The organism is Pseudidiomarina xizangensis (genome assembly GCF_052541995.1).
In genome coordinates this window covers 113,855-229,197 of record NZ_JBOBQA010000001.1, presented here as the reverse complement: position 1 = coordinate 229,197, position 115,343 = coordinate 113,855, and the positions used below count along the sequence as shown (strand labels likewise).

The 115,343-nt window shown below is 48.3% G+C and carries 100 protein-coding genes, 2 tRNA genes and 1 other RNA gene (2 of these 103 running past the window's edge); 44 read left to right on the top strand and 59 right to left on the bottom strand.

Translation table 11 applies throughout. The features are described 5' to 3' along the window. Both ACQ5ES_RS01065 and tesB read left to right on the top strand, forming a co-directional pair. Positions 1-285, top strand: the 3' portion of a protein-coding gene (locus ACQ5ES_RS01065) for a diguanylate cyclase domain-containing protein (RefSeq protein WP_445014112.1). Its footprint begins 609 nt before the window's first position; only the last 285 of its 894 coding nucleotides appear in the window; its start codon lies off the left edge, out of view; it ends in the stop codon at positions 283-285. Between the two features lie 74 nt (positions 286-359). After that, positions 360-1,223: an acyl-CoA thioesterase II gene (tesB, locus tag ACQ5ES_RS01060; RefSeq protein ID WP_445014111.1), complete on the top strand. Its 864-nt coding sequence runs from the start codon at positions 360-362 to the stop codon at positions 1,221-1,223. 73 nt (positions 1,224-1,296) lie between these two features. Here tesB and ACQ5ES_RS01055 read toward each other — a convergent pair whose 3' ends face one another. Next, the gene (locus tag ACQ5ES_RS01055; RefSeq protein ID WP_445014110.1) at positions 1,297-2,541 is read right to left on the bottom strand and encodes a NupC/NupG family nucleoside CNT transporter; all 1,245 of its coding nucleotides are present in this window, start codon (positions 2,539-2,541) and stop codon (positions 1,297-1,299) included. A 27-nt stretch (positions 2,542-2,568) separates the two neighbouring features. After that, positions 2,569-3,216: a uridine kinase gene (gene udk, locus ACQ5ES_RS01050; RefSeq protein ID WP_445014109.1), complete on the bottom strand. Its 648-nt coding sequence runs from the start codon at positions 3,214-3,216 to the stop codon at positions 2,569-2,571. A gap of 161 nt (positions 3,217-3,377) precedes the next feature. Here udk and ACQ5ES_RS01045 point away from each other — a divergent pair, with 161 nt between their 5' ends. The 4 genes from ACQ5ES_RS01045 to ACQ5ES_RS01030 all read left to right on the top strand — a co-directional run bounded on the left by ACQ5ES_RS01045 (position 3,378) and on the right by ACQ5ES_RS01030 (position 9,882). After that, positions 3,378-6,164: a M16 family metallopeptidase gene (locus ACQ5ES_RS01045; protein WP_445014108.1), complete on the top strand. Its 2,787-nt coding sequence runs from the start codon at positions 3,378-3,380 to the stop codon at positions 6,162-6,164. Positions 6,165-6,287: 123 nt separating this feature from the next. Then, entirely contained in the window at positions 6,288-7,412 is a 1,125-nt protein-coding gene (locus tag ACQ5ES_RS01040) for an S-(hydroxymethyl)glutathione dehydrogenase/class III alcohol dehydrogenase (RefSeq protein ID WP_445014107.1), read from the top strand. Positions 7,413-7,426: 14 nt separating this feature from the next. Further along, complete coding sequence (gene fghA, locus ACQ5ES_RS01035; protein ID WP_445014106.1) at positions 7,427-8,275, top strand: S-formylglutathione hydrolase; 849 nt, start codon at positions 7,427-7,429, stop codon at positions 8,273-8,275. A gap of 89 nt (positions 8,276-8,364) precedes the next feature. Beyond that, the gene (locus ACQ5ES_RS01030) at positions 8,365-9,882 is read left to right on the top strand and encodes a putative bifunctional diguanylate cyclase/phosphodiesterase (RefSeq protein ID WP_445014105.1); all 1,518 of its coding nucleotides are present in this window, start codon (positions 8,365-8,367) and stop codon (positions 9,880-9,882) included. On the opposite strand, the gene ACQ5ES_RS01025 is transcribed toward ACQ5ES_RS01030, so the two are convergent. After that, on the bottom strand, positions 9,857-10,072 hold the full coding sequence (locus ACQ5ES_RS01025) for a hypothetical protein (RefSeq protein ID WP_445014104.1): 216 nt from the start codon (positions 10,070-10,072) through the stop codon (positions 9,857-9,859). The genes ACQ5ES_RS01030 and ACQ5ES_RS01025 overlap by 26 nt on opposite strands. A gap of 53 nt (positions 10,073-10,125) precedes the next feature. On the opposite strand from ACQ5ES_RS01025, the gene ACQ5ES_RS01020 reads away from it, so the two are divergent. After that, on the top strand, positions 10,126-13,020 hold the full coding sequence (locus ACQ5ES_RS01020; RefSeq protein ID WP_445014103.1) for a ligand-binding sensor domain-containing diguanylate cyclase: 2,895 nt from the start codon (positions 10,126-10,128) through the stop codon (positions 13,018-13,020). Between the two features lie 18 nt (positions 13,021-13,038). Here ACQ5ES_RS01020 and ACQ5ES_RS01015 read toward each other — a convergent pair whose 3' ends face one another. After that, positions 13,039-13,473 carry a SixA phosphatase family protein gene (locus tag ACQ5ES_RS01015; RefSeq protein ID WP_445014102.1) on the bottom strand — a complete coding sequence of 145 codons (435 nt, stop codon included), beginning with the start codon at positions 13,471-13,473 and terminating at the stop codon, positions 13,039-13,041. A gap of 159 nt (positions 13,474-13,632) precedes the next feature. Between ACQ5ES_RS01015 and ACQ5ES_RS01010 the strand changes: the two genes are divergently transcribed. Next, positions 13,633-13,887 (top strand): hypothetical protein, encoded by a 255-nt coding sequence (locus ACQ5ES_RS01010; protein ID WP_445014101.1) that lies wholly within the window; start codon positions 13,633-13,635, stop codon positions 13,885-13,887. Positions 13,888-13,964: 77 nt separating this feature from the next. On the opposite strand, the gene ACQ5ES_RS01005 is transcribed toward ACQ5ES_RS01010, so the two are convergent. After that, complete coding sequence (locus tag ACQ5ES_RS01005) at positions 13,965-14,357, bottom strand: thiol-disulfide oxidoreductase DCC family protein (RefSeq protein WP_445014100.1); 393 nt, start codon at positions 14,355-14,357, stop codon at positions 13,965-13,967. A 203-nt stretch (positions 14,358-14,560) separates the two neighbouring features. On the opposite strand from ACQ5ES_RS01005, the gene ACQ5ES_RS01000 reads away from it, so the two are divergent. Then, entirely contained in the window at positions 14,561-15,055 is a 495-nt protein-coding gene (locus ACQ5ES_RS01000; RefSeq protein WP_445014099.1) for a DUF4199 domain-containing protein, read from the top strand. A 24-nt stretch (positions 15,056-15,079) separates the two neighbouring features. Here the strand turns inward: ACQ5ES_RS01000 and ACQ5ES_RS00995 are convergent, their stop codons facing one another. Next, the gene (locus ACQ5ES_RS00995) at positions 15,080-15,259 is read right to left on the bottom strand and encodes a hypothetical protein (RefSeq protein WP_445014098.1); all 180 of its coding nucleotides are present in this window, start codon (positions 15,257-15,259) and stop codon (positions 15,080-15,082) included. 119 nt (positions 15,260-15,378) lie between these two features. Between ACQ5ES_RS00995 and ACQ5ES_RS00990 the strand changes: the two genes are divergently transcribed. Continuing rightward, complete coding sequence (locus tag ACQ5ES_RS00990) at positions 15,379-16,275, top strand: LysR family transcriptional regulator (protein WP_445014097.1); 897 nt, start codon at positions 15,379-15,381, stop codon at positions 16,273-16,275. On the opposite strand, the gene ACQ5ES_RS00985 is transcribed toward ACQ5ES_RS00990, so the two are convergent. Continuing rightward, positions 16,272-16,640, bottom strand: a complete 369-nt coding sequence (locus tag ACQ5ES_RS00985; RefSeq protein ID WP_445014096.1) for a DUF6768 family protein — start codon at positions 16,638-16,640, stop codon at positions 16,272-16,274. The two genes, ACQ5ES_RS00990 and ACQ5ES_RS00985, sit on opposite strands and share 4 nt — an antisense overlap. Before the next feature lie 3 nt (positions 16,641-16,643). Beyond that, a complete protein-coding gene (locus tag ACQ5ES_RS00980) occupies positions 16,644-16,808 on the bottom strand; it encodes a sigma factor-like helix-turn-helix DNA-binding protein (protein WP_445014095.1) in 165 nt (54 codons plus the stop codon). 152 nt (positions 16,809-16,960) lie between these two features. Between ACQ5ES_RS00980 and ACQ5ES_RS00975 the strand changes: the two genes are divergently transcribed. Then, positions 16,961-17,680 (top strand): ATP-grasp domain-containing protein, encoded by a 720-nt coding sequence (locus tag ACQ5ES_RS00975; RefSeq protein ID WP_445014094.1) that lies wholly within the window; start codon positions 16,961-16,963, stop codon positions 17,678-17,680. A 234-nt stretch (positions 17,681-17,914) separates the two neighbouring features. On the opposite strand, the gene ACQ5ES_RS00970 is transcribed toward ACQ5ES_RS00975, so the two are convergent. After that, positions 17,915-18,814, bottom strand: a complete 900-nt coding sequence (locus ACQ5ES_RS00970; RefSeq protein ID WP_445014093.1) for a glycosyltransferase family 2 protein — start codon at positions 18,812-18,814, stop codon at positions 17,915-17,917. A 113-nt stretch (positions 18,815-18,927) separates the two neighbouring features. Between ACQ5ES_RS00970 and ACQ5ES_RS00965 the strand changes: the two genes are divergently transcribed. Beyond that, positions 18,928-19,818 carry a hypothetical protein gene (locus ACQ5ES_RS00965; RefSeq protein WP_445014092.1) on the top strand — a complete coding sequence of 297 codons (891 nt, stop codon included), beginning with the start codon at positions 18,928-18,930 and terminating at the stop codon, positions 19,816-19,818. A gap of 6 nt (positions 19,819-19,824) precedes the next feature. Here ACQ5ES_RS00965 and ACQ5ES_RS00960 read toward each other — a convergent pair whose 3' ends face one another. Continuing rightward, positions 19,825-19,989, bottom strand: a complete 165-nt coding sequence (locus ACQ5ES_RS00960; RefSeq protein WP_445014091.1) for a zinc-binding dehydrogenase — start codon at positions 19,987-19,989, stop codon at positions 19,825-19,827. 98 nt (positions 19,990-20,087) lie between these two features. After that, the gene (locus ACQ5ES_RS00955) at positions 20,088-20,225 is read right to left on the bottom strand and encodes a hypothetical protein (RefSeq protein WP_445014090.1); all 138 of its coding nucleotides are present in this window, start codon (positions 20,223-20,225) and stop codon (positions 20,088-20,090) included. 178 nt (positions 20,226-20,403) lie between these two features. Between ACQ5ES_RS00955 and ACQ5ES_RS00950 the strand changes: the two genes are divergently transcribed. The 5 genes from ACQ5ES_RS00950 (at position 20,404) to ACQ5ES_RS00930 (ending at position 30,365) form a co-directional block, all read left to right on the top strand. Beyond that, a complete protein-coding gene (locus tag ACQ5ES_RS00950) occupies positions 20,404-21,453 on the top strand; it encodes an NAD(P)-dependent alcohol dehydrogenase (RefSeq protein ID WP_445014089.1) in 1,050 nt (349 codons plus the stop codon). A gap of 775 nt (positions 21,454-22,228) precedes the next feature. Further along, entirely contained in the window at positions 22,229-25,495 is a 3,267-nt protein-coding gene (locus ACQ5ES_RS00945) for a PAS domain S-box protein (RefSeq protein ID WP_445014088.1), read from the top strand. Continuing rightward, on the top strand, positions 25,492-28,317 hold the full coding sequence (locus tag ACQ5ES_RS00940; protein ID WP_445014087.1) for an ATP-binding protein: 2,826 nt from the start codon (positions 25,492-25,494) through the stop codon (positions 28,315-28,317). Before ACQ5ES_RS00945 ends, ACQ5ES_RS00940 begins: the two co-directional genes overlap by 4 nt. Then, positions 28,310-28,705, top strand: coding sequence for a response regulator (locus tag ACQ5ES_RS00935; protein WP_445014086.1), 396 nt, complete (start codon positions 28,310-28,312; stop codon positions 28,703-28,705). The genes ACQ5ES_RS00940 and ACQ5ES_RS00935 overlap by 8 nt, the downstream gene beginning before the upstream one ends. Continuing rightward, positions 28,692-30,365: a diguanylate cyclase gene (locus ACQ5ES_RS00930; protein WP_445014085.1), complete on the top strand. Its 1,674-nt coding sequence runs from the start codon at positions 28,692-28,694 to the stop codon at positions 30,363-30,365. Before ACQ5ES_RS00935 ends, ACQ5ES_RS00930 begins: the two co-directional genes overlap by 14 nt. A 43-nt stretch (positions 30,366-30,408) precedes the next feature. Here ACQ5ES_RS00930 and ACQ5ES_RS00925 read toward each other — a convergent pair whose 3' ends face one another. Further along, complete coding sequence (locus tag ACQ5ES_RS00925) at positions 30,409-30,609, bottom strand: DUF817 family protein (RefSeq protein WP_445015348.1); 201 nt, start codon at positions 30,607-30,609, stop codon at positions 30,409-30,411. A gap of 12 nt (positions 30,610-30,621) precedes the next feature. Next, positions 30,622-30,945, bottom strand: a complete 324-nt coding sequence (locus ACQ5ES_RS00920; RefSeq protein ID WP_445014084.1) for a DUF817 family protein — start codon at positions 30,943-30,945, stop codon at positions 30,622-30,624. A 412-nt stretch (positions 30,946-31,357) separates the two neighbouring features. Between ACQ5ES_RS00920 and ACQ5ES_RS00915 the strand changes: the two genes are divergently transcribed. Beyond that, positions 31,358-31,519, top strand: a complete 162-nt coding sequence (locus ACQ5ES_RS00915; RefSeq protein ID WP_445014083.1) for a hypothetical protein — start codon at positions 31,358-31,360, stop codon at positions 31,517-31,519. 115 nt (positions 31,520-31,634) lie between these two features. Here ACQ5ES_RS00915 and ssrA read toward each other — a convergent pair. From ssrA to ACQ5ES_RS00890, 5 genes are all read right to left on the bottom strand, one after another. Next, positions 31,635-31,994: a transfer-messenger RNA gene (ssrA, locus tag ACQ5ES_RS00910) on the bottom strand. Positions 31,995-32,060: 66 nt separating this feature from the next. Beyond that, positions 32,061-32,714: an isoprenoid biosynthesis glyoxalase ElbB gene (gene elbB / locus ACQ5ES_RS00905; protein WP_445014082.1), complete on the bottom strand. Its 654-nt coding sequence runs from the start codon at positions 32,712-32,714 to the stop codon at positions 32,061-32,063. Between the two features lie 55 nt (positions 32,715-32,769). Further along, positions 32,770-33,180: a VOC family protein gene (locus ACQ5ES_RS00900; protein WP_445014081.1), complete on the bottom strand. Its 411-nt coding sequence runs from the start codon at positions 33,178-33,180 to the stop codon at positions 32,770-32,772. Further along, on the bottom strand, positions 33,177-34,280 hold the full coding sequence (locus ACQ5ES_RS00895) for an oxidoreductase (protein WP_445014080.1): 1,104 nt from the start codon (positions 34,278-34,280) through the stop codon (positions 33,177-33,179). Before ACQ5ES_RS00895 ends, ACQ5ES_RS00900 begins: the two co-directional genes overlap by 4 nt. A gap of 60 nt (positions 34,281-34,340) precedes the next feature. After that, positions 34,341-35,492: a peptidase C39 family protein gene (locus tag ACQ5ES_RS00890; protein ID WP_445014079.1), complete on the bottom strand. Its 1,152-nt coding sequence runs from the start codon at positions 35,490-35,492 to the stop codon at positions 34,341-34,343. 115 nt (positions 35,493-35,607) lie between these two features. Here ACQ5ES_RS00890 and purM point away from each other — a divergent pair, with 115 nt between their 5' ends. Both purM and purN read left to right on the top strand, forming a co-directional pair. After that, positions 35,608-36,654, top strand: a complete 1,047-nt coding sequence (gene purM / locus ACQ5ES_RS00885; protein WP_445014078.1) for a phosphoribosylformylglycinamidine cyclo-ligase — start codon at positions 35,608-35,610, stop codon at positions 36,652-36,654. Continuing rightward, on the top strand, positions 36,651-37,289 hold the full coding sequence (gene purN / locus ACQ5ES_RS00880) for a phosphoribosylglycinamide formyltransferase (RefSeq protein ID WP_445014077.1): 639 nt from the start codon (positions 36,651-36,653) through the stop codon (positions 37,287-37,289). Before purM ends, purN begins: the two co-directional genes overlap by 4 nt. Here the strand turns inward: purN and ACQ5ES_RS00875 are convergent. Continuing rightward, on the bottom strand, positions 37,286-37,990 hold the full coding sequence (locus ACQ5ES_RS00875; RefSeq protein WP_445014076.1) for a DUF3108 domain-containing protein: 705 nt from the start codon (positions 37,988-37,990) through the stop codon (positions 37,286-37,288). The genes purN and ACQ5ES_RS00875 overlap by 4 nt on opposite strands. Before the next feature lie 166 nt (positions 37,991-38,156). Here ACQ5ES_RS00875 and fadE point away from each other — a divergent pair, with 166 nt between their 5' ends. Beyond that, a complete protein-coding gene (gene fadE / locus ACQ5ES_RS00870; RefSeq protein ID WP_445014075.1) occupies positions 38,157-40,613 on the top strand; it encodes an acyl-CoA dehydrogenase FadE in 2,457 nt (818 codons plus the stop codon). Between the two features lie 68 nt (positions 40,614-40,681). Here fadE and ACQ5ES_RS00865 read toward each other — a convergent pair whose 3' ends face one another. The 4 genes from ACQ5ES_RS00865 to ACQ5ES_RS00850 all read right to left on the bottom strand — a co-directional run bounded on the left by ACQ5ES_RS00865 (position 40,682) and on the right by ACQ5ES_RS00850 (position 45,314). Continuing rightward, entirely contained in the window at positions 40,682-41,314 is a 633-nt protein-coding gene (locus tag ACQ5ES_RS00865) for a peroxiredoxin (RefSeq protein ID WP_445014074.1), read from the bottom strand. A gap of 124 nt (positions 41,315-41,438) precedes the next feature. Beyond that, the gene (locus ACQ5ES_RS00860; RefSeq protein ID WP_445014073.1) at positions 41,439-42,638 is read right to left on the bottom strand and encodes a multidrug effflux MFS transporter; all 1,200 of its coding nucleotides are present in this window, start codon (positions 42,636-42,638) and stop codon (positions 41,439-41,441) included. Next, a complete protein-coding gene (locus ACQ5ES_RS00855) occupies positions 42,635-44,380 on the bottom strand; it encodes a bifunctional metallophosphatase/5'-nucleotidase (protein WP_445014072.1) in 1,746 nt (581 codons plus the stop codon). Before ACQ5ES_RS00855 ends, ACQ5ES_RS00860 begins: the two co-directional genes overlap by 4 nt. A gap of 1 nt (position 44,381) precedes the next feature. Beyond that, positions 44,382-45,314, bottom strand: a complete 933-nt coding sequence (locus ACQ5ES_RS00850) for an isopenicillin N synthase family dioxygenase (protein ID WP_445014071.1) — start codon at positions 45,312-45,314, stop codon at positions 44,382-44,384. A 171-nt stretch (positions 45,315-45,485) separates the two neighbouring features. Between ACQ5ES_RS00850 and ACQ5ES_RS00845 the strand changes: the two genes are divergently transcribed. Then, on the top strand, positions 45,486-46,073 hold the full coding sequence (locus tag ACQ5ES_RS00845; protein WP_445014070.1) for a hypothetical protein: 588 nt from the start codon (positions 45,486-45,488) through the stop codon (positions 46,071-46,073). A gap of 50 nt (positions 46,074-46,123) precedes the next feature. Continuing rightward, positions 46,124-47,293: an acetylornithine deacetylase gene (argE, locus tag ACQ5ES_RS00840; protein WP_445014069.1), complete on the top strand. Its 1,170-nt coding sequence runs from the start codon at positions 46,124-46,126 to the stop codon at positions 47,291-47,293. On the opposite strand, the gene rnhB is transcribed toward argE, so the two are convergent. Then, a complete protein-coding gene (rnhB, locus tag ACQ5ES_RS00835; protein ID WP_445014068.1) occupies positions 47,290-47,856 on the bottom strand; it encodes a ribonuclease HII in 567 nt (188 codons plus the stop codon). The two genes, argE and rnhB, sit on opposite strands and share 4 nt — an antisense overlap. Before the next feature lie 79 nt (positions 47,857-47,935). On the opposite strand from rnhB, the gene ACQ5ES_RS00830 reads away from it, so the two are divergent. Together ACQ5ES_RS00830 and ACQ5ES_RS00825 are read left to right on the top strand one after the other, a co-directional pair. Beyond that, positions 47,936-49,471: an AbgT family transporter gene (locus ACQ5ES_RS00830; RefSeq protein WP_445014067.1), complete on the top strand. Its 1,536-nt coding sequence runs from the start codon at positions 47,936-47,938 to the stop codon at positions 49,469-49,471. 3 nt (positions 49,472-49,474) lie between these two features. After that, positions 49,475-50,260 carry an SDR family oxidoreductase gene (locus ACQ5ES_RS00825; RefSeq protein ID WP_445014066.1) on the top strand — a complete coding sequence of 262 codons (786 nt, stop codon included), beginning with the start codon at positions 49,475-49,477 and terminating at the stop codon, positions 50,258-50,260. 15 nt (positions 50,261-50,275) lie between these two features. On the opposite strand, the gene ACQ5ES_RS00820 is transcribed toward ACQ5ES_RS00825, so the two are convergent. The 12 genes from ACQ5ES_RS00820 to dnaE all read right to left on the bottom strand — a co-directional run bounded on the left by ACQ5ES_RS00820 (position 50,276) and on the right by dnaE (position 68,975). Then, on the bottom strand, positions 50,276-51,889 hold the full coding sequence (locus ACQ5ES_RS00820; protein ID WP_445014065.1) for a dihydrolipoyllysine-residue acetyltransferase: 1,614 nt from the start codon (positions 51,887-51,889) through the stop codon (positions 50,276-50,278). A 14-nt stretch (positions 51,890-51,903) separates the two neighbouring features. Beyond that, a complete protein-coding gene (locus ACQ5ES_RS00815) occupies positions 51,904-52,881 on the bottom strand; it encodes an alpha-ketoacid dehydrogenase subunit beta (protein WP_445014064.1) in 978 nt (325 codons plus the stop codon). Then, the gene (locus ACQ5ES_RS00810; RefSeq protein WP_445014063.1) at positions 52,881-54,080 is read right to left on the bottom strand and encodes a thiamine pyrophosphate-dependent dehydrogenase E1 component subunit alpha; all 1,200 of its coding nucleotides are present in this window, start codon (positions 54,078-54,080) and stop codon (positions 52,881-52,883) included. Before ACQ5ES_RS00810 ends, ACQ5ES_RS00815 begins: the two co-directional genes overlap by 1 nt. A gap of 86 nt (positions 54,081-54,166) precedes the next feature. Then, on the bottom strand, positions 54,167-55,204 hold the full coding sequence (astE, locus tag ACQ5ES_RS00805; protein WP_445015346.1) for a succinylglutamate desuccinylase: 1,038 nt from the start codon (positions 55,202-55,204) through the stop codon (positions 54,167-54,169). After that, entirely contained in the window at positions 55,197-55,937 is a 741-nt protein-coding gene (locus tag ACQ5ES_RS00800; protein ID WP_445014062.1) for a DUF599 domain-containing protein, read from the bottom strand. Before ACQ5ES_RS00800 ends, astE begins: the two co-directional genes overlap by 8 nt. Positions 55,938-56,034: 97 nt before the next feature. Next, the gene (locus tag ACQ5ES_RS00795) at positions 56,035-59,223 is read right to left on the bottom strand and encodes an efflux RND transporter permease subunit (protein WP_445014061.1); all 3,189 of its coding nucleotides are present in this window, start codon (positions 59,221-59,223) and stop codon (positions 56,035-56,037) included. 12 nt (positions 59,224-59,235) lie between these two features. Next, positions 59,236-60,474: an efflux RND transporter periplasmic adaptor subunit gene (locus ACQ5ES_RS00790; RefSeq protein ID WP_445014060.1), complete on the bottom strand. Its 1,239-nt coding sequence runs from the start codon at positions 60,472-60,474 to the stop codon at positions 59,236-59,238. Positions 60,475-60,573: 99 nt separating this feature from the next. Further along, positions 60,574-62,541, bottom strand: a complete 1,968-nt coding sequence (locus ACQ5ES_RS00785; RefSeq protein WP_445014059.1) for a cation:proton antiporter — start codon at positions 62,539-62,541, stop codon at positions 60,574-60,576. Further along, positions 62,538-63,437 (bottom strand): DMT family transporter, encoded by a 900-nt coding sequence (locus ACQ5ES_RS00780; RefSeq protein ID WP_445014058.1) that lies wholly within the window; start codon positions 63,435-63,437, stop codon positions 62,538-62,540. Before ACQ5ES_RS00780 ends, ACQ5ES_RS00785 begins: the two co-directional genes overlap by 4 nt. A 13-nt stretch (positions 63,438-63,450) precedes the next feature. Continuing rightward, positions 63,451-64,458: a tRNA lysidine(34) synthetase TilS gene (gene tilS / locus ACQ5ES_RS00775; RefSeq protein ID WP_445014057.1), complete on the bottom strand. Its 1,008-nt coding sequence runs from the start codon at positions 64,456-64,458 to the stop codon at positions 63,451-63,453. Positions 64,459-64,464: 6 nt separating this feature from the next. Continuing rightward, complete coding sequence (gene accA / locus ACQ5ES_RS00770) at positions 64,465-65,421, bottom strand: acetyl-CoA carboxylase carboxyl transferase subunit alpha (RefSeq protein WP_445014056.1); 957 nt, start codon at positions 65,419-65,421, stop codon at positions 64,465-64,467. A 41-nt stretch (positions 65,422-65,462) separates the two neighbouring features. Continuing rightward, complete coding sequence (dnaE, locus tag ACQ5ES_RS00765) at positions 65,463-68,975, bottom strand: DNA polymerase III subunit alpha (RefSeq protein WP_445014055.1); 3,513 nt, start codon at positions 68,973-68,975, stop codon at positions 65,463-65,465. A gap of 190 nt (positions 68,976-69,165) precedes the next feature. Here dnaE and ACQ5ES_RS00760 point away from each other — a divergent pair, with 190 nt between their 5' ends. The 4 genes from ACQ5ES_RS00760 to ACQ5ES_RS00745 all read left to right on the top strand — a co-directional run bounded on the left by ACQ5ES_RS00760 (position 69,166) and on the right by ACQ5ES_RS00745 (position 74,175). Continuing rightward, entirely contained in the window at positions 69,166-70,044 is an 879-nt protein-coding gene (locus ACQ5ES_RS00760; protein WP_445014054.1) for an SMP-30/gluconolactonase/LRE family protein, read from the top strand. A gap of 12 nt (positions 70,045-70,056) precedes the next feature. After that, positions 70,057-71,475 (top strand): serine hydrolase domain-containing protein, encoded by a 1,419-nt coding sequence (locus ACQ5ES_RS00755; protein WP_445014053.1) that lies wholly within the window; start codon positions 70,057-70,059, stop codon positions 71,473-71,475. Beyond that, positions 71,472-72,077 (top strand): YqiA/YcfP family alpha/beta fold hydrolase, encoded by a 606-nt coding sequence (locus tag ACQ5ES_RS00750; RefSeq protein WP_445014052.1) that lies wholly within the window; start codon positions 71,472-71,474, stop codon positions 72,075-72,077. The genes ACQ5ES_RS00755 and ACQ5ES_RS00750 overlap by 4 nt, the downstream gene beginning before the upstream one ends. 73 nt (positions 72,078-72,150) lie before the next feature. Then, on the top strand, positions 72,151-74,175 hold the full coding sequence (locus ACQ5ES_RS00745) for a tetratricopeptide repeat-containing diguanylate cyclase (RefSeq protein WP_445014051.1): 2,025 nt from the start codon (positions 72,151-72,153) through the stop codon (positions 74,173-74,175). 62 nt (positions 74,176-74,237) lie between these two features. On the opposite strand, the gene ACQ5ES_RS00740 is transcribed toward ACQ5ES_RS00745, so the two are convergent. Next, a complete protein-coding gene (locus ACQ5ES_RS00740; protein WP_445014050.1) occupies positions 74,238-76,463 on the bottom strand; it encodes an NADP-dependent isocitrate dehydrogenase in 2,226 nt (741 codons plus the stop codon). A 203-nt stretch (positions 76,464-76,666) separates the two neighbouring features. Here ACQ5ES_RS00740 and ACQ5ES_RS00735 point away from each other — a divergent pair, with 203 nt between their 5' ends. Both ACQ5ES_RS00735 and ACQ5ES_RS00730 read left to right on the top strand, forming a co-directional pair. Continuing rightward, positions 76,667-77,155 carry a DUF2165 family protein gene (locus tag ACQ5ES_RS00735; RefSeq protein ID WP_445014049.1) on the top strand — a complete coding sequence of 163 codons (489 nt, stop codon included), beginning with the start codon at positions 76,667-76,669 and terminating at the stop codon, positions 77,153-77,155. 221 nt (positions 77,156-77,376) lie between these two features. Next, a complete protein-coding gene (locus ACQ5ES_RS00730; RefSeq protein ID WP_445014048.1) occupies positions 77,377-77,865 on the top strand; it encodes a DUF2165 family protein in 489 nt (162 codons plus the stop codon). Positions 77,866-77,916: 51 nt separating this feature from the next. Here the strand turns inward: ACQ5ES_RS00730 and ACQ5ES_RS00725 are convergent, their stop codons facing one another. The 4 genes from ACQ5ES_RS00725 to ACQ5ES_RS00710 form a co-directional block, all read right to left on the bottom strand. Then, positions 77,917-80,097, bottom strand: coding sequence for a M3 family metallopeptidase (locus ACQ5ES_RS00725; RefSeq protein ID WP_445014047.1), 2,181 nt, complete (start codon positions 80,095-80,097; stop codon positions 77,917-77,919). Positions 80,098-80,240: 143 nt separating this feature from the next. Next, complete coding sequence (locus ACQ5ES_RS00720) at positions 80,241-80,588, bottom strand: YkgJ family cysteine cluster protein (RefSeq protein WP_445014046.1); 348 nt, start codon at positions 80,586-80,588, stop codon at positions 80,241-80,243. Between the two features lie 36 nt (positions 80,589-80,624). Further along, a tRNA-Asp gene (locus ACQ5ES_RS00715) sits at positions 80,625-80,701 on the bottom strand. A gap of 26 nt (positions 80,702-80,727) precedes the next feature. Then, positions 80,728-80,804 (bottom strand) — tRNA-Asp (locus ACQ5ES_RS00710). A gap of 231 nt (positions 80,805-81,035) precedes the next feature. Between ACQ5ES_RS00710 and dnaQ the strand changes: the two genes are divergently transcribed. Both dnaQ and rnhA read left to right on the top strand, forming a co-directional pair. Further along, positions 81,036-81,734, top strand: a complete 699-nt coding sequence (dnaQ, locus tag ACQ5ES_RS00705) for a DNA polymerase III subunit epsilon (protein WP_445014045.1) — start codon at positions 81,036-81,038, stop codon at positions 81,732-81,734. Next, positions 81,731-82,192, top strand: coding sequence for a ribonuclease HI (rnhA, locus tag ACQ5ES_RS00700; protein WP_445014044.1), 462 nt, complete (start codon positions 81,731-81,733; stop codon positions 82,190-82,192). The genes dnaQ and rnhA overlap by 4 nt, the downstream gene beginning before the upstream one ends. Positions 82,193-82,214: 22 nt before the next feature. Here the strand turns inward: rnhA and ACQ5ES_RS00695 are convergent, their stop codons facing one another. Both ACQ5ES_RS00695 and ACQ5ES_RS00690 read right to left on the bottom strand, forming a co-directional pair. Next, positions 82,215-82,604, bottom strand: coding sequence for a rhodanese-like domain-containing protein (locus tag ACQ5ES_RS00695; RefSeq protein ID WP_445014043.1), 390 nt, complete (start codon positions 82,602-82,604; stop codon positions 82,215-82,217). After that, complete coding sequence (locus tag ACQ5ES_RS00690; RefSeq protein ID WP_445014042.1) at positions 82,604-83,353, bottom strand: methyltransferase domain-containing protein; 750 nt, start codon at positions 83,351-83,353, stop codon at positions 82,604-82,606. The genes ACQ5ES_RS00695 and ACQ5ES_RS00690 overlap by 1 nt, the downstream gene beginning before the upstream one ends. 56 nt (positions 83,354-83,409) lie before the next feature. Between ACQ5ES_RS00690 and gloB the strand changes: the two genes are divergently transcribed. Beyond that, positions 83,410-84,123 (top strand): hydroxyacylglutathione hydrolase, encoded by a 714-nt coding sequence (gene gloB / locus ACQ5ES_RS00685; protein WP_445014041.1) that lies wholly within the window; start codon positions 83,410-83,412, stop codon positions 84,121-84,123. A 56-nt stretch (positions 84,124-84,179) separates the two neighbouring features. Then, a complete protein-coding gene (locus tag ACQ5ES_RS00680) occupies positions 84,180-85,778 on the top strand; it encodes a lytic transglycosylase (protein ID WP_445014040.1) in 1,599 nt (532 codons plus the stop codon). Between the two features lie 3 nt (positions 85,779-85,781). Here the strand turns inward: ACQ5ES_RS00680 and ligA are convergent, their stop codons facing one another. From ligA to smc, 3 genes are read right to left on the bottom strand one after another with little or no spacing between them, the layout of a single operon-like run. After that, positions 85,782-87,800: an NAD-dependent DNA ligase LigA gene (ligA, locus tag ACQ5ES_RS00675; protein WP_445014039.1), complete on the bottom strand. Its 2,019-nt coding sequence runs from the start codon at positions 87,798-87,800 to the stop codon at positions 85,782-85,784. 8 nt (positions 87,801-87,808) lie between these two features. Continuing rightward, a complete protein-coding gene (gene zipA / locus ACQ5ES_RS00670) occupies positions 87,809-88,795 on the bottom strand; it encodes a cell division protein ZipA (protein ID WP_445014038.1) in 987 nt (328 codons plus the stop codon). 44 nt (positions 88,796-88,839) lie between these two features. After that, the gene (gene smc, locus ACQ5ES_RS00665; RefSeq protein WP_445014037.1) at positions 88,840-92,316 is read right to left on the bottom strand and encodes a chromosome segregation protein SMC; all 3,477 of its coding nucleotides are present in this window, start codon (positions 92,314-92,316) and stop codon (positions 88,840-88,842) included. 145 nt (positions 92,317-92,461) lie between these two features. On the opposite strand from smc, the gene cysZ reads away from it, so the two are divergent. From cysZ to rimO, 4 genes are read left to right on the top strand one after another with little or no spacing between them, the layout of a single operon-like run. Beyond that, entirely contained in the window at positions 92,462-93,202 is a 741-nt protein-coding gene (cysZ, locus tag ACQ5ES_RS00660; protein WP_445014036.1) for a sulfate transporter CysZ, read from the top strand. Between the two features lie 60 nt (positions 93,203-93,262). Next, the gene (locus ACQ5ES_RS00655) at positions 93,263-94,081 is read left to right on the top strand and encodes a hypothetical protein (protein WP_445014035.1); all 819 of its coding nucleotides are present in this window, start codon (positions 93,263-93,265) and stop codon (positions 94,079-94,081) included. Positions 94,082-94,134: 53 nt separating this feature from the next. Continuing rightward, positions 94,135-94,950: a S1/P1 nuclease gene (locus ACQ5ES_RS00650; RefSeq protein ID WP_445014034.1), complete on the top strand. Its 816-nt coding sequence runs from the start codon at positions 94,135-94,137 to the stop codon at positions 94,948-94,950. A 10-nt stretch (positions 94,951-94,960) separates the two neighbouring features. Further along, positions 94,961-96,316 (top strand): 30S ribosomal protein S12 methylthiotransferase RimO, encoded by a 1,356-nt coding sequence (gene rimO / locus ACQ5ES_RS00645; protein WP_445014033.1) that lies wholly within the window; start codon positions 94,961-94,963, stop codon positions 96,314-96,316. Here the strand turns inward: rimO and rmuC are convergent. Both rmuC and ACQ5ES_RS00635 read right to left on the bottom strand, forming a co-directional pair. Continuing rightward, on the bottom strand, positions 96,313-97,692 hold the full coding sequence (gene rmuC / locus ACQ5ES_RS00640; protein ID WP_445014032.1) for a DNA recombination protein RmuC: 1,380 nt from the start codon (positions 97,690-97,692) through the stop codon (positions 96,313-96,315). The two genes, rimO and rmuC, sit on opposite strands and share 4 nt — an antisense overlap. Further along, positions 97,685-99,196 (bottom strand): fumarate hydratase, encoded by a 1,512-nt coding sequence (locus tag ACQ5ES_RS00635; RefSeq protein ID WP_445014031.1) that lies wholly within the window; start codon positions 99,194-99,196, stop codon positions 97,685-97,687. Before ACQ5ES_RS00635 ends, rmuC begins: the two co-directional genes overlap by 8 nt. Positions 99,197-99,313: 117 nt before the next feature. Here ACQ5ES_RS00635 and pabB point away from each other — a divergent pair, with 117 nt between their 5' ends. From pabB to ACQ5ES_RS00620, 3 genes are read left to right on the top strand one after another with little or no spacing between them, the layout of a single operon-like run. Next, entirely contained in the window at positions 99,314-100,642 is a 1,329-nt protein-coding gene (pabB, locus tag ACQ5ES_RS00630) for an aminodeoxychorismate synthase component I (protein ID WP_445014030.1), read from the top strand. Then, entirely contained in the window at positions 100,639-101,232 is a 594-nt protein-coding gene (locus ACQ5ES_RS00625; protein ID WP_445014029.1) for a CoA pyrophosphatase, read from the top strand. The genes pabB and ACQ5ES_RS00625 overlap by 4 nt, the downstream gene beginning before the upstream one ends. 19 nt (positions 101,233-101,251) lie before the next feature. Next, positions 101,252-102,625 carry an L-serine ammonia-lyase gene (locus ACQ5ES_RS00620; protein ID WP_445014028.1) on the top strand — a complete coding sequence of 458 codons (1,374 nt, stop codon included), beginning with the start codon at positions 101,252-101,254 and terminating at the stop codon, positions 102,623-102,625. A gap of 5 nt (positions 102,626-102,630) precedes the next feature. On the opposite strand, the gene cysB is transcribed toward ACQ5ES_RS00620, so the two are convergent. Continuing rightward, complete coding sequence (gene cysB / locus ACQ5ES_RS00615) at positions 102,631-103,605, bottom strand: HTH-type transcriptional regulator CysB (RefSeq protein WP_445014027.1); 975 nt, start codon at positions 103,603-103,605, stop codon at positions 102,631-102,633. 81 nt (positions 103,606-103,686) lie between these two features. Between cysB and ACQ5ES_RS00610 the strand changes: the two genes are divergently transcribed. Then, the gene (locus tag ACQ5ES_RS00610; RefSeq protein ID WP_445014026.1) at positions 103,687-104,022 is read left to right on the top strand and encodes a translation initiation factor; all 336 of its coding nucleotides are present in this window, start codon (positions 103,687-103,689) and stop codon (positions 104,020-104,022) included. On the opposite strand, the gene ACQ5ES_RS00605 is transcribed toward ACQ5ES_RS00610, so the two are convergent. The 4 genes from ACQ5ES_RS00605 to ACQ5ES_RS00590 all read right to left on the bottom strand — a co-directional run bounded on the left by ACQ5ES_RS00605 (position 104,008) and on the right by ACQ5ES_RS00590 (position 110,514). Then, positions 104,008-105,651 (bottom strand): ATP-binding SpoIIE family protein phosphatase, encoded by a 1,644-nt coding sequence (locus ACQ5ES_RS00605; RefSeq protein WP_445014025.1) that lies wholly within the window; start codon positions 105,649-105,651, stop codon positions 104,008-104,010. The genes ACQ5ES_RS00610 and ACQ5ES_RS00605 overlap by 15 nt on opposite strands. A 25-nt stretch (positions 105,652-105,676) precedes the next feature. Beyond that, complete coding sequence (locus tag ACQ5ES_RS00600) at positions 105,677-105,982, bottom strand: STAS domain-containing protein (protein WP_445014024.1); 306 nt, start codon at positions 105,980-105,982, stop codon at positions 105,677-105,679. Positions 105,983-106,132: 150 nt separating this feature from the next. Further along, positions 106,133-107,416: an amidohydrolase family protein gene (locus ACQ5ES_RS00595; RefSeq protein WP_445014023.1), complete on the bottom strand. Its 1,284-nt coding sequence runs from the start codon at positions 107,414-107,416 to the stop codon at positions 106,133-106,135. A gap of 2 nt (positions 107,417-107,418) precedes the next feature. Beyond that, on the bottom strand, positions 107,419-110,514 hold the full coding sequence (locus ACQ5ES_RS00590) for an amidohydrolase family protein (RefSeq protein ID WP_445014022.1): 3,096 nt from the start codon (positions 110,512-110,514) through the stop codon (positions 107,419-107,421). Positions 110,515-110,791: 277 nt separating this feature from the next. On the opposite strand from ACQ5ES_RS00590, the gene ACQ5ES_RS00585 reads away from it, so the two are divergent. Then, on the top strand, positions 110,792-111,175 hold the full coding sequence (locus tag ACQ5ES_RS00585; RefSeq protein WP_445014021.1) for a response regulator: 384 nt from the start codon (positions 110,792-110,794) through the stop codon (positions 111,173-111,175). Here the strand turns inward: ACQ5ES_RS00585 and tyrA are convergent. From tyrA to ffh, 6 genes are all read right to left on the bottom strand, one after another. Continuing rightward, positions 111,122-112,279, bottom strand: a complete 1,158-nt coding sequence (gene tyrA, locus ACQ5ES_RS00580; RefSeq protein ID WP_445014020.1) for a bifunctional chorismate mutase/prephenate dehydrogenase — start codon at positions 112,277-112,279, stop codon at positions 111,122-111,124. The genes ACQ5ES_RS00585 and tyrA overlap by 54 nt on opposite strands. Before the next feature lie 104 nt (positions 112,280-112,383). Next, the gene (rplS, locus tag ACQ5ES_RS00575; protein WP_445014019.1) at positions 112,384-112,743 is read right to left on the bottom strand and encodes a 50S ribosomal protein L19; all 360 of its coding nucleotides are present in this window, start codon (positions 112,741-112,743) and stop codon (positions 112,384-112,386) included. A gap of 20 nt (positions 112,744-112,763) precedes the next feature. Continuing rightward, positions 112,764-113,534: a tRNA (guanosine(37)-N1)-methyltransferase TrmD gene (gene trmD, locus ACQ5ES_RS00570; RefSeq protein ID WP_445014018.1), complete on the bottom strand. Its 771-nt coding sequence runs from the start codon at positions 113,532-113,534 to the stop codon at positions 112,764-112,766. After that, on the bottom strand, positions 113,534-114,064 hold the full coding sequence (gene rimM, locus ACQ5ES_RS00565; RefSeq protein WP_445014017.1) for a ribosome maturation factor RimM: 531 nt from the start codon (positions 114,062-114,064) through the stop codon (positions 113,534-113,536). The genes trmD and rimM overlap by 1 nt, the downstream gene beginning before the upstream one ends. Positions 114,065-114,085: 21 nt before the next feature. After that, entirely contained in the window at positions 114,086-114,334 is a 249-nt protein-coding gene (gene rpsP / locus ACQ5ES_RS00560) for a 30S ribosomal protein S16 (protein WP_126762578.1), read from the bottom strand. Between the two features lie 106 nt (positions 114,335-114,440). Beyond that, positions 114,441-115,343, bottom strand: partial view of a signal recognition particle protein gene (gene ffh / locus ACQ5ES_RS00555; protein ID WP_445014016.1) — the 3' portion only. 471 nt of this gene lie beyond the right edge of the window; 903 of the gene's 1,374 nt are visible here — the last part of the coding sequence; its start codon lies off the right edge, out of view; it ends in the stop codon at positions 114,441-114,443.

Genomic DNA, 115,343 nt, shown 5'->3' with positions numbered 1-115,343 from the left:
CGCAGTCACGATACCCTCGCGCGTATCGGCGGTGACGAATTTGTGGTGTTGTTTGAACGTGTGCAAAATCAGAGCGACGCGCTTGCCATCGCCAATAAATTATTAGCGGCGCTCGAGCAGCCCATTGAGCTGCCCGAAGGCAAGTTCAGCATTGACGCGAGCGTCGGAATTGCCCTCGCTGGACTCCACGGCAACGATTTAGAATCATTGTTAGTGCGCGCTGACGACGCCATGTATCGGGCAAAACGTGTTTCTGACCATAAGGTTATGCTCGCTTCAACTTAAACTCTCGCAAAGCTTTTGTTGTAGTTGTCAGGCAGCTTATAATAGGAGCCCTAGCTAACCGAAAAGGAATAACGATGAGCCAAGTATTGCAGGATTTGCTTGATTTACTCCGCCTGGAAACTATCGATCAGGGGATCTATCGCGGTCAGAGCCAGGATTTAGGCTTTGGCGCAGTCTTTGGCGGCCAGGTGATCGGTCAAGCACTATCTGCAGCTAAAGAAAGCTTGCCTGGAGATCGCAAGGTACATTCGCTTCATTCCTACTTTTTGCGCCCCGGCGATGTCCAGAAACCTATCATTTACGATGTCGAAAATGTTCGCGATGGCAGAAGTTTTTCAACCCGTCGGGTAAAAGCCGTACAAAACGGTAAGCCTATCTTTTACATGACGGCATCATTTCAAATTGATGAGCCAGGCTTTGAACATCAGGACACCATGCCTGAAGTTCCCGGACCTGAAGGGTTGGTCTCTGATATCGACATCTATCGCGAACACGCAGAGCTGATTCCAGAGAAGATTCGCAATAAATTCATTTCGGAAAAGCCGATTGAAATGCGCTTTGTTACCGCCAACAATCCATTCAAGCCAAAAATCGATAAGCCCAAACGTTACGTCTGGATCCGTGCAAACGGCGCGATGCCAAATGACTCACGGGTACACAAGTACCTGCTCGCTTATGCCTCTGATTTCAACTTTTTACCAACCGCGCTGCAGCCCCACGGCGTAAGCTTCGCGCAGCCCGACATGCAAATGGCCACCATCGATCATTCCATGTGGTTTCACAAAGATTTTCGTCTGGATGATTGGATTCTGTATGCGATTGATAGTCCGGTCGCCGGTGGCGCCCGCGGCCTCGTGCGCGGCCAGTTTTTCACGCGCGACGGCGTGCTGGTTGCATCCACTGCACAAGAAGGCGTGATGCGAAAACATAAAAAATAAGAGCGTATGTGCGAATAACAAAAAGCCCCATAACTGAGATCAGCTATGGGGCTTTTTCGTAAACCGAATTTACCTACGCGATACTAAAAAAGAAGCCAGCGATGGCAGCGCTCATCATGTTCGCCAGGGTTGCGGCGAGCAACGCGCGCATACCAAGCCGGGCGATGTCGTGGCGGCGACTTGGCGCCATGCCGCCTAAACCACCGAGCAGAATGGCAATCGACGAGAAGTTAGCGAAGCCACACAATACGAAGGTAATAATCACCTCGCTGTGCGCACTGAGCTGATCTTTATAATTGACAAAATCGAGGTAGGCAACAAACTCGTTGATGACGAGTTTCTGACCAATGAAACTCCCTGCCAGCTGAGCTTCATCCCAACTTACGCCAAGTACATAAGCTATAGGCTGGAACACATAACCAAAGAGTTCCTGTAACGACAAGTCCGGGTAACCGAACCAACCGCCGACCCAACCAAAAATACCGTTAATAAGAGCGATTAACGCAACGAAGGCAATCAGCATCGCACCAACATTAATGGCAAGCTGAACACCACTGGAAGCACCTGCAGCCGCAGCATCAATCACGTTTACCGCGCGGTCTTCAACTTCAATATCGCCCGCTTTCTGCGCGTCAGTACCATCGATAATATTTTCGATATCTTCGCGCGGTTTATCCAGCTCAGGCATGATCATTTTCGCCATCATAAGACCCGCTGGCGCTGCCATGAAGCTTGCTGCGATCAAGTATTTTAGCTCCACCCCAACGCCGGCATAACCGGCCAACACCGAGCCCGATACCGAGCACATACCGCCGACCATAACGGCAAATAGTTCTGAACGCGTCATGCTGCGAATGAATGGACGTACCATCATCGGCGCTTCGGTCTGACCAACGAAAATGTTAGCCGCTGCAGACATCGACTCCGGACGGCTGCTGCCAATAATTTTATGCAGTGAGCCACCGAGGATTTTAATGATCCATTTCATAATGCCGAGGTAATAGAGCACCGAAATTAACGACGAGAAAAATACAATGACACTTAAAACTTGAATCGCGAACACGAAACCAAAGTCATCTGACGCCAGGCCACCGAACATAAAGTCGATACCAGCACTGGTAAACGAAATAATTTTCGCGACTCCAGAGGCGACAGCGTAGAGCACTTCTTGACCGAAAGGGACGTATAAAACGAAAGCACCAAGGGCGACTTGAATAGCGAATGCACCGCCTACCGTACGCCAACGTATATTTTTGCGACTATTCGAAAAAATGAAAGCAATAAGAAATAAAATGGCGATGCCGAGGAAACTATTCATACTTGAGACCGTTGTTGTTGTTAGCTCTTACTCCGCCAGTAATTGACGAATTTTCGATTTTATAAGGTCAATGGCAATCTCATTCTGACCGCCGCGAGTGACTACCAAATCAGCAAATTGCTTAGATGGCAGAATAAACTCGAAGAATGATGGACGAACCGTTTCCTCATACTGCTCGGCGACGGACTGGATGTTTCGGCCACGCTCTTCTACATCTCGAGTCATACGGCGCAATAAACACACATCAAGTGGTGTGTCCATAAACACCGAGATATCGAATAACTTACGCAAATGTGGATCGTGGAGCAACAAAATCCCTTCCACCATGATCACTCTACCAGGTTGAACCTTAATAGTTTCCGCGGTTCTGGTATGGGTCGTATAACTGTATTGCGGCATTTCCACCGCTTGACCATCACGAAGTTGCTCCAGATGCTGCACCAGCAGCTCGTGCTCGAACGCAGACGGGTGGTCGTAGTTCGTCAACTGCCGTTGCTCGAAGGTCAGATGACTTTGGTCACGGTAATACGCATCTTCTGCAAGGATCGCGATACCATTACCGCCCAACTCAGCAACGAGCTCTTGGTAGACAGTTGATGCAAATAGACTTTTACCTGACGCTGAGGCACCAGCGATGGCGATGATGGTTGTTTTTCCCACGCTAAAATTCTTCATTTGCCTAATAATAGCCGGGAATTATCCTTGATCCATCCGGTAATTGGAAGTGTTGTAAGCGCTAGACCAATCTTGTTACATTTTTTTGCCCTTCACAAGATTACAACAACACGCCACTGCCGTATTATCAGAGTGTTAAAACACTAAAACGGAAGATAGCTATGCGATTATCAAAGACTTTAACGGCGATGGCCGTTGCTACAGTTCTGCTCGGCGGATGCCAGGCAACCGCACAACAAGCGTCAGCGAATAACGCTGCCACAGTTCAACAACAAAATTTACCTGATGTTGATATCAGCTACGAAACGTTCACCCTGGATAACGGTTTGCGTGTCGTCGTACATGAAGATCGTAAGGCTCCAATCGTTGCTGTCAACGTGTGGTACGGAGTTGGTTCAAAAGACGAAGTCGAAGGCCAAACCGGTTTCGCGCATTTGTTTGAACATTTAATGTTCAACGGCACTGAAAACTACGACGATGAGTACTTTGGCCCGTTTGAACGTGCCGGCGCGACCGACATGAACGGTACCACCAACAGCGACCGTACCAACTACTTCCAAAATGTTCCTACCCCTGCCCTCGATATGGCGCTATGGATGGAATCAGATCGTATGGGCCACTTACTTGGGGCAGTAACCCAAGACAAACTTGATGAACAACGTGGCGTAGTACAAAACGAAAAACGTCAGGGCGAAGCACAACCCTACGGCCGTGTGTTCGGTTACCTGGCAGAGCAAACTTTCCCTGAAGGCCATCCGTATTCTTGGTCGGTAATCGGTTCAATGGAAGACTTGAACGCCGCATCACTTGATGATGTCCATCAGTGGTTCAACGATTACTACGGCACCGCAAATGCGGTAGTGGTATTGGCTGGTGACATCGATGTCGAAACCGCCAAACAAAAAATGAACAAATATTTTGGTGATATAGCACCAGGTAAACCACTGAAAAAATTAAACAGCTGGGTAGCTAAGCGCGAAGGCACCAAACGTGCAACCATGGAAGACAACGTTCCAGCAGCACGCCTTTATAAGCTTTGGAACACCGCCGAAATGGGTACCGCCGACTCTGAGTATTTAGGGTTGTTGGTCGATATTCTAGCCAGCGGTAAGAACTCACGTCTTTATCAGCGGTTGGTTTATGATGAGCAAATCGCCAGCATGGTCTCAGGTTTTAACTACGACCGTGTGTTAGCAGGTCAATTCTTTATCATTGCCGATGCCAAACCCGGCGTTGACATGGATCGCATCGAAGCGATCATTGATGAAGAAGTTGCGAAAATCATTGCTCAAGGTCCAACTGCGGAAGAGTTAGCACGTACGAAATTCAGCACTGTTGCTGGATTCGTCCGCGGCGCGGAGCGCATTGGTGGTTTCGGCGGTAAATCAGATATTCTGGCAGCCGGTGAAGTCTACCACGGTGACCCAGGTTTCTATAAGCAATCTATGGACTACCTTGAAGCCGCAACGCCAGCGAAAGTGCAAGCTGCCGCAGAGCGTTGGTTGAGTGATGGAGCCTTTGTCTTAAACGTGGTTCCACAGCCAAATTACACCACCATTGAAGCACAAGCCGATCGCTCTAAGCTTCCAGAGGTTGGTGAACTGCCGCAACTTGATCTGCCACAACTGACCACCTTTACCCTATCAAACGGTTTAGAAGTTGCCTTAGCTGAGCGTCATGACGTACCTACCGTACAAATGCGCCTGGTTATCGACAGCGGCTATGCTGCAGATTTCGGTGGTAAAGTCGGTACCGCAAGTTACACCATGAGCATGTTGCGCGAAGGTACCACCTCACGTGATAGCCTTGAGTTGAGCAAAGAACTTGAATCTTTAGGTACCAACTTGTACGCCAGCGCTAGCCTTGATAGCTCAACGGTAAGCATGGATACCTTGGTGACTAATCTTCAACCAAGCTTAGACATTATGGCCGATGTGTTGATGAACCCTGCGTTCTCAGAAGAAGAAATTGAGCGTAAGCGTGGACTCTGGATTGAAAGCATCAAAAAAGAGAAGGCACAGCCTAGGTCGCAAGCCTTCCGCGTGCTACCACAGCTGATTTTCGGTGATAACCACGCCTATAGTGTGCCATTCACTGGCTCAGGTACCGAAGCATCGATTAACTCACTCACTCGTGCCGATTTGGTTGACCACGCTAACACTTGGTTACGTCCAGACATTTCACGGTTAGTGATCGTTGGCGCCACCACCGAAGCTGAAATCAAGCCATTGCTCGAACAATATTTTGGTGATTGGGAAAACCCTGCAGCCGCTGCACCAGAGAAGCAATTCACTGCAGTTGAGCCGCAGCAAGAAGTGCGTGTTTACCTTATCGATCAACCAGGTACGCCGCAGTCAACCATCATTGCTGGCCATCTAGCGCCATCAGGCAATGTTGATAACGCTGAAGCTATTGACGTGATGAACACCATTCTTGGTGGTAGTTTCACTAGCCGCCTGAACATGAACCTGCGGGAAGACAAAGGTTGGTCATACGGTGCACGTTCAAGCTGGTTCTCAGCTGATGAAGCCGGCATGTTACTGGCAACAGCGCCGGTTCAAACCGACAAAACCAAAGAATCGATTCAGGAGATCCTGAAAGAGTTCGAAGGTTACTTAGGTGCGAATCCGGCAACTGACGACGAGCTTGCGAAAGTAATTGCCAACAAGACCGCGAAATTGCCAGGTGCTTACGAAACCAAAGCAGCATTGCTTGGTTCTATCGTTAACACCTTAGAAAAAGGCAAGGACATGACTTGGTTGGAAAACTACGGCCAGCGCGTGCGCTCACTTGAAGTCGAAGGTATTCGTGACACTGCGGACGACGTGTTACGCCCTAACGCGTTGACATGGGTCATCATCGGCGACTTAAGCCTGATTGAAGACGACGTACGGTCGTTGAATCTCGGCACAGTCACTAAGTTGGACAGCGACGGTAACGCGCTGTAACACCAGTTTTTCATCTGTTTGAAAGCCGCTCCTCGTGAGCGGCTTTTTTTTGTTTTTTTGTATCAAAACCCTCAGGGTGTACCATAGTTATATGTCGTACTAACAAAATAAAAGGATAGTTTCATGGAAATGATGAAAACCCGAGCAGCGGTGGCGTGGGCACCTGGCGAGCCGTTGAGCGTTGAAGAAGTTGATTTAATGCCACCGCAAAAAGGTGAAGTTTTAGTCCGTATCGTTGCGACCGGCGTCTGCCATACCGATGCCTACACCTTATCTGGGGCGGACCCTGAAGGGGTATTCCCGGCGATACTTGGCCACGAAGGTGGCGGTATTGTTGAAGCTGTGGGCGAAGGCGTTACTTCAGTCGAAGTCGGCGACCATGTTATCCCGCTGTACACCCCGGAATGTGGCAAATGTAAGTTCTGTAAATCAGGCAAAACCAATTTGTGTCAAGCGATTCGTAGTACCCAGGGTAAAGGCTTGATGCCTGACGGTACCACGCGCTTTTCAAAAGACGGCAAGCCTATTTATCACTACATGGGCACCTCAACCTTTGCTGAACATACCGTAGTGCCAGAAATTGCGCTCGCCAAAGTCAGCAAAGAAGCACCACTTGAAGAAGTCTGCTTGCTGGGTTGTGGCGTTACCACCGGTATGGGCGCCGTGATGAATACCGCAAAAGTACAAGAAGGCGATACTGTTGCGGTCTTTGGGCTTGGTGGTATTGGTTTGTCAGTGATAATCGGAGCAGTTATGGCCAAGGCCAGCCGCATTATCGCTATTGATATCAACGAAAGTAAGTTCGATATCGCCCGCAAACTGGGTGCGACCGATTGTGTAAACCCCAAAGACTACGACCAGCCGATTCAAGAGGTTATTGTTGAAATGACCGATGGCGGGGTCGATTTCTCGTTCGAGTGTATTGGTAACGTGAAGGTGATGCGTTCGGCATTAGAGTGCTGTCACAAGGGTTGGGGTGAGTCAGTCATTATCGGCGTCGCCGGAGCTGGCGAAGAAATATCGACTCGCCCATTCCAATTGGTTACTGGGCGCGTATGGCGTGGTAGCGCATTCGGCGGGGTTAAAGGCCGTAGCCAATTACCCGACTACGTACAGCGCTACTTAGATGGTGAGTTTAAGCTAAGCACGTTCATTACCCATACCATGGGACTCGACGATATCAATAAAGCATTTGATTTGATGCACGAAGGTAAATCGATCCGCTCGGTCATTCATTTCGATAAATAAGACGGGACCTACTTATGCCGCAAGCAAACTTAAAGTTAGTGAGTAGTGTGCGCTGTTTTGAAGGCGAACAACGACGTTATGAACATGTCTCCGAAACACTAAACTGCACCATGCGATTTAGCATTTACCTGCCGCCGCAGGCACTGCGAAAAGATCGTGTTGCAGCGGTGCTGTGGTTATCAGGCCTCACCTGTAACGATGAAAACTTTAGCAGCAAAGCCGGCGCCCAACGAGTCGCCGCACAACTTGGCCTGGCGCTGATTATTCCAGACACTAGTCCACGCGGCGAAGAGGTAGCAGATGATGACGCGTACGACTTCGGACAAGGCGCAGGTTTTTATGTGAATGCTACCGAAGAACCCTGGGCCAGACATTATCAAATGTACGATTACATCACCAAAGAATTGCTCGATGTGGTAACCGACGCTCTCCCCCTGAATGGTCGCATCAGTATCAGTGGTCACTCCATGGGGGGGCATGGCGCCTTGGTTATGGCGCTGCGAGAAACCGATCGGTTCGCCAGTGTCTCGGCCTTTGCGCCAATCGCGCATCCCACCGAATGCCCGTGGGGCCATAAAGCCTTCGGCGGGTACCTAGGTTCGGATCGCGACCTGTGGCGTGAATACGATGCCGTCGAGCTGATCCGTAGTGGTAAAAAATGCCCTCCGTTACTGGTTGACCAAGGTGGCGCCGATAACTTTCTCGCTGAACAGTTAAACTTCTCTACGCTCAGGGCTACCGTCCAGGAACATCATCTTGTCGCTCATCTAAGGCTGCAAGAGGGCTATGACCATAGCTATTACTTCATCGCCAGTTTTATCGAAGAACACCTAAACTTTCATAAAACTTATTTAAAAAGTTAAAAGCTTGGTAATTTCTGTACTCCTTGCTATGTTTTTAACTAAATAGCGTCATTTTCTTGAAGCTATTTTGCGAAGGAGTACAGATAGTCATGTCACCGCGCCGTGCCGCTGCGTTCATAGCCATTATTTATCTAATATTGGGATTGGTTTGGATTCGTTTTTCTGATCAGTTTGCGCTGGCGCTTGCTGCCGACTCGAATTTGCTTACCGAATTACAAACCTTCAAAGGCTGGGCTTACGTTATTGTAACTACCGGCATCTTTTATTTTTTGTCCAAAACAGCACTAGATCGCGAACATAACTTATCGGAGCGAGATGGCTTAACGCGTTTACTTAACCGGCACATGTTCGCTCGCGAACTCAGTAGTGAGATTGAGTTCTGTCGGGAAAACGAGCAGACAATGGTTCTGATCGTGCTCAATTTAGATGGCTTCAAGCAATTAAACAGTACCGCGGGTAGTGACGTAGGCGATCGCTATCTGCAAAGCATTGCCGGCTTGTTGCGTGATCATTTCAAGCAACGGGTTTTGCTAGGCCGATTCGGTGGCGATGAGTTTGCGATTGCGATCCCTGCGGTTACCTGGCTGGATCAAGTTTTACCGCAAGCTCAACACCTACAACAGCTTATTCAAGCCCAAATTATTCCCGAACTGCCTGATTCGGCATTGTCTGCATGTTTTGGTATAGCGCGTTTTCCAGCTGACTCCAGTAACGCCGAACAGCTTATTGAGGCAGCACTTACCGCGCTGGAAGAGGCGAAGTCAATGGGGAGTAATCGCCTACGCCTTTATAAAAGCGAATACGGCGAGCATGCATCAAAACGAACTAAATTATTGTTTGACTTAAAAACTGCCATCGCTAACAAAAAACTTTCCATCGTTTATCAGCCTCAGTTTAACCTGACTGATCAGCGCATAAGCGGCGTCGAGGTATTGGCTCGCTGGCATCATCCTGAAGAAGGCTTCATTCCTCCTGACATCTTTATACCATTGGCAGAACAGCATGGGTTAATCTGTGCCATCACTGATTTCATAATGCCAACAGCAATACGTGAATTACTTCATGCGGACTTACTTTACGGATCCATTCCACGACTATCGTTTAATGTTTCAGCGGCTGATTTCAACACCAATACCAGTACGCAGCGTTTCTTACATAATTTAGCTGATTTACCTGGTGACTGGTCAGTGATTGAACTGGAGCTAACAGAAACTTCAGCCCTACTCAATCTGGAAGGTGTAAAAAATGTACTGAAAGTGCTTCGTGAACGTGGCGTTCAGGTTTCGTTAGACGATTTCGGCACTGGCTATTCGTCATTAAACACTCTGCGTTTGTTGCCAATTCAAGAGCTCAAAATTGACCAAAGCTTTGTCCGTGATCTCGCCAACAATGCGCACGATGCACGGCTGGTGAAAACCATTTTAGCAATGGCGAATGCCTTGCATTTACGCGTTGTTGCGGAAGGTGTCGAAAGTCAACAGCAGGCGCGTTATCTCCAACAACAAGGCTGTCAGGAAGTGCAAGGTTTTCTCTACGCAAAACCCATGGGGCTGCAATCACTGAAATCTTTCGTTCACAATATCAGAGCGTCAGCTGTTCAGTTGTAATTTGATTCTTACCCGCGCGCTTACTCTTATACATGGCATCATCAGCAATACGTAGAATGGCTTCAACAGTGCATTCCCCTACAGCAGCAAGTTGATTAACCAAAACAATCTCCCGCTGTTGATTGACAACGAGAGCGGCGTCAGGAATTATCTCAATAAGCTCGCTGAGATCGCGTTCATCTTTCATCATAGTAAGTTTGCGTTTTATGAGTCAATTGCCAAGCTTAATGGAACTATACACGAATGCATATAGCGTACAAAAAAGTTATTTTGGGAATTTTGGCGATAACCTTTTCCATTACTACCGCAGTTGCAGAACCAACAGCGCCGCCGTTAAGCGATCGCGCAATTCGGGTTTGGACGACCACCGATGGACTTCCTCATAATTCGGTCAATCACATCACCCAAGACAGCCAAGGATATCTTTGGATAGCAAGCTGGGAAGGACCAGTACGCTTCAATGGCCGCAGCTTCCAGTTATTCTCGCAAGCCACTGGCCTACCTGACCCAGGCTCACTTTATGTCGCTGAAAATCCATTTACCAAGCAAATCATTTCAACCGGAACACGTGGCGGCGTGAGCTATTTTCAAAGCTCACCGACTGGCGGTCATTGGCTACCGCAACCACGGGTATTTGACCGTGTCGATTACGCCCTGTTTACCGCCCCTAAATGTACCTGGTACGGAACTGTTAATACTGGAGTTATTCGTGAGTGCGATGGGACACGCACTCAGTATACCGAGACCGAAGGCTTACCCAGTGCTACGGTATTGGAACTGGAACAAGACCACCAAGGTCGAATTTGGGTCGGCACGGACGAAGGTGCAGCCTACTACGACGCCGGCCAAGATGTGTTTCGCACCCTTGAACAGCTTCCCAATGGTTATAGCTTCGGTATCGTTGCGGCACAAGATAAACAAATTTATGTGAGTCTTGACCGTGAGATCTTCGTTGTCGATTCCGAACAGCTTACCGTGAGTAAATGGCCAACACGCTATCCGAGTACCATTACCGAGCTTTATCAAGCTCCGGATGCAACTTTTTGGGTTGGCACGCACGAACACGGACTAACCAGGTTAACAGACGCAACACCGCAAATGATGTCAGTCGCAACCGGTCTGCCTAACAACCATATTTTGAGTATATTTATGGACCGGGAATATACCCTTTGGGTCGGCACCCACCGCGGCCTCGTGCAATTCCGACAAGCACAATTTCATAGTCATCGCGCGGAAGATGGTCTGGGTTATGACTATGTACGTGCGATTGCTGAAACTGCTGACGGGACTGTTCTGGTTGGCGGCTTAGGTGGGGTTAGACGTATTAAAAACGAGACAGTGCTACCTCTTGAAACGACCAGCAAAGTAATCAACGAAAGTATACTTAGTTTCGCTATCGACCGTGAAGAACGCCTGTACATTGGAACCTTCACCAATGGTCTCTACATTCTCGAGAATGGTCAGCAAATAGCGCATTATAATGAAATGAATGGTTTTCCCGGCAATGATATCCGAGGTTTATTACTCGCCAGCGACGGTTATTTGTATGCGGCAACGTCGGTTGGTGTCTTGCGCAGTCGAATCAATGCCGACGGAACCTTGCAGCCCCCTAATTATTTTGGTGCAGATGACGGACTGCCCGACGAAATCATTTACGCCATCCACGAGACGCATAACGGCGAGATCCTGATCGGCAGCATGCGCGGATTGTCGCGTCTGAACAATGGTCAAATTGAACGTATTGATGTCAGCTCAGTCAGTGACGCTGAGTTTATTTTTGGCTTTTACGAGAACACATCACACATTTACGTCGCCTCCGATCGTGGTTTGCTGGTACACACGAAAGGCAAAGACGTCTGGCAATTATTTGATGATGATAACGGTTTGCCAACGATTAAATTCTTTGATGTCACGCTCGATCACGAAGGCAATCTTTGGCTAGGTTCCGGACGGGGGTTGGTTTATATTGCTGCTAAAGATTTCGATATCGCACTTAATGATGATAACCCCGCCACACCGCTTCCTCACATTTTTTACGACAACCATCACGGCCTGGCCAGTGCACAAATTAATACCGGTGGTCCCCCCATGTTAGCCGCCAGAGATGGAGACCTTTGGGCAGCGACATCGCGTGGCATCGGCCACTACATTCCTGCACAAAGTGCTACTATTCGCCAAACACCACCACAGCCGGTCATTGAACAAGTTACGGCTGATGGTCGCGCCATTTCGCCAAACACCTATCTTGATGCCACCACCCGGCGCGTTGAGTTTCAGTTTGTTGGGTTAGGATACCAGTATCCTGAAAGCATTCGCTATCGTGTGCAACTAGCAGGCTATGACCAGGACTGGGTGGAGCCGACGAGGTCTCAGCTTAACGTGTCTTACACTGAGCTGCCGCCCCGAGCCTTTATTTTTCAGGTCCAGACAGCGTATCCAGATGGTGAATGGAGCGATGCCGCAACCTTTACTTTGCACAAACTTCCCACGCTTTGGCAGCGCCCGAGTATTTGGATTGCAGTCGGACTAACTTTGGTATTATTGTTCATTCTCGGTTTGAGACTGCGAGTCTATAGCGTTACCCGCAGCAAAGAACGGCTACAGCACCTGGTGCGTGAACAAACCAAGACATTGCAAAAATTAGCCCATCAAGACAGTCTCACCAAGCTCGCCAATCGCCGCGCCTTTGATGAGTTACTTCGACAAAAAGTCGCGCAACATGGGGGCCAACAGCCGTTAGCCCTAATATTGATGGATCTTGATCATTTCAAAGAAATAAATGACCGCTATTTGCACACTACAGGCGATCAAGTCCTTAGACGTGTCGCACTTATCATTCGCGAATCTGCCCGAGAAAGCGACATGATTGCCCGTTGGGGCGGTGAAGAGTTTGCCATTTTACTGTCTGGTGCACATGCAGCCAGTCTCGATACAATTTGTGAGCGCATTCGTAAGGCGATCATGCAAGCAGATTTACATGACTTAGTTAACAACCTTGTCGTCACCAGTAGTTTTGGCGGTGCCTCGTACATTCCCGGAGAAACTGCGGCAAGCCTTATCCGCCGTGCCGACAAAGCACTCTATAGTGCCAAGCATGAAGGCCGCAATCGCACTGAAATAGCACCATCAGACGAGTAAAGGAAAAATTTATTCATCCTAATCCGGAAGTGGGATCATTAACCGTAAAAGTTGAGGTTTACCTTCGCGAAACTGCACCAGAAAGACATCACCGTAATCCTGCTCGGTAAGATCTTCCACCTCAACCTTCAGGGCGCGGACAATTGCAGGAACCGTATTGCTATGGCCAACAACCAACACCGTCTGTTGCGCATCGCGCAACTGCCCGGCTAAGTTCGCACCACCTCCCGCGCCATAGGTCTCAACCTCTAAACCCAGCTGTTCTGCTAAGGGTTGCACGGTCTGCTCGGTACGTTTATAGGCGGTGCTGTAAATTGCCGAAATTTTCACTTTACTCAGCAATTCCGCTAGCGCCTGAGCACGACATTGCCCTTTCTCGCTAAGTGGGGGGTCACTCTCGGCAACCGCTTTTTCGGCATGTCTTACTACAATAATTGAAAAGTCCTGTGCCATGACTGAACTACTCCCAAAGACTCCAATACACATCAAGGTAGTTAAAATTAAAATGCGACTCATAAAGATTCACTTAATTTTTTTAATTGACACCATTTATTGGTGCGCCTAAGGTCTTAATGTTGTTCTACTTTTCTACTAATAACAAGGATAAAAACTATGGACCATCAAGGTTTTGATAGCTCAAGTACAGTCAGCGTAGGTGAATGGATGCTGACACTTCTGCTCACATTTATTCCAATTGTGAACCTTATTGCGCTAATCATTTGGGCTTTTTCAAGCGGCACCAAACCGTCAAAATCCAATTGGGCGAAAGCCACTTTATTGTGGATGCTTATTGCAATAGTGCTCGCTTTTATCTTTGCAATGCTTGGTTTTGGCGTCGGCATGATGGGTATGAATAGCTATTCCTAATGAGCTAATGAGGGCCTCTTGGCCCTCTTTTTAAACTGCGTTTTTCCGTTCAGATCGAGCACTTAAGCGCCCGGCTATCATTCGTCCAAAGAACACTGCTCACATCGTGCTTTGCCGGTAATCAATTTCGAGAGACGATTACGATGCTTAGCAAAGCTTAGATAGCCTTTATCGGCAAACCAACGTATTCCTGGCCACCTTAGTGGTGCAATCAGCCAACCACGACCCACCGCTGACCAGGCAGCATAAGTGACATCGAGTCCGTAAAGCATCTGACCATTTGACGCTTTACCATGCAGAATTTGATTAGCCTCAGCAACGTCAACTTCCGGAAAACGCTCGGCGAAATCCGCTGCCCAAATACTTTCAAACTGCAAATGCTTACCTTCGTCCAGCGATTTGAGGTGGCGCATTTCACGAACGCAAAGAGGGCAACCTCCATCGTAAAACAAAATTAATTTAGTAGACAACGTCTGACCCCCATTACGAACCTTCGTCGTTCGTTAGTAACTATCCCTAAATTTTAAAAGGTTATGTGTTGTAAACTTTGACCTTGATCAAGTTTTTGAGCCCACTTAGTTGAGATTTTCTTTTCGTAATTTTGCGACTACCATTGAGCATAGACTTAATTAAAAATTATCTCACGTCGACTCAAAACAATAAGGAAACTGCGATGCTGAAGGAGCTAAAATGGGGCGTATTATTTTCAGGCGCGATTTTGTTATGGTTGGTCATCGAACGCGTCGCTGGCTTACACGCTGAACATATTGAGTATCACCGTTACTTTACCAGCTTATTTGCCATTGTCGCGATTGTTATTTATGTGCTGGCATTACGTGATAAACGTGCATCATTGCCAAATCAAGAAATGCGCTGGGCGCAAGGTTTTGTTAGTGGGCTGATCATTGCCGTAGTTGTCGCCGTGTTGTCACCGCTACTACAAATTATTGCACATTACCTGATCTCACCTAATTTCTTCGCCAATATGCAGGCATTTACTATCAGTGAAGGCATGATGGAGCCAGCAACGGCGCGAGAGTACTTCTCGCTGCAATCCTACATAATTCAGTCGGTCATCGGCGCACTCATTATGGGGGTTATTACCAGCGCTCTCGTAGCTTTCTTTCTGCGTACGAAGAATAAAGACCCTAAGCGGCATACTACCTAACTGCCGCTTGGGTTGCACAACTTATCAAGCTACGCAACATTGGCGCTGCTCTACGCAGCAGCGCAGTTTAGCCAGCATTTCGTCATAGCCATGAGGTTTGATCACTGGTTGACGTAGCTGCGCGACCTTGTAGTTTCCCTGGTGAACCATAGTGCCGCGCGCAACACCGCTAAGTGCTTTTAAGAAGTCTTTTGAAAATTTCATCTCGTTCTCCAAATAAATGTTGGTTTGTGAAAGCAAGATAAGTATATTGTTTCCACAGATTATTATTAGATGGTAAATTGGAAACTTATTATTTCCATGTAGAAACAATGGTGAGTTAGATGCTTGAACGTTTTGCCGACATGGCGGTATTTGCCGCAATTATGCAGACCGGTAGCTTTACCCGCGCTGCGCAGCAACTAGAGCTATCAAAAAGCGCTGTGAGTAAAGCTATTGCGCGGCTGGAAGAGCAATTACAAACCAAACTTCTGATTCGCACTACCCGTAAACTCTCTCCCACGGTTGCTGGATTAGACTTTTACCAACATTGTCGCGAAATTGTGCAGGAAGCCGACCTTGCCTATGAACACATTGGCGCGATGCGTTCTACTCCGAGCGGTCGCGTGACCCTAACTGCACCCGTCAATTACGGTGCCACGCGCATCGCTCCATTAATGCCAGAACTGCTGAAACGTTATCCTGAAATCGATATTGATTTGCAATTAACCAATCGCGTGGTGGATCTGGTCGGTGAAAAGGTCGATATCGCTATTCGTTGCGGGGCATTGAAAGACTCCAACTTTTACTTTCGTAAAGTTGCTCCCTTGTCGATCGTGCTCGTGGGTTCGCGCAGTTACTTCGCTCAGCATCCAACGCCCAAACATCCTGATGAACTGAGTTATAAAGCGAGATTGCACCAGTGCATTACCGACAGTGCTAGGGTCACCGATAAGCAGTGGCGTTTTTTTAACGACGGCGAGCTGCTGCAGGTAACAGTGAATGGCCGTTTCGCAGTGTCCGATAACCGCGCCATGCGTGCCGCGCTGCTTGCAGATCTGGGGTTAGCTTATCTGCCCAGTTATTCATTGAACGAACTTATCAATAGCGGGGAGATTGAGACAGCCCTTGACGACTTTATGCCTCAGCCGGTACCTGTGCATCTGTTGTATCCCGAACGCAAATACACCACCGCTGCAGTAACGGTGGTGCTGGATTACTTACAAAATCGGTTGAGCTAACTGAGCTCGCTGAAGCGCTGGGCCAGACGGACTTCCATCCGCCGGATTTCCTTTCCGGTATGATTACGCCCAGTTTCCAGGAAAATCCAGATCTTGGTGGCAACCTGCGCGTTGAATACCAGAATCAGCAAAACTCCCCAAAACAGTTGCTCGTCTGCTGCTGCGGTGAAAAACTCATAACCCGTCCAAAAAATGAATACGGTTAAGACAATCGCCAGCAAATAAGCTACTTTCATGACCCAGCTGAAATTAGAAGTAAAACCAGCTTTTAAGTACCCTATTAGCCCAGAATCGTCCTTCATCAGCCGCTGTAATTCAGCGGACTGCTCGTTTAATTGTTGCTCAAACTTATCATCAGTTGCCATCTGTTAGTTCTCCTGTTCTGCTACCTGTTCCGCCAAATAATACGCTTTTAATTGATTCCGCGCCCGATGCAGTCGGGACTTCACCGTGCCATTTGGCACTTCAAGTAATAGGGCTATCGAGTTCACCTCAAGATCGTGCAAAGAATATAGTTCAATAACCTCGTTCACCGTTAGGTTCAGGGAAATTAATTGTTTTTAAGTAGCGTTCGCTACTGTCGACTGGTTAGAATCACATCGTCCAAGTTATAATCCATTCATATTGATTGCTGGCCGAGGAAAAGTTGTAATGACACGCTCAGTAATCCGATCACGAGGTACCTATGAGAGACATCGTTATTATCCATGAGAATGATGAATGGTTAGTTCCTCTGCGCGAGGAGTTTCGCCAGCGTGGGGTAACCGCCAACGAATGGTTTCTCGACAACGGTACAGTGCCCTTCACTGAGGTCCCCGCCGACGCGGTGTACTACAACCGCATGAGCGCATCGTCACACACCCGTGGGCATCGTTATGCGCCGGAGCTTACTAAGGCGGTGTTGACCTGGCTGGAAAGTAACCACAGAACTGTGGTCAACGATCGCCGGGTTTTGGCGTTAGAGGTTTGTAAATTATCCCAATACGCAGCTTTGCAGCAAGCTGGGTTGAACGTACCAAAAACGCATGCTGTGGTGGGTAAACAACAGTTAATTGCGGCCGCAGAGGAATTCAATCACTGGCCATTAATTGTTAAACCGAATCGCGGTGGCAAAGGCTTGGGTGTGCAACGCTTTGACGCAGTAACAGAGCTGGCGGCCTATCTCGAACGCGAAGATTTGGACGAACCATTAGATGGCACCTGGCTGTTACAAGAATACATCCAGCCGCGTGAACCCTTTATCACGCGCGCAGAATTTGTTGGTCAGCGTTTCTTATACACAGTACAAGTGAATACCGAAGATGGTTTCGAACTTTGTCCCGCCGACAACTGTTCGATCGAAGAGCAATTCTGCCCTACCGATCAACAGTCAAACAAGTTCACCATTACTCAGCGTTTTGACTAGCACGCCATTATTGACGCACTGGAAAACTTTCTGCACCAGACGGGTATCGATATTGCTGGCATCGAATTTATCGAAAATTCTCAGGGTAAATTATTTGTGTACGACGTGAATACCAACACCAACTATAATCAACCTGCGGAGCAGAGTGCCGCAGTGTCGAGCACAGGTATGGGGGCGTTAGCGGACTACCTCATTAAGTTGGCGTCAAAATAGCCCAAGGCTATTTTGACCAAGCTAACGTGCGAATAGTTTATCTTTTAAACGCCTGTTCGCCTTGCGTAGTTTCGCGGACATGGTGTTTTGCTTGTAACGTCCCTTTTCTTCATGGCGTATGACCGATACATTTTCTATTGGCCGCGGGGTTCCGTGGGTTCCAAGAACCCAACGAAATGCCCGGTCTTCATAGGTCTTTACCCACCGCTGCTGTGGAGTTTGGTAGCAACTGATGTGTTCACAATAGCCATACTTGCGGGCGATATCACCATGCACAATTTGTACGGCTCCGGTCGCTTTTTCATAACGATGTTTGTTGAGTTTCCACGGCACCAACACCGACAAATCAACGCCTGATTTGTTGTCAGAATTTAGCAATGAATGGTCTTTACAAAGCAATGCCGTACGTAAAACCTGTTCTGGAAAAACCAAAATAGAACGTTCTTTCGATAGCTGCTTCTGTAAAGAGGAACAGGTATTTTTACCAAAAATAACGTCGCAGTCGGTAAACCAAATCCAATCTGCTTTAGTCGTTTTTGCAGCTTTATTTCGGCCAATAGCGCGACGTAATAATTTGTTTTTTGGTAACGGCTGAAAATTCCAACGCACATTTTTGATTTCTTGTTGCTCAAAGTGCGCAATTAATTCAACGGTTTTGTCGTCTGACGTGTTGTAAAAGCCAGTATAAATGAGTTCAAAATCCGTTGGCGGATAATCAACCAAAGATTGCAATTGAAACGCAAGTAGATGAGAGTATTGCCAACAGTGCGACACAACTTCGAAAGATTTTAGCGGTCCAGGCTTGTTCTTTAAGGTTTGATGTTTAGGTGCTGGATAAAACCAACGCGCCGGCATATATCCCGACGCAGCAAACCTGAGAAGGAATTCTAAACTCGAATTAACCATTGTGGGTGTGCTCATTACTTCAGCCTTTTGAGTTTTATTATTATAGTATTAAGCTTCGGCGTTTGCCCTCCTACACTAGAGCAACTTGTCGTCACTGCAAAGAAAAAAATAAGTATAAAGGTACAATTGTGACTCTATTTTCGCTTCAGGCTATTCGCTACCATCTGCTACGCAAATACAAATCCATTGCCGGCACGGCGCTAAAACGTAATGCAGACAAACTCGTCGAATCACGCTGGACAGAAGTACATGGCGAGGTTCAACGACAACCGAATTCACTTAGTCATCGAACCCTGATGATCAATTTAACCTCATTTCCTGCCCGTTTTGCGACGCTTGACCTCACCTTAAAGTCACTTCTTCTGCAAAATACGCAATTTGACCAGCTCAACTTGTGGCTCTTCGAAGAAGATATTAAACAGCTACCCGACTCAGTGATTCGATTAACTAAATATGGTCTAACGATTTTACCCGTCGCTACCGACATACGTTCTTATAAGAAGCTCATTCCGGCGTTACACGAATATCCCACAGCATTTCACGTGACCGCTGATGACGATATTTACTACCGCGAGAACTGGTTGCAAGAGTTGACTCAGAGCTATGTGGGAAACGACACCGAAATTCTTTGTTGCCGCGCACATAGAATCAAGACAGACAATAACTCAGGACAGGTTTTACCTTATCGTAAGTGGCAGTCAAAAACTGAAGTTCGCGGGCCTGACCCCATGCTGTTTTTCACCAGTGGTGCCGGAGTTTTGTTCCCACCAGGGGCGCTTGCCGAACAAGCAACCGATAGCGAATTAGCCCAACAGCTAGCACCCTACGCCGATGACTTATGGTGGTACTTTATGGCGCGCATCAACCAAAGCACAATACGCCGCGTCGGCAACAACCCTAAGCTCATCACCTGGAAAGGCAGCAAGGGCGAGTCCCTGTGGACCCTCAATAAGCAAGCCGACGGCGGCAACGATCAACAATTCGCTCAGTTGAACGCTTATTTCAAAGTTTTTTCGTGAAGCCGGTTAAAACTCCAGGCAGATTTTACCGAAGTGTTTGCCGGCTTCTTCGTAGCGAAAGGCGTCAGCTAACTCTTCCAGCGCAAAAGACTTATCGATCACGGGTTTTACCCCGTTAGCTTCTAACGCGCGCACCAGCTCTTTTTGCTGCTCACTGCTTCCTACGATCAAGCCCTACAACCGAGCGTGCTTAGCCATCAGCTTCGCGGTCGAAACTTCACCTGCGCTGCCAGTCAACACCCCGATCAATGCAATATGTCCGCCAATAGCTACCGCATTGATGGATTGCGGTAATGTACCCGAACCTCTCCGGGACCAGGCTGACCCGGATCATCGATTTCGGTCACCTGGATATTATCCAGCCCAAATGGTTCTTTAAGTCGTAACGCTTTGATTTTGTCCGCCATAATCGCAATCCTTTTATTGAAGGGTGGGCATATTGCTAGTCTTTACCTATTGAGATTGGCACAAAAGTCGTGTTTTTAAAGTGGCGTGGAAATAAAAAGGTCCGCGCAGATTTCAAATAGCCAGCTAGACTTATTGATTATCTGAAAGCTAACTTTTGAACTCAGTAAAGGAGAATTTATGAAAACCCTTGGCTATGCAGCGCATTCAGCACAGGATGACTTAACTCCGTTTCATTTCGAGCGCCGCGATTTGCGCGACAATGACGTGGCAATTGAGATCCTGTACACCGGCATCTGTCACTCTGACCTCCATCAGCTGCGTAATGACTGGAAGATGAGTGAATATCCGATGGTCCCCGGCCACGAAATTGTCGGCAAGGTGATTGATGTCGGCAAAGACGTGAAAAACTATCAAGTAGGCGACAATGTCGCCGTTGGTTGCATGGTCGACAGCTGCCAGGAATGCGATCAGTGTGAACATGGTGACGAACAGTTCTGCCGCGAAGGCATGACGCAAACCTACAACAGCCCTGATCGAATCAACGGCAAGATAACCTACGGCGGCTACTCCAAGCACATCGTGGTGCGGGAAGAATTTGTGCTGTCGGTGTCAGATAAACTGGATATGAAACGCGCCGCACCTATTCTCTGTGCGGGGATCACCACCTTTGCGCCATTACGCGACTTTGAAGTAGAAGAAGGCAGCAGAGTTGGCGTAATCGGTCTTGGCGGTCTCGGCCACATGGCAGTGAAGTTAGCAAAAGCAATGGGCGCTAAGGTTACCGTACTGACCCATTCCGAGGGTAAGGTCGACACGGCCAGAGAAATGGGCGCAGACGACGTCGTCCTTTCCACTGATAAAGAGGCAATGGAAAGTGCTGCCAACAGTCTGGATCTCATTATCAATACGGTTCCGGTCAAACACGATTTAAACCCCTATATGCCGTTACTGGATGTCGGCGGGACATTGGTAGTAGTTGGTCAGGTTGGCCCTGTCGATGAACTGAATACCATGCCCATGGTATTCGGCAATCGCGGCGTTTCCGGCTCATTAATCGGCGGTATCCCCCGCACTCAGGAGGTACTCGACTTCTGCGCCGAACATGACATCCATCCGAAGTGCGAAATGATCCGCATGGATGAAATCAATGACGCCCTGAAGCGCCTGGAGAAAGGCGAAGTCGCACACCGGATTGTGATTGATATGTCGACTTTGGAGGCGGATTGAAGGTCTTCGGAAGCGGCAGGTTTGACCCGTACCAGAAGTACGGGCTACCGGGATACCGGTTGCAACCCGCAGGTATAAAAAAAGCCGCTCGGTTGAGCGGCTTTTTATCTGGAATTGGTGGAGCTGGCGGGAGTCTTATTTCAACAGTAAAACCCTGATAATAAAATTTTTTATATATAAACAACGGCTCTTGGAATACATAATGGAATACTAAAAATCGAGCTTAATGAATCAGCTATCTCCTTGTTCCTTATCCAGCTTTCTCTTGAGCCTCCTGGCTTTCTTTCCGAGCTTCTCACTTGACTTATTATAGTCATCGAGCTCACCTAGTAACCAATGCTTAGACAGTGATAGGTAAGCCCCCAAGCTTACCGTCTGACTCATGGTTAAAGATTACAGGATCAGATCAGTTATGAGTATTCAATGATCATGGAGCTAATTATGAACTTACCTACATGGGTTCTACCCCGTTATCTACAGCACTGGTTGACGGACTGTTAGTTGCCACCTTTATTACGCTTCTATTAACTCCGGCAATGCTCGCCTGGGACGGCCAAAGAAGGGAGAAAGCCAATTAAACATGACTACCCTGCACCAGTTTCTAAAATTCAAAACACTCGGCTTGGTCAGTTCTTATCTCCGATACTTCGAAACTCCCCCGAACGTGCCGGTTCGATTCCCGCACCTTTTAAGACTCGCTCAGCATAAAATCATTGCAGTTCCTTACCTAGCTCCATAGTATTGTTCTGAGTCGGTTATAAAGTGGAGCGTTTAAATGAAACCAGCTGATATCCCGGATAATGAACAAAAACGTTTAAAAGCGTTACGAGAAACGGGACTGCTGGACTCTCCCCCGGAAGAACGATTTGATCGACTATCTCGCATTGCACAAACTGCCCTGAACGTTCCAATAGCTCTTATCTCCCTTGTCGATGAGCATCGACAATGGTTTAAATCTAAGCAAGGCCTTTCGGTTTCAGAAACACCACGTGAATTTGCATTCTGCGCCTACAGCATACTCAACGACAAAGTGTTTGAAGTTAATGACACAAAGGAAGACAGCCGGTTTAGAGATAACCCGTTAGTCGTTGATGAGCCAGAAATCCGGTTTTATGCCGGCTGTCCCATTCAAAGCATAGATGGTTTCCGGGTTGGCACCATCTGTATCATAGATACGCGCCCCCGCGTACTTTCTGCTGCAGAGAAAAGCATTTTGCAAGATATTGCGGCCGCGGTGCAGGATGAAATCAAGCTCACTGAAAAGCTCAAAGCAACGAAAAAAAATGAACAACGGCTACAGGCTATTTTAGAGGGAACCAATGTCGGCACCTGGGAATGGAATGTCCAAACCGGGGAGACGGTCTTTAATGAACGCTGGGCGAATATAGTTGGCTATACCCTGGCGGAACTTGAACCCATCTCAATCGATACATGGATGTCGCTTGCACATCCTGACGATTTGGAAAAGTCTAATGAATTACTGCAAGAACATTTCCGCGGTGAGTCCGAGTTCTATGATTTCAACGCTCGCATGCGTCATAAAGAGGGACATTGGGTATGGGTCCATGCCCGTGGCCAGTTGGTTTCGACTACTGAGAGTGGCGAACCTCTTCTCATCTCTGGCACGCATGAAGACATCACTAAACAGAAACAAACAGACATAGAAATAGAGTCTCAGCGCGAATTTCTTGAAAAGATTTTTAATAGTAATGTTGTTGCTTTCTTTGTACTCGATAAGGCGGGTAAATTCACTTACGCAAATGCCGAAGCAATCAATGTTTTGGGGTTAGAGCCACAAGCCTCACCGGATAAAACTAATGCAACCTTTGACGACCCGCGCTGGCAAATTACTAAAATCGATGGCTCATTCTTCCCCCCCGAAGAGCTTCCTTTTTCTGTTGTCCGTCGAACCGGTCAACCTATTAGCGACGTGCAACATGCAGTCCATTGGCCGAATGGTGAATGGAAAGCGTTATCAGTTAACGGTGCCCCCCTCGTCGTCGGCGCTGAAACTCACTACGTATTCGCGGTTCGCGATATAACCCAGCAAATAAAAAGTGAACAAGCATTAAAAGCTAGTGAAGCTCAGTTTCGCTCACTTGTGAATAATATTCCGGGTGTGACCTATCGCTGCCTTCACGATAGGCATTGGACGATGCTTTATATGAGTGACAAGATAGACCCTCTATCGGGATACCCTGCAACCGACTTTATTCAGAATGCCGTTCGTAGCTATGACAGTGTTATTCACCCTGATGATAAAGAGAGATTGGAGTGGGAAGTATCAAAATCCATTGAAAATAATAAAGAGTGGCTCCTCGAGTACCGAATTTTGCATCGCGATGGAGGCATTCGCTGGGCTCAGGAAAAAGGCAGGGCGATCAAAAATGAATCGGGCGATGTTGATTATTTCGATGGATTTATTCTCAACATCACGCAGCAGAAGCAAAACCAAGAAGAGTTACAAGCTCAGCTTGCAGCCTTTAAAGCGCTTAACCAGATTGCCTCACTTTCCCCTGAGAACCCTCTTTGGCGAATTACTCAAGGCCTTAACTTGGCATGCACCTACTTGAACCTAGAGCTCGGTATTGTCAGTAGAATTAATGAGCAAGCACAAGAATATGAGATCATCGCCTATAATGCGCCAGAAGAGGCCGACTTAAAAACCGGACAAATATTCCCACTTAAAGACACCTATTGCCAAATAGTGATGTCTGAGGGTGAAACCGTTGCCATTGAAAATATGGCGACATCCAAGTACCGGCAACACCCCTGTTACGAGGCATTTGGTCTTGAGTCATACATCGGTTTAGCCATAGAAGTCAATGGTGAGCCGTTTGGCACGCTTAACTTTTCTTCCGCAATCCCCAGGAAAGAGCCCTTTAAGGAGACTGAAAAGCAATTTTTAAGCTTACTCGCCCGCTGGGTCTCTTCCTCTCTGGAGTTTAAACATAAAAATGAAGCACTGGAAAATAGCGAGAGCCGTTTACGTGGGCTGTTCGAGCTGTCGCCGATTGGTATTGCATTAAATGACTTTAAGACGGGAAGGTTTGTTGACTTAAATAATGCGCTGTTAGCGCCCACTGGGTATACACGCGAAGAGTTTATTTCTTTAAGTTACTGGGACGTGACACCTCGCAAGTATGAAGAGGAAGAAATCAAGCAACTGGAAATTTTGGCGGATACTGGCCGCTATGGTCCCTTTGAAAAAGAATACATTCGTAAAGATGGTAGTCGTTACCCTGTCCTGTTAAACGGTATGGTCGTATATGACGACAATGGCAAAAAACTGATTTGGTCCATCATCGAAGATATCTCAGAACGGAAACGTAACGAAGAAATTAAAAATGCCTTCGTCTCAACGGTAAGTCATGAGCTACGCACTCCAATAACATCGATCACCGGCGCACTCGACTTGCTGCTTGGCGGTACTTTTGGCGACCTCCCCACGCAGGCCACAGAAATGATAGAGGTTGCTAAAAAGAATAGTGTTCGCATGAACTTGCTGATTAATGACATACTGGATCTCGAAAAGTTGCTAGCCGGAAGAATGCAAATGCAGTTTGAGGCGCTGCTCGTAGCTCCTTTACTGGAAGGGATTATTGACCGCAATACGCCCTATTGTCGTCGTTACGAGGTTAATCTAGAGTTATACGCTACCGATCCGTCGCTTTGTATTTATGTCGATGCTCAACGGTTTGAACAAGTTCTTGCCAACCTAATTTCAAACGCCGTCAAGTTCTCACCAAAAGGTGAGACGGTAAAAATATTTGCTGAAGAAACAGGTGAATATGTTCGAATATCAGTAAAGGATAACGGCGATGGAATCCCCGAGGAATTTCATCCAAGAGTATTTGAGAAGTTCGCTCAAGCGAATTCGAGCAATACTCGCGCGACCGGCGGTACTGGCCTCGGATTATCTATATCAAAAGAGATTGTTGATCGCTTGGGAGGCAGCATTGATTTTATCACAGATTCAACTGGTACAGACTTTTTCATCATGCTGCCAAAGCCCACATGCGATCTTGGGGTAGATGAATGAGCTATTCCCGGCAGTCATATGACAGCTCACGCTGGCTCAAGTTAATTGCCGCCTTGCTGTTTTTCAGTTTTATCGGTACGACTGAATACATTATTTATGAGTATAAAAGAAATCAGCAAGCGGATCTGGAACGCAGCGCATCGGAGCTTGCTATTAGGCTTAAATCTCAACTTGAAACAGAGCTTAATGGGACCATATTTTTGACGCATGGAATCGAGGCTTATGTTATTGCACGCAACGGGGACATTGTCCCAGATGAAATAAACTCAATGCTTGAACAGGTTTATCAATTTAGTCCCTTCTTTAGGAATATTGGTATTGCACCTGATAATAAACTTTCCTGGATTATCCCCCTTGAGGGAAACGAAGCGGCGCTTGGCTTAAACTACGAAAAACTGCCATCTCAGTGGCCGTCGATCAAACAAATTATTGAATCAAATGCTGCAGCCCTAAATGGCCCTTTGCCTTTGGTTCAGGGTGGTTTAGGGCTAATTTACCGTGCTCCTGTGTACCTTAATGATAATTACTGGGGCATGATCAGCGCTGTTATCGACGCAGATAGTTTATTTCAATCGTTAATGGGAGAGATTGAACAATCAGAGATGTCTGCAAAACTCGGATTACGGCACGCGAGTGGTATTAATAGGGACACATTTTTAGGAGATAGCTCTGTTTTTACTGATGCATCCGCAACAACTGTTGTAGAAACTCCCAGCGGAGACTGGCAGCTAGCTATTACTGTTAACGAGGAGCAGCCTAATTTATGGCCTGCCCGCTTTATCATTTGGAGTCTGGCTTTTGCTGGAGTGCTTGGCATTTATTTTTTGACTCGGCATGTTTATCAGCAAAAGTTACTCAACTCCCTATCAACACAAGTCAAAGATCGCACAAAAGAACTAAGCGATGTTAACAGTAAGCTAAACCACGTGCTTAACGCAGCCACAGAAACGGCCATCATTGCAACCGACAAAACCGGTGTGATAACTGTATTTAACCGCGGCGCCGAGCGTATGCTTGGATATTCAGCCGACGAAGTCGTTGGTAAAACAACGCCGGCAATTTTTCACGATGCCGACGAAGTAGCCAAAAAGAAAAAAGTACTTACTGCACAGCTGGGCAGAGATATTTCCGGATTTTCTGTATTTACAGCAGTTCCTGATATTGACGGTTCGGAAAAAGATAGCTGGACCTACATATCCAAATCAGGAAAACGCATTCCGGTAGAACTGATTGTTACTAAAGAGTTTAACAACGACGGAAATGCTGTTGGCTACTTAGGTTTGGTGACTGATATAAGCCAACATGTCTTTGATCAACAATCATTGAAGGAACTGAAAGAGCGGCTAGAGTCAGCCACCAAAGTAGCCAATATTGGTGTCTGGGAACTCGATTTAAAAAGCCATAAAATGCTCTGGAATGAGCAGATGTATGCACTTACGGGTTTAGCTCATAACGATTTTCATGGTCAGTATCAAAGTATTAAACCTGTGTTTTGTCAGGAAGAAAGACAAGAGTTTGACGAGCTACTAAATAAGTTAAAGCGCAAGGCCGTTGAAAACGAGCCATTTATTGAACCACCACCTGCGCTTGAAACCACGTTTCGCATTGTCAGGACCGATAACCAGGAACTGCGCTGGATGAAAGGCCATGCCGTGATCCTGTGTGATGAGTCAGGTGTTCCTCGGTCGATGCTGGGCGCAATGCATGAAATTTCGTCCTTGGTGTTCGCGAAAGAGGCCGCTGAACAAGCTGAAAGATTAAAATCGCAATTTTTATCCACGGTGAGCCATGAATTAAGAACTCCTCTTTCAGTGATTTCTGGCGCTCTCTCACTACTATCGTTTGAAGAAAAGAGCTTTTCAGAGGAAACAAAAAATGTGCTGGACTTGGCCAGCCGGAACAGTAAACGACTAACACTCCTAATTAACGACCTACTCGACATTGAAAAGCTGACTTCAGGCAACTTAACTTTTAAGTTTCAGGAACATTCGCTCAAATTATTGTTAGAACAAGCCATTGAAGAAAATTGCAGCTATGTAGCGCAGCAAAACGCGTTTATTAAATTTAACAATAGATTATCAGCAGATGCTTTTATCGTCGTTGATCAGCTACGGTTTGTGCAGGTAATGACCAATTTAATCTCTAATGCTGCCAAGTTCTCGCCGGATGGTGGTGAGGTTCAGGTGACTGCATCAATCACGGGGCAAAATGTTCTTATCGAGATTATTGATCACGGCTCCGGAATTCCTGAGGCTTTTAAAAACAGAGTATTCGAGCCTTTTGCACAAGCCCAGTCGTCAGATTCACGAAATAAAGGCGGCACTGGGCTTGGGCTTGCTATCACGAAAACAATTATCGAAAAAATGGAAGGAGCCATTGGCTTTGACTCAAAACCAAACCAGAAAACAAGATTTTGGTTTTCTCTGCCGACAAAAACCAACCTTTCTAATAAAAAGTCCGTATTACATGTAGAAGACTCTGATGATTTTTCCGCTGTTATCACCGCCATACTAAAAGATAACTATGAGGTCGATACGGCATGTTCTATACAGCAGGCGAAGCAAAAATTATTATCAAACAAATATGATGTTTTAATATTTGATATTCTTTCACCAGACAGCTCTGGTTACGACATCATTGAAATTGCAAACAGTACTCATGAAGCAATAAAGATCGTTGTTACATCCGACCCCGAGGTGTCACTTGAAAAAGCTAGCCGTGTCGATGCGATTATGGATAAAGCAAACTTCACGCGTACCAACTTCGTTGAATTGATCGATAAACTCGCTGGCAACAATGAGAATAGGAGACCCCATGTCTGAGTTAAAACGTGTTTTATTGGTGGATGACGAACCAGACATCCAGGCCATTGCAAAGCTGTCTCTTGATAAAGTTGGCGGGTTTACATCTCTCATCTGCTCGTCGGGCCACGAGGCAATTGAGCAAATAGCTGACTTTAAACCCGACTTGGTATTGTTAGACGTTATGATGCCTGACTTGGACGGGCCTCATACTCTGAAGGAACTTAAAAAGAGAGGTCTCTTGGATGATAATACACCCGTGGTATTTTTCACCGCCAAAGTTTTAAACTCTGAAGTTAAAGAGCTAAAAGAGCTCGGTGCCCAGGACGTCATCGCCAAACCTTTCGACCCAATGACGTTACCGAACCAACTAAAAGAAATTTGGAGTCGCGCTCATGAGCAACCATAATGTGCCTGAAGATTTACAGACTGAAATCCAGGCCATTCGGGATCAGTACAAAGAACGCCTGGTGTCAGATAAGTCGAAACTAACTTCTCTATTAGACGGATTAAGCCTCACTAACGCCCAGCAAAGAGCTAATGAGATACATCTTATACTGCACTCCATCAGCGGCTCTGCAGGAACTTTCGGCTTTGAAAAAATCAGCAAAGAAGCACGCCGTATTGACGAAAAATTAAAAGAGGCTGCAAGTCATTCAGAGCAAGACACGGTCATTAAACTAATTAGTAATGATGTCACGCATTTTTGTCAGCTGTTAGATGGAACCGGTGTTGATAATGCATCCTCTTCTAGTCAGTCTCCGAGCACTGATAAAACGCCCCGGAAAAGTAATCCGTCCCGTTCAGCTCATGAAGGCGAAGTATGGCTCATTGAAGAAAACGAACAATTAGCCGCCCAATTTTCGAAGCAGCTTGTAAACTTCAACTTTAAAATAAACACCGTAACCCTGAAAGAAGCACTTAAATTAGCGGATAAAGGAGGCTGGCCGGATGCGACTATTATTGATATGGACGGCCACCCATTCAATGCCAAAGAAGATTTCAAAACACTTTTCACAACTACAGAAGAAGCCCCTAAAGGGCTTATCATGCTGTCTGAAAACGATACTTTTGCTCAGCGAATAAAAGCTGCGAAAATTCGCGCAACAAGCTTTTTAAAGAAGCCGGTCGACCTATCAAAACTAATCAGCCATTTAGAAGCGGTAGTCAACAAGGAGAAGTCCGCACAACCTCGTGTCATGCTAATTGATGACGACAAAGAGCTCTGTTCTCTAATGAAGTTAAAGTTAGAGTCGCAAGGGGTGCAGGTGAGTATTCTTCACGACGTCAGAAATATTGTCTCAGAACTGAATGAGTTTCGGCCTGAATTGCTGCTGCTTGATATGGAAATGCCGGAGTACTCTGGTATCGATATAGCACTGTTAGTTCGGCAAAATGTGCAGTTTGAAAGCCTTCCTATTGTGTACCTCTCAGCCGAACGAAACCTCGACAAACAGACCGAAGCACTATTGTTTGATGCCGATGACTTTTTAGTAAAACCTATCTCGAACGAACGTTTGATTTCCTCGATTCGTTCTAGAGTTCAACGTGCAAGGAATTTGGAGCAGTTAATCAGTAAAGACGGACTAACAGGTCTATTAAAACACGCAACCATTAAGGAGCACGCAGAACGAGAACTCATGCGGGCTCGTCGCGAGGAAAGCCCGATATCTATAGTTATGCTGGATATCGATTACTTCAAACGTGTTAATGATACTTACGGTCACTCCACCGGCGATACTGTCATCGCATCACTTGCAGCCTTGCTACGTCACCGGTTTCGGCAAACTGACATTGTTGGCCGCTACGGGGGCGAAGAGTTTTTGGTTATTTTGCCAAACACTCAGGAGCATGACGCGGTTAAAATAGTCGATGCTATACGAATAGCTTTTAGTGAAATGCAATTTTTGGCAGATAACCAAACGTTTTGCTGCACATTGTCAGCGGGCTGTGTTTGTTCAAATGACTTACCTGCTCAAATTGACGCTTCAGAGCTTGTCGAAGCCGCGGATAAAGCGCTCTACGCGAGTAAAAAGAATGGTCGCAACCAAGTCAGTACGCGACAATAGACTTGCTATATTCAACTTTTTCGAAAACGTTCAAGCACACGCCTTAGCACGTTGATCCTCTGACTCCCCCCGCTTTTCTTATTTTCAATTGATTGATAGAAGCGACCAGAACAAAGCTCAGTAACATCAACAAGAACCAGGAGCTAAGCTTGGCAACGGAGACCATTTCCCAGTCGTCTGTCTGGTTCGGGTAAATCCAGATATTCGCGTAGGTCCCGATGTTCTCCGCAAACCAAATAAACAGTGCGACTAAAAATCAACCCAGCAACAGCGGCAAGTTGGCAATTCCAAAAACATACTGTTCGGGATATAACCAGGCTCCTATAGCGTCAACCGTTGCGACGATATGGCACACTAAAATTGTTACCTGCAGTGTAAAAATGACTGTGAACTCGCGCCATACTTCCAACCGAAAAGTGATGAAGAATAGCTGAAAGGCGATAGCCGCTAAAAAGACAAAGTCATATCGGTGGAGCGCTTCAAGGGGATACCAGAACTTGGTAATCACCACTAACGCCAATAAAAAGTCACCAAACATACATGCATAGGCTTGCTTTACACCGGATAGCCAATAAAACATTACTCTCGGTATTACCGATCACTACTGATCAGGTTTATCGTGAGTTCTTAACCTTGGCAATGTCGGTAATACTAATACTTATAGCTACCACTGTTTACATCATTCATTGGTACGTCTAGTAACCAATAATTAGCCGGTGATAGGTAAGCCCCTAAGCTTACTGCTGAAATACCCCCCATAGGGATCTCACCGTCGGTTAAGTTTCATTGACCAATATGTGTACCGAGCAGCAGAAGTTTTTAAGTATCTGAATTTAGGATGTTTAAGGCGGGTTGCCAGTTCGTTCGCGAGGTACGCCACCGTAGTCCCTGCGTTTACCGGTTTTGGGATCAGCTGGTGCAGCGAGGTAATCGTTAAGAACACCCAACGCGTGTTCGTGTAATGCGTGAGTTCTATTACGCCCAGTGTTTTTGTGTCACCCTCCCCCCCTCACGACTTCTGCGCCGAACATGACATCCATCCGAAGTGCGAGATGATCCGCATGGATGAAATCAACGATGCCCTGAAGCGCCTGGAGAAAGGCGAAGTCGCACACCGGATTGTGATTGATATGTCGACTTTGGAGGCGGATTGAAGGTCTTCGGAAGCGGCGGGTGTGACCCGTACTAGAAGTACGGGCTACCGGGCTACCGGTTGCAACCCGCAGGCATAAAAAAAGCCGCTCGGTTGAGCGGCTTTTTATCTGGAATTGGTGGAGCTGGCGGGAATTGAACCCGCGTCCGCAATACCTACATCCTCGGTACTACATGCTTAGTCTGTCATTTAGTTAATCACCAAGTCGCCGACAGACAGGCTACTTAAGGTGACGATCCCGATTGGTTTTAACGCTTTGGCTACGGGCGAAGCCTCCACGCGAGTCTACTTTGGGGTGAACCGACTGATCCTAGTCTCGCAGACAAAGCGCTAGGGGTCGGGCGTAGCGGGTTATTAAGCCGCTAGTGCGTAGTTGTCGTCGTTTGCAACTATTAAGTTGAGGCTTTTTACGAGGCCAGCCTCACCTCGGCATGCACCTTGGGTTTCGTGTATCCCGTCGAATCCATATCAGCCCCAGGTCTTTCTTTCAAAATCGTCCTTACTATACATCAGACACGGCTTAGACGCTAGAAGTTCCGTGCTTAAGCAGCCATGTAGAGTACTTTTTCTACTAACTTACTGATGCCCTTCTCGGCATCGACTAAATTCTCAGCCAACATATACGCCGGTGTCGTGACTAACAGCCGTGCATCGTCTGCAACAATGTCGTCTACCGGGCAATCAACGTGTACGCCGCCCATTTTTTCAATGGCGCTGGCCACTTCCTTATCGTTACCAACCGTGACGTTTACACCTTCACCATAAATATGCGGCAACAACACTGGTGCAATGCACAAATAGCCGGCGGGTTTGTTTGCTTCGGCAAAAGCTCTGCCGATCGCCAACACCTCTTTGTTTACCCGCATGTCTGCGCCTCGTTCGGCAAAATCGCAGAAGTTTTTCGCGACACCAAAGCCACCCGGTAATATTAGCGCGTCAAACTCCGCGGCATTTAGCTCGCTTAGCGGCTTAACTTCGCCTCGGACGATCCGCGCAGCTTCAGCAAGCACGTTACGCTTTTCACTGGTCTGTTCGCCGTTCAAATGGTTCACCACCTGGGTTTGCTCAATGTCCGGTGCAAAACACTCATAGCTCGCCCCGCGCTTGCTAATGTGCAGCAAGGTCAAAACGGCTTCATTAACTTCAGCACCATCGAATACACCTGAACCTGAAAGTAATACGGCTACTTTTTTCATGACTTATCCTTTGTTGCCTGACTACCTAAAGATATAGTGCCGCGCTGAGCTATTTTCAAGCCCCATGCCTGGGGTTGAACACCACTTCCCATAGGTGGCCGTCCGGATCAGAGAATACGCCACCGTAGCCGCCCCAGAACAACTCCCGCGCAGGTTTAACTAGCGCTTCAGCAGGCAAACCCGACATGATGGTGTCAACCTCGTCCGCGCTCGCTACGTTATGTGCCAGCATCATGGCGGTGCGATCAGGACCCCCTTTTTCGACCCCACAATCATGAGCAATACTGTCGCGTTCCCACAGCGCGAACGTCAGCCCACCGGCCATTTTGAAGAAAGCCACGGCACCGTGCTCAAATTCGGTGCCGATAATACCTTCCGTCGGTAATCCCAGCACGTCACGGTAAAAAACAACAGCCTGTTCGAGATCATCGACCCCCAGAGTGATGTAACTAATCGCTGGTTTCATTCATTGCCCTGCTGTTCACGCCAGCGCATTTCGTTTTCAACATTGGCGATGGGCTGCAACATGGCAAAATCCAGTTCATCTGGCTTATCGCCGTCTTTTACTTTGTTAACGAACTGCGGATCAGCCAGCGCCGCTTTGCCAAGTGCCAGTAACGCACCTGGATAATGGGCGGCCATTTTGGCGTAGTTCGACGCGTCGATACCACCATTTACAATCAACGGAATCTGGGCGTCGCGCACAACCTCAGCAAGGGCACGCGTACCCTCTTTCAGTGCCGGACGATTCGCGTCATTGTCCGTGGTGTGAATATAGTCAACGCCCGCCTCAGCCAACGCCTGTACCAACCAGGAAAAGCCTTCTTCACCTTCAGGCCACTGATAATCAGCATCGGTAATGGTGATTTGTGACAAACGAATGCCCAGCACAAAGTCATCCGCAACCATTTCGCGGGCCGATTTTACTACGTCCACCACGAATTGCGCGCGGCGTTGCATGTCACCGCCCCATTTGTCTTCGCGGGTATTGAAATGCGTACTCAAGAGTTCATTCAGCAAGTAGCCATTAGCGCCGTGTAGTTCAACACCATCAAAACCAGCTTCTACGGCGTTACGAATACCATGCAAAAAACCGTTGAGCACCCGTTCAAAGTCGCTCTCGTCCATCATTTTTACGTCTTGCCAGGCGTCTTGATCGCCATACAGACCCAGAGGTTTGCCTACTGGCTGTTGTTCGGTAATGCCGAGCGGCTGCTCGCCAGCACTGTTGTATTGCATTTGCGCACCGGCATGCATCAGCTGCGCAATAATCTTGGCGTCATGCTCATGCACCGCACGAATAATCGGCTGCCATGATTCGCCTTGCAAGGCATCGGCGAGTCCCGGTTGGTTCTCGTAACCCTGACTTGCATCTTGATCAGGATAAATACCCTCGGTAATGATCAGCGCAAAGCCACCTTCAGCGTAACGCTTATAGTGCTCTACCATGAGATCATTGGCGCGGCCATTGGACTGCGCGCTTACTCGCGTCATTGGTGCGACGGCAAATCGGTTCGCTAGCTTCATGCCAGCAAATTCTATACTCGAAAACTCAGAATCAAACATAATAGTCTCGACGTGGAAAGGTTAGTTATTACTTTACGCTAAGGGAGTTGGGGGTTTTGATCAAGTCGCGGTGGCAGGTCGTGACAAAACCAGTGCAGCTTTTTGTTTACGCCGACCAAAACCAAAGGCGCGGCGGAAGGTTGCCATCGGAATAGGCAAATACTGACGCTCTGCCGCCGATTGCCATGGCAATGCGTCCTGATCAGGATCGTTGATGTACACGTAATTTTCATCAGCGGCGCATATCACCACCCAGTGCGGCGCTTTGCTCTCATCAAATACGTAGGTGCTGATCAGCGCCACCACCACGTTACCCTCGGCAAGATCTGCCATCAACTGAGTTAAGCTGTAATCGCCTGTTTCAATGGCAACGTTTGCCGCCTTCAACGCGGCAATATCCGACTCTTGAATACGTGCCATGATTTGCTTTTTATCAGCGCTACGCACCGAGTCCATCAGCAACGGACCGTCGTGACTGACATGCAAGACCACATGCATACCGCGCCGAATTGCTGCGCGAGCCAAACCGTGAGGTCCGCAGCCACCGTGACCTGAGGTCATGAAAATCGTCGTGGCTTCACGCCAGATCTCCAGCTCCTCATGGTGCGGATCCTGCGACGGAATATCGAAATAGGCCATCGCCATCAGCAAACTCGCCGGGCCACAGGTGAAGTCTGTGGTTTGCGTTCGGTATGGAACTAAGCGTTGGCCACCATTATCGCCGGCCGACGGTTCAAAACGCGGCAAAAGCTTCTGCAATACCAGCGCATCACTGTCGTCTTCGTAATACTCCGGCCGGATCTCCATATCGTAGTAACTAGCGCCGTGATAAAGCGCCAGTGCCGCCTGATTATCGATTTTCACTTCCAGCCGAAGAAACAGGCAGTGGCGCTCGTCAGCATCATGTTCCGCAGCATCGAGCAGGACTTTGCCGAAGCCACGACGGCGGAACTCCGGCAACACCGCCAGCGAATAAAGCCGCGCCAGTTGCGTCGCTTGTCGGTACAGGACAATATAATAGCCAATTACCCGCTCACCCAACTGCGCAACCTGAAAATCACCGATGCCCTGATCAATGAAGCGTTTGAAGCTCCGTCGACTAATGCGGTCGGTGGTAAAACTCGCCTGTTCGATGCTCTCGAGGGCATCAATGTGGTGCCGGGTGGCGCGGACAAGTGCTAAAGCTTGTGCAGCGCCTCTAGTTGTAGCCATGGCCGTAGCGTCCTAGCGCTGAGGTGAGCGAATTGCGCGTGTATTATATCGCAGTATTGCCATGAAAGTGGTAAACTGTCGCGCAAATTTTTAGCATTAGCTGAGGACCTTTCTCGTGAGCGATCAAAAACCTTCTTTGAGTTACAAAGATGCCGGTGTCGATATCGATGCAGGTAACGCCCTTGTTGACCGTATTAAAGGTGTCACCAAACGTACAAAACGCCCTGAAGTCATGGGTTCGATTGGTGGTTTTGGCGCTTTGTGCGAGCTACCGGGTAAGTATAAGCAACCGGTGCTGGTTTCCGGCACCGACGGTGTTGGTACCAAGCTGCGCCTGGCCATTGACCTTGGCAAACATGACACCGTCGGTATCGATTTGGTTGCTATGTGCGTGAATGACTTGATCGTGCAAGGTGCAGAGCCGCTGTTCTTCCTGGATTATTACGCCACCGGCAAGCTCGATGTTGATGTCGCCGCAGATGTTGTTACGGGTATCGGCGAAGGCTGCGTACAAGCTGGCTGCGCACTTATCGGTGGTGAAACTGCCGAAATGCCTGGTATGTACCAGCACGGTGACTACGATATCGCTGGCTTCTGTGTTGGCGTGGTCGAGAAAGAAGAAATCATCGACGGCACTAAGGTCGCCCCTGGCGATGCCCTGGTTGCTCTGGCTTCCAGTGGTCCGCACTCCAACGGTTACTCGTTAGTGCGCAAAATTATCGAAGTCAGTGGCGCTGATGTGACCACAGAAGAACTCGACGGTAAACCGCTTGCTGAGCATTTACTGGCCCCGACCCGTATCTATGTGAAATCGGTACTCAAGGTACTTGAGCAGCACAGTGTGCATGCCATTTCACACATTACTGGCGGTGGTTTCTGGGAAAATATTCCACGTGTGTTGCCAGCTGATGCGAAAGCCGTTATCAAAGATAGCAGCTGGGAATGGCCGGCGGTATTTAACTGGTTACAACACAACGGTAACGTCACTACCAAAGAAATGTATCGAACCTTTAACTGCGGTGTCGGCCTGATTATGGCACTGCCACAATCGCAAGCGGAAGCTGTGGTTGAAGTGCTTCGTGAAGATGGTGAAGATGCATGGGTCATCGGCCAGGTCGCAGCCCGTGAAGGTGATGAAGCACAGGTAGAAATTGTCGAATGAAACGAATTGTCGTACTGATTAGTGGTTCCGGCACCAACATGCAAGCCATTGTTGAGGCTTGCCACGCAGATCGCATCGACGGTGAAGTGGTCGCTGTGATCAGCAACAAAGCTGACGTTGGTGGTCTGGAAAAAGCAGCCAACGCGAAGATCCCCACGGCGGTATTGTCACACCGTGATTTTGACAGTCGTGAAGCCTACGATGCTGAGCTGTTAAAACTGATCGACAGTTTTGCGCCTGATATCGTGGTTTTGGCCGGTTTTATGCGTATTTTAACCCCTGCGTTCACCCAGCATTATCATGGTCGTATGCTCAACATTCACCCTTCTTTGCTACCCAGGTATCGGGGTATAAATACCCACCAACGGGCATTGGATAACGGTGATACTGAACATGGCGTATCGGTGCACTTTGTGACTGAAGAACTTGATGGTGGCCCGGTTATTCTACAAGCCGTCATCCCGGTATTCCCGGAAGATACCGCAACTGATCTACAGCAACGCGTGCACAGTCAGGAGCATCGTATTTATCCGTTAGTGGTGCAATGGCTTTGTTCTGAGCGATTAAAGCTGACTCACCAAGGTGCCGTGCTTGACGGTTCCCTGCTTGGCCCGGAAGGCTATGCTACCGATTAGTTAAGTGTTTCCAGTAATAAGGTGGCGACCTCGTCACCTTCCTTGCGTTGTTGCATTTTTACCAGTACATAATCCAGTTCAGGTGCGAACCAATAATCGGTTTCCCGCTTACTTGATTTGCGCACACGCTGCACTTTCAACGCCTCCACTTCGCCATAAGGCAAGCTGAGCATTTCAAGCTCACCACGGGCAAAGCGTTGCTCGTCATACTCACCTTTGTCATCGACAATACGATAACTGAACGCATCGGCGTCACTATGCTGTAAGTCGTAACGGAGCTGTTCCAACATATTCGCTTCATCTAGCAGTGCGTCATGCCATGAGACCGGCAAAGGGGCCTGGGATGTAATTTCGATGACTTGCTGGTTCTGTTCATCAAAACGTACCGACAAACTTTTATTGCTGCCAGTACCGCTGCGCTTAAAATGAAACTGTCTGGGTTCTATCCAGCCATCAATAAATTCAAACTTGGAGTCGTAGCGACGCACGTCCGAAAGAAACAAAAACGAAATCTCTGTTTCATTTTGCAATACATAAGTTCCATCATGCTGTTGTGACAGTTTGCGCGATGCTTCACCATAATTTGAGCCCCCCCGTTGAACCTCGTAACGGGCATCATAAGTATCTAATTCTGCACCCAATACAGGCGCTACTAGCAATCCCATCAGGGGTACTGCAAGCCAATGAACAACTGCTTTCATGACATCTCCTGTGCTTCATTTCCGGGCCAAAAAGTGATCGCTTACCTCAATCTGACCTTATACCAGTTAAAAAGTGCAATATGTCTTGAAAATCTAATCTAAATTGTCTAACCTCAAGGGATAACCTTACTGGTCAGACCTCTAACCACAACGACGGAGTATCATTATGAGTGTCGCCTTATGGATCATCGCCACCTTGCTTGTTTTTGGTGGTCTACTTTATTACCGCACTTCGTTGCTGGTCACTAGCCTCGGGTTAGTTGGTATGTTTGCCATCGGTAGCCTGTTCGGCATCGTCGGACCGGTACTTTGGGTGTTGTTGGCGCTGCTACTTGTACCGTTGAACATTACCGTCATTCGCCGTGGCATGTTGAGTAAATCATTACTCAAAATGTACCGCAACATTATGCCGGAGATTTCAGAAACTGAGAAAGATGCCATTGACGCTGGTACCACCTGGTGGGAAGGCGAATTGTTTCGTGGCGCGCCAAATTGGAAAAATTTACACAGTATTCAAAAGGCTGAGCTAAGCGCTGAAGAACAAGCTTTCATAGATGGTCCGGTCGAAGAAGTCTGCAAAATGCTCGACGATTGGGAAGCAACTCATGAACTCGCCGATATGCCTGAAGAGGTTTGGCAGTATCTGAAAGACAATAAATTCTTCGCCATGATCATCAAGAAACACTATGGCGGTCTTGAGTTTTCAGCTTACGCGCAATCTCGTGTATTACAGAAGCTTGCTGGCGTCAGTACGATCCTGGCAAGTACCGTCGGCGTGCCTAATTCGTTAGGCCCAGGCGAGCTGTTACAGCTCTATGGTACAGAACAGCAAAAAGATCATTATTTACCCCGTCTCGCCACCGGTGAAGAAGTTCCTTGTTTCGCCCTGACCAGCCCGGAAGCAGGTTCGGATGCAGGTTCAATTCTAGATACCGGTATCGTCTGTAAGGGCGAATGGGAAGGCAAAGAAGTCCTCGGTTTACGACTTAACTTCGACAAGCGTTACATCACGCTTGCGCCGGTCGCTACGGTGTTAGGTTTGGCCTTTAAAATGTACGACCCTGACCACCTGTTGGGTGACAAAGAATCATTGGGCATTACTGCCGCCTTGATTCCGCGTGACACCAAAGGCGTTGAAATTGGTCGTCGTCACTTCCCGCTTAACGTGCCGTTCCAAAACGGTCCTATTCGTGGCGAAGACGTATTTGTACCACTCGATTTCATTATTGGTGGTGCCGAAATGGCTGGCAAAGGCTGGCGTATGCTGGTTGAATGTTTATCGGTCGGCCGGGCTATTACCTTGCCGTCGAACAGTGCTGGCGGAGTGAAATCTATCGCTCTGGCCACTGGTGCTTATGCTTACATTCGTCGCCAGTTCAGATTACCTGTAGGTAAAATGGAAGGTGTCCAGGAAGCCATGGCACGCATTGGCGGTAACGCTTACCTGATGGATGCAGTCACGACGCTGTCAACCAAAGCTATCGATCTGGGCGAAAAGCCATCGGTGATTTCTGCCATAGCGAAGTACCACATGACTGAAAAGCTGCGTGCCTGCATGGACGACGCCATGGATATTCATGGTGGTAAAGGTATCTGCTTAGGTCCAAACAACTATCTCGGACGTGGCTATCAAGGTGTGCCTATAGCTATTACCGTGGAAGGTGCGAACATTCTTACCCGCAGCTTGATGATTTACGGCCAGGGCGCGATTCGCTGTCATCCGTATGTATTGGAAGAAATGCTGGCCTCAGCTGAAGATAACGCAGAAGGTTTGAAGCGTTTTGATAAAGCCATTTTCGGCCACATTGGCTTTGCCATGAGCAACTTTGTACGCTCGTTCGCACTAGGCTTAGGTGGCCACCATTTAAGTAGCACGCCTTACACTGACAGCACTAAGCAGTACTACAAGCAAATGAACCGTTTTAGCGCCAACCTTGCGTTGTTGTCTGACGTTGCCATGGGTGTGCTTGGTGGTTCATTGAAACGTAAGCAGCGTATTTCTGCGCGTTTAGGTGACATGCTGAGCTATCTCTACATTGGCTCTGCAACCTTGAAACGCTTTGCCGACCAAGGGCGTCAACACGACGATTTACCGTTGCTGAACTGGGCCATGCAAGATAGCTTGTACAAGCTGCAGGAAGCACAACTTGAGCTACTCGATAACTTCGGTTTTGTCGGTAAAGCCATGCGCGTCATCATGTACCCGTTTGGCCGCTTCGTGAAACGTCCTTCGGATCGTTTAGACAGCAAGGTCGCGAAGATCTTACTGAAACCAAACGCCAGCCGTGAACGTCTCGGCGAAGGTCAATTCCTGTCGCCAGAAGGCCAGTTTGGTTACCTTGAACAGACCTTACGCGACATTATCGAAGCTGAGCCGTTACACGATCGTGTGCAGCGTGCTGCCAACGAGCGTATGCCGTTTGTCTTCTTAGATAAAGTAGCAGCGAAAGGTAAAGAGCTTGGGGTATTGAGCAACGACGAAGTCGCCCTACTCGAACGCGCCGAAGAAGGTCGTCTACGCGTGATTAATGTTGATGATTTTGCTCATGAAGAACTGATGGCAGGTAAAGCCGCTCACCAATGGGCACTGAAAAATCTCAGTAAGAAATCAAGCACAGCTTAAACCCTTGAACTTTTAAAACTAAAACGGCGCCAATTATTGGCGCCGTTTTTTATTTCACGCTTTGTTACTTAGTCTTTAACACTGGTAAAACGCAAATAAGGTTTCACGGTTTTAAAGCCTTGTGGAAACTTTTTCTCAGCGTCCGCCATAGCAACCGTCGGTGGAATGATCACGTCACCGCCAAGTTCCCAATCTGCTGGCGTCGCTACACCATGTTTATCACCTGTCTGCAACGCATCGATCACGCGCAGGATCTCAGCAAAGTTACGACCGACACTCATTGGATAAGTCATGGTCAGACGGATCTTATGATTTGGATCGATGATAAATACTGAACGCACCGCGGCAGTTTCACTTTCACCGGGGTGAATCATCTCGTACAGCTCAGCCACCTTCTTGTCTTTGTCAGCGACAATCGGAAACTTCAACGAGGTGTTTTGGGTTTCGTTAACATCGTTGATCCAGCCCTGGTGTGCTTCTACAGTATCCGTAGACAGGCCTAAAGGCTTCACGCCGCGCTTCGCGAACTGTTCTGCTAATTGCGCAGTACGCCCCATTTCAGTGGTACAGACTGGCGTATAGTCCGCTGGATGACTAAAGAAAAACACCCATGAATCTTTTGCCCAGTCGTGAAAATTGATCTTGCCCTCGGTGGTTTCGATATCGAAATCCGGGGCGATATCACCAATACGTAATCCCATTTTAATTACCTCTCAGTTGTTAACTCACTACACTTAAAACGTGTTAGGAAGATTGTAGTAGTCACTCCACAATTATGCGATCTCACCGGCTTGGTCGGTGTTCGCGGTGGCATTTTTTAGCGCGTCAGATCTGGACCTCTGGCCGGCGGAGGACCCAGTATAAAATAGTGGCGGTGAGCCCACAGGCGCCGATGACATAGAGCATGCCCAGTGGCGTGATGTGGCCGACCACATTAACGATGGCAGAGATAATGCCAGCAATCAGGAATTGCAAGCTGCCAGTGACTGCGGATGCAGAACCGGCGCGTTCTTGTTGCTCGGCTAACGCGCCGGCCATGGCGTTGGGGAATACCATGCCCAGCGTGCTGACGTAAGCGAAGACAATAAAAAGTACCAGCCAAAAGTTGGCATTGAGCGTGGCCAACACAATGGTAGTTAGTGAGATCACTGCCAATACCGGCAGCGATTTATTTAAAATTTTACGGGCATCACGCCGGCGTAACAACCAAGCGTTAAACTGTGCCATGCCAATAATACCAATGGCGTTGAGACCAAAAAGCCAGCTGTAGTGGGTTGGGTCCAGCTCAAAATGGTCGATAAATACCAAGGGCGAACCGGTAATGTAGGCAAATAGCCCTGACTGAGCAATTCCACCGGCTAACGAGTAACGCAAGAAGCCTCGGTCGCGTAATACATCCCAGTAAATAGGCAAACTACGGCGCATACGCACCGCTCCGTTGTAACTTCGGGTTTCCGGCAGCCGAACATGGACGATCGCCATACAGGCTACAGCGAGTGCCGCGACAATGACAAATATTGCCTGCCAGCCGAAGGCTTTGGTCACATAAGCGCCGGCTAACGGCGCTAATATCGGTGCGATCCCCATCACTAAAATCAGAAACGAAAACACCTGAGCCGAGGCTTGTGGCGTATAAAGATCGCGTACCATGGCCCGCGCAATGACTAAGCCGGCGCATGAGCCGATGGCCTGGAAAAAACGTAAAACAATCAGACTTTCAAGATTGGGTGCATAAGCGCAAGCAAGGGACGACACGATGTAGATGGTCAAGCCGAAATACAACGGTGGCTTGCGACCCCATTTATCAGAGGCAGTACCGTAGAGCAACTGGCCGATAAACAGTCCAAAGAAAAACGAGGTTAACGATAATTCAACGCGATTTGTTTTCGTGCTATAGCTGGCAGCAATATCGCCAAACGCTGGTAAGTACATATCAATGGAGAGTGGCCCAAACATGGTTAGCAGGGCCAACACCACAACCGTTAAATCGAATCTTGCCTTATCAGATACCGGTAGTTGCGTCATTCTTCGACCGATTGATAGCTTTGGGTGCTATGTTCACTCGGCCGTTGTATTAGTTTTGTTTTACGGGCCCAATCGACGAACGATTGGGCATAGTTCACGTAGGTATCCTGAACTCGCCCGGCAGCCTCCAACTCGCCCAGTAAAAACCAACCGTCAGCGCCACCCGCAAGGAAACTATTGGTGATCATAGTGTAGCTTCGGTTGGGTTCAATCGGTTGCCAGCCACCGCCAGTTTTCACTGCCAAATGACTGATACGTTCACCATCAGCCGCTTGCAGGTCCACATCAAATTGGATCCCTGCGCCGTGCGGATACGCGCCATCGGAACCCGATTCTGACAATGCGTAAGTTAAGGCTTGTTCTAAAACTTGGTTAACTTCAGCACCGGTAATTTCTATTTCAACCAAAGTATTCGCAAAGGGAAGTAAGCGATAGACATCGGCGATCGTCAAGGCTCCCGCATTAAGATCGGTGCGCACCCCGCCCCCATTTTGTAATGCGAAATCGGCTTGTGGCGCACTCGCCAGGAATGCTTTGGCCACCACTGCGTGTACGTCTGATTGACGACCAACACCGCAATCAGCGATCGTCATCGGCCCCATACGCTTCATGCACAGACGCGATTCAACGGTGGCAATTTCAGTTTTGGTTAACTCATTCAGACGGTCCTGAAAACCAACTAAGAGTTTCTGCGCCGCAGCATCTTTTTCGATTGCGCTAAATTGTGGCAGCGCGGAAATTGGCTCTGGGGCATTAATACTGACTAACATGTGCGCCTGGCCACCACAGCTGGCGACGGCATCGCCACTGAATTTGATTTGCAGTTCACCGACGACCTGGCTGTATTGCCAAGCGTGCGCGATACACACTGGCTCGCCGTCGAGGTTCACGACTTGCGTCGGATAAGGACCCACCGTCGGCAATCCGTTTAGCGCGAAATCACCCATCAGCGTGTGCGAATCTCCGCCAATAATGAAATCAACACTGGGTAACTGTTCCGCGATGCGAAGATCGTTTTTGTACTGTATATGCGTCAACAGGCCTATTTTCTCGATACCCTGTTGTTGCAGCTCTGCAATATAAAACTGGGCAGTGGCCAGCTCATCGGAAAACTCAGTGGTTGCATCAGGCTGTGATGAATTCTTAGTTTTGATCGCGATATCAAGCCCAATTACACCGACCTTTTCGCCTGCCAGCTGAAAAATAGCATAGGGCTTAAAGCTATCCCAACGGGTTTTCGGGGTTAGCGGCGAAACACCGACTTCAGGTCGAACGTTGGCAGCAAGAACTTCGGTACGGCAATCTTCAGTGAAGGCCAGGGCATCAAGAAAATGCTTGAGTCCGGCATCGCCATTATCGAATTCGTGATTGCCCAGCGCAAAGGCATCAAAACAGACTTCGTTCATTAACGCTGCATCGGCTTCACCTTCATATAAGGTATAAAACAATGTACCCGTAATGGCATCGCCGGCATGCAATGCGAGCACGTTCGGATTGCTGGCGCGAATAGCATCAATTTGGCTAACAACCCGGGCGAAACCACCCGTCTCAAGCTCGTAATTTTGTCCATTGACTTGAATCGTTGTGCCTTGTCGCGGCAGTAAGTTTGAATGGTGGTCGTCAATATGGGCAACGGTCAGTTCGAATTCTGCGGCGCGCTGTGGAGACTGCGCACAACTCGCTAATGTGAGCATGGTTGCCAGTACGCCTAATCCTAAAATGTTCTGTTGCCATTGTTTCATGTTATTTCACCAGTCCTATTTCGCGTAAGCGCTCCATCAGATAATCATCTGATGAAATGGCGTGCCAGCGCTTAGGATTTTCATCACTAATGCAGCTCTCCAGTGGATCAATGACCACATCTGGATTGAAGTGCAAGAAAAACGGTATCGAGTAACGTGATTTATGACTATAAGGTGCCGGTGGATTCACCACTCGGTGTGTGGTTGACGGTAATACACCATTGGTCATGCGTTGCAGCATGTCACCCACATTACAAATAATCGCACCTTCGATGATAGTTACTGGGATCCAACTGCCATCTTTGGCTAAAACTTCGAGTCCAGGTTCACGTGAACCTACCAACAAGGTTAGCACGTTAATATCTTCGTGTGCGCCGGCCCGAACAGAAGGTGTGCCTTCGTCCACAATAGGTGGATAATGTAAGGGCCGTAAAATCGAGTTCCCCAAATTCACCTTGTCATTGAAAAAGTCGCGCGGTTGTTTCAGGTAAACTGCAATCGCTTCCAGAACCCGCAAACCCAAGGCATCTAAAGCACGATACAAACGCAAAATTTTCTCTTTGAACTCAGGCAGCTCCGCAGGCCATACGTTTGGAGTTAACTGTTTGAACGGTGGCTCACCGTTGATTTCACGACCCACATGCCAAAACTCTTTCAAATCGACGTGCTTGGCATCCTTAGCGATTTCCGTGCCAAACGGTGTGTAGCCACGCGCACCACCACCACCAACGATATGATACTGTTTCTTAATCGTTTCCGGCAGAGCAAACAGTTCCCGGCAACTATCAAGAGCCTCTTCAATGAGCTGCTGGTCAACACCATGCCTGGTCAATGCCACAAAACCATTGGTTTCATAGCCTTCGCCAACGTGTTGGGCAAAGGCCTCAAAGTCTTGGTCATAGAGGCTCATATCAATGTGCGGAATGGATTTCATCAGTGCCCTTTCGATACTGTTAAAAACAGCTTTGTATTTTAGGATTATTGCCAGCTGAAAACAACGAAAAGCCGCAAAAAGCCACGGGTAAAGCTTTAGTAAACTACGTATCTTAACTGCCAATTAGCGCGCACACTGAGTATTCGATTAACTGCAACAAGGTTGTTTACTATGAAAACGTTAAGCAAGACCATCTATTTTGGTGTTTTCTCCGGTGCGTTTCTTTGCGCAACCCCGACCTTTGCACAGACACAGAACACTATACCGTTCGAAGCACCACAAACACGGCAGGCTTATAATTTCCTGAGCGCAGGTGTTGCGAATCACGATAAGGCTGGTGATAGCATCATCATCGAAGGTAGTTATGAGTTTAATTCACCGTGGTTTGTCAGCGGGTACGTGCTCGATAGCGATGATGGTCCATTCGGCAACGGGCGCAATGCGCAAGGTGTCAAAGTAGGTCGTTACGTTTGGTTAAACAACAATCTGGTCGCTGATTTTGCAGGTAGCGTAGGTCAAGTTGATTTTGGTCAGGCCGATACTGCTTACTGGGGTGTTGAAGGTAACCTTCGTACCCGTATCGAACGCTTCGAAATTTACGGTGGCCTTGGCTGGGTAGACTACACTGACGCTGGCAGTGATAATCGGTACCAGCTTGGTACACGTTTTTACATCACTCCTGAATTTGCTGTAGGCGCGCGTTATCAAGACAGCGATTTCGGCGATGGCTTACGCATCGAAGCCAGTTATCACTTCTAATAAAATCAGGTATGCTGTGAGTTATAAGATGTCGTAATTGGAGTTCTTGTATGTCACAGCTACCAGCTTTTCTCACGCTTTATCGCGAGCTCGTCGCTACACCTAGTGTTTCCTGTTTAGATCCCCATTGGGATACCAGCAACAAAGCTGTCATCGATAAACTTTCAGGTTGGTTAACAACCCTGGGATTCGAGGTCAGTATCAATGAACTCACTCGCCAACACGGCAAATTTAATCTACTAGCGAAATTCGTTCCGCCAGGAAGCGATAGTCGTGGTGGTCTGCTGCTCGCTGGCCACACCGATACCGTCCCGTGGGATGAAGGCCGCTGGACCCGCGATCCGTTTCAACTTACCGAAGCTGACGGCAAACTCTACGGACTCGGCAGTGCCGATATGAAAGGCTTCTTTGCTTTCGTGCTGGAGGCGCTACGCGGTCTCGATTTAGGTAAATTTAGCAAACCTATTTATGTGCTTGCCACCGCCGATGAAGAGACGACTATGGCGGGTGCCCGGGAACTTGCAGCATTCGGTGACCTGCGGCCAGATTATGCAATTATTGGTGAACCGACATCTATGACTCCAGTGACGATGCATAAAGGGCATCTCACCGAAGGCATCCGCGTGACAGGTAAAAGTGGCCATAGCTCGAATCCAGCAGCTGGGCTCAGTGCCATCGAAGTTATGCACGATGTCATTTCTGGCTTGCGCGACTTACAACGCGACTTTCAAAAACGGTTCCATGACAATCACTTCGCCGTTCCGTACCCGACATTAAACTTCGGCAATATTCATGGTGGTGACGCCGCTAATCGCATTTGCGCATGCTGCGAGATGCATGTTGATTTGCGCCCTTTGCCAGGTATGCAAATGAATGAGCTCTATGGCTTGATTGATGCGAAACTGCAACCTCTGCAGCAGCAATACCCCGGTGCAATTTGCCTGGAGCATTTGCATGAAGCCATTCCCGGTTACCGTTGCGATCCAGATTCAGCTATTGTGAATCTCGTACAGGAAGTCACCGGCAATAGTGCACAACCGGCCAATTACTGCACTGAAGCGCCCTTTGTGCAAGATCTTGGCTGCCAGACCATCGTCATGGGCCCTGGCTCTATCGCGCAAGCCCATCAACCCGATGAGTTTATTCGCCTTGAAGAGATTACCCCGGCACAGCAGCAACTGCGCACTATTATTACCAGAGTCTGCCAGAATTCAGGTTAATCGATTTCACCGAGAATTCGTTTCACTGGTTTGAAACTGCGCCGATGAATCGGACAGGGGCCGTGTTCCTGCAGCAACGCCAGATGAGCTGGCGTTGGATAGGCTTTGTGCTTGGCGAAATCGTACTGCGGATAGCATTCATGCCAGGCTAACATCTGTCGATCACGCTCAACCTTAGCCAGTATCGACGCCGCACCGATACACGCGTATAGCGCATCTCCACCAATCACCGCTTCGGCTGGCACTTGCAGTTTCGGCAGCTTATTACCATCTACTAACACCTTCGCTGGTGCAACGGGCAACGCCTCCACTGCGCGTTGCATGGCCAATAATGATGCCTGCAAAATGTTGATCGTATCTATTTCACCCACATCACATTGCGCAATCGACCAGTACAGCGCTTTTTCCTTAATTTCCCGGCTTAAAGCCTCTCGTTTTTTCTCCGAAAGTTTTTTGGAATCATTAATCCCTGCGATCGGTCGTGCTGGGTCGAGAATAACCGCAGCGGCAACCACAGGGCCAGCTATAGGACCGCGTCCTGCTTCATCGGTGCCACAAATCATAGTGTCTCTTGTGCTTCTTTGGTGATGGGGTATGATACTTTCGTCGAACAAATAATAACAATACTTAAAGGGGTTTCTCATGTCTGATTCATCCTCGTTACTCAACCGTATGCTCGACAAAGTCGAGAAAGTGGGTAACAAACTTCCAGATCCTGCCGTCATGTTCTTTGGTCTATTGATCATCGTTTGGGTTTTCAGCTTCTTACTCTCCGGTGTGCAATTCGATGCCATTCACCCGTTGACCGGTGAAAACGTGGAAGTGAACAACTTACTGAGCGGTGCTGCCATGGCTGACTTTCTCGCCAACATGGTTGGGACGTTCATGGGCTTTGCACCTTTAGGAGTGGTTCTGGTTGCCATGTTGGGGGTTGGTGTTGCTGAACGCAGTGGTTTTATTAATGTGGCAATAAAACTCATGTTAAATGTCACACCAAAACTGTTGCTGACTCCTGTACTTATCATGATTGCGATTGTCAGCCACACTGCGGTCGATGCCGGATATGTGCTGGTTATCCCACTCGGTGGAGTCATTTTTTACGCTGCGGGTCGTCATCCGCTAGCTGGTATCGCTGCAGCGTTTGCCGGTGTCTCTGGTGGTTTCAGTGCCAACTTCGTGCCTTCCGCGGTTGACCCATTATTGCAGGGCTTCACGCAATCTGCAGCGCAGATTCTTGACCCATCAATTCAGTTAAACCCATTAAATAACTACTACTTCACCGCAATGTCATCGATTATTGTGATACTCGTGGGTTGGTATCTGACCGATCGGGTTATCGAACCACGCTTAAGTAAAACCCCAATTGATGGCGATCAGGACGATATGCCGGCGCTCGATGATGTCACGCCACGTGACCGTAAAGCGTTCTATTCTGGTGTTGTTACCATGGTGGTTGGTCTGGTTGCCTTGTATTTTGCCGCAACTGCTGAGAACACCCCGTTGGCTGATCCGACCGGCGAGTTAGCATCCTTTAGCGCTCCGCTGATGCAAATGATTGTTCCCTTAATTTTCTTGATGTTTATCTTACCTGGTATCGTGCATGGTTATGTGTCAGGTAACTTTACCAACTCGCAGGATGTCATCAGAGCAATGACTAAATCGATGGAAGACATGGCTTACTATATGGTCATGGCGTTCTTCTGCGCTCTGTTTATTAAAGCTTTTGGTGATTCCAACTTAGGTATTTTGTTGTCAATTAAAGGTGCTACCTTCCTTAGTTCACTGGAGCTTTCCGGCGGCGTGACCATGGTCGGTATTATTTTCCTGGTTGCCTTTATCAATTTATTTGTCGGTTCGGCATCGGCAAAATGGGCGTTGATTTCCCCGATTTTCGTGCCCATGCTCATGCAACTCGGCTATTCTCCTGACCTTACCCAGGCCGCCTATCGTGTGGGTGATTCAACCAGTAACATTATCACCCCACTGTTACCCTACTTCCCGCTTGTTGTGCTTTACTGCCAGCGTTACGTTAAGGGCACAGGTATTGGTTCGTTGGTTGCCTTGATGTTGCCGTTTACTGTGAGCTTGCTGGTGTTGTGGTCAGCATTCTTGATTATCTACTGGATGCTAGGCATTCCACTCGGTATTCAGTCCAACTACATTTACCCAGCGGGCTAAGTGATGCATTACTTTCAAGGTAAAACCGTTTGGCTTACCGGTGCCTCTTCAGGCATCGGTTTAGCTATGGCGCAACAGCTCGCTGCAGCCGGTGCACACCTGATTTTGACCTCGCGCCGCGCAGAAGTGCTCGAACAGGTACGTGCTGACCTTGCGCATCCAGAGCGCCATAAAGTGCTCGCGCTCGACTTAAGTCAACCTGAGAACGCCGCAGAGCAAGCGCAAACTGCACTTGGTGACCAGGTGATCGATATCTTGATTAATAATGCGGGGGTCTCGCAGCGTTCACTGATCCTCGACACCGATATGCAGGTCTATCGGCAATTAATGGAAATCGATTACTTTGGCGTTATTGCGCTAACCAAACTGGTGTTACCGCGTATGGTGGAACGACATAGCGGCCAAATCGTGACCGTCTCAAGTGTTGCTGGCAAAGTTGGGACCAAACTCCGAAGTGGCTACAACGGTGCTAAGTTTGGCGTGATCGGCTTCATGGATTCATTGCGTGCTGAAATGCGCGAACATGGACTGGTTGTGACTTCAATCTTACCGGGTTTCATTAATACCCAGGTGGCGCACAACTCGTTAACCGGCGATGGCTCGGCACTAGGTCATGAAGATCCAGATAATGCTGGTGGTATCAGTGCTGAGGAATGCGCGCGGCGCTCACTGCAAGCGATTGCCGCACAAAAAGCGGAAGTGGTCGTTGGTTCGGGGCTATCGAAACTAGCCCCGTTCTTGCAACGCTTTGCACCGGGACTGGTGCGCCGCATGGTGGCTAAGCGTTAAAGTTACTTCTCGACCTTACACCATGTGCACCAGCATTGACGTCGGATCCTCAAGGAACTCCTGCCAACGCTTATTGAAGCGAGCAATAGTGCCGCCATCAATAATCCGGTGATCACCTGACCAACTCACCGTCATCAACTTCCGCGCAACCACATTACCGTTAGCATCAAAGCGTGGTAACTCTTGCACTTTACCCAAGGCAACAATTGCTGCTTCCGGTTTGTTGATAATTGGGGTTGCTACGGTGCCACCGATAACGCCAATATTCGAAATAGAGATGGTACCACCTTTCATGTCTTCTTGAGCAACACGCCCTTCGCGGGCGGCTTGCGTCAACCGCGTGACTTCATTGGCAACATCAATCAAGCTCTTGTTTTGTACCTGTTTAACGTTTGGCACTAACAAACCAATCTTGGTGTCGACCGCCATACCGATATTGTGATCATCGAAATAGGTCACCTCGGTACAATCGTCATTCACCTGAGCGTTCATGATCGGGAACTCTTTTAATGCTAATGACAACGCTTTGATGAAGAATGGCATCATGGTAATGCGCACGCCTTCGTCTTTATAGCGTTCTTTAAGCTGTTTCTGGAGTGCCATTATTGCGGTGAGATCAAACTCATCGGCATAGGTGAAATGCGGAATAGTACGCACCGACTCAGTCATTGCTTTGGCCATAGCAGCTTTGACGCCGCGGATGGCTTCGGTGTGCTTACCACCAATGGTTGCTGTTGGCTTGCTTGTCTCTGCTGAACTAGCTGGCGTGGTTTGAGCTTGCCCCGTAGTAGAACTACGGGCTACGAATTGCTCGACATCTTCTTTCATGACCCGGCCTTTGGCGCCGGAGCCTTCTACTTGGCTAATATCAACGTCCAATTCGCGAGCACGACGGCGCACTGCTGGACTAGCGATAGCTTTACCCTGACGTGCAGCTTGCGGCACAGCCGCGTGGCCGGGTTCAGCTGCAGTTTGCTCAGATTCGGTCTTGCTGGTTGTTTGGTCAGCAGCGGCAGATGCGCCAGCAGCCTGATCTGCGTCACCTTCGACGCGAACGGCAAACAGCGGCTCATGCACTTTCGCAATGTCACCCTGTTTGTAATAAAGCTTTTCGACTACGCCGTGCTCTTTCGCCGGAATTTGCACCAGGGCTTTATCGGTCATGACATCAACCACAGGCTGGTCTTCTTCGATAGTGTCGCCTTCTTTAACCTGCCACTCAACAATCTCGCATTCAACGATACCCTCGCCGATATCTGGCAGGATGAAGTCGGTGACGCTGCTGGAAGACTCCGATTTAGCTGGTTCAGCCTTGGCGTCTTTAGTTTCCGCAGAGTTCGCTGATTCAGGTTCCCCCGCAGTAGAACTGCGGGCTACGTCTGCGTCGTCGGCGTCTTCGGTAACTGCGAACAGTGGTTCGTGAACCTTGGCGATATCGCCCTGCTTGTAATAGAGCTTAGCTACCACACCGTCGTCTTTTGCCGGGATCTGCACCAAGGCTTTATCGGTCATCACATCGACCACTGGCTGATCTTCTTTTATGGTGTCACCTTCTTGTACCAACCATTCGACGATCTCGCACTCTACGATGCCTTCGCCGATGTCTGGTAAGATAAAATCTTTACTCATAGGTCACGGCCCTCTTAATAGGTCATCGAAGCTTTAACGGCTTCGTACACTTTCAGGTGGTCAACGACATATTCTTTCTCGTGACACAATGGGTACGGGGTATCTAAACCGCACACGCGAGCGATTGGCGATTCCAAATAGAGGAAGCATTGGTCCTGTATGGTCGCTGCAACTTCACTGGCAAACCCACTGGTCAACGGTGCTTCTTGGGTCACCACCAAACGACCGGTTTTCATAACCGACTCAGCAACCGTCTCAGCATCCCATGGCAGCAAGCTGACCAGGTCAATCACTTCACAGTCGATACCGTCTTCAGCAGCCTTATCGGCCGCTTTTTCGGCCATCTCAACCTGTGCGCCCCAGGCGACAATCGTTAGATCCTTGCCTTCACGAACAACGTCAGCTTTACCGAGCTCAAGCGTATATTCTTCTTCCGGCACTTCACCCGTCGAAGCACGGTACAGGCGCTTCGGCTCCATGAAAAGCACTGGGTTTGGATCAAATATCGCACTCAACAACAATCCCTTAGCCATATAAGGGTTGCGTGGCATGACAATTTTCAAGCCCGGCGTATGCGCAAAATAAGCCTCTGGCGATTGTGAGTGGTAATGCCCACCGGCAATACCACCGCCGTATGGCGTACGTATGGTCAAGCCTCCGACATTGAACTCATTACCTGAGCGATAGCGGAACTTGGCAGACTCATTCACAATCTGATCAAAAGCGGGGAAAATATAATCGCCAAATTGAATTTCAGCAATCGCATAACTACCTTGCGAGGCCAAGCCATTCGCAAAACCTACAATACCTTGCTCAACCAACGGCGTATTAAAATTACGATGCTGCCCGTATTTTTCGGTTAAGCCTGAAGTGGCGCGGAAAACCCCACCAAACGAACCGGTGTCTTCACCAAAGCTATAGACTTTTTCATTTTTCGCCATTGCAATATCAAGTGCACTATTGATGGCTTGTAGCAGATTCATCTTGGCCATTACTTCTCTCCCCCATCAATACGTGACGCTGTTTTCGGGTAAGCCTCTGGGTACTTACGAATATGCGCTTTTAATTCTTCAAGCTGCTTCTTCAGCTGCTCAGGTGGGGTGTCGTAAACATCAGTAATGAGCTCATCAATGTGCGGCGCAGGAACTTTCTCAGCTTTTTTCAGGGCTGCAAGAACTGCTGCTTTTTTCTCAGCATAGATTTCTTCTGCATCTTTTTCAGTCAACCACTTCTGCTTGATCAAATAAGTTTGGAACCGTGCGAGTGGATCTTTCGCGCGCCAGGCATCTTCTTCTTCGCGCGTACGGTAGCCCGTCGGATCATCCGAGGTTGAATGACCCGCCATGCGGTAAGACATACCTTCGATCAATACTGGTTCATCCTCTTCCACAGCCAGCTTACGCGCCAGCTGTGTGGCCTGGTAAACGGCGAGAATGTCATTGCCATCGACCCGAATCGTTTTCATACCATAAGCGACACCGCGTGGCGCAATACCATCACCGGCATACTGCTCACCCTGAGCCGGTGTAGAGATTGCATAACCATTGTTGCGGCAGAAGAAAATGGCTGGAACTTTGTAAACCGCAGCCATATTCAAGGCAGCGTGGAAGTCGCCTTCCGACGCAGCCCCTTCACCAAAGTAACAAATGGTGCAATTACCGTTCTTCTCCATTTTCTGACCGTACGCATAACCTGTAGCTTGCGGGATTTGGGTCGCTAATGGTGACGCAATCGTCATGAAATTCAGATCTGCACAACCGTAATGCACAGGCATCTGACGACCTTTACCTAAGTCGCGTTCATTCGAGAACAACTGATCCATAAACTGCTCAACGGTAAATCCGCGATAGGCTAATGCGCCCTGCTCGCGATATTGACCCATGATCATATCGCCGTCATCGAGTGCCGCAGCTGAACCAATACTCGCTGCTTCCTCACCGAGGGATGACAAGTAAAAGCTGATTCGCCCCTGACGTTGGGCGGCGATCATACGCTCATCCAAAATACGGATGAACTGCATGGTATCGAACATTTTAAGTGCCAACTCTTTATTGAGCTTCGGCACCTCTGCACCTTTATGCACGGTGCCATCCTCTTTGAGGATTTGAAGCATTGGAATCTTTAACGCAGAACCGTCGATAAATTTCGGTTCCGTCACGATTTCAAGCTGGTGTTGTTTATCCTTTGCCATAACTTTCTCGTTCTCGGAAAAATTGCGCTCACTTTACCTTTACGTCAACTGACATGCAAATGAGCAAGGTTGCTTTAGTTAAAAAATCAGACCAGTTGCAGTCGTTTCTTGGATACGTCTATTACCGTCAATAATGCCCTTTGCCCCAATGCTACTTTGGCGTTGGGAAAGACAATTCGCTCACCCGCACGTTCCACGCGATACTCAGTGTCACCATCGGTTGCCAGCAAGTAGCCTTGTTCAAAAGCAGTGAAATTCGCAACATCATCCGGGAAATGCAAAGTAAAGTCTTCAACTGTACGGTTTATTGTACGGCAAACATCAAAAACTTTAGTCCGGTAGGGGTCAAATTCCGGTAACGACAACTCATGTTCAACGATGAGTCGAGTAAACATCTGCTCTGCTGCGGCAAACTTGCTGCGGTCATTCTGACCAAAAGGTCGTACTTTACCCAGCTCGACGGTAAAGGCTTCGGCAGCATGCGTGCGTGCACTGTAATAGCTAAAAGTCGTGGTTGGCGACTGACTTAACAGCATTGTGGTCACACCGCACTCAGCTAAAAAGGTGAGTTGTGATTTTTTGTACGGACCGCCATGAGTAAATGGATGCACGGCAAATTTTTCGTATTGCGAATCACGAATAGCTGTATGTAGATCATAATGAAAACGCTGGCGTTCGCCTGCCGGGGCATCGTTGTAAAACGCCGTAACGTAATGCTCTAAATTGGCTGCACGTTTATGTTCCGGCGTGTGCCCGTCGGCATGAGCACCACTAAATAAGCGGTTCATGTTCATATCCACAAAACGTTTGTTAATTGCTATCGCAGCAGGGTTGGCAATCAAAAACAAGGTGCGCTGCACCGGTTTTATTTCACCTTGCATAATCCCTTGAACCATATCGCGAATAATTTCGATGGGGGCTGTTTCATCACCATGTACGGCACACGAAAATACCACGTCTTTAGTACCTGGTGCTGCGGGCTCGATCACCACCACGCCATAATCTTGAAAAATAAGCTGGCCGCCAGCGTAATCGACGGTTTTATTCAGCAGTTGTGCTTCTTCTGCCAACTGCTCACCAGCATAACCAGCGAGAGTCCATTCGAGTACATCAACATCATTCAGCTTCACTTTTCGACTCCTGTTGTTTAAAGCGTCCGGGCTCCAGTCCCTTGACTGCTAACAACGATCGTAGCACTCGAGAACGGTATTCGCGGCGGTACAGTACAGACACAACCACTATGGTCGCGGCAACAAACAATAAGGGGTGCAGGAACCAGCATAAAAATGCCAGGGCAAAGTAGTATGCCCGCAGACCATTGTTGTATTCATGACCGGCTTGATCGAATACCTTTGCCGCTTGGTGCGCAAAGACATCCCGCTGTTCATCGGTGAAGTCAGTACTGCGATATTGTGGTGCTGCACCTACTAATACCGAAACGAAGCCGAACTGACGGATTGCCCAGGTAAACTTGAAAAAGGCGAAAACAAAAATAAGTGCTAATCCAGCGAGCTTAAACTGCACCTTGTCCGGTGATGTTGCGGCTGTAAACGGCAGCGATTGCAGCACCACCACGACTTTGTCTGCGGAGGCTAACAAGGTCAGCACACCTGCCAGAACGAGTACAGTTGAGGATGCAAAAAAGGTCACCACCCGTTCGACGTTGCCCAACAACGCAGCATCCGCAATTTGGTGTTCTTTACGGGTAAGCGTTGTCATCCAGTCGATACGCAACTGTCGGAGGATATACGAGAGACTATAGGTTGTGCGGGCACTTATTCGGGCAAATTGGGTGTAAAAAACCCAAACCGATACAAAAAATGCCAAAGTTACAATATCGAGTGTAGTTAAACTCATGCCATTGACCTTGCGCTGACAGCATCGTTAGCAACCGCACGGCCGCTCAATGCGACCATGCGAGTTCGTTAATCATTGTAAGGTCATTAGTTTACCATTATGTGACGGAATTGTCCGACACTGATTTAGGCGCTGGTTTCTCGGCCAAGCCATACCACGACAACATAGTTTTGAAGCCGCGCTGGGTGTCATCCAGAATTAAATACAAACATGGAATGAGTAACAAGGTGATAACTGTCGCGAATAAGATACCAAACGCCAATGAAATCGCCATCGGGATCACCATTTTGGCTTGTAAACTCTCCTCCAGCACAATGGGTAGCAAGCCGAAGAAGGTCGTCAAGCTGGTTAAGATAATCGCACGAAAACGTGCCGACCCAGCATCCTGCACGGCGGTACGCAACGATACCCCGTCTTTGCGCGCTTGGTTAACGTAGTCAACCATAACCAGTGAGTCATTCACCACTACCCCGGCAAGCGCGATAATTCCGAACAAACTTAGGATCGAGATAGGCATACCAAGAATCCAGTGCCCTACTACTGCTCCAATCATACCGAAGGGGATTACCGACATGATAATCAGCGGCTGACTGTAAGACTTCAACGGTATTGCCATCAATGCATAGATTGCAAACAACGCCAAAGCAAATCCTATTGCTAACGAGCTCGTTGCCTCAGCTTCGTCTTGCGAGGCACCTTCCAACTGGAAATTCACCGACGGATAGTTATCCAATATAGGTCGGATGTGTTGCTGCCGCATCTGTTGCACTACTTCAAAGGGTTCAACACGCTCTTTATCGACCCGTGCCCTGACGTTAACCGAACGCTCACGATTGATACGGGTAATTGTGTTATAGCCCTTCGCAAAGCGAATATTAGCTAATTCAGTAAATGGAATTAAGCCACCATTGGCTGTGCGTAGCTTCATGTCTTCCAAATTACCCACTGACTGACGTTCGTCAAGCGGGTAACGCACCATCACCCGAACTTCTTCGTCGCCCCGCTGGATACGTTGAGCTTCTGCGCCATAAAATGCATAACGTACCTGATTAGCTAAATCGCTAAGCGTAATACCCATCGCGGTCGCTAAAGGCTTCAACTCAAGTATGATTTCGTCGTTACCAGCACCAAAGGTATCTTCGATATCAAACACCCCTTCAAACTGACCCAGCGCTTGCTTAATTTCTTTTGCTGCGGCGGCGAGCTCTCCAAGATCCTCGCCAGCCAGCTGAAATTCGATATCAAAGCCGCCACCACCACCGATACTACCTTGGAAATTAATTGCTTTTACCCCAGCGATTTCCGGTGTTGCTTCGCGCCAACGATTAATAATTGCGAAACCATCGATTTCGCGCTCTTCACCTTTTGCCAGTTCACTCATGACCATGCCACTGCTGGTGCCATTGAGCCAGGTCGTGGTGTGGCGCACAACATCGGTACCTTGCTTGTCTTTGACGTCTTGGTTTACTTTCATTAACGACGACGTCAACGTCTGCAGTGCATTAATGGTCGCTTCTTCTGATGACCCTGGTTGCATCTCAATACTAGTCTGAATAAAGTCACTAGGGATATTAGGGAAGAACACCCAACGCACCACACCACCGCTGATCAAACCAATCATCAGAATAAACATTCCGATAAACGAGGCTAACGTGGTGTAGCGGTAGTGCAGACATTTCTTTAAGAACGGTCGATAATAGCGTTCAACAAACACCCGTAGACTATCTGAAATTCTGTTCCGAGTGCGCTGAAACGCGTTCTGCTTTTCATTAGCTGATTTGCTGAATTTCATTGCTGCGATGTGCGCAGGAAGAATCAATTTTGACTCAACTAATGAGAACGCCAGACAAAGTATGACCACCACCGCGATTGATTCCCAAATCGCCCCCATACCACCATCTACCATGAGCATCGGGATGAACGCTACCATAGTGGTTAACACCCCAAAAGTTGCGGGTATCGCAACTTTCTTTGCGCCTCTCACCACGTTGTCTGTGGTTTTGCCATACTTTTCAATTTCCGAATAGGCGCTCTCTCCTATAACTATGGCATCGTCCACCACAATACCGAGCACCAAAATAAAGCCAAACAAACTGATCATGTTGATCGAAATATCAAACATCGGTAGGGGCATCAGCGCAATGGTACCCAAAAAGCAAATCGGAATACCGATCATGACCCAGAACGCTAACCGCAGTTGTAAGAACAGCGACAGCATCAAGAACACCAACAAACCACCAGTGACCATATTGTCGGTCATCAAGTCGAGGCGTCCCTGCAAATAATAGGACGCGTCTCCCCAAGTAGTAACCTTAACTTCTGGTGGTAATTCTTTTTGCTTGCGCTCGATGTAATTACGCACAACCTCAGCCACCGCCAAGTCGTTTTGATCACCTACCGAGTCAACCTTGACGAAGGTCGCCGGCTTGTTATCAAATTGGGTAAAGCGACGACGTTCAATGAATTCATCTTTGACTGTGGCAATGTCCCCAAGGGTTAAACGCGTGCCATCAGGTCGGTTGATAAGTACTATTTTTTCATACTCTTCACCGAAATAAGCTTGGTTGTTCGCGCGCAACAAAATATCGCCGTTTGGTGTGCGAATCGAACCACCAGCAACATCAATGGAGGTACCGCGAACCGCATTCACTACCTGTTGAAAGGTAAGGTTATAACGCTGCAGGTTTTGCTCCGAGATCTCAACAGAGATCTGGTAGTCGCGCGCCCCGACAACATCGACCTTAGTGATGCCACCTATAGATTTCAGATCGTCGCGTATCGACTTCGCCAACTCCTTTTGGTTGCGTTCAGTCATATCGCCATAAACGCTGATCCAAATGACTTGCCGCTGCGGCCTAATACGATAAATATTGGGATTTTCAATTTGCTGAGGAAAATTTGGTATCGCATCCACCAGCATTTTCACTTCATCCATGACCACTTGTGGGTCATAGCCACTTTCAATCTCAACGGAGACAGAGCCACCGCCTTCACGTGCAGTTGAGACAATCCGTTCTACGCCATTGACGTCCTGTAAAGCATCTTCAATGAGAACCAGTACGCCTTGTTCTACCTCTTGTGGTGCTGCACCAGGAAAGGGGACCTGGATGTTGATGTTGTTCAGTTCAATTTCTGGAAACATCTGTTTCCGTACTTCGAACACCATAAACAGACCGGAAATAATTATTAACAACATCAACAGGTTGGCAGCAACTCTATTATTTGCCCACCAGGCGATTAGGCCACGTTCCTGATTAGGTTCTGAAGCTTGGTTTGGCGTTTGCATGGTCACTATTCCTTACTCGTCCGCTGAAGTTTCAGTAGTTTCATTGCTGACTTCAGTCGGCTCACCTGAATCACTTGGACCTTCCATTTGCTCCGGTAACGGATCACCCGGCAAACGCACTTTCATACTCGGCAGCGCGTTGCTCAGCTGGGTTAGCACAACGTTGTCTCCCGGTTTCAGACCTTGGTTAACGATCACGTGATTTTCTTCAGCGCGTAGAACTTCAACATGCTGACGCTGCAGACGGCGATCGCTATCCACTAACCAAACATTGCCGTCGGTGGTCAGTGCATAGCGCGGAATACGGTAAACATTCTCGACAAAAACTCCTTCGATTTCTAGTGCGACAAAACGTCCAAAACGTAACACGCGTTCATGCGTTTGCCCCGCTCGGTTGTACGGGTCACGGACTTCAACCACGCCGTAAATTACACGACTACTACTATCGAGCACGCCCTCACTGCGGACCAGCCGACCTTGCCAGTGATACATTTGCCCTGCCACTTGAGACGTCAGACGTACTTCTGGGAAGTCACTGGTTTGCGCAGAATCCGGTAAATTTAAATAGGCGAGGTCGCGGTCGCTTAACGGAACCCGTACTTCTGCGATTTCCGTGCCTAACATTTCAGCTATTTGACTACTGACATTCACGTATTGTCCCAAATCGACATTTTTACTTTGCAACACACCAGCAAAAGGTGCGCGAATCACCGTGCGATCCAAATCACGTTGCGCTTTTGCCACCGCAGCTTCAGCTGACTGCATGGCCGCCACTGCACTTGCAACTTGTGGTTTACGTAGGCCTAAATCTGGTATTTCCCCTAACTGCAATGACTCCCATTCTTCACGAGCCACTTCGGCGCGCGCGCTTTCTTCGGCTAACGCAGCTTTTGCTTGGGCAAGGTTGGCTTTTGCACTTTGCAGCGCCACTTCATAGTCACGGCTATCGACCTTAACCAAAACATCGCCTTTATTGAAGAATCCACCATTTTGAAAATTCGTTGCTATCTCAGTTATTTGACCGCTAACTTGCGCAATCAGGCTAGTGGTATGTTTTGGCTTTACATTGCCTTGACCGCTAACCAGTAAATTAATATCTTGCGGTTCAGCTTGTTGCACCTCGACTAATACCGCAGGACGTTCTGTTGAACGCATGGGCATTTCCGAACGCATCATGCCCAATACGACGACCAAACCAATGGCAACAAGAATAATCAGTGGTGGTAATAGCGCACGCTTTTTGAAACTCATCTAAGTCATTCCAGTTCAACATGAAGATGGCGCATAGTATGCGCCATCTCTTAGGGATTATTAAGGCAGATTATGTTGCCAGTTGTAACAAATGAAACATTATCCATTTAACAAATAGCTTTCACCCGCTTCAATAGCACGTGGCCCACCCGCCAATAATACGACATCGCCTTGGCGCAAGGTGAAATCGCCGTGCACTTCGCTAAACTCCTGGTTATCACGGCGCACAGATTTTACTTGCAGTGCAAGATCATCAAGCGCTAATTGGGCAAGTTCTTTACCACAAGCATAGGCGCTATCGGTCAGTTGTACTGCATGCAAAAATTGCAACCGATCAATTTTCTCTGGATCCATGTCAGTGGTCTCACCAGGATAAAAACCGTGCATATCACCATAATGCGATCGTCTGGCCTGATCTAAGCGCGCTAAGATCCTACGTATTGGCACGCCGGTGCGACTGAGAATTTGTGATACCAGCATCAAACTTGCTTCTAGCGTATCTGGCACAACTTGTGTAGCGCCAGCGTCCATCATTTCCTCTAAGCGCAGATCATCGCGCGAGCGCACAATAATTTCAGCATGCTCATTAAGTTCACGAATAGCCTTGAGAACTTCTAACGCTTTTGCGTCCTCTGCAAAAGTGATGATGATGAGTTCAACTTGGTCAGCATGAACTGCTTTTAAAATATTACGTCGTCCACCGTCGCCGAAAAATACATTCGCACCACCGGCAATCGCCTCTTGCACCCGTTTGGGGTCATGATCAATGGCAAGGTGGTCAATGCCTTCGTTAATTAAGAAGCGACTGACCGTTTGCCCGACCCGACCAAAACCCAATACCAGTACTTTTTTCGGTTCTGAAACGTCGGGCTGCGTAATAGCAGCGTCAGGTTTAGCTTTACTCTTACGCAACAGAGGCGCCACCATCTGCCGGCTACGTTGAATGACAAGGGGCGTAACGGCCATCCCTAAGACCCCTACTCCCACCAGCAAGGAAGCAATGTCTTGGGGCAGTAATGCGTAAGAAAGTGCCAGAGAAACCAACACAAAGCCAAACTCCCCCATCTGGAACAGCATGAGTCCAGAGCCCCAGGCGTCTTCTTCGCGTTCTCTCATAACTCCTGCTATAGCGCGTACCACCAGCATTTTAATTAAGCCTATCACCAGCACCGCCAGCGCAATCCAGTGAATGTTCTGCAAAAACACCATAAGATTTAATTGCATACCAACGGTTATGAAAAATAGCCCCATGAGAATATCGCGAAACGGTCGAATGTCCGCCTCAAGCTGATGTTTATACTTACTTTCACCGAGCATCATACCCGCTAAAAACGCACCTAAGGCCATCGAAAGTCCAAACAGATGGGTTAAACCACCGGCTACTAATGCCACCAATAGCGTGGCTAGAACAAAGAGTTCATCGGTACGAAGCCGGGCTATTTCACGAAAAACATGAGGTAGCGCCCATTTGCCGATTGCCATCAACAACACCACAACCCCAGCACCTTTAAGCAAAGCGATACCGAGACTTTCCCAAATACTGATATCGGTTGAGGTACTCGCCAATAGCGGAATGATAATCAGCATAGGCACCACCGCGATGTCCTGAAATAACAACACTGCGACGGTTGACTGGCCTTTGCGAGTGGTTAATTGTGACGACTCGCCTAACTGCTTGATGACTACAGCGGTTGAACTTAGCGCCAGGGTGCCGCCAATCACCATCGCCGCCGTCCAGCTTCCGGTCCAGGCGTACGCTAGACCCGCAAACAACAAGGTGCAAATAATCACTTGTCCCGCACCAAGACCAAATACTAAACGTCGCATCGCGATCATCTTGGGCAATGAAAATTCAAGCCCCAACGAAAACAGCAGTAGTACTACACCTAATTCAGCAATGAAGTGGTACTCATCAGGGTCCTTAATCCATGCGGTAACGTCAGGTCCAGCAACAATCCCTGCTACTAAGTAGGCCAAAATAGCTGGTAACTTGATACGCCGAAAAGCCCATACTAAAACGACGGCGATGGCGAGGAGCAATAGTACGTCAGCAAAAGTTCCGTTCACTTTGGTTTCCTTTGAAGGTAGAGACCAAGACAAATCAAGCTTAAGCCAATTAAGGTCGTCACTTGAATCACTTCATCCAGTATAAAGTAGATAAGTATAAGACTGATGAACGGACTCAAAAAAATCAACATGGAAAGCTGCGAGGTTTTTTCTGCGGTCCGCATTGCGGTTAACCAGAGTAAAAAAGTAAGCCCCATTTCGAACACGCCGACGTACGCTGCCGCAGCCCATGCCCGCCACTCTTGCCAGGGGAACGGCCGCGGATCGATAGCGACCGTGACGGCTAAAAATAAAGTTCCAAAAGCGAAACACCAAAACATCGCTGGGATCGGTGGATCGGTATTTTTAGTATTGATTAGCCAATAACTGGCCCACAGCAGTGTGCTTATAAGTGCTAAACCAATGCCAAACCAATTGGTTTGCTGAAAATTCCAGTGTCCGCCGGTGGCAATCAATACCACGCCACCATATGCAATGAGCATGGCGCTGAGTTCGCGCACACTCAAACGTTGCTTCAATATAGGTACCGCAAGCAACGCCATGGTAATCGCCCAAGTGTAGTTGATTGCCTGCGCCTGCTGTGCGGGCAGTTGATCATACGCCGCAAACAGTACCCAGTAGTAAATAAACGGGTTTAATGCTCCTTGCAAGCTGTAAAACACCCAACGGTGGCGACCTAATTGAAGCGTCTCGCGCAAGCGTCCCTGCCATAGCAACAGGCCTAAAAAAATTAGTGTACTGGTTGCTGCAGCCAGAAATAACAGGTGCAAAGGGGTTAGGTACTCGAGCGCGATTTTAAATGCTGTAGCTACTGTAGACCACAAGCCAACAGCCGCCAAACCAAAAGCCAATGCGCGTTTCTGATTGGGTTGCACAAAGGGGTCAGTTGCAGTCATTAGCAGCCTCGGGCTAGTTCGTTAAACGACGATGCAAAACGAGATAGCGGTTGCGGGTGCGCTTCAGTTGATAATTACCCCAGGCAACCACGGGCTGGCGATCGTTTTGTGTATGTAGCATCTGCGCACGGATTTGTTCAAGTTGGGCGTACGATGGCATACTCGCACCTTGCTGTTGCAACCACGCACGCAGCAGCGCTCGCTGACTTGCTGCTGAATGGTTTTTCAACTTATCTACCGCTAACTCACCGCTAGCGTTAACGAAGTGTACCAGCTGCTCCGCCAAGAGCTCATCCAAAACCTGTTGTTGTTCGGCGCACAAGCGCGCACTTCGTAACACCGCATCGCCAAACTGCGGCCAGCGCTGTTCAAGTTTTGGTACCACCTCATGCCGCAAATAATTACGATCAATCGCGGTGTCGTAGTTAGTATCATCTTCGATCCAATGCAGCTGATGCTGCTCAGCGTAGCCATATATCTTGGCTTTACTCACGCCCAACAACGGCCGCAACCAGATTTGATTACTGCCTTCAAGAGCACCTGGTTTAGTGCTGTGCTGCGCCATCGCCGCCAAACCTTTTGGTCCAGCGCCACGTTTAAGCTGCAATAAGAAAGTTTCGATTTGGTCATTACGATGCTGGCCAAGAAGCAATACAGCATCCGCTTCCGCTAACTCACTTAAACGTTGATAACGGGCATTACGACCAGCAGCTTCTTTACTGATACGAGCCCCCTGCTCAACAGCAAGAACTTCAGTATGCATAGGAAACTCGCGGCGTTGACAATCGGCCACCAAACTTTGCGTCCAAGCTGCTGATTTTGGATGAAATTGATGATCAAGATGAATTGCTAAATAGTTATAATGCGGGTTTTCTGCGCGCCAGCGGTCAAGTAAATCGAGAATCGTTTGTGAGTCTGCACCGCCGCCGAGGCAAGCGATCAGTTGTTGTTGAGGGCGCAGCTCTGCCTGCTGCAGAGCTGCGCAAAATTCTGGATAAAGGTCGCGGTAGTCAGCGGTCACAAGAGCCTAACAATAACCAAATGACATCAGTTTTTGATAACGCTGCTCTAGCAATGCCGTGCGATCTAATCCTTTCAAATCACCCAAGTCATCAAGCAATCGCTGCTTCAGTCGTTGTGCCATCTGCTGCGCATCACGGTGAGCACCACCTAGAGGCTCTTCAACGATGGCATCAATAAGTCCTAATTCAAGACTGCGACCCGCTGTCACGCCCATTGCTTCTGCTGCAATCGCAGCTTTTTCAGCGCTCTTCCACAGGATCGATGCACAACCCTCAGGTGAAATCACTGAGTAAGTTGAATACTGCAACATATTCACGCGGTCACCAACACCAATCGCCAATGCACCGCCTGAACCGCCTTCGCCAATCACAGTACAAACGATAGGTACAGTTAAGCGCGCCATAACTTTCAGGTTACGAGCGATAGCCTCTGACTGCCCACGTTCTTCCGCGCCTATTCCAGGGTACGCACCAGGCGTATCAATAAAAGTAATGATCGGCATTTTAAACCGTTCTGCCAGTTCCATCAGCCGTAATGCTTTGCGATACCCTTCAGGCTTTGGCATGCCAAAATTGCGGCGAATCTTCTCCTTGGTTTCACGCCCCTTCTGATGACCAATGATCATCACCGGCTGACCATCAAGTCGTGCGGTACCACCGACGATGGCGCGATCATCAGCAAAAGCTCGGTCGCCAGCTAGTTCGTCGAAGTCGGTAAAAATATGTTCAATGTAATCGAGGGTATAGGGGCGCATCGGATGGCGCGCCATCTGTGCAACCTGCCAGGCACCGAGGTTACCAAAGATCTTTTCGATCAGTTGCTCACGCTTCTCTTGCAGCTTGGCAATCTCTTCCTCAATAGATATATCAAAATCACCCTTTGCACCGACAGCTTTTAGTTCTTCGATTTGTGCTTGCAGTTCTGCAATAGGCTTTTCGAACTCTAAAAATTGCAAATTCATTTGGACTCCCATGGGCAACATGCTTTAGTGCATGTTGCAAATCAAAATTCTAGCGCAATATGTTTAGCACCGAGCTGCTGCTCTAACTCATATAATAATTCATCTTCCGGCGTAATGTACCATTCAGTCGCCGCCTGGTAACTGGCACTGACATCGGCCCGCTGATAGTCAAAAATAAGCGGACACGCCCCACCGCGATAGACCTCAAGGGTGCTGACTAAACGTTTAAATCCGACGCCTTCAAGATGCTCTGGCCGCAAGCTCAATCGCAATCCTTTGGCATATTGCTCGCGCATTCCGGTAATCGTCATAACTTCTCTGGCGGTCATTGTATTGCCACCGGAGTAATCATCAAAGCTGACCTCTCCTTTTATGACCAAAATTCTGTCTTTTGCCAGAGAATCTTCGTAAGTTTCGTAATCTTGTGCAAAAAAGCGTACATCAAATCGTGCTGTTTTGTCATCCAAGGTAACAATTGCCCAACGTGTACCTTTTTTATTGACCATGACCCGCATATCGATAACCAACCCAGCCACCGTCGTCATCTGATCACGTCTAGTTGGTCGTACATTAGCTAAATTGCACGGCACGTAGTTACGTAATTCAGCACGATAGCGATTAATCGGATGCCCCGTTAAGTATAGCCCAAGGGTTTCGCGTTCGCCGTCGAGCCATATTGCCTCTGGCCATTCGCTGACCTGTTCAAATTCATGCTCTATCGTCTCGGTATCCGCTGCGGTGGTCAGTACCCCAAATAAATCAGACTGCCCTATAGCCTCAGCTCGCGCGTGTTGCTCAGCTTGGCGCATCGCTTTTTCTAATGTTGCCATTAAAGCTGCACGATGTGGCCCTAACGAGTCCATCGCACCCGCTCGAATGAGTTTTTCCAGTACCCGCCGATTCAATCGCTTCAGATCGACGCGACAGCAAAAATCAAATAGATCGGAAAACTTCCCGTCTTCATTTCGAGCCGCCAAAATCGCTTCGATAGGGCCTTCACCAACGCCTTTGATCGCGCCGATACCGTACACCACATGACCTTGCTCATCGACGATAAACTTGTATTGGCCAACGTTAACATCCGGTGGTAGTAGCTTAAGCCCGAGCTGATGACATTCATCCACCAGGGTAACAATTTTATCGGTGTTATCCATATCCGCCGACATCACCGCAGCCATGAATTCCGCTGGATAATGGGTTTTCATCCATAATGTTTGATACGACACCAGAGCATAAGCGGCGGAATGCGATTTGTTAAAACCATAACCCGCAAATTTCTCTACCAGGTCAAAAATTTTCATAGCCAGGTCTGGATCGATACCGCTTTTAGCTGCACCGTCCGCAAAAACTTCACGCTGTTTCGCCATTTCTTCTGGTTTTTTCTTACCCATGGCACGCCGCAACAGATCCGCCTCGCCAAGGGAATAGCCAGCCAGCACCTGCGCAATCTGCATGACCTGTTCCTGGTAAAGAATGACGCCGTAAGTCGGCTCTAAAATCGGCTCTAACCACTCATGTTGATAATCTTTATCCGGATAGGAAATTTGTTCTCGACCGTGCTTACGATCGATAAAGTTATCCACCATTCCCGATTGCAACGGGCCCGGCCGAAACAGTGCAACTAAGGCGATGATGTCTTCAAAACTGTCCGGCAACATCTTCTTAATCAGCTGCTTCATACCACTGGATTCCAGCTGAAACACTGCGGTTGTTTGGGCTTTCTTCAATAACTTAAAGCAGGCGGGATCGTCCAGCGGGATTTTCTCAATAACAATGGCATCTTCATCGCGCTTAGCACGCTGCGTGTTCACCATATCCAGCGCCCACTGAATAATAGTTAAGGTCCGCAAGCCCAAAAAGTCGAACTTAACCAGGCCTGCCGCTTCGACATCATTCTTATCGAACTGCGTAACCGGTTGTTTACCCTCTTCGTCACAATACAATGGTGAAAAATCAGTAATCTTCTCGGGAGCGATAACCACGCCACCCGCATGTTTACCGGCATTACGCGTCACCCCCTCAAGAATGCGTGCCATGTCTATAAGATCACGAACATCTTCATCTTGGTTGTAAACTTCAACCAGCCGCGGCTCAACTTCAAACGCCTTAGCAAGGGTCATGCCCGGATCACCAGGCACTAATTTGGTAATTTTATCGACAAAACCATAAGGGTGACCGAGTACCCGACCGACATCACGGATCGAGGCTTTGGCCGCCATGGTGCCGAATGTAATGATCTGCGAGACCGCTTCACGACCATAAAGGTCCGCAACATGATCGATAACTTCATCACGCCGGTCCATGCAAAAGTCGATATCAAAATCGGGCATAGAAACCCGTTCTGGATTCAGGAACCGTTCAAATAGAAGATCTAATTCAAGTGGATCCAAATCGGTAATTTTCAATGCGTAAGCAACCAACGACCCGGCACCTGATCCGCGCCCCGGACCAACGGGAATATTGTTATCTTTTGACCATTGGATGAACTCCATGACGATCAAAAAGTAGCCCGGAAATCCCATTTGATTAATTACGTCTAATTCAATCTGCAAGCGCTCATCGTATTCCTTACGTTGCGTGGCGCGGTCAGCTTCATCGGGGAACAACGCGAACAGTCGTTGTTCCAATCCCTCTTGTGACTTTTTCACCAAAAAGTCTTCCGGCGTCATACCACCGGTCGGAAATTCAGGTAATACGTACTTATCGAGAGTAATGGTGACGTTGCAACGTTTGGCAATTTCTACCGTGTTGGCCAATGCCTCAGGAATATCCGCAAACAGCTCGGCCATTTCTGCGGGGCTTTTTAAATACTGTTCAGCGCTGTATTTTTTCGGCCGCCGTTTATCATCCAGAGTGTAACTGTCAGCGACCGCCACACGCACCTCGTGAGCATGAAAATCCTCTTGCTTCAGAAACACTACTTCATTAGTCGCAACCACGGGTACGGCTTGCGCTGCCGCTAAAGCTACAGCGGCATGCAGATAATCGTCTTCCTGCGGCCGCCCCGTACGCAACAGTTCAAGGTAGAAGCGATCAGGAAAGTGTTGTTGATAAAAAGCGAGTTCTTGCTCAGCTTCAGCGGGTCGGTTTTGCAGCAATTTGCGGCCAATATCACCTTCACGTCCACCACTTAGTAACAGCAGACCCTCCGCATGTTCAGCTAACCACTTTTTGTTCACACAGGGCCGCCCCATGCGGTGTCCAGCCAAGTAACCACGACTAATTAGCTGTGTCAATTGCTGATACCCGACATTATTCATTGCCAGTGCCGTTAACCGAAAGGGGTGTTCTTTGCTGTCAGCTGTCCAGTCACATGGCAATACCCAAAGGTCGCAACCAACGATCGGCTTTAATCCCTTATTCTGGGTGGTGCGGTAAAACCGGACAAGACCACACATGTTCATCTGGTCGGTTACCGCCAACGCAGGCATCCCCTTGGCAGCGGTCGCCTCGCAAATAGGCCCAACCTTGGCCAAACCATCGATCATTGAAAAATCGCTGTGTACCCTTAAATGAATAAATTGGGGAGCTGAAGTTTGCACTGGTTCTGTCATGCGTTTTTATCATTATCTCTTAGTGTCAGATCTGCATCTATTGTGCCGCATGCGCAACGCTATGTCATGCTTCATTGTTGTTGTACTAAGCTAGTGATGATTCTTTACCGCAACTTGATTTATTGGCTAAGAAATGACCTTATAGTGACACTCAAGTTAACATTATCACGGTCTATACAGGAGCTACGTCATGTTAAACCGCTTAAATTACAATTACCTCGTTCAAGCTAGTCTCGCCGTCCTCGCACTAGTCGCTGCTAGTGCGCAAAGCCACGAAATAGAAACCATCAGTGAAGGTCATACCTTCACCGAGGGACCCTTATGGCATAACGACCAACTCTGGTTTTCCGATATTCCCAACAACACGGTTTACACTTGGTCACCAACGGGTACGGCGGAAGTTGCCATCCACCCGTCAAGCAAAGCCAACGGCTTGGCCCTTGATAGTCAACAACGGGTACTCATGGCACAACATTTTAGCCGCCGTATCGCGCGATTAAACGAAGATGGCACACAAACGGCGTTAGCAACTTCTTACCAAGGCAAACGTTTGAATAGTCCAAATGACTTAATTGTCGCCAACGATGGTTCGATCTACTTTACCGATCCACCTTTTGCTATTGAGGAAGAAGATAACGAGTTAGGTTTTGCTGGCGTATTCAAAATTAACTCCGGCGGTGACCTGGTATTACTCGACGATGACTTGGCGCTACCTAATGGCCTCGCCTTCAGCCCAGATCAGTCAACGCTGTATGTAAATGATGCTTACCAATGGGTTATTTACGCATATGATGTTACTACCTCGGGCGTCAGCAATAAACGAGTGTTTGCTAAGCTCGATGGCACCTACGACCAGGGGATGGATGGCATGAGCGTTGCCCGCGATGGTACTTTGTACGTTGCTGGTCCTGAGGGTGTCTATAGTTATACACCTAACGGCGAGCTTATAGAGCTGATTGAGTTACCGAACTTTACGTCGAACGTTACTGTGCTTGAGACCGATGACCGGGTACTTTACGTGACCAATCAGAGTGAGGTGCTTAGAATTACTCTTACCGCGAACCATTAATCAGGAACTCTCATGCGCCACTCAGTACTTCTCTCTCGACTCGCCCTGCTGCCACTCGCTCTGGTTGGCGTATTTGGCCAGGTTGCCGCAGAAGAAACCGACACCACCCTAAACGCATATGCCGCGGGCTACGTTGCCGGCTTTACCTGTAGTGCCACTTTTAACGGCACTAAAACCGCTGAACAGGTTCGTGAACATGAACTTAGCGGTATTTATCCGCTTATCGCTGATCGAGTCGCTGAAATGAGCGCCGAAATAAATCGCGAACAAAAGTGGGTCCGCGTTGCCTATGATGATGGACAACGCGCCCGTGTTTCCGTCTGGCGACCCAAGTTGGGGTGCGTCGATCTGCCAGTAGGAGCCAGTTACGCTGCGCACGGCTATTTAGCCAACCCTTTCGTAGATGCTGAACCGCCAGCCGCAGATAACGGCGAACCTTGGCAAAGTAATGCTTCACCCTTGACGAGTGAACAGCAAAGCGCTCTTGCTACGGTCGTGGCGCAAGCATTCAGTAAACACTATGGTGCCGGGGCGCGCACTTCCGCGGTAGTGATTGCAACGCCTGAGCATCTGCTCGCTGAGCGCTATTTGCGCGGCTTTACGCCTGAAACTGCACAACGCACCTGGTCAGTTGCCAAAAGTATTGGTGCCAGTGTTATTGGTGCTGCTGTGTACCAAAGGTTGCTGGAAGTCAAAGACCCTGCGGGACTTGGAAACTGGTCTCATCCGCTTGACCCACGCGGCGCAATCACTCTCGAGAACCTTCTACAGATGGCGTCTGGATTGGATAGCAATGTCGCTGGCAACCGCACCGACCGGGTCTACATGGGGGGCGGTTTAGTTAGCGATACGGCGACTGAGTCAGCCTTAGAAGTGACTCCCGGCGCACGCTGGAAGTACGCTAATAACGATACCATGCTGGCACTGCGTACCTTGCGTGAGCGCTTTGCTACCTTAGACGATTACTTACGTTTTCCATTTCGCGCGTTACTCGACAAAATAGGCATGCAGCACACCTATCTCGAGACCGATTGGCAAGGTGACTTTATTCTCTCTTCACAAGTTTGGACCACCGCTCGCGACTTAGCTCGTTTAGGTGTGCTGCACCTGAATAATGGTAAGTGGTACGACGAACAGCTATTACCAGACGATTGGCTCGACTACGTTAGCACGCCCGCTCCAGCGCAACCGTCAGCGGGTTCACCAGGTTACGGCGCCCAATGGTGGCTCTACAACGAGCGGTTCCCCGAACTACCGAACGACACCATTGCTGCACGCGGTAATCGCGGCCAGTTCCTGGTTATTATTCCAAGCCATGACCTGATTGTTGTTCGCCGTGGCTATGATCTTGCTGGACAGCCTGGATTCAACGAACACGATTTCACCCGCGATGTAATTAAGGCGTTAGCCACCACGGAACAGCAACTATGACCCAACCCTTAATCGTGTTTATTCATGGTTTTGGCTCTAACGGCTTTGGTAACAAGGCGCAAGCCATGCGCGAGTATTGCGAGCGACATAACCTCGCATTTCTCGCGCCCTCTCTTTCGCATATTCCGACCCTAGCATTACAGACCCTGGAAGAACTCATTGAACAACTTTCGCCATTAGCTTATGACCACCAGCTCTGTCTAATGGGCTCCTCATTGGGCGGGTTCTATGCTCAAGTGTTGGCACATAAATACCAACTACCCGTAGTGTTAGTTAATCCATCCATGCATGCTGGAAAATCATTGCGCCGGGCGCTGGGTACCGCCATTAATTACTTTGACGACAGTACTTATCAATGGCGGGAAAGTTATCTTTCGACGTTACAGGACGTCGAACCCGACTATCCCCTGCCTTTCACAGCTAAGCAGTGCTGGTTGCTGGTGCAGACCGATGATGAATTACTGGATTACCGTGAGGCCTTGCGCGCTTTGCCCACAGCAAAGCAAACCATTGAACAAGGCGGAGACCACGGATTTCAAGGATTTGCTGATCACATTGTCGACATCGTCGCATTTTTTCAAAACGCAATTAAGCGCGCCTAACGCTCTACAAATTCTTTACACCCCTATTCGTTGGGGGTACTATTCAACATTACGTCTACGATTAAAAACCATTATGTCTTCTCATTCGCAGCACCCACAGTACTTGTTCCGACTCACCAGTTTATTGCTGCTCGTTTTAATAGTCCCGGTTTCCGCATCTACGTTGCCAAGTTTTTTTGATTTCAGTGAAGACAACAAACGCGCCACGAAGCAGGCCACAGATGAACGTGACCCAGCACTCGAAGCACAGATGAACGCAATCTTAGACGGCGATTTCATTCCAAGCAATAACCAGGCACTCGACGAGCTATTGCGCTCAGTCGATGTCAATACCCCAATAGAGTCCTTTGTCCGAGCGCAGGGATATCACATTTTAAGTCGTGCCCTGCACGATAATTTAACCGCAGCTTTAGCGATTGCCGACGAAGTTGAACAAATTGCCGAAGCTTCTGGCAACCTCAACGCGATAACCGAAATCAAAGTCGTCATTGCTGAGGCTTATGTCGCCAATGACCAGTACGACCAAGCGAACGCACTCATCGACACGATATTAGAGTTGTTGCCTGCGGTAACCAATATACGTGTCAGATATCACGCCAATCACCTCATTGCGCGCACCTTACAAAACGTTAATAAAACCTCCGATGCGTTAGAATACTTATTAGCCGCACAGGCTCTTGTACCGCTAACCGAAGAGCAAGGACAACAACGGCGCCGGCAGTTTCTTAACCTCCATCTTGCAAAAATTCAGGCGAATTTGGGCCGTTGGAGTGCCTCAGCCGAGACCGCAGAGGCCGCAATTAAAGAGGCCCAGCGCACTCAAATTAAGCCGCACTTGGCTGAATTATATTTGATCCGAGCTTATTCAAAGCAACATCTGGACGGCCCCTCAGACACCCAAGTGCAAGCTTTTCTCGAGACTGCAAAAATCGCCCGTGAAATGGATAATCCGCGGGTAGAAATGTTGGCCTACAACAATGCGGGTGCCGCAAAATTGTTAATGAATGAACTTGACGAAGCGACTCAATACCTTAAACGTGGGGTCGAAATTGCTAATCAAATTGGTAATGTCAATGAACGCTCCGTCACCGAGTTCAACTTAGGCTACATTAAAGTCCTGCAAGGCCAGCACGATGCAGGTATTGCAGAAATGCTAGCGGCGGCTGACGTATTTAACAGTTTTGCACTTAAACGAGAACAAGCCATTTTGTTGACCCACATCGCCCGGGCGTATGAAATTGCCGGCCGGTATCAACAACAAGCTGAAACCCTAAAACAGCAAGCGCAACTGCGCGCCGAAGTCGCAGAGACCCAACGCGAACAACAAATCAATGAGTTACAAGTTCGCTATAATGCCGCAGAGAAGTCTTACGAAATAAAGCTACTTGAGCAACAGGCCGAGCTGCAACGTCAACAACTGGCTAGTCAGCAGCGCAACCAAGATTTTGTGCTTTTGGCAAGCGCATTCATGCTGGTACTGTTGGTGCTATTTGCTATTAGTTACCGAAAAACGCGCAAGCTTAACTTGTTGCTCAATAAAGCTAACGATGAGTTACAAGAGCAGTCGTTACGTGATCCCCTCACTGGGCTGTATAACCGCCGCGCAATATACGATCGCTTATTGCGTGACGATCATCGCATTTATACCGGGAATCATGCCGTGTTTATTCTCGATATCGACTTTTTCAAAGCCATCAACGATAAACATGGCCACCCCGTCGGCGACGAAGTGTTGATTGAGTTTGGGCGGCGCATAAAACATACATTACGCAGTACCGACATGGCCATTCGCTGGGGCGGCGAGGAATTCTTACTCATTCTTGAACACGTCCAGACCGAACAGATGTTGCAGGTTGCACAAAAACTATTAACTGATATTGGCGATAAGTCATTTCACACCAATGCCGGACGCCTACATATCACCCTTAGTGGGGGGTGTACCGTCATCAATAGCACCGAAAAACAAGCACCGCCGGATTGGGAAGCAACTGTTCGTCTGGTCGACGAGTTACTTTATGAGGCAAAGCATGAAGGGCGTAATCGCATCCGCTATCAACTTACTGAAGGCGTTCGCGAAACCATTTCTTTGCGCCGATAAAAAAGCCGCAATGGGTGCAACATTGCGGCTTTCAACTTTATTTCCGTGTGCGTGCTTAACCGTTAAAGGTTCGCCAATGCCTCGTTCAACGTCGCTGACGGACGCATCGCTGCAGAGACCAGCTCAGTATCTGGCTGAAAATACCCGCCAATTTCTACGCTATTACCATGCACACCGTTAAGCTCTTCAATGATTTTCGCTTCATTCTCACTCATGAAACTTGCCAACTTATTCATACGCGCTGCCAAATCAGTATCTTCTGATTGTGCAGCCAAGGCTTCAGCCCAGTACATGCCTAAGTAGAAATGGCTACCTCGGTTATCGATTTGTCCCAGCTTACGTGCCGGTGACTTGTCGTTTTCCAGGAACTTGGCTGTGGCTTTATCTAACGCATCTGCAAGAATCTGCGCACGCTGATTGTCGGTACGCTGTGCCAGGTGCTCAAGTGATGCCGCCAACGCCAGGAACTCACCAAGTGAATCCCAGCGCAGGTAGTTCTCTTGGACAAACTGTTGCACATGCTTCGGTGCGGAACCACCGGCACCCGTTTCAAACAAACCACCACCATTCATCAAAGGCACGATGGATAACATTTTCGCCGACGTACCCAATTCAAGAATTGGGAACAAGTCCGTAAGGTAGTCACGTAGCACGTTGCCGGTAACAGAAATCGTGTCCTTACCTGCTTTCATACGCTGCAAGGTATGACGCGTCGCCTCCACGGGAGCCATTATTTGCAGGTCAAGACCGTCAGTATCGTGATCTTGCAAATAGGTGTTCACCTTGTTAATTAATTCAGCATCGTGGGCACGGTTTGCGTCTAACCAGAACACCGCAGGCATACCGCTTAAACGTGAACGATTGACCGCTAATTTAACCCAGTCACGAATAGGTGCGTCTTTCACCTGACACATACGCCAGATATCGCCTTTCGCTACATCATGGGCAAAAATTTCGTCCCCAGCTTTATTCAATACCTTAACGGTACCGGCCGTTGGGATCTCGAAAGTTTTATCATGAGAGCCATATTCTTCAGCTTTTTGCGCCATCAGACCAACGTTTGGACATGTACCCATAGTAGATGGATCAAATGCGCCGTTTTCACGACAGAAGGTGATAGTTTCTTCGTACACACCTGCATAACTGCGGTCAGGGATCATCGCACGAGTGTCCTGACGTTCATCATTTTTATTCCACATTTTACCCGAGTCACGAATCATCGCTGGCATTGAAGCATCGATAATCACATCACTTGGCACGTGCAAGTTGGTGATACCTTTGTGTGAATTGACCATGGCCAAATCAGGTTGCTCGTCGTAGACCGATTGAATGTCAGCTTCTACTTGCGCGCGCTTGTCCTCGGGCAGTTCGAGCAGTTTTGCCAGTACATCACCAAAACCATTGGTAGCGTCGACCCCCATTTCATCAAACAAATCTGCGTACTTATCGAATACTGGTTTAAAATAAACTCTAACGGCATGACCGAACATGATTGGATCAGAGACTTTCATCATGGTTGCTTTTAAGTGTAATGACAGCAGTACGCCTTCTTCTTGCGCTTTCACTGTTTCGCGCGCGAAGAATTCTTGCAGCTTTGCAACGTCCATTCGGGCCGCGTCGACAACTTCACCAGCGAGTACCTTCACCGACTCTTTCAGCACTGTTTGTCCTGCTGCGGTGTCGAGCACAATTTTCAAATCGTCAGCTGCGTCGAAGGTGGTCGACTGTTCGCTACCATAAAAATCGCCGTCATCCATGTGCGCCACGCGGGTTTTCGAGTCTTTGCTCCAGGCACCCATACTATGCGGATGCTTTTTCGCATAGTTTTTCACTGATGGCGGTGCGCGACGGTCTGAATTACCTTCACGCAATACTGGGTTAACCGCAGAACCCTTAACTTTGTCATAACGCGATTGAATTTCACGCTCTTCGTCAGATGCTGGCTCAAACGGATAATCAGGAAGTTTATAACCTTGACTCTGTAGCTCTTTAATACAAGCAACAAGCTGTGGAATTGAGGCACTGATATTCGGTAACTTAATAATATTTGCTTCTGGTGTCTTGGCCAGCTCGCCAAGTTCAGCAAGGGCATTGTTAATCCGCTGCTCTTCCGTTAAATATTCCGGAAACAATGCAATAACACGACCAGCTAAAGAGATGTCACGGGTTTCAACCGATACGCCTGCGGCTTCAGTAAACGCCCGAATAATTGGCAACAATGAGTACGTCGCTAAGCGCGGCGCTTCGTCAGTTTCCGTATAAATAATCTTTGAACTATCAATCGCCATTGTCATTCCTTACTAGGTTCGGAAAGGATTAGAAAGTGCCGCGAAGTATAGCAAGTATGGGCAATATAGACCACTAAGCGATAGTTGAATTTCACTATTCACAGTGTTTATTAAGGCAGCGTAAAATTGACAATTCTCACTCAGTAAACTAGGAGTAAAGGGCTAAATAACGAATAACCATAACAATAAACAAGGAGATGAGCATGACTCTACGCTGGATAAAAGTCTTGTTGGTACTTAGCATGGGCCTGATGTGCCTGTTTTACGCCCTACAAAACATGGCCAATCTTGATCCGGTTTATTATTTTGTAGGTTCGGTACTCACTATGGCTGACCATGAGTACTACCCCAACACTTTCGCCTTTGCGATTAACAATGAATCGCTTATTCAAATAGCCTCATGGATCATTATATTGCTGGAAACGCTTGCCGGATTGCTATTTTTGTTTGCCACCTGGCAACTGATACAGCAGCGCAATGCCCCAGCAGAAATTTTCCAGAAAGCGAAATCGATGACGCTTATTGCTGCAGGTGTCGCCACTTTAGTATGGTTTGGCTTGTTTCAAACGTTAGGTGGGGCCTTCTTCCAAATGTGGCAAACACCGATCGGTGACAGCTCTTTCAAAGGCTCCTTTATCTATTTCGCCTCAATTTTACTTGTCACGTTTTTCGTTAATCTCAGAGAAGACTAAAAAAAAGGCAGGCACTGCGGTGTCTGCCTCTCTGACTCCCCTCTTGCACACAAAAACTATTGCACGCTGGTAATACCCGGCTTAATGCCCGGATTAATACAGCGTAAAAACGATCAGCCTATCAGGCGCAGCGTTTTATCCGTCGCGCTAAAATTGACAACGCTCACTCGGCAAACTAGGACTAGAAACGATTCACGATAATAAAAACCGAGGAGATGAAGATGACACTACGCTGGATTAAAGTTCTTTTGGTACTCAGTATGAGCCTGATGTGCCTGTTTTTTGCTCTACAAAACTTAGCCAACCTTGATGCGGTCATGCATACTGTTAGCTCCGTACTCACTATGACTGGCCACGAGTATTACCCCAACACTTTCGCCTTTGCGATTAACAATGAATGGCTTATTCAACTGGCAGCATGGTCCATTATACTGCTCGAGTTGCTTGCCGGACTACTGTTTCTATTTGCCACCTGGCAACTCATACAGCAACGCAATGCGCCCGCTCAAATTTTCCAGAAAGCAAAATCTATGACCTTCATCGCCGCAGGTGTGGCCACCTTAGTATGGTTCGGACTCTTTTTCACCCTAGGTGGTGCTTTCTTCCAAATGTGGCAAACGCCGTTGGGTGATGGTGCCCTAAACGATTCCTTTTCTGCCTTCGCATCCATTTTACTTGTCACCTTCTTCGTTAAACAAAAAGAAGATTAAAAAAAAGGCAGACACCGATGTGTCTGCCTTCTGTTATCAACTTACTAAAGCTTAGTCGATTTTCGGTGCAGTTAAACCGCGGCGCTCAAGTAATGCGTCAACCGTTGGCTTCTGACCACGGAAGTCGATGTACTGTTGCATCGGATCTTTGCTGTTACCTTTGGACAAGATAGCATCACGGAATGCCTGACCATTTTCTAAGGTCAAACCACCATTTTCCTGTACATATTTAAACGCATCTGCGGCAAGAACTTCTGACCACATGTACGCGTAGTAACCTGCAGAGTAACCGCCCGCGAATACGTGTGCGAAGAAGGTTGAACGATAGCGTGGTGGCACCGCGTCAACGTCTACACCGTTGCGAACCAACGCAGCTTGCTCAAATTCAGAGACATCTTCGATGCTCGCAGCTGCTTCAGGCGTTAGTGTGTGGTATTCAAGATCTAGTAATGCCGCGGCAATGTATTCAAGGGTGTCGTAACCCATGTTGAAGTTTTTCGCTGCCATCACTTTATCGAGCAATTGTTGTGGAATTTGCTCACCTGTCTCATAGTGCTTGGCCATATTAGCGATAACTTTCGGATTCAACGTCCAATCTTCCTGGAAGGTCGACGGGAATTCTACATAGTCACGCGATACTGAAGTGCCAGCCAGTGACGGATACATAACGTCAGAGAACATACCGTGTAAAGCATGGCCCATTTCATGGAACATGGTGCTTACTTCATCAAAGCTCAGCAACGTCGGATCGCCGTCCGCAGCTTTAGTAATGTTCATGTTGTTCAAAATAACCGGTTTGGTATTCATCAAGTGTGATTGTGACACGAATGAACTCATCCACGCACCGCCACGCTTGCCTTCACGGGTAAACCAATCACCGTAAAACAAACCTAAGCTCTCACCATCAACGTCTTTTACTTCATAAACAACAATGTTGTCAGCGTAGGTCGGAATGTCATCACGTTTTTCGAAGGTGATACCAAAAAGTTGATTCATCGCGTAGAACACGCCGTCTTCAACCACTCGGTTAAATTCAAAATACTGCTTCACTTCGTTCGAGTCTAAAGCATACTTCTCAGCACGAACTTTCTCTGCATAGTACGCCCAATCCCAGGGCTGTACTTCGAAGTCACCACCACCGGCATTGATAACTTCTTGAATCGCTGCCATTTCGCCTTCAACATTGCTGACTACAGCAGGAACTAAATCACGTAACATTTGTTGCGCGGCTTCAGGCGCTGATGCCATGCTTTGTTCCAGTACATAAGCCCCCCAGTTTTCATAACCTAGTAACTGAGCTTTTTCAGCGCGTAATTCAGAAAGTTTTTGAACCAATGGACGGTTATCGGTAGCGGTATTTCCGGTACCGCGTAAGGCTGATGCCTTCCAGATCTTTTCACGAAGCTCACGATTTTCCAAAGCTGATAAGATCGGTTGACGGGTGGTATTAGTCACTGTAATCACGTACTTACCTGACATGTCTTTATTTTCGGCTGCTTGAGCTAAATTCGCAATTTGCGCTTCGCTCAAACCAGCGAGTTGTGCTTTATCGTCAACTACAACCATGTTTTCATCAACTAAGGTCATTAGGTTATTACGGAATTCAGTGGTGACAGATGACATTTCTGAGTTGATTTCACGAATGCGGGTTTTTTGTTCTTCGTTTAACTCTGCGCCAGCACGAACAAAACCTTTGTAAGTGTCTTCAACCAAGCGTAACGCTTCGCCTTCAAATTGATCGCGAGTTTCGTAGATCGCTTTCACCCGCGCAAACAACTCTGGATTAAGGTTGATGTTGTCACTATGGGCCGCAAACTTAGGTGCCATTTTAACTTGCAAGGCACGGAAGTCATCATTCCCGGCAGAACCAGCTAGGTTACCAAATACCGCAGCAACACGACTGAGTAACTGACCTGACTTCTCCATCGCTACGATAGTATTTTCGAAAGAGGCCGGTTCAGAATTCGTCGCGATCGCGTCGATTTCTTTGGCGTGCTCTTCCATGCCAGCGAGTAGCGCTGGCTCATAATGAGCGAATTTAATTTTGGTGAAATCTGGAGCAGAAAACGGCAATGTGCTCTCTGCATGAAATGGATTGCTTTGATTAAACTCGGTCGCTGCTTGTTGAGTTTGTTCTGCTGTTTGTTCAGTTGTTTGTGCCGCTTCTTGGTCGGTACACGCAGCAACTGTGAGTGCTGCGCCGATAGCTACGGCAATGATGCTCTTACGCATTGGAGGATCTCCCTGTGTGTTCGTTGATCTCTACCTTAACAGATAGGATTTGTTATTAACGCACAATAATGTAACCGCTGGTAACCAGCCACTCAAGAGCTTTTCATAGCGTCAAACTGGCGATTGAACTGTTTTGCGGGTGATTAAGCGACTTCTTTGACGGGTATCAGAGCGGCAAGGCCGTATTTTGCGCGTGCTTTATCGCAATAGGAATTGGTATCTTGGTCGCCGGCAACAAACTCACGACACGGTGATGGACGGTTAGAGTAAATGCGACAACCGACCTGCTGCCCAATTTCACCTTCTAGAGCAACACAGCGCGGCTGAGCCTGATTAGTGCCCTGCATGCATAGCAAATGAGGATGAAAGTTTTCGGTCAATTCGGAGGGAACGTAGCCTGTAGGTGCGCCAGTGGCTTCACCCCAATAAAATGAAACACGATAGGACGCGCAGCAAGCTCCACACGTCAAGCAGGCCGAAACCGTACTCATCGCGCAACACTCCAGAACAGATAAAACATGTCGAAATGGCGGAGCGGACGGGACTCGAACCCGCGACCCCCGGCGTGACAGGCCGGTATTCTAACCAACTGAACTACCGCTCCGCAGCGGTGATTTGCATTCAGGAAAGTGGCGGAGCGGACGGGACTCGAACCCGCGACCCCCGGCGTGACAGGCCGGTATTCTAACCAACTGAACTACCGCTCCAGTTTCCTGATTCAGAGTTTCCCGGATGGGACCCCCCGAATGCGGAGCGAATATTACGAGGGCGCCCGTCCCCCGTCAACCTTTTTTTTGAAGTTTCGCTTTGTTTGCCTGAAAAACAATCAAATCGGCTTATTTTACCAACTTTAAGGATTCATCTACGATCGCAATTCCCCCTAAGTTCAGGTAATCTTCTTAAGCGAAAACAAAATTAAACAAGGTAATACTAAACGCATGCGCCAAATCGTACTCGATACCGAAACCACAGGTCTTGACCCAGCTCGCGGCCATCGCATCATTGAGATTGGTGCCGTCGAACTTATCGGTCGTAAACTTACTGGGAACACCTTCCATGTTTATATTAATCCGCAACGCGTGGTGGAACAGGAAGCTATCGAAGTACATGGTATTACGAACGAGTTTTTGCAAGACAAACCGGTGTTCGCGCAAATTGCTGAACAATTTCTGGAGTTCATAAAAGGTAGCGAGTTGGTCATTCATAATGCTGCGTTCGATATCGGCTTCATGGACCATGAATTTGCTCGCCTTCGCAACGGCACTGGCTGCACCAGCGATTATTGCAGTGTGCTCGATACCTTGATGTTGGCGCGCGACATGCGCCCCGGCCAAAAAAACAATCTTGATGCACTGTGTCGCGCATTCGGTATTGATAACTCCAATCGAACCTTTCACGGTGCTTTACTTGATGCCGAGTTACTCGCCGACGTTTACTTAATGATGACAGGCGGGCAAACCAAGCTGGAGCTCGCTACCCAGAAACAATCACATCAACAAAATGGTCAACAAGTGGACTGGCGGCCGGTACAGAATAAACCGGCTCTACGGGTTATTCAGGCGACCGACGCAGAAGAACAAGCTCATCGTGAACGTTTGCAGTTAATCGACGCCCCATTGTGGGGACAACAATCATGAAGCACGTACACATATACACCGATGGCTCATGCTTAGGTAATCCGGGGCCAGGTGGTTATGGTGCGGTTATCGAATACGGTCAGCATAGTAAAGAACTATCCGCGGGCTACCGCTTAACCACCAATAATCGCATGGAAATGTTAGCGGCCATAAAAGCGTTGGATGCGTTGAAACACGAGTGCAAGGTAACCCTCACCTCCGACAGTCAGTACTTAAAACAAGGTATTGAAAGCTGGATCCATAACTGGAAACGCAATGGCTGGCGGACTTCAAACAGAAAACCTGTGAAAAATGCCGACCTATGGCAAGCGTTAGATAAAGCTGCTGAGCGTCACACTATCGCTTGGGAATGGGTAAAAGGTCATGCTGGTCATCCGCAAAATGAGCGTTGTGACGAACTCGCGCGCTTGGCGGCCAGTGGTCGTAAATTACACGAAGATACTGGCTACCAACCGTAAGCAAGTTGCAGCACGTTAAGGATTATTCACCTGTTACTTGTGGATACTTGCGCTCATCCCATGCTTGCATGCCGCCGTCGACCGATATTACCTTGTCAAATCCCATACGCTGCAATGACTCAGCCGCCAATGCTGAACGACCGCCTGAGCGACAGATTAAATACAAAGGTTGGTCGGCGATGCGCTGTAAGGCATCATCATAACCTGCGACATCAGGGTGTTGATTTAACTGCATTTCCAACACACCGCGCGGCATATTAACCGCCCGATGGATATGCCCTGCAGCATATTCACCAGGCTCGCGCACATCAATAACGCGAGCACCTTCGGCAATACGTTGCTGCAATGTATCCACATCAATTTCTTCAACATTACTCTTGGCTTTAGCGCATAACTCTTGTGGTGATAACATCAGTACTCCTTAGATTGTATTTGATTCGCCAACGGAGCGGTTTGTAAATTAGGCCGCCTCTGGCGTTTCTTCTGTCGCTCAGTTACTAACGTTAACGGAAACTCACGTTTTTTAGCAACGACTAAATAAAGCGTACCGCATTGTGGAAGCACATGATACAACCGCTCCATGCCGGTTTGTAACGCGCCCCAGCGCTGTAATAGAAGGCTAGGCGCAAAATACCGTTCAACGGTAATTTCAAAGTTCAGCAATGCTAGCCAATCCAATAAACGTGCTTTGCTAAAATAACGACCGGACCACGGATATTGGTTTACTTTACTTGGCCATAAACCGCTTAAAAGACTCGGACTGAACGGATTGAAACCAACATAAATTAATTTACCGTCGGCAATTAAACTACGACTCAAGTCTCTTAATACTTGGTGGGGATCGTGTTCAAATTCAAGTTGACCGACCGATAAAATGGCATCGAGGGACGCTTCGGCAAAGGGCCAATCGCCACTTTTCGCCTGTACCTGCACTTGCTCATGTAATGTTTCGGCAACCGAAAATTGATGCGCAATAGCGAATTTAGGTAACTCAAGTTCAGCGCTCAAACACCCAACCCGCGCGAAATGGTAACCAAAAAGCCGCTCACATTGTTCTGCGAGCTGCTGTTCTACCTGGTCTTTCAACCAATTTCCACACGCCAGTTGTTGCCAGTGTTGTGGCGGCTTTACAGCTTGTTCACGAAACGCGGGTTTTAACATGAGCTCGGCTCACCTGTATACTGGTTGCACGCTAATGCAAAATGAATAGGTTAATTATGCTTATATCGCCAATCAGAGCTTTTGATGATAACTACATTTGGGCAATTCAGCCAGTCGCCGGTGCAGCAGCCGTCATCGTTGATCCCGGTGACGAACAGCCAGTTCTCGAATGGCTGCATAAGCAACAAGTTGATTTAGCCAGCATTTTGATTACCCATCACCATTGGGATCACACCGATGGGTTACTGCCTTTGTTAGAAAAATTCGATGTTCCCGTGTATGGTCCGGACAACCCCAAAATTAAAGGTATCAGTAACCCCGTGGGTGAAGGTGATCGCTTTACTCCAGCGGGGCTCGAGGTGAATTTTTCAGTACTTGAAACGCCTGGCCACACCCTCGATCACATCAGCTTTTATGCGACTGACCTGTTATTTTGTGGCGACACTCTATTTAGTGCAGGTTGTGGCCGCATGTTTGAGGGAACTGCACCGCAATTTTACACTTCTTTACGCAAATTGGCAGAACTTCCGGCAACTACCTCCGTCTATTGTACGCATGAGTATACTGCAGCAAACCTTGAGTTCGCGGCTGCAGCAGAACCCGATAATAAAGCAATTAAGCAATTTCAACAGCAAGTTGTGCAGTGGCGCGAACGTGATCAAGCTTCACTACCGTCTAACATCGCAAGAGAGCTGGAAATCAATCCTTTCTTGCACGCACGCAATGCAGAAGAGTTTGCCCAGTTAAGGCAGTGGAAAGATAAGTTTTAAACTCGTACACTGCGCAACATACAGTCGTAGGGAATACAAAATAGGAATAGGGATCAATGAAGAATTGGCTAGTGCTGACACTAAGCGCGCTTGTTGTAACTGGCTGTCAATCGACACCAGATGAGCCGCAACTATCGAAAACAACGAAGCAGCAAAAGCTCGAACCGACTTTGGTGCCTGTGGTCGACACCACGCCATTATCGGTTGTATTAAGTGAGAGCTCTGTCGAAGCAGCTGTTGTGGTTGAATTATCACCACAACAGGAAGCTGATGTCTGGCAACGTATTCGACGCCAACTCAACTTACCCATTCCAGTACAACAGCAAATCGATGCGCAACGTGATTACTACTTAAAGCACCCGGCATACATGAATAGGGTTGCTGAACGCGCAGCTCCTTTTATGCATCTGATTGTTGACGAAATAGAACGCCGTGGCCTGCCACTTGAGCTCGCCCTATTGCCTATTGTCGAGAGCGCTTTTGACCCATTTGCCTATTCCCATGGACAAGCAGCCGGCGTCTGGCAGTTTATTCCGGGTACAGCGCGGCAATACGGTCTCGACATCAATTGGTGGTATGACGGTCGCCGCGACGTTTATGCTTCAACCCATGCCGCGCTGGACTATTTAACAGATCTGAATAACCGCTTTGACAACTGGTTACATGCCCTCGCCGCTTATAATTCGGGTGGTGGTCGCGTTTCATCGGCTATTCGCAAGAACAAACGCGCGGGTAAGCCAACCGACTTCTGGTCGCTTGATTTACCGCGGGAAACCCGTGCTTATGTGCCTAAGTTACTGGCATTAGCCGAGATTCTTAAGCAGCAAAAAAAGTATCAGGTGAGCTGGTTACCGATCCCGAATCAGGCTTACCTCGAAGTGATCGAAACAGATACACAAATCGACTTAGCACTGGCCGCCGAGAAATCAGGGCTAAAACTTAATCAATTGCACCACTACAATTCAGGCTACAACCGCTGGGCGACAGATCCAGAAGGACCGCATCGACTATTATTACCTAGCGAAAATGCGCACCAATTAAAGCAATGGCTAGCGTCCGCAGATAGTAAAGATTTAGTACGCTGGACCCGACATAAGGTGAAGTCTGGCGAAAGCTTAATTGTTATTGCCAAGCAATATCACACCACTGCACAAGCCATTCAGCAAGCCAACTCGATTCGCGGTCATTTGATTCGCGCGGGTGATTACCTGCTGATTCCCGCTGCATCACGCGATTTGAAAGACTACAATTTGTCGGCCGGCCAACGTCTTTCGGCAACCCAATCGCAGCAACGCGGTGCCTACAAGATCACCCACGAGATTGCCAATGGCGACACGTTCTGGGATTTAAGTCGTAAATACAATGTGAACTTGCGGCAACTGGCAAAATGGAATGGTATGGCACCAACGGACCCATTGCGACCCGGCCGCGAGCTTGTGGTGTGGCTCAAAGATGATAGCAAATCAAGCGGTGTTACCCGAAACATTCACTATCAAGTACGCTCGGGTGACTCACTCGCACGCATTGCGCAAAAATTTAATGTCACTATTGATGATATTGAGAAATGGAATCAAATCCGCCGCTCTAATTATCTGCAACCTGGTCAGCGTCTCAAACTCATCGTTGACGTAACCAGATTGGGAACGGATTCCTAATTGCTACTCGCTACCAATCAATTGTAGTAAGTCGGTTTCGCTGAGCACTGGCACTCCCAGTTGCTCAGCTTTACTCAGCTTCGAGCCTGCGTTGTCACCAGCAATTACCGCTGTGGTTTTTGCCGACACACTACCGCTTACTTTAGCACCACGTGCTTGTAACGCTTGCTTTGCTTCATCGCGGGTCAGCTGGGTCAAAGTACCAGTCAAAACGTAGGTATTACCGGCTAAAGTAGCCTCGCTCTCGGCAAGCTTTTCCACCTCCGGCCAGGAAATATCTAGTTCAAGCAACTCACGCACCACATCTTGGTTGTGCGGTTCACGGAAAAACTGGAAAATATGGCTAGCGACCACTTTACCGACGTCATCAACCTTTTCCAACTCAGCCTGGCTGGCCGCTTGTAGCGCCTCCAGAGAGGCAAAATAGCTGGCCAAATTCGCCGCTGTAGCTTCACCTACCTCACGAATTCCTAACGCATAGAGGAATCGTGGCAAGGTCGTCTGCTTGCTCGTCGCTATTGCGCCGACAATGTTTTCCGCCGATTTCTCACCCATACGGGGAAGCATGGCTAATTCACGCGCTTGCAAACGAAAGAGATCAGCTGGCGACTTCAGCCATTCACGCTCAACTAACAATTCGATTAATTTATCACCTAAACCATCGATGTCCATCGCTTTACGTGAGGCAAAATGTTTTAACGCTTCTTTGCGCTGGGCTGCACATATTAAACCACCGGTGCAGCGTGCCACAGCTTCACCCTCAGCACGTTCAATGTGTGAACCACAAACCGGGCAAGAAATGGGAAACTCAATACTTTCAGCGCCCGCAGGTCGCCTCTCTTTGACAACATTTACCACTTGCGGGATCACATCGCCGGCACGACGAATGATCACCGTATCTCCAAGCTTGATATCTAAGCGCGCGATCTCGTCGGCATTGTGCAAGGTCGCATTAGACACCGTTACACCAGCAACCGCCACCGGTTCAAGTCGCGCCACAGGGGTTATTGCGCCGGTTCTTCCAACCTGAAAATCGACCCCCTGAATCACCGTCATTTCTTCCTGAGCAGGAAACTTCCAGGCGATTGCCCAACGAGGAGCGCGTGACACGAAGCCAAGATCTTGCTGCTGGTTAATCGCATCGACCTTAAGCACAATACCATCAATTTCATAACGCAGCTGATGGCGACGCGCTAAAATATCTTCGTAGTAGGTCGCGCAACCTTCGGCGTTGGTAACACACTTAACTTCACCGCTAATCGGTAAGCCCCAGCTTGCCAGCTGGTGTAAGCGTTGAAAGTGAGAGTCAGCCAGATTACTATCATCGCTCACCACCCCCACACCATAAGCGTAAAAATGCAGCGGTCGTTGTGCCGTAATGCGTGAGTCGAGCTGACGTAAGCTACCCGCTGCCGCGTTGCGCGGATTAGCAAAAGCTTTTTCACCGCGTTGCAAAGCCTTTTTGTTGTACTCTTCGAAGGCCTGCACGGGCATAAAAACTTCACCACGAACCTCGAAACGTTGCGGATAATCACCCGACAGCTGCAACGGCAGATTACGAATGGTGCGGACATTGGCGGTAATTTCCTCACCGGTTTGTCCGTCACCACGGGTTGCACCGCGCACCAGCTGACCGTTCTCATAAAGTAGGCTGACCGCGGCACCATCTAACTTAGGTTCGCAGCAATAAGCAACCTCTGTTGCACTATCAAGACGCTCCTGAACGCGTTGCGAGAACGCTTCAAATTCGGTTCGCTCGAATGCATTGTCAAGGGACAACATCGGCATTTCATGGTTAACCTGCTGAAATGCCGAAACCGCTTTACTTCCCACTTTTTGCGTTGGCGACGAGATGCTGCGTAGCTCTGGATTTTCACTCTCAAGCTGCTGCAGTTCACGAAACAAACGATCGTATTCCGCATCAGGAACAGTGGGTTCATCAAGCTCGTAATATTCTTGGTTGTAACGGGTAATAAGTACACGCAGCTCATCTACGCGTTGGCGGGCATCTGTCGTTGTCATAGGATTAATTACTGCCGAATAAGTCGTTTGCGTTCGTATTCACGAATACTCTGATGGATATGCTGGACCGCCTGACGGGTCAGAGGATTACGGTTTTCATCAAGTACCTGCCCGCCTTCAACCGCTGCGGCAAGCTTATCAGCGGCGTTCTGCATCATGGTGAATGCCTTAGCCGAGTTACTCTTAATTGGTAACGCCAAAAATAAAGCGACACCTCTGGTTTCAAACTGATCCATCGCATCAATATCGAAGGTGCCTGGGTTAAACATATTTGCAAGACTAAACAAAACAGGTCCCTGCCCCGCCGTATCGACATGCCGATGAAAGATATCAAACTCACCGTATTTAAAACCCAGCTCAGTCATTTGTTGTAACAGTACCGGACCCGTGATGTTTCCCATAACATGCAGTGCAATCACTAGATCGGGAGCCTGTGTTAGTGCCGGTTCATCGTCTGGCTCAAGGGGCAACTCCATGCTTTGTTGCGTCGGCTCAGCTGTTGCAGCTGATTTTCTCCCTAGTGGCACAGATTTAGGCTTAGTTTTGTTTTTCGCTTCAGCATTTTGCTCAGCTTTTTTTAATTCATCAGGCTCTGCCGCCAACGACGGCAACTCGAGCTCTTCATCGTCTTGCATCGCCCGTATTGGGTCGGAAGTCTGTTCAGCAGGTGAATCAGCCCCCTTTTCAGCACCAGGCTTAGCCTGCGACTTCAATTCTTCTGTATCGATTTGGCTGGCCTGCTTAGGCTTCTGCGGGGGCTGTTTCGTCGCATGCTCGGAAACGCGTTCCGAGGCGCGCTTGATTACCCGCACTTCACCAATGCCATCATCGTCGAACGCCGCTGATGGATGCGTTTGTTGTCGTTTGCGTTCAAGCTCACGCTGCTGTTCACGGGCACGGCGCTCGTTACGACGAATGTTCCACATGCCATGACCAATAATCAGGCCAATCAGCAGTAGACCAATAACGCTAAAAACAATTTGCATGGTACTCATTGCAGGCTTTCCATGATCTGTAGTTTACCCTATAGTTCTTGTTTTTAAGATGCTTCAGTCAGCGCGACAGCTTCATCGACATCGACCGCAACCAGACGTGATACCCCTGGTTCTTGCATGGTGACACCGGCCAAATGTGAGGCCATTTCCATTGCCACTTTATTATGACTGATGTAGATAAACTGTACCGTCTGCGACATTTCCTCTACCAATCGACAAAAACGACCAACGTTGGCATCGTCCAATGGCGCATCAACCTCGTCCAACAAACAAAATGGTGCAGGATTGAGACGGAAGATAGCAAAAACTAATGATAAAGCCGTCAGGGCTTTTTCACCACCCGATAACAGATGAATTGTACTATTTTTCTTACCGGGTGGCCGTGCCATGATCGCTACTCCTGTTTCGAGTAGATCATCTTCAGTAAGTTCCAAGTAAGCACTCCCGCCACCAAACACCTTGGGAAATAACTCTTGTAAGCCACTATTTACCGCATCAAAGGTACTTTTGAACCGCTGTCGCGTTTCTCGATCTATTTTCCGGATTGCCGTGTCTAAGGTTTCCAGACTTGCGCTCAAATCTTCATGTTGCTGGTCAAGAAAGGCCTTACGTTCTGCCAAGGTTTCGGCTTCTTCAATTGCTGCAAGATTAATAGCTCCCAAACGGGCGATAGCGCTTTGCAAGCGATCAACTTCCGCTTGCCAGGTTTTCTCTTCCGCCTCTTCCGGGAGTTGTTCAAGTACCGGCTTCAATGGCTGCTGCATTTCGTCCAGTACAGCAAGTACATTGCGACTGCGCTCCTGTAATGCGGCAAGTTCCATCTGCGTACTTTGCAATTGCTGGCGAGCTTTCTCAATGCGTGTCTCGACACCCTTCGCCCCACTACTCACGTCGCTCAATTGCTGTTCGATATCCGCCAGTTTGTTTGCCCATTCGCGCCGTTCTTCGTCAACCCGTTCTCGTTGCTGTAGCAACTCTTCCAGCTGCAACGCTTGTTGTTCTAACAGCTCTTGCTGATCAGTGTCTGGGTCGGCCAGTAACTGCAGTTGCTCTTGTGCTTGACCTTGTTGCTGCTGTAACCGCTGCACCAGCGTATGCATGTGTTGCAGCTGGCTTTTTACTTGTTCCAACTGTAGTTTTTTATCTTGCAGTTGCTGCTGCCGTTGCTGTTGTGTATCGCGCAGCTGACTGCGCTCACCTTGCAATTGTTCACGTTTACCCTGCCAGTCTTCAGCGTTTTGATCATCTTGTTCTTGCTCTTCAAAATCAGCCAGCAGCAACGCTAATTCCTCATGTTTTAGCTGCAATTCTTCTGCTTGCTCGTCAAGCTCACTGCGCCGCCCGGATAAACCAGCAAGTTTTCCTTCGAGCGTTCTTCGTTGCTGTGCCTGCCACTGGTTTTTTCCCCGCCAGGTGGCGAGCTCGGCTTGGCGTTCACCCAGTTGCTCACGTTGTTCCTGTAACTTGGCGTCGAGTTGTTCGCGCTCACCTTTGAGTTCATGTAACGACTGCTCCAAGCTTTTGATTGTCGCAACCACCTGGGTCAAATGTGAATCTAAATGCGCTAGTTCTTGCTGTTGCAGCAACTGACTATCTGCCGCGTCTATCTGCGCCGCTTGATAACCGGCTGCCGACCAAACTTTTCCTTGCGAGGTAAGCGCATAGTTCCACTGTGGCTCAGCAAGTTTAACTTGTGCTTCTTCAGCATCATTCACCAGCGCTACTTGTTGCGCCCATGGCCAGCGATTTAATGGCGAAGCCAAAACACTGGCAAGACTATTAGATGGTGCTTGGTGTTCCGTTAAAACCACCAGACGCATTCCCAGCTGCTCAGGCCAATTCTCTGGTGCAGCATCTACCACATACGCATCGAGCCAATCAGTCACTAGTTGCTCAACCGCGAATCGCCAGTCATCAACGACGTCAAGTGCATCACGTACCTGCCCGCTATGGCTAATGTTATGCTCATGCAACCAGACGAGTAATGCCTGCGGCCAGTCATTTGCTTGTGAAGCTTCAAGTAAGGTGCGCAATGAGCTTTGCTTACCTAAAAGTTGTTGCTCAGCTTGCCGCTGCTGGGTCAGTTGCTGTTCATCAGCTTCACGTTGTTCCCGTAACTGCCGTTGCTGTTGTAACAGCGTCTGCAGCAGTTCTTCACTTTCCTTTAGCCTACGCTCGCTGTGTTCCAACTCCGCTTCAGAGGCGCTGTCTTTTAAATCATCAAGCTCTTGTTTTAATTGCTGTTGCTGCTGCTGCAAATCGTGATGTTGCTGTTGTACGCGTTGTATCTGATCAGCAGCCCGTTCGTGCTGCAAATGCAGTTGTTGGCCGCGTTCGCGGTGCTGTTGCTGGGCAGTTAAGAAGGCCTGATAATCATTTTGCAGCTTAATCCATGCTTCTTCATGGGCATTAAATTGCTGTTGCGCTTCATGGGCCAGCATTTCAGCTTCTTCCAGCTCAGGCGCAAGTTCATCGAGTTGAGCTTTTAATTCACTCTCTTGTTCCAGATCACGCTGATAGGTTTCATTCAGCTGTTGCAACTCGGCCTGCAATTGTTGTTGTCGTTGTTCTCGCTGTTGTAGTTGTTGGCGAGCACTCTGTAATTCATGTTCTGTGCGGGTGATGTCGTTGCCTAGGTGATAAAACCGCTGCTGAATTTCATCCAACTTGCTCTTAACTTCCGCGGCTTGCTCCCGTAACTCCAGCGTACCGCGCTCACTCCCTCGTTGTTCAGCAATCCAGCGCTCCAGCTCAGCCTCATGTTCACGAATAGTTTGCCGTAAACGGTCCGCTTGCTGTTCATGCGCCAGCCACTTTAACGCCTGCAGTTCAGCTTTAAATTTGCGTTCTTGCTTTTTTAAGTTTTTGTAACGACGTGCTGCCGCTGCTTGCCGTTGCAGTTTATCTAATTGACTGCCCAACTCGTCACGTACATCATTTAGGCGTTCTAAGTTATCGCGGGTATGCTGCATGCGATTTTCGGTTTCCCGGCGTCGTTCTTTGTACTTAGAAATGCCCGCCGCTTCTTCAATGAAGACGCGCAACTCTTGCGGTTTTGATTCAATTAGACGGGAAATCATTCCCTGTTCAATAATCGCATAACTACGCGGACCTAAACCGGTCCCGAGAAATAAATCGGTGATATCGCGGCGACGACATTTACTGGCATTAAGGAAATAGTCAGAGCGACCGTCGCGGGTGACCAGCCGCTTCACAGAAATTTCCGCGTAGTTCGCGTACTCCCCCTGAATTCGACCATCGGAATTATCAAAAACCAGCTCGACACTTGCCTGGGACACCGGTTTTCGCGCACCCGAGCCGTTAAAAATTACATCTGTCATGGCATCGCCGCGCAAGTTTTTCGCCGAACTTTCGCCCAAAACCCAACGCACAGCGTCAATCACATTCGACTTGCCACAGCCGTTAGGCCCAACGACACAAGTCATCTGGTGCGGAAACGGCACTTTGGTCGCGTCGACAAATGATTTAAAACCAACGAGTTTGATGTGTTTTAGGCGCATTCGTTTTGCAGCTGCATTGTTATTGTTGTCCGTTCATAATGCTAGATTTTGTAACATTTTCAAGGGTAGGTTAACTAGTATAAGCTCGTATACTGCGTAAAGCTTTAGCAAACACAGACTTGCTCGACCGATAAAGGAGTAAAGAATGCCTCAACCTGCCTACAGTGATTTTGGCGCCAGCTATGTTGCACGCGGTTTTGAACTTGCATTTCAAAAAGGTGTGCGGCGCTACGCGTTGATTCCGTTGAGCATTAATATCGTACTATTTAGCATCGCTATTTATTTTATTTTTCACTATACCTCGCTTTGGGTTGCTGATCTTGTCGCTTGGTTACCCCAATGGCTGCAGTGGCTTGAAATCATTGTCTGGCCGTTGATTATTATTGGTGTATTGTTGTTATTCGCGCTCACGTTTACCAGTGTTGCAAACATCATCGCTTCGCCTTTTAACAGTCTTCTCGCCGAAAAGGTTGAAGAACGTCTTACTGGTGTTCCTGGCCCCGACGGTGGTGTCGCTGGAATGATTAAAGATATTCCGCGCACCTTAGGCCGGGAAATGCAAAAGCTGGTGTACTTTATTCCTCGTACACTGGGCTTTCTGTTACTACTTTTGTTTATTCCAGTAATAGGTCAGATTCTGTGGATTTTATGGGGCGGCTGGATGATGACCATTCAATACGCGGACTATGCGTTCGACAATCATAAAGTACCGTTTCGAGCTATGCGTTCAAGCCTCCGTACCCATCAGGGTAAAAGTTTAAGCTTCGGCGTGGTGGTCGCTTTTTTGGCCTCAGTGCCATTAATTAACCTGGTCATGATTCCTATTTCTGTATGCGGCTCCACTGCCATGTGGGTTGACCACATGCACAAACAAAATTTACCCTAGCGTAGCATCCAAGCAATCGTTATGATGGTTAGTAAAGTGTTAACCATTGAGGTTTAACTGGTGCGTTTAATTCGCTGTTTTGCTTTAACTTTACTGCTGGTGCTGGGCATCACGCCTAGCCTGCAGGCCGATGATATTGAAATTGTGTGGGGCGTCAACAATGGTCCTCCGTTTCATATTGCCGATGGGTACTTCGCCAACCAAGGTGTTTGCGACGTCATGGTCGAAGCTTTTCGGCGCGCCCTACCAACCACTGAACAGAGTATTAGCCGTTATCCACAAAGCCGAATTGCAGCATTGATTCGCCAAGGTGAAGATTTGTGCTTCCCTTGCATGATTAGACGGGAACGCGATACTGATGTGGTGTATTATTCAAACACTGTATTTTCTTACCCTGCCCACGGGATAATTACACGCCCTGAATTAGCGAAGAGCTTTATCGAAAAATTTGGTAACCCCGTAGATTTTGTCGAGCTTCTTAAAACGGGAAACTACCGTTTCGGCCAGCCACTTGGCCGACGTTACGGTACCCTACAACCTTACATAGAGCGGTTTTTACACAATACCTCACGGTTTAGCGAAATATCTGGCACCGATGCCAATGCCAACATGTTGGCAATGGTTAATGCTAAGCGTCTGGACTTTGTCATCGATTATCCGATGGTAATGAACTACCACAGTGAAATCTTACCCATCAAACTGGCCTTTTTGCCAATAAAACAGAATCACTCAGATAACGTCGAAGGTGCCGTTGGTTGCCCTGCAACACCTTGGGGTAAAAAAGCCATTGAACACATTAACACCGCTATTCCTGCCGTAATAAAAGATCCTGCGCTTCGTGCAGCAAAAGATCGTTGGCTTATGCCACAAAACCCGTAAAATAGAGCTTCTGTTGCGCACATCACGCTTTTATCAACAATGGCTTCATTACAATGAATGTATTCTCTTCATCTTTAGCGACTGTCGCGGCTTTAACCCTTGCCTGCGCAGGCTCCTTTTTTGCCTCTGATGCGCACGCCTGGGGTAAAACCGGGCATCGTATAACCGGGAAGATTGCCGAGTCTTATTTGACCGATGAAGCACGCGCGGCAATCCAATCATTACTTGGCCCAGAGTCATTGGCGGAGGCTTCAACCTATGCCGATGAAATGCGCTCTAACCCAAATGTGTTTTGGCAAGAAACAGCTGGGCCTTTTCACTACGTCACACTGCATCACCCGCACGAATATCACGCTGAAGATCGCCCGCCACAAGGTGATGCAATGAGCGCGCTCACTGACTTTACGGCAACCCTGCAAAACCCCAACGCAAGCCGTGAAGAAAAGCAGCTCGCGTTGCGCTTTATCGTGCATATTATTGGTGACTTACATCAACCCTTGCACGTCGGTTCAGCAGCGTTAAACGATCGCGGCGGCAATGACGTCAACGTCGTATTTTTTGGCGAACAAAGCAACTTACACCGAGTCTGGGATTCTGGACTTGTTGATCATCAACAGTTGTCCTACAGTGAATTTTCAAACTGGCTTCAGCGCAAAATATCAAGCGCACAAGCGCAGTCATGGGCCACACCAGATCCCTACACCTGGATCAGTGAAAGCTCGAAGTTACGTGACGTCGTTTACCCGAAAACTGACGAACCTTACTTAAGTTGGGACTACGTATACAATTACAGCCCAACAATGAAACAGCGTTTACAGCAAGGTGGCGTGCGCATCGCGGCCTACTTAAACCACGTATTTGCGAAATAACAAGGTTGATATGAGTGTCGAAACTTTTACTCCCGTAACACCAACCACAGCAACTCAGCCCAAGATCGGTTTCGTCAGCTTGGGCTGTCCCAAAAATCTGGTCGACTCTGAACGTATTCTCACGCAGCTCCGCACCGAAGGCTATGACATCGTCAACACCTATAACAATGCGGACATGGTTATTGTCAACACCTGTGGTTTTATCGATAGTGCGGTGCAAGAATCTCTTGATGCCATCGGTGAAGCACTAAATGAGAACGGTAAAGTCATCGTAACCGGCTGTTTAGGGGCCAAGGACGACGACATACGTGAAGTTCATCCCAATGTACTAGCCATTACCGGTCCACATGCCTACGAAGAAGTTATGGGCCATGTGCATACGCACGTGCCAAAGCCCGAATCGATACCCTTTGAAAACTTGGTACCAGAAACAGGTGTTAAGCTGACGCCACGGCATTTTGCTTATTTAAAAATTTCCGAGGGCTGCAATCATAGATGTACCTTCTGCATCATTCCCTCCATGCGTGGTGATCTCGTCAGTCGTCCTGTAGGTGATGTTCTGGCGGAGGCGCAGCGGCTGGCCAACGCCGGCGTCAAAGAGCTATTGGTGATTTCTCAGGACACCAGTGCCTATGGTGTCGATGTAAAACATAAAACCGGATTCTGGGATGGCCAACCGGTGAAAACTCGCATGTTAGAATTGTGCGAAGCATTAGGTAAACTAGATATTTGGGTGCGTTTGCATTACGTCTACCCTTATCCGTCAGTCGATGATGTGATTCCATTGATGGCTGAAGGTAAGCTGCTGCCATATTTAGACATTCCGTTGCAACACGCCAACAAACGTATTTTACGGTTGATGAAACGCCCTGGCTCCGCCGATCGCACCTTAGAGCGTATTCAGAACTGGCGCAAGATCTGTCCTGATTTGACCATTCGTAGTACATTCATTGTTGGCTTTCCGGGCGAAACAGAAGAGGAGTTTGCAGAGCTATTGCAGTTTTTGCGCGACGCCCAACTTGATCGTGTAGGTTGCTTTACCTATTCCGACGTGGAAGGTGCAAGAGCTAATGATTTACCTGATCCGGTGCCAGACGAAATCAAGCAGGAGCGTTATGCGCGCTTCATGCAAGTGCAACAAGAGATTAGTGCTGCACGTTTGCAGCAAAAAATCGGCCGTACCCTACAAGTGTTGATTGATGAAGTCGACGACGAAGGCGCCATTGGCCGCAGTTACGCAGACGCCCCGGAAATTGATGGTCTGGTCTTTCTCAACGGCGAGTATAACGTCAAACCGGGTGACAAGGTTGAAGTACGTATCGAACACGCAGATGAATATGACCTGTGGGGTACGATAGCGAGTTAAGACTCGCTATCATCATCGAGCAACTTGTTATCCAGCTTCTTCGACGTCTGTACACCCATATCTTTAAACTTCTCGACCCGGCCAATTAAGTTACCGCGGCCAGTGGACAACTTATTCATCGCGCCATCGTAGTTTCGCCGCGCGGACTCAAGGCTATTACCAATCTTTTGCATGTCTTCGATGAAGCCAACAAACTTATCGTAAAGCTTGCCTGCATCGGTGGCAATTTGTTGCGCGTTGCGGTTTTGATACTCGTACTGCCAGATGTTATTCACGGTACGTAAAGCAACTAACAGATTGGTCGGGCTCACCAACATAATATTATTATCCAAGGCTAATCGGATAAGCTCAGGATCGCGATCCACTGCTAGCAAAAATGCCGGCTCAATTGGTATAAACATCAGTACATAATCAAGCGTACGAACACTTTCAAGTTGCTGATAGTTTTTCTTGCCTAAGCCTTTGATGTGCGCACGCAACGAATTAACATGCTCGTTTAATGCGGCCTCACGGGCGTGGTCTTCGTCACTATTGAAATAGCGCTCATAAGCAACCAGTGAAACTTTAGAATCGATCACCACATCTTTATCGTTTGGCAAATGAACTACAACATCAGGTTTGAACGATTTGCCATCTTCATCACGATGGTGACTTTGGGTTTCGTATTCATTACCTTCGCGCAGTCCTGATTGATTAAGAATACGCTCTAGTACCACCTCGCCCCAGTTTCCTTGCGTCTTAGTGTCACCTTTTAAGGCTTTCGTCAGAGCTTCCGCTTCCGTTGCCATTTGTTTGTTTAAGTCTTGCAACGAGGTGATCTGCTGCGTCAACGAGGCGCGCTGTTTTAGCTCCTCAGTGTATTGCGACTCGACCTGTTTTTTGAAGGCTTCAAGTTGCTGTTTAAACGGCGCCAGAGTGGTCTCCAGCGTAGTCTTACTGTGCTGCTGTAAACGCTCCGATTTTTGTTCAAAAATCTGCTGAGCCAAACGCTCGAATTCTTTTTTCATGCGTTCTTCGCTGGCTTCCAACAGTTTTTGTTTTTCTTCAGCGTGCTTCAGCGTACTCTCAAGTTTGCTTTGCGACGCAGCCAAATCAGCTTGTAACTGGCTGCGCTGCTGTTGTGCTTGTTGCAACTGTTGTTCGAGCTGCTCGTGCCGCAACTGGGTTTGCTGCAACTGCTGTTGGTTACGCTGTTCAGTGCGTTCAGCATCGTGCTCAAGCTGCTGTTCCCGCTGTTGTGCGACAGTTGTTTGATGCGCCATTTCTTGCCTGAGTCGCGCTAACTTCGGCCGCTGCGATGCCCAGCCCAACAGCCCCCCCACTACCAGTGCGCCAGCACCGGCAGCGAGCCATTGCCACAGCAGTAAATTAAGCATTAGCATTTTCCAACTTCACCCGCCAAATTGCCGGCCCAGTTTCGTGGGCATTTTCACCGCTGCTGTCGACTGCTACGGTAACTGGCATATCTTCTACATCAAACTCATAGATAGCTTCCATTCCTAAATCCTCAAAAGCCACGACTTTCGCTTTCTTAATGGCTTTCGCTACCAAGTACGCAGCACCCCCGACAGCCATCAGGTAAACCGCTTTGTGTTGTTTAATACTTTCGACCGTTTCCGGCCCTCGTTCTGCTTTACCGATCATGCCAAGAATACCGGTTTTGTCTAGCATTAGGTCAGTGAATTTATCCATGCGTGTCGCGGTGGTAGGCCCTGCTGGTCCTACAACTTCGTCGCCTACTGGATCCACAGGTCCGACGTAGTAAATAAATTTATTAGTAAAATCGACGGGCAACTCTTCACCATTATCGAGCATATCTTTAATACGTTTGTGCGCGGCATCACGGCCGGTTAGCATTTTGCCAGATAACAACACCGTTTCGCCGGTTTTCCAAGTTTCGATATCTGCCTGAGTGATTTCATCTAAATTGACCCGCCGCGCATCGTCGCCAAGCTCAAAGGTAATATCAGGCCAATCTTCCAGCTTTGGCGGCTGCAGATCGGCTACACCAGAACCATCCAGAGTAAAGTGTGCGTGACGTGTTGCCGCGCAATTTGGAATCAAGGTGACTGGCTTTGATGCCGCATGAGTCGCCGCGGTTTTAATTTTCACGTCCATAACTGTGGTCACGCCGCCAAGTCCCTGCGCGCCAATACCGAGTTTATTCACCCGATCATAAATTTCTAAGCGCAATTCTTCTTCAGCACTTTCTGGCCCACGCTCAAGTAACTCCTGAATATCTACCGGATCCATCAACGCCTCTTTGGCTAATACCGCCGACTTTTCTGCAGTACCACCGATACCGAGTCCGATCATTCCAGGCGGACACCATCCAGCACCGAGTTTCGGCATAGTTTCCACCACCCAATCAGCAATCGAATCGCTCGGGTTGAGCATCACCATTTTTGATTTATTTTCCGAACCGCCACCTTTGGCTGCGATCATCACCTCAACTTTATCACCGGCGACCATATCGATGTGTACCACTGCCGGAGTATTGTCCCCAGTATTCTTGCGCTGGCCAGCTGGGTCCGCCACGATCGATGCACGCAGTGGATTTTCTGGGTTGGTGTAAGCCTGACGGGTACCCTCATCCACCATTTGCTGCACCGTCATGTCCGTCTTATCCCATTGCACGGCCATACCTACTTTCACAAAACAGGTGACGATGCCTGTGTCCTGACAAATGGGCCGATGCCCTTGCGCGGCCATGCGAGAATTCGTTAATACCTGCGCAATCGCGTTTTTCGCCGCTTCACTTTCTTCTTTGTGATAAGCCTTTTCTAAGGCTTGGACAAAATCCAGGGGATGGTAATACGAAATATATTGCAGCGCGTCTGCGATGCTCTCGATGAAATCCGCTTGCCGAATGGTGGCCATGACTACCTCTACTTCCTCGGGTTACAATTGGCCGTTATCATAGCGTTTTCGTTGCACGCTGACCAGTTTTCACATGGCTTATGTTAAGCTAATTGTAAATCGTTCTGGAGTAGATTGATGGTGTCGATTACAGCAGTTGTTATTGACCTAAAAGTAGATTTTGCTGAGCTTTTTACAGCTATCGCTAACGAACCCTGGGCATTATTGCTCGATAGCTGCGATCATCCTGGAAGTGATTATGATTTTATCTTTCGTCAACCTGAGCAGACCATTACCAGCACTGCAAACTGGCCCGCACAGCTGCAACAGTTATTAGCTCAGTTACCCAGCTATAAAGGGCCAGACGGAGTACCTTTTCAGGGTGGCCTGGCAGGCGCATGGAGTTACGATGCCGGTCGAGCACTCGAACGTCTGCCCGCTCAGGCGAAGCGAGACATCGAACTACCTGAGATCGCTGTGGGTTTATACACCCAAGCGCTGATTCGCTGCCGAAAAACCGACACCACTTGGTTAGTCGCTCCACAAGACCAGCTCGAAGTTTTACGCATATTTTGGCAAACCAAGGGCAGCTTACCGGCGCCGACGCGTGAATTTAAACTCACAGCTGCCTGGCAGAGCAATATGACCACTGCTGATTACCTGCATAAGTTTTCACGGGTACAAGAGTACCTGCACGCCGGCGATTGTTATCAGATCAACCTCGCACAACGATTCTCAGCACCTTTTTCAGGAGACCCTTGGGGTGCGTACCAGCGTCTTCGCATAATCAACCGAGCACCCTTCTCGGGCTTTATGCGCTTAACCAACGGGGCCATCTTAAGCCATTCTCCCGAACGTTTCTTGCACGTCGACGCCCACGGCAAAGTGCAGACGAAACCTATCAAAGGAACCCGCCCTCGAGCTGCTGATGCAGAAACCGACCAAGCGCTCGCTGATGAACTTCAGCATGCGGTCAAAGATCGTGCTGAAAACGTGATGATCGTCGACTTACTACGAAATGATTTAAGTCGTGTCTGTAAACCAGGGTCGGTGCATGTGCCGCAGTTGTTTGCACTTGAAAGTTATCCGGCGGTGCATCATCTGGTCAGCACCGTTGAGGGACAACTTGAGCATCCGCAGCAAGCTCTGGAACTCATTGCGGCCTGTTTCCCTGGGGGCTCTATTACTGGTGCACCAAAGATTCGGGCGATGGCAATCATTGATGAGTTAGAACCGCAGCGACGCAGCTTTTACTGCGGTAGCCTCGGCTATATTTCTCAACATGGTGAAACCGACACCAACATTGCCATTCGTACCCTGGTCACCCATGCTGACACCATTTACTGCTGGGCGGGAGGTGGCTTGGTGGTTGATTCTGATGGTCCAGCTGAATATCAGGAAACACGCGACAAAGTTGCAAAAATTTTACCAGTCTTAAGCACTACGCATACTGCGGAGGCGACATGACCCGCGAACAGTTTCTGCATCGATTTCAATTACACCCAACCAGACAAAGTAAACGACCAACGTTAAAACGTTTACGCCCGGCGGCGGTATTAATACCGCTGTGGGAACGTGAGGGTGAGTTACAGTTAGTGCTTACTCTGCGTGCTGCGAATCTGCGTCACCACGCCGGTCAGATTAGCTTTCCAGGGGGCCGTCAGGAGCCACATGATACATCGCTTTACGCAACCGCACTGCGCGAAGCTCATGAAGAAATAGATTTACACCCAAGTGCGGTGACACTGGTTGGGCAGTTGCAGGACTATCCGGTTATCAGTGATTTCATCATCCGACCCTACGTGGCGTTTATCGATCCGCAACAGCCGTTACGCGCTGATCCACATGAAGTAGCAGAAATATTTACCGTACCACTCAAATATGTACTGCACCAAAAACAGCATTTTGCCTATCGCTTACAGCGTTTTTTGTATGATCAAGTATACTTTATTCCATATCAGCATAGAAATATCTGGGGAGCGACAGCTGGAATTTTGCGAGAATTGGCGGATCACGTGTATCCTGAACGTCATGCATTCTTTCGTTCTCTAAACTAATAGGTTAACGATACTAGTTATGATAAGTGTTTTTGATATTTACAAAGTGGGCATTGGCCCATCAAGTTCTCACACCGTCGGTCCAATGCGTGCCGCAACTGAGTTTTTGCACGCCGCTGAACAAGCAGTGGGACTGTCCGAAGCAACGACGATTAAGATCGAACTGTTTGGCTCTCTGGGCCAAACCGGCAAAGGTCATGGTACCGGTAAAGCGGTCATTTTGGGGCTCGCCGGTGAAGCACCGGAGACCGTAGATACTACGACTGTTGACGACTTCCTCGCCAGTATTGATAAGACCCAAAAACTCAAGCTTTTGGGTCAGCATGAGATCAAATTTCCGCGTGAAGGAGCTATTACTTTTCACCGCCGGAAGACCAAACCGCGGCATGCCAACGCCATGGAACTACGTCTTTTGAAGGGTGATGAGGTCATTTACCAAGATCTCTATTACTCCATAGGTGGTGGCTTTATCGTTCGCGATGCTGATTTCGATGACACTTTGGAAGTAGCAATTGAACAATCTAGCAAACCGATTCCCTATCCGTTTGACTCTGCAGCCGATCTGCTTAGCCAATGTAGCGAACATGGATTGCGCATCAGTTCACTGATGTTGGCCAATGAAAAAGTGTTCCGCAGTGAAGCCGAAGTTCGTAAGGGGTTAATGCATATTTGGCATACCATGGACGCGTGTATCGACACGGGCATCAAAACCGAAGGCATTTTACCGGGTGGACTTAAAGTACGCCGCCGTGCACCGGGTCTCTATCAACGTCTGCGCAACGAAAAATCAGCAGACCCCATGCAGACCATTGACTGGGTCAACTTATTTGCCTTAGCGGTGAATGAGGAGAACGCCGCCGGTGGTCGTGTCGTTACCGCGCCAACCAACGGCGCTGCAGGTATTATTCCTGCAGTGATGAAATATGCTGACAAATTCATTGGCGCGCTCGACGAAGAGACTGTCGTACGCTTTTTATTAACTTCCGCCGCGATTGGCATCCTTTATAAAAAGAATGCCTCGATATCAGGCGCGGAAGTCGGCTGCCAAGGCGAAGTTGGGGTGGCCTGCTCGATGGCTGCAGGTGCGCTTGCAGAACTTATGGGCGGCAGTGTCAGTAACGTCGAAAATGCTGCAGAAATTGGCATGGAGCATAACTTAGGTTTAACCTGCGATCCGGTCGGTGGACTGGTACAGGTACCTTGCATCGAGCGCAATGCCATGGGCGCGGTGAAAGCAATTAATGCTGCCCGTCTGGCCCTGCGCGGTAGCGGTGACCATAAGGTATCGCTCGATAAAGTCATTAAAACCATGTGGGATACCGGCAATGATATGAAAACCAAATACAAAGAAACGGCCCGCGGTGGGCTAGCAGTCAATATAATTGAGTGCTAGTTCGGTTACAACGTAGGTAGAACCATACTTGTAAAGAGGCGATCAACAGCTTCCTGAGTACGCTGTTGCATCGCCTCTTCTACCACAGGCTTGGTCAGATGTGGGGCAAAGGTTTCGATAAATTCATACATATACCCACGCAAAAAGGTCCCTTTGCGGAAGCCTATTTTTGTTGTGCTCGGCGCAAACAAATGCTCAGCTGGCAAGGCCACCAAACCTTTATCACTAGCCGAATCGAATGCCATGGTCGCGACAACGCCAACGCCCAACCCCGCACGAACATAAGTTTTAATCACATCAGCATCGGTCGCGGTAAAAACGACATTCGGCTGGATCCCAGCAAGGGTAAACGCCCGGTCAAGCTCTGAGCGACCGGTGAAACCATGCACGTAAGTCACTATCGGGTGTTCCCCGAGCTGTTCAATCGATACCTTGTCAACTGCTGCTAAAGGGTGACCTTTGGGCACGATGATGGAACGATTCCAATGGTAACAAGGCAACATGATTAGATCGTGATATAAATGCAGCGCCTCCGTAGCAATGGCAAAATCAGCCTTGCCTTTTGCTGCGGCTTCGCTGATGTGTTCCGGTGAGCCTTGATGCATGTGCAAAGACACGCGCGGGTAGCGCTGCATAAACTGTTTGATTTTCGCCGGTAACGCGTAGCGTGCTTGAGTATGCGTGGTCGCGACATTAAGCTTGCCTTGGTCAGGTAGGGTATGTTCACTAGCAACGGCCTTGATACTGTCTACCTGAGCCAGAATTGAACGCGCGATCTGAATGACATCCTTACCAGCAGAGGTCACTTGGGTTAAATGCTTACCGCTACGCTCAAAAATCTGTATACCAAGCTCATCTTCAAGCATACGAACTTGCTTGCTAATACCAGGTTGAGAGGTATACAAACTCTCTGCGGTCGCTGAAACATTCAGGTTATGATTTAATACTTCAACGATATAGCGCAGCTGTTGCAATTTCATAGCAAAATCCGATTGGGTTACTTATTCTAAAAATATATAACACGATCGGTATTTATTCCAAGATCAAAATAAGAGGTTTTTGTGTCAAGTTTATCCGACCAGTTAAAAAATCTAGGCTTTGAGTCCTCCGGCGGGCCTGCTGAAAATGAGGTTAACACAGCCACAGCCATTGATACGAGTACCCCCGTGCGCATCCAGCGGCAAACCAAAGGTCGTAAAGGTAAAGGCGTCACGGTAATTTTAGACTTACCGGAAGATCCCAAGTTATTAGCTGATTATGCCAAACAACTACGCAAAATATGTAGTGTTGGCGGTAGTGTTAAAGACCAAACCATTGAGTTACAAGGTGATCAACGCGACGCTAGCAAGGCATTTTTGGAGCAACAAGGATTCAAGGTCAAACTAGCAGGAGGTTAAGTGATAACCAAATGAAACTTTGCGACCTGCTTCACTCCACTGTAAGTCATCCGCTAACTGTTGCAAAAGATCTAATCCGCGGCCATAAGGCTGGCTCGAATTTCTTATGTCAATCTGCTCGCCTCTCTCCCACGGCTGTCCAGTATTACTCACGGTAATATTCAGGTAGTTACGACGTTGATCAAAGCGTACCTCAATACTTATACTGCCTGACTGCAGTGCTTGTAGCCGTTCCGTTCGCAACTGATAATAATAAGCAAAGCCTTCCGGATCATTCTTCATCCGCGAATCGAGGCCAAGCAAACCATGCTCCAGCGCGTTATTGAACACCTCGGCAAGCAACAAGTAAATGGTCGTACGATGACCATGCAATGCCGGTAAGCGTCCAAGAACCCCGAGTACCGCAGTTACCACATCAATTTGCTGCAAGTCTTCTGCACTTAGGGTGGTCTGAAAAGTGAAAGGCAGCGCCTGTACTTCTTCGTCCTGCTCTGGCGACGCTAACCCAGTCGGACAGCATTGCAAAATAGCCAACGATAAATCGTCGTGCAACGGTTGCGTACCGCGAAAGTTTTCTAACTCTGTCACCAACGTTTGAAACTCGTTTCGTCCAGGATAAGTTTGAATCAGCTTCTCCAAAGCTTCCATGCCCAGGAACTCACGTTTCTGACTCAACATTTCGATGACGCCGTCGGTGAATAAGGCTATCGCGTCAGTGCTTCGGGTACGAATGGTGGCGACCTGACTGTCAAAATCATCAACATTTAGCACTCCAAGCGCCATATGCTGCGCCTTGAGTCGATGTTTGACCACGCCATCTTGACCAAACACCAAAGCTGGGGGCATGCCACCATTCCAATAAGTCAAGCGCTCGCCATTAGCTGATAATTCTAGTAAAAAACATGCACAAAACATATCGTTTGGTAACAAACGGTTGAGACGGTAATTAAATTCCACCACCATTTCTGCCACCGATACACTGCGGTCAGCCATCGCGAAAAAAGCCTGTGACAGTGGTAAAGCTCCTGTCGCAGGTGCCAAACCATGACCGGTGAAGTCAGCCATCAAAACGTAGAGACTACCTAAAGGGCCAGGCGCAATTAGACAAAGGTCACCATTAAATTTTGACGCGGGCGTCAGTAACATGTGAATATTTTCGTAATTAGTAAAGTTGCGGCTAAGTGCGTTGCGAAAGATGTGCGCGACTAACTCATGTTCGCGTTCGACCCGTTGGGTGTGCCAAACCAGACTTTCACGAACAGCATGTAATTGACGCACAGTATTGAAACTATTGGCCATCAACTGAATTCTTTGCAGCGTAAGTCCGGTCAATGTTGGCCAGGGCAACACATCGCCCTGCCATTTCAAGCTTTTCTGCGTATCCACTTCGGCCGGCAGGATAAGTAACTGTTGCGGGCATTCTAAAGGTTGCAAGAAACGCTCATCTAGCGCAGCAGTGATTACTATCGTAGGGTGTAAAAGATCAGCATTCGGATGCCAATCGGTAATTTTTCTTAAGCGAATTCTGCGCGCGACACGAAGCTGCTTCAACTCATCCACAACTGAATTAGCGAAATCCGAATCATCATGGTAGATGTCGATAACAATTTGCTGAAACCGCTTAAGCATTAGCTTTGCCTCTGCAATTTCGTTGCTACTCGATGGTAAACAATTTGTCGAAGCGCGAAATATCCAGAATCGTTTTAACTTCAGGACGGCTATTGATGATGTGAATACCGTTTACGTTATCACCGACAGCCTTACGCATATTCAACAGCATACCAAGCGCGGAACTATCTAAGTATTCGGTTTCACGTAGATCAATGTAAATAGTCGGTTTCTCATCTCCAATAGAGCTATAGGCGCGACGAAATTCATGCACAAGACCAAAATCAAATTTCCCGTGGACTGCAATAGTTAGCTCTTTGCCATCGTTTGAAACATGACGAGTAATCGACATTGTTCACCTGCTTACTTGTTATTATTAGATTAGACAGTTGTAAATAGTGCCAACACATACCAGTAAACACAAGCGCCAGCGGCCAAAATTCGTGATAAATAAATAAAAAAAAGCCGGCTCCACTGAACCGGCTTTTGATTCATTGTAACTTTACGGTTTTTGCTTATATTTATTATAGAGTTGCAAGTGACGATTGTTTAAATCAACCCGTCGCCCTTCAATAAATAATAGCTCAACCCTTTGTCCGACCGGATCCATTAAGTCGCCTGCAGAAACCACTACGGTTCCTTGCTTGCCAACTTCCAGTGAACCTACACTGTCAGCTACTCCCATGAACTTTGCAGGAGTGAGTGTGATAGCACGTAGCGCAGCATCTTTATCGAGACCATAGGCCACCGCATTACCCGCCGCAAATGGTAGGTTACGGACATCCCAATACCCCGGATAACTAATCGCAAAGTCAACGCCTGCTTGAGCTAATGCCGCCGGTGTTGAGAAGGCCTGGTCAAAAGCTTCATCATGTCGTGTCGGTAACCCAAATGGCGCACCGAAAACTACCCGCACGTCTGCTGCGGCTAATTCATCAGCCATCCGCCAAGCGTCACGAGCTCCCATCAACACCCAGTCGAAGCCAAACTCTTTGGTAAGATCCATGGCTTCCTGGATTTGGCGTTGGTCATCAGCATGCACGAATAACGTACTACTGCCGTCGAACAAGCCGAGCATAGCTTCCCAACGTAAATCCGTACCGTTTAACTCGCCCGCTTGCTTCGCATCATAGTAGGCCTTGGCTTGGATAAACGCTCGCTCAAGATTCTTACGTGCTTCCGTATTCGCCTTACGTTGATCTTCGGGTGAACGACGTTCCCACCAAGAGTTGTTAATACCAACCCGTGGCCAATTGACGTGCACGCCAACATCAAGGCGTTCGGCAGCATCTTCGTAAGTCCAACCATCAAGTTGTAAAACACTTGAACGACCGGTAATCAGATCACCTTGTGGAACGATTTGGGCATGCGAGATGCCATTATAACGAATGGTTGGAATGACCTCAGAGTCCGGGTTATAGGCGACGTGACCACTCACCTCTGGAGTGATCGCCCCGGCCTCATCAGCGTCTTCGGTAGCACGTACAGCTTCGATTTCCTTCAAACCTAGAGTGGTATCCATGGCGATGACTCCCGGGTATAAGTGTTTACCCGTTACATCAATAACTTGCGCCCCCACGGGCGTTGCCAAATCTTTACCAATGGCACTTATCTTACCGTCAACCATAAGTAGATCAGTATCTTGTTTGATACCGTCAGTTACTGTGTAAATGGTTCCACCTTGCAACAAAATAGGTTGCTGCTGCGGCTCACCAGGAACAATGTCATGCGCTGCAGCACTTAAGGTAAGGCTTGCAGCAGCAACTGCTGTCATTAATTTTTTCATTGTTAGTGTCCTCCGTGGCTATGCGCAGTAAAGGTTTGTAGCCATGTGTCATGCTCGGTGTCGCAGTGCCAACTTGGTTGCTCACGCTTGTAGCCATTTTCGGCACCATTACTGGCTGCTGGATCCGCTAATACCTTCTGCATTAACGCTTGTTTCTCTTCTTGCAACTCAGCGCGCAATTCTTGGTCACGCTCACGGTTGAAGAAGTTACGAGCATTGATCCAGGTTTGTTCAACCCGCGCATACGAGCTCAACGGATGATCATTCCAAAGCACAAAGTCAGCATGCTTTCCTTCACTAATGCTACCCACATACTCATCAACTTTAAGTTGTTTCGCTGGGTTTAAAGTTACCATCTGCAATGCTTCATGCTCAGACATACCACAGTAGGTGACTGACTTCGCAGCTTCGGTGTTTAACCGGCGTTGTAAATCGTTACTGTCCGAGTTAATGCTGGTTAACACGCCTTTTTCAGACATCAAGCAGGCGTTTTGTGGAATCGCATCATAAACTTCGAACTTATACGCCCACCAATCGGCAAACGAAGAGCCACCGGCACCATGCTTCGCCATTTCTGATGCGACTTTGTAGCCCTCCAGAATGTGCGTAAATGTAGTTAGAGTAAAATTAAAGTCTTCAGCTAAGCGCAGCAACATCAAGATCTCTGATTGTACATAGCTGTGTGCGTGTACAAATCGCTCGCGATCTAAGATTTCCAACAATGTTTGTAACCGATAATCTGGACGCGGTGGTGCAATTTTCGCGCGTTCACTGCGGCTCAGTTTTTCGTATGCTTGAACTCGATTACGATAATCAAGTGCAGCAGTAAAACCGTCGCGCATAAGCGTTTCAACGCCCATTCGTGTTTGCGGATAACGCGTGCTTAACCACGATGGATAGCGACTTTGCTTAACGTTTTCACCCAAAGCGAACTTAATTGATGGCGGTGCTGCATCGAACTTCATTTGATCCGCTGTTGCACCCCAACGTAGTTTAATCACTTGAGCTTGTCCGCCAATGGGGTTCGCCGAACCATGCAGTAGCTGCGCCATGGTCGTACCACCAGCCAGTGAACGGTACACGTGAATATCATCAGGATTAACTACATCACCAATCCGAACTTCAGCAGTAATAGCCTCAGATGCTTCGTTTACACCACGGTCGATAGCAATGTGGGAATGCTCGTCGATAATACCTGGCGTTACATGCATGCCCGTCGCATCGATTACGGTATAACCTGATGGCGTGCGCAGATCTTCACCAATACGGTAAAACTCACCGTCCCGAATTAACATGTCAGTTTGCTCAAGCACGCCCTGGTCGTCTTCTGCAGTCCATACCGTCGCGTTTTTGATATGCAGATTCTGGCGTTCTGGTAATCCATCAAGACCATAAGCAACATTTGGATAGGTCAAACGGCTAACGTAACTCACCTCTGAAGATGAGCTAGTGGCAGCGTCACTCGCAACCGTTTCACTACCAGCTTTACTGGTTCCCGTGAAGTTTAACTCACGGCCATCGGGTCCTATCGCTACGCCGGCATAGGTTTGCTCTGCAGTTTGCTCAAGCTGCATGCGCCAGGTGCCTGACACACCAGCTAATTCAGCATCAACAACAAAAGACAGAGTACTCTCGTCGCGACGGCTGGCGCGAAGCTTGCTGCGGCTATCACCGATGACCAGCTCGCCAGTAACTTTGTCGTCACCCTGCAACTCCAAGGTTACGCCTTGGTTGGCAATCGTTGCCGAAATAGTGCCGTTAAAATCAGCTTTACGTAACGCTGCAAGTTCTTTCTCTTCACCTTGTAACCACACGGCTTTAATCGTGCCTTTAGTAAATAGGTCACCTTCAGCAACGACTAAGTCAGCCATATAACCCGGGGCGATCTTACCTGCTTTGTCAGAGATCCCGGCAATGCGCGCTGGAATAGTTGTTAGAGCTGCTAAAGCGTGGTCCTTGCTCAAACCATGCTGCACGGCTTTACGTAGGTTGGGCCAAAAATCCTCAACTTTTTTCAATTGATGTAAAGTAAATGAGAAATCGACGTTTGCTACAGACAATGCAGCTGCGTTGCCGGGCGCGCGCTCCCAGTGACGTAAGTCTGCCAACTCCACATCGAGATGATCATTAACACCGGAAACTTCCGGCGCTGCAGGGAAGTTTAATGGCAAAATCAACGTCGCATTGGTCGCTTTAATCGCGTCAAGTCGCGCATATTCGTAATTTGAACCGACATAAGTTACTGGCACATCAAACTCGCTGAATACACTGTGTGCACGTAACAACGACTTGTCGTCAGTCACTGCGAACACCATGCCTTGTTCTTCAACAGGTCCAAGTTCAGCTAATGCCGCATTGTACTCCACCGGACCATTGTAGGCTGCTTTGCCGTAGGCCTGCTCATACCAATTAGCATCAGACAAGGTTTGACGAATCAACGCGATAGAGCCCATCAAGGAGTTGGGGTACTGCTGCTGCGAGGAGCCTTTGTCAAAGGAGCCGAAATGACGCGCTTGAGCTTCATAAATCACGTTATTAGCAATTTTATCTGCTAACGAAAGCGTTACCGCCTGACCTTGAAAAATCCCATCAAGCCGCGCACTTTGTACCGCAGTAAAACCTTGCTGAATATAATCGTCAGCAGTTTTACTGTCGCTGGCGGCACTATCAACCCATTGGCTTTGGGCATGGATGGCATCGTTTGCCGCGTTACCACCCTCGCGTTTGTTGTTGTATTGCGGTCGAGTAGAGAACCACGGGCCACGCTCACCTTTGGCTGGCTTAGGAACGCCGTAATTACTGTAGGCATCAATAAAGCCCGGATAGACCGTATGACCGGAAAGGTCAATCACCCGTGCGCCTTCAGGTGCGCGATTGTTTTCGTTGATGCGTTCAATTTTGCCGTTGCGAATAACCAAAGTTGCGTTTTCGATGGTCTCTCCTGGCTCGGTCACGATGGTCGCATTTTGTAATGCGACGTAGCTAGATGAGTTGTCGTGCAACCCTTGCACAGTGGTGGTCTGCGATGCTGATACTAACGCTGGTAGCGCTGCACACATCGCAACCGCCAGCTTGCTGAGGCGGTTACTGCTAATCATCGGCGTCCCCTTTATAAGGTTGATCTTGGTTGTATTTTGATTTTACTTACTTGTAAGCTAGCTTAGATTAACGGTAGCGACGCGTTAAACGCAATCCAATAAGGGATAGACAGCTAATATAAGTCGGTAAAGCGTTGTAGTATCGCCAAGTACCAACAACCAGTGATAGCCACGTACAAATCCATCCCAAACTTTTGTCATATCGAGACTCTGCCCGCTAATATCGTTTTTATACCAATTTTGCTATTGTTGAAGCCTAGTCATTACGGAGGTAACCATGACGACCAAGCAAGTAAACGTAGTCATCGTCGATGACGATATTATTTCACTCGAAGTCATGAAAGCAATGCTTGCACATTTTCCTGAGGCCAGGGTAAAAACGGCTTTAACCGGCCAGGAGGCTTTCGACTTAATCGTCGAACAACGCCCAGATCTGGTACTATTGGATCATCAACTGCCCGACTTCAATGGCGTTGAGCTCTACTGCAAAGTGTATGAAAAGCTTGGTGCTGCCACTCCTACTACAGCCATGGTTTCGGGTCACAAGCCAGAAAACTTCCGAGCTGAGTGCGCTGCTGCAGGTATCAACACTTTATTACAGAAACCGTTAGCGCCCAGCGATCTGACTGAGTTGATGCGCATCGCCAGCACTGGCAAGTAATCGCTGGCTATCTTCTAAAAATTTCTGTGAAAAATCGCCGAAATACAGGCTAACTTCGGCGAATTTATCAACAAACTTCGATTTATCGCCTTGTTCCAGAGTCGCCAGATACTCATCAAAAGTCGCCAGATAACGGCGTAACATGGCAAAATTCTCTGGGTGCGCAAGGATAATATCAGCATACAAGTCAGCGTTTTGCGCAAATAGTCTACCTACCATCATCAGTTCAAGCCGATAAATGGGCGAACTCAAATCAAGTAATTGCTGTAAATCCGCGTGTTCCTCCGCCAGGTGAGCACCATAGACAAAGGTTGATAAGTGGCGCATAACCTGGATAAACCCCATGGCTTCATCATGCTGCGCCGCGGTGGTCGTGTAAAGCTGAGCGCCCCAGCGCGACAAGGTATCTATTAGCCATTGATACGCGTCAGGCTGACGCCCCTCAGTAATAACTATGAGTTGTTTCGCAAGGGTTGCTACCTGCGGCCCAAACATAGGATGTAAGCCGACAACCGGTCCAACGTGGCAGTCCAGCATCGCTTGCAAAGGTTTCTCTTTAACACTGGTAACATCGGCCAAAATACAATTTTCGGGTAACTTAGGTAATCTGTTAATAATTGCTTCGGTGGCGGCTATCGGCACACTTACTAAAACCAAATCGGCTTGTTGGCAATAGTCTTCAGCTTGTTCCCAGTCATCTTTGTCCAAGCAATGAACCGTTGCCCCTGCCTCGCGGAAACGTTCAACGAATAAACCGCCTAAGGCGCCCTTGCCACCGACCACCACAATGGTTTTACACTGCAAATGAACATCGGCTGCTTGCTGTTGCTGATAGGATTCGCGGATCACGCGCCGCAGCACGTCTTCAATAAGGTCAGGCGACAAGCCCACGACCGCCGCTTCCTCACGCCGCGCAGCAAGAAGTTTGGCTTCCCGCTCAGGCACATACAAGGGCTGTCCTAATGAGCGCTTTACCACACCAACTTCAGCAGCCAGCTGTTTACGCTGCTGTAACAAATTCAGCAGCGCACTGTCCGTCTCATCAATAGCTTCACGTAATTGCTGTAACCGTACATCTGGGTTTTCGGTAGATGGATCGGACATCACCAACACTCCTTAATTAAACACGTCTATTTCATTGTGCCTGATTTTAGATATAAAAAAACCCGCCAACGGCGGGTTTTTTCGAGTGCTTTCTAAGCAAAAGCTTAAGACAGCTTCTCGCGGATACGTGCAGATTTACCTGAACGCTCACGCAAGTAGTAAAGCTTAGCACGACGTACCGCACCTTTACGCTTCACAACGATGCTATCGATGATTGGGCTGTGTACTTGGAATGTACGTTCAACGCCTTCACCATTTGACACTTTACGAACCGTCATTGCAGAGTGCAAACCACGATTACGCTTGCCGATAACCACGCCTTCAAATGCCTGAACACGCTGACGGTTACCTTCAACAACCTTAACATTAACGACCACTGTATCACCCGGCGCGTAGTCCGGAAGGTCATTCTTCATTTGTTCGTCTTCGACCGCTTTGATCAAATTGTGACTTACTTTTGCCATGTTAGCCTCTCTTTCCTAGATTAACTACCCGCATCAGACTCAGCTTGATAGTGATGAATAAATTCATCAAGTAAAGCTTGCTGCTCGTCAGTCAGAGCTAGGTTATTTAATAATTCTGGACGTTTTAACCAGGTTCTACCAAGAGCCTGCTGCAAACGCCAGCGTCTAATTCTTTCGTGGTTACCACTTAATAATACCGGTGGTACCGCCTCACCATCTAAATTTTCTGGCCGCGTAAAGTGTGGACAATCGAGCAATCCAGCAGCAAAAGAATCTTCTATTGCTGAGTCTTGATGCCCTAATACTCCGGGAATCAAGCGCGCTACACTGTCGATTAAAATCATTGCAGGCAGCTCGCCACCACTTAACACGTAATCTCCAATCGACCATTCTTCATCAACGTGACGTGTAATAACACGTTCATCAATGCCTTCATAGCGACCGGCAATTAGGATCAACTTGTCATTTTCAGCGAGCTCGCGCACGCCTTGATGATCAAGCTTGCGTCCCTGAGGTGATAAATAGATCACCTTGGTACTGGCACCTAGCTGTTGTTTCGCGGCGGCAATCGCATCAGTAAGCGGTTGCACCATCATCAACATACCAGGCCCGCCGCCATACGGGCGGTCATCTACGGTGCGATGTTTATCATGAGTAAAATCGCGCGGATTAGTTAACGTTATATCTAACAACCCATCACGAACTGCTCTACCCGTAACACCATTATCGGAAATTGCCTGAAACATCTCAGGAAACAGCGTAATCACGCCAACCTGTAGTTTTGCAGCCATTAAAAATCCGACGGCCAGTCCACAACAATGCGTTTATTCTCTTGGTCCACTGCTTGAATGTATTGACTCTGAATAAACGGAATCAAACGTTCAGAGCGACCAAATGCATCGTTGCTGTTCGCTTTAACCACCATCACATCATTTGCTGCTGTGGCCATTAACTGGTCAACGATTCCCATGTTATAACCGTCGGTGTTTACGACCGTCATACCAATCAAATCGCGCCAGTAAAACTCATCCTCTGGCAATTCTGGTAATTGCTCTGTGTTAATCACTACGTCGGCACCTGTTAACACGTGCGCAGCGTCGCGATCGTTCACATCAGCTAATTTGGCAATCAGTCCTTTGTTATGTCGACGCCATTCATCGACAGTGACATCTTGCACTTTACCCTGTAAACGAATTTGCCAAGGGTGATAATCAAATATGGCTTCAACGTCATCCGTGTAACTCTGAACTTTTATCCAACCTTTTACCCCGTACACTGCGCCTAATTGGCCAACGACAACGTATTCAGCAGGATGAGTCATAGTTACCTTTCAAATCGTCGATTAAGCTGCGCTACGCGCATCTTTTAAAAGCTTTGCTACACGCTCAGATAAAGTCGCGCCAGTACCAACCCAGTGGTCAACACGCTCTAAATCAACACGCAATTTTTCTTCTTGACCACGCGCTAACGGGTTAAAGAAGCCTACATTTTCAATGAAACGACCGTCGCGGGCATTGCGACTGTCGGTTACTACCATTTGGTAGAATGGGCGCTTTTTGGCGCCGCCGCGTTGTAAACGAATGGTTACCATTACGTTCCTCGATACAGTTTTTAATGTTAAGTAAATAGAAAAACCTCCGACCGTGGTCGAAGAGCCCGGCAATTCTACCGATTTTTCTGTCGAATGCAAGTATTCTCTAGCGTTTAGGGAACATGCCTGGTGGCATTTTACCACCCATTCCACCCATACTACGCATCATTTTCGCCATGCCGCCACCTTTCATCTTCTTCATCATTTTTTGCATTTGCAAAAACTGCTTCAGTAATTTGTTGACGTCTTGCACCTGGGTGCCAGAACCAGCGGCGATACGGCGTTTTCGCGAGCCTTTGATAAGGTCTGGAAATTCTCTCTCTTTTGGGGTCATCGAGCTAATGATTGCTTCCATGCGGATGGTCATCTTGTCGTCGAGCTGACCTTTCATCTGCGAAGTCATCTTACCCATACCTGGCATCTTGTCCATCAAGCCCATCATGCCGCCCATGTCACGCATCTGTGCCAACTGATCGCGAAAGTCTTCCAGGGAAAACTTACCTTCCTTCATCACTTTCTTAGCGACTTTCTCAGCCTTGGTACGATCGACGTTCTGTTCGAGTTCATCGATCAGCGACATCACATCGCCCATGCCAAGTATGCGCGACGCGACCCGCTCCGGATGAAACGGCTCGAGTGCGGTGTTTTTCTCACCGACACCTAAGAATTTAATCGGTTTACCAGTGATATGGCGGATCGACAGCGCGGCACCGCCACGCGCATCACCATCAGTTTTGGTAAGCACGACACCGGTCAACGGTAATGCTTCGTTAAAGGCTTTAGCCGTATTCGCCGCATCTTGACCGGTCATGGCATCCACCACAAACAAGGTTTCGATCGGCTTAATAGCATTATGTAAGTCTTTAATCTCAGTCATCATGGCTTCATCAATCGCCGTACGACCGGCAGTATCGACTAACACCACATCAATAAATTTTTTCCGTGCGTAACTGATCGCTGCTTCTGCGATCGCCACCGGCTTCTGATCCGTAGACGATGGGAAAAATTC

Bases quoted from the DNA above. Each gene is read 5' to 3' on its own strand.
- tesB (WP_445014111.1), top strand. From the start codon at position 360: ATGAGCCAAGTATTGCAGGATTTGCTTGATTTACTCCGCCTGGAAACT.
- ACQ5ES_RS01055 (WP_445014110.1), bottom strand. From the start codon at position 2,541: ATGAATAGTTTCCTCGGCATCGCCATTTTATTTCTTATTGCTTTCATT.
- udk (WP_445014109.1), bottom strand. From the start codon at position 3,216: ATGAAGAATTTTAGCGTGGGAAAAACAACCATCATCGCCATCGCTGGT.
- ACQ5ES_RS01045 (WP_445014108.1), top strand. From the start codon at position 3,378: ATGCGATTATCAAAGACTTTAACGGCGATGGCCGTTGCTACAGTTCTG.
- ACQ5ES_RS01040 (WP_445014107.1), top strand. From the start codon at position 6,288: ATGGAAATGATGAAAACCCGAGCAGCGGTGGCGTGGGCACCTGGCGAG.
- fghA (WP_445014106.1), top strand. From the start codon at position 7,427: ATGCCGCAAGCAAACTTAAAGTTAGTGAGTAGTGTGCGCTGTTTTGAA.
- ACQ5ES_RS01030 (WP_445014105.1), top strand. From the start codon at position 8,365: ATGTCACCGCGCCGTGCCGCTGCGTTCATAGCCATTATTTATCTAATA.
- ACQ5ES_RS01025 (WP_445014104.1), bottom strand. From the start codon at position 10,072: ATGATGAAAGATGAACGCGATCTCAGCGAGCTTATTGAGATAATTCCT.
- ACQ5ES_RS01020 (WP_445014103.1), top strand. From the start codon at position 10,126: ATGCATATAGCGTACAAAAAAGTTATTTTGGGAATTTTGGCGATAACC.
- ACQ5ES_RS01015 (WP_445014102.1), bottom strand. From the start codon at position 13,473: ATGGCACAGGACTTTTCAATTATTGTAGTAAGACATGCCGAAAAAGCG.
- ACQ5ES_RS01010 (WP_445014101.1), top strand. From the start codon at position 13,633: ATGGACCATCAAGGTTTTGATAGCTCAAGTACAGTCAGCGTAGGTGAA.
- ACQ5ES_RS01000 (WP_445014099.1), top strand. From the start codon at position 14,561: ATGCTGAAGGAGCTAAAATGGGGCGTATTATTTTCAGGCGCGATTTTG.
- ACQ5ES_RS00995 (WP_445014098.1), bottom strand. From the start codon at position 15,259: ATGAAATTTTCAAAAGACTTCTTAAAAGCACTTAGCGGTGTTGCGCGC.
- ACQ5ES_RS00990 (WP_445014097.1), top strand. From the start codon at position 15,379: ATGCTTGAACGTTTTGCCGACATGGCGGTATTTGCCGCAATTATGCAG.
- ACQ5ES_RS00985 (WP_445014096.1), bottom strand. From the start codon at position 16,640: ATGGCAACTGATGATAAGTTTGAGCAACAATTAAACGAGCAGTCCGCT.
- ACQ5ES_RS00975 (WP_445014094.1), top strand. From the start codon at position 16,961: ATGAGAGACATCGTTATTATCCATGAGAATGATGAATGGTTAGTTCCT.
- ACQ5ES_RS00970 (WP_445014093.1), bottom strand. From the start codon at position 18,814: ATGAGCACACCCACAATGGTTAATTCGAGTTTAGAATTCCTTCTCAGG.
- ACQ5ES_RS00955 (WP_445014090.1), bottom strand. From the start codon at position 20,225: ATGGCGGACAAAATCAAAGCGTTACGACTTAAAGAACCATTTGGGCTG.
- ACQ5ES_RS00950 (WP_445014089.1), top strand. From the start codon at position 20,404: ATGAAAACCCTTGGCTATGCAGCGCATTCAGCACAGGATGACTTAACT.
- ACQ5ES_RS00945 (WP_445014088.1), top strand. From the start codon at position 22,229: ATGAAACCAGCTGATATCCCGGATAATGAACAAAAACGTTTAAAAGCG.
- ACQ5ES_RS00940 (WP_445014087.1), top strand. From the start codon at position 25,492: ATGAGCTATTCCCGGCAGTCATATGACAGCTCACGCTGGCTCAAGTTA.
- ACQ5ES_RS00935 (WP_445014086.1), top strand. From the start codon at position 28,310: ATGTCTGAGTTAAAACGTGTTTTATTGGTGGATGACGAACCAGACATC.
- ACQ5ES_RS00930 (WP_445014085.1), top strand. From the start codon at position 28,692: ATGAGCAACCATAATGTGCCTGAAGATTTACAGACTGAAATCCAGGCC.
- ACQ5ES_RS00920 (WP_445014084.1), bottom strand. From the start codon at position 30,945: ATGTTTTATTGGCTATCCGGTGTAAAGCAAGCCTATGCATGTATGTTT.
- elbB (WP_445014082.1), bottom strand. From the start codon at position 32,714: ATGAAAAAAGTAGCCGTATTACTTTCAGGTTCAGGTGTATTCGATGGT.
- ACQ5ES_RS00900 (WP_445014081.1), bottom strand. From the start codon at position 33,180: ATGAAACCAGCGATTAGTTACATCACTCTGGGGGTCGATGATCTCGAA.
- ACQ5ES_RS00895 (WP_445014080.1), bottom strand. From the start codon at position 34,280: ATGTTTGATTCTGAGTTTTCGAGTATAGAATTTGCTGGCATGAAGCTA.
- ACQ5ES_RS00890 (WP_445014079.1), bottom strand. From the start codon at position 35,492: ATGGCTACAACTAGAGGCGCTGCACAAGCTTTAGCACTTGTCCGCGCC.
- purN (WP_445014077.1), top strand. From the start codon at position 36,651: ATGAAACGAATTGTCGTACTGATTAGTGGTTCCGGCACCAACATGCAA.
- ACQ5ES_RS00875 (WP_445014076.1), bottom strand. From the start codon at position 37,990: ATGAAAGCAGTTGTTCATTGGCTTGCAGTACCCCTGATGGGATTGCTA.
- fadE (WP_445014075.1), top strand. From the start codon at position 38,157: ATGAGTGTCGCCTTATGGATCATCGCCACCTTGCTTGTTTTTGGTGGT.
- ACQ5ES_RS00865 (WP_445014074.1), bottom strand. From the start codon at position 41,314: ATGGGATTACGTATTGGTGATATCGCCCCGGATTTCGATATCGAAACC.
- ACQ5ES_RS00860 (WP_445014073.1), bottom strand. From the start codon at position 42,638: ATGACGCAACTACCGGTATCTGATAAGGCAAGATTCGATTTAACGGTT.
- ACQ5ES_RS00855 (WP_445014072.1), bottom strand. From the start codon at position 44,380: ATGAAACAATGGCAACAGAACATTTTAGGATTAGGCGTACTGGCAACC.
- ACQ5ES_RS00850 (WP_445014071.1), bottom strand. From the start codon at position 45,314: ATGAAATCCATTCCGCACATTGATATGAGCCTCTATGACCAAGACTTT.
- ACQ5ES_RS00845 (WP_445014070.1), top strand. From the start codon at position 45,486: ATGAAAACGTTAAGCAAGACCATCTATTTTGGTGTTTTCTCCGGTGCG.
- argE (WP_445014069.1), top strand. From the start codon at position 46,124: ATGTCACAGCTACCAGCTTTTCTCACGCTTTATCGCGAGCTCGTCGCT.
- rnhB (WP_445014068.1), bottom strand. From the start codon at position 47,856: ATGATTTGTGGCACCGATGAAGCAGGACGCGGTCCTATAGCTGGCCCT.
- ACQ5ES_RS00830 (WP_445014067.1), top strand. From the start codon at position 47,936: ATGTCTGATTCATCCTCGTTACTCAACCGTATGCTCGACAAAGTCGAG.
- ACQ5ES_RS00825 (WP_445014066.1), top strand. From the start codon at position 49,475: ATGCATTACTTTCAAGGTAAAACCGTTTGGCTTACCGGTGCCTCTTCA.
- ACQ5ES_RS00820 (WP_445014065.1), bottom strand. From the start codon at position 51,889: ATGAGTAAAGATTTTATCTTACCAGACATCGGCGAAGGCATCGTAGAG.
- ACQ5ES_RS00815 (WP_445014064.1), bottom strand. From the start codon at position 52,881: ATGGCCAAGATGAATCTGCTACAAGCCATCAATAGTGCACTTGATATT.
- ACQ5ES_RS00810 (WP_445014063.1), bottom strand. From the start codon at position 54,080: ATGGCAAAGGATAAACAACACCAGCTTGAAATCGTGACGGAACCGAAA.
- ACQ5ES_RS00800 (WP_445014062.1), bottom strand. From the start codon at position 55,937: ATGAGTTTAACTACACTCGATATTGTAACTTTGGCATTTTTTGTATCG.
- ACQ5ES_RS00795 (WP_445014061.1), bottom strand. From the start codon at position 59,223: ATGCAAACGCCAAACCAAGCTTCAGAACCTAATCAGGAACGTGGCCTA.
- ACQ5ES_RS00790 (WP_445014060.1), bottom strand. From the start codon at position 60,474: ATGAGTTTCAAAAAGCGTGCGCTATTACCACCACTGATTATTCTTGTT.
- ACQ5ES_RS00780 (WP_445014058.1), bottom strand. From the start codon at position 63,437: ATGACTGCAACTGACCCCTTTGTGCAACCCAATCAGAAACGCGCATTG.
- accA (WP_445014056.1), bottom strand. From the start codon at position 65,421: ATGAATTTGCAATTTTTAGAGTTCGAAAAGCCTATTGCAGAACTGCAA.
- dnaE (WP_445014055.1), bottom strand. From the start codon at position 68,975: ATGACAGAACCAGTGCAAACTTCAGCTCCCCAATTTATTCATTTAAGG.
- ACQ5ES_RS00760 (WP_445014054.1), top strand. From the start codon at position 69,166: ATGTTAAACCGCTTAAATTACAATTACCTCGTTCAAGCTAGTCTCGCC.
- ACQ5ES_RS00755 (WP_445014053.1), top strand. From the start codon at position 70,057: ATGCGCCACTCAGTACTTCTCTCTCGACTCGCCCTGCTGCCACTCGCT.
- ACQ5ES_RS00750 (WP_445014052.1), top strand. From the start codon at position 71,472: ATGACCCAACCCTTAATCGTGTTTATTCATGGTTTTGGCTCTAACGGC.
- ACQ5ES_RS00745 (WP_445014051.1), top strand. From the start codon at position 72,151: ATGTCTTCTCATTCGCAGCACCCACAGTACTTGTTCCGACTCACCAGT.
- ACQ5ES_RS00740 (WP_445014050.1), bottom strand. From the start codon at position 76,463: ATGGCGATTGATAGTTCAAAGATTATTTATACGGAAACTGACGAAGCG.
- ACQ5ES_RS00735 (WP_445014049.1), top strand. From the start codon at position 76,667: ATGACTCTACGCTGGATAAAAGTCTTGTTGGTACTTAGCATGGGCCTG.
- ACQ5ES_RS00730 (WP_445014048.1), top strand. From the start codon at position 77,377: ATGACACTACGCTGGATTAAAGTTCTTTTGGTACTCAGTATGAGCCTG.
- ACQ5ES_RS00725 (WP_445014047.1), bottom strand. From the start codon at position 80,097: ATGCGTAAGAGCATCATTGCCGTAGCTATCGGCGCAGCACTCACAGTT.
- ACQ5ES_RS00720 (WP_445014046.1), bottom strand. From the start codon at position 80,588: ATGAGTACGGTTTCGGCCTGCTTGACGTGTGGAGCTTGCTGCGCGTCC.
- dnaQ (WP_445014045.1), top strand. From the start codon at position 81,036: ATGCGCCAAATCGTACTCGATACCGAAACCACAGGTCTTGACCCAGCT.
- rnhA (WP_445014044.1), top strand. From the start codon at position 81,731: ATGAAGCACGTACACATATACACCGATGGCTCATGCTTAGGTAATCCG.
- ACQ5ES_RS00695 (WP_445014043.1), bottom strand. From the start codon at position 82,604: ATGTTATCACCACAAGAGTTATGCGCTAAAGCCAAGAGTAATGTTGAA.
- ACQ5ES_RS00690 (WP_445014042.1), bottom strand. From the start codon at position 83,353: ATGTTAAAACCCGCGTTTCGTGAACAAGCTGTAAAGCCGCCACAACAC.
- gloB (WP_445014041.1), top strand. From the start codon at position 83,410: ATGCTTATATCGCCAATCAGAGCTTTTGATGATAACTACATTTGGGCA.
- ACQ5ES_RS00680 (WP_445014040.1), top strand. From the start codon at position 84,180: ATGAAGAATTGGCTAGTGCTGACACTAAGCGCGCTTGTTGTAACTGGC.
- ligA (WP_445014039.1), bottom strand. From the start codon at position 87,800: ATGACAACGACAGATGCCCGCCAACGCGTAGATGAGCTGCGTGTACTT.
- zipA (WP_445014038.1), bottom strand. From the start codon at position 88,795: ATGAGTACCATGCAAATTGTTTTTAGCGTTATTGGTCTACTGCTGATT.
- smc (WP_445014037.1), bottom strand. From the start codon at position 92,316: ATGCGCCTAAAACACATCAAACTCGTTGGTTTTAAATCATTTGTCGAC.
- cysZ (WP_445014036.1), top strand. From the start codon at position 92,462: ATGCCTCAACCTGCCTACAGTGATTTTGGCGCCAGCTATGTTGCACGC.
- ACQ5ES_RS00650 (WP_445014034.1), top strand. From the start codon at position 94,135: ATGAATGTATTCTCTTCATCTTTAGCGACTGTCGCGGCTTTAACCCTT.
- rimO (WP_445014033.1), top strand. From the start codon at position 94,961: ATGAGTGTCGAAACTTTTACTCCCGTAACACCAACCACAGCAACTCAG.
- rmuC (WP_445014032.1), bottom strand. From the start codon at position 97,692: ATGCTTAATTTACTGCTGTGGCAATGGCTCGCTGCCGGTGCTGGCGCA.
- ACQ5ES_RS00635 (WP_445014031.1), bottom strand. From the start codon at position 99,196: ATGGCCACCATTCGGCAAGCGGATTTCATCGAGAGCATCGCAGACGCG.
- pabB (WP_445014030.1), top strand. From the start codon at position 99,314: ATGGTGTCGATTACAGCAGTTGTTATTGACCTAAAAGTAGATTTTGCT.
- ACQ5ES_RS00625 (WP_445014029.1), top strand. From the start codon at position 100,639: ATGACCCGCGAACAGTTTCTGCATCGATTTCAATTACACCCAACCAGA.
- ACQ5ES_RS00620 (WP_445014028.1), top strand. From the start codon at position 101,252: ATGATAAGTGTTTTTGATATTTACAAAGTGGGCATTGGCCCATCAAGT.
- cysB (WP_445014027.1), bottom strand. From the start codon at position 103,605: ATGAAATTGCAACAGCTGCGCTATATCGTTGAAGTATTAAATCATAAC.
- ACQ5ES_RS00605 (WP_445014025.1), bottom strand. From the start codon at position 105,651: ATGCTTAAGCGGTTTCAGCAAATTGTTATCGACATCTACCATGATGAT.
- ACQ5ES_RS00600 (WP_445014024.1), bottom strand. From the start codon at position 105,982: ATGTCGATTACTCGTCATGTTTCAAACGATGGCAAAGAGCTAACTATT.
- ACQ5ES_RS00595 (WP_445014023.1), bottom strand. From the start codon at position 107,416: ATGAAAAAATTAATGACAGCAGTTGCTGCTGCAAGCCTTACCTTAAGT.
- ACQ5ES_RS00590 (WP_445014022.1), bottom strand. From the start codon at position 110,514: ATGATTAGCAGTAACCGCCTCAGCAAGCTGGCGGTTGCGATGTGTGCA.
- ACQ5ES_RS00585 (WP_445014021.1), top strand. From the start codon at position 110,792: ATGACGACCAAGCAAGTAAACGTAGTCATCGTCGATGACGATATTATT.
- tyrA (WP_445014020.1), bottom strand. From the start codon at position 112,279: ATGTCCGATCCATCTACCGAAAACCCAGATGTACGGTTACAGCAATTA.
- rplS (WP_445014019.1), bottom strand. From the start codon at position 112,743: ATGGCAAAAGTAAGTCACAATTTGATCAAAGCGGTCGAAGACGAACAA.
- trmD (WP_445014018.1), bottom strand. From the start codon at position 113,534: ATGGCTGCAAAACTACAGGTTGGCGTGATTACGCTGTTTCCTGAGATG.
- rimM (WP_445014017.1), bottom strand. From the start codon at position 114,064: ATGACTCATCCTGCTGAATACGTTGTCGTTGGCCAATTAGGCGCAGTG.
- rpsP (WP_126762578.1), bottom strand. From the start codon at position 114,334: ATGGTAACCATTCGTTTACAACGCGGCGGCGCCAAAAAGCGCCCATTC.